Origin of the sequence: Actinoallomurus sp. CA-142502, assembly GCF_050936355.1 — a bacterium.
Classification (GTDB): Bacteria; Actinomycetota; Actinomycetes; order Streptosporangiales; family Streptosporangiaceae; genus Actinoallomurus; species Actinoallomurus iriomotensis.
In genome coordinates this window covers 5413234-5525914 of sequence record NZ_JBNJMY010000001.1, presented here as the reverse complement: position 1 = coordinate 5525914, position 112681 = coordinate 5413234, and the positions used below count along the sequence as shown (strand labels likewise).

The 112681-nt window shown below is 71.9% G+C and carries 109 protein-coding genes and 2 pseudogenes (2 of these 111 running past the window's edge); 40 read left to right on the top strand and 71 right to left on the bottom strand.

Annotation, left to right across the window (positions count from 1 at the left end; translation table 11 throughout):
* On the bottom strand, positions 1-45 hold the beginning of the coding sequence (locus ACQEV1_RS26320; RefSeq protein ID WP_433396739.1) for a BTAD domain-containing putative transcriptional regulator. It extends 3183 nt beyond the left edge of the window; only the first 45 of its 3228 coding nucleotides appear in the window; it begins with the start codon at positions 43-45; its stop codon lies beyond the left edge, outside the window.
* A gap of 389 nt (positions 46-434) precedes the next feature.
* Here ACQEV1_RS26320 and ACQEV1_RS26315 point away from each other — a divergent pair, with 389 nt between their 5' ends.
* The gene (locus ACQEV1_RS26315; RefSeq protein ID WP_433396737.1) at positions 435-1502 is read left to right on the top strand and encodes a tyrosine-type recombinase/integrase; all 1068 of its coding nucleotides are present in this window, start codon (positions 435-437) and stop codon (positions 1500-1502) included.
* Here the strand turns inward: ACQEV1_RS26315 and ACQEV1_RS26310 are convergent.
* The 6 genes and pseudogenes from ACQEV1_RS26310 to ACQEV1_RS26285 all read right to left on the bottom strand — a co-directional run bounded on the left by ACQEV1_RS26310 (position 1448) and on the right by ACQEV1_RS26285 (position 6297).
* A complete protein-coding gene (locus ACQEV1_RS26310) occupies positions 1448-1648 on the bottom strand; it encodes a hypothetical protein (protein WP_433396735.1) in 201 nt (66 codons plus the stop codon). The two genes, ACQEV1_RS26315 and ACQEV1_RS26310, sit on opposite strands and share 55 nt — an antisense overlap.
* A gap of 116 nt (positions 1649-1764) precedes the next feature.
* Positions 1765-2508, bottom strand: a pseudogene (locus ACQEV1_RS26305) (MFS transporter); the annotation flags it as partial.
* Positions 2509-2733: 225 nt separating this feature from the next.
* Positions 2734-3930 carry an FAD-dependent monooxygenase gene (locus ACQEV1_RS26300; protein WP_433396733.1) on the bottom strand — a complete coding sequence of 399 codons (1197 nt, stop codon included), beginning with the start codon at positions 3928-3930 and terminating at the stop codon, positions 2734-2736.
* On the bottom strand, positions 3927-4532 hold the full coding sequence (locus ACQEV1_RS26295) for a TetR/AcrR family transcriptional regulator (protein WP_433396731.1): 606 nt from the start codon (positions 4530-4532) through the stop codon (positions 3927-3929). Before ACQEV1_RS26295 ends, ACQEV1_RS26300 begins: the two co-directional genes overlap by 4 nt.
* 278 nt (positions 4533-4810) lie before the next feature.
* Positions 4811-5443, bottom strand: coding sequence for a LysE family translocator (locus ACQEV1_RS26290; protein ID WP_285624475.1), 633 nt, complete (start codon positions 5441-5443; stop codon positions 4811-4813).
* 71 nt (positions 5444-5514) lie between these two features.
* Positions 5515-6297 (bottom strand): hypothetical protein, encoded by a 783-nt coding sequence (locus tag ACQEV1_RS26285; protein ID WP_433396728.1) that lies wholly within the window; start codon positions 6295-6297, stop codon positions 5515-5517.
* A 132-nt stretch (positions 6298-6429) separates the two neighbouring features.
* Here ACQEV1_RS26285 and ACQEV1_RS26280 point away from each other — a divergent pair, with 132 nt between their 5' ends.
* From ACQEV1_RS26280 to ACQEV1_RS26270, 3 genes are read left to right on the top strand one after another with little or no spacing between them, the layout of a single operon-like run.
* Positions 6430-7434 carry an AAA family ATPase gene (locus tag ACQEV1_RS26280; protein WP_285575544.1) on the top strand — a complete coding sequence of 335 codons (1005 nt, stop codon included), beginning with the start codon at positions 6430-6432 and terminating at the stop codon, positions 7432-7434.
* Positions 7431-8399, top strand: a complete 969-nt coding sequence (locus tag ACQEV1_RS26275) for a DUF58 domain-containing protein (RefSeq protein ID WP_285624480.1) — start codon at positions 7431-7433, stop codon at positions 8397-8399. The genes ACQEV1_RS26280 and ACQEV1_RS26275 overlap by 4 nt, the downstream gene beginning before the upstream one ends.
* Positions 8396-9343 (top strand): VWA domain-containing protein, encoded by a 948-nt coding sequence (locus tag ACQEV1_RS26270; protein ID WP_285624483.1) that lies wholly within the window; start codon positions 8396-8398, stop codon positions 9341-9343. Before ACQEV1_RS26275 ends, ACQEV1_RS26270 begins: the two co-directional genes overlap by 4 nt.
* A gap of 8 nt (positions 9344-9351) precedes the next feature.
* On the opposite strand, the gene ACQEV1_RS26265 is transcribed toward ACQEV1_RS26270, so the two are convergent.
* Together ACQEV1_RS26265 and ACQEV1_RS26260 are read right to left on the bottom strand one after the other, a co-directional pair.
* Positions 9352-9801 carry a hypothetical protein gene (locus ACQEV1_RS26265; protein ID WP_285624485.1) on the bottom strand — a complete coding sequence of 150 codons (450 nt, stop codon included), beginning with the start codon at positions 9799-9801 and terminating at the stop codon, positions 9352-9354.
* A 247-nt stretch (positions 9802-10048) separates the two neighbouring features.
* Positions 10049-10189, bottom strand: a pseudogene (locus ACQEV1_RS26260) (histidine kinase dimerization/phospho-acceptor domain-containing protein); the annotation flags it as partial.
* 107 nt (positions 10190-10296) lie between these two features.
* Between ACQEV1_RS26260 and ACQEV1_RS26255 the strand changes: the two are divergent.
* Together ACQEV1_RS26255 and ACQEV1_RS26250 are read left to right on the top strand one after the other, a co-directional pair.
* The gene (locus ACQEV1_RS26255; protein ID WP_433396725.1) at positions 10297-10908 is read left to right on the top strand and encodes a class I SAM-dependent methyltransferase; all 612 of its coding nucleotides are present in this window, start codon (positions 10297-10299) and stop codon (positions 10906-10908) included.
* A complete protein-coding gene (locus tag ACQEV1_RS26250) occupies positions 10905-11447 on the top strand; it encodes a TrmH family RNA methyltransferase (protein WP_285624491.1) in 543 nt (180 codons plus the stop codon). Before ACQEV1_RS26255 ends, ACQEV1_RS26250 begins: the two co-directional genes overlap by 4 nt.
* Before the next feature lie 23 nt (positions 11448-11470).
* Here the strand turns inward: ACQEV1_RS26250 and ACQEV1_RS26245 are convergent, their stop codons facing one another.
* Entirely contained in the window at positions 11471-11683 is a 213-nt protein-coding gene (locus tag ACQEV1_RS26245) for an EF-hand domain-containing protein (RefSeq protein WP_285575525.1), read from the bottom strand.
* Between the two features lie 212 nt (positions 11684-11895).
* Here ACQEV1_RS26245 and ACQEV1_RS26240 point away from each other — a divergent pair, with 212 nt between their 5' ends.
* From ACQEV1_RS26240 to ACQEV1_RS26230, 3 genes are all read left to right on the top strand, one after another.
* Positions 11896-12696, top strand: a complete 801-nt coding sequence (locus ACQEV1_RS26240; RefSeq protein WP_433396723.1) for a glycerophosphodiester phosphodiesterase — start codon at positions 11896-11898, stop codon at positions 12694-12696.
* Positions 12697-12760: 64 nt separating this feature from the next.
* Positions 12761-14179: an MFS transporter gene (locus tag ACQEV1_RS26235; RefSeq protein ID WP_285624497.1), complete on the top strand. Its 1419-nt coding sequence runs from the start codon at positions 12761-12763 to the stop codon at positions 14177-14179.
* A 119-nt stretch (positions 14180-14298) separates the two neighbouring features.
* The gene (locus ACQEV1_RS26230; RefSeq protein WP_141963948.1) at positions 14299-14643 is read left to right on the top strand and encodes an RNA polymerase-binding protein RbpA; all 345 of its coding nucleotides are present in this window, start codon (positions 14299-14301) and stop codon (positions 14641-14643) included.
* A 93-nt stretch (positions 14644-14736) separates the two neighbouring features.
* Here ACQEV1_RS26230 and ACQEV1_RS26225 read toward each other — a convergent pair whose 3' ends face one another.
* Together ACQEV1_RS26225 and ACQEV1_RS26220 are read right to left on the bottom strand one after the other, a co-directional pair.
* The gene (locus ACQEV1_RS26225) at positions 14737-15261 is read right to left on the bottom strand and encodes an FxsA family protein (protein WP_285624499.1); all 525 of its coding nucleotides are present in this window, start codon (positions 15259-15261) and stop codon (positions 14737-14739) included.
* Between the two features lie 74 nt (positions 15262-15335).
* The gene (locus ACQEV1_RS26220; protein WP_433396720.1) at positions 15336-15710 is read right to left on the bottom strand and encodes a VOC family protein; all 375 of its coding nucleotides are present in this window, start codon (positions 15708-15710) and stop codon (positions 15336-15338) included.
* Between the two features lie 72 nt (positions 15711-15782).
* Between ACQEV1_RS26220 and ACQEV1_RS26215 the strand changes: the two genes are divergently transcribed.
* The gene (locus tag ACQEV1_RS26215; RefSeq protein WP_433396718.1) at positions 15783-16253 is read left to right on the top strand and encodes a MarR family winged helix-turn-helix transcriptional regulator; all 471 of its coding nucleotides are present in this window, start codon (positions 15783-15785) and stop codon (positions 16251-16253) included.
* A gap of 67 nt (positions 16254-16320) precedes the next feature.
* Here the strand turns inward: ACQEV1_RS26215 and ACQEV1_RS26210 are convergent, their stop codons facing one another.
* The 6 genes from ACQEV1_RS26210 to ACQEV1_RS26185 form a co-directional block, all read right to left on the bottom strand.
* Positions 16321-17073, bottom strand: coding sequence for a polyprenol monophosphomannose synthase (locus tag ACQEV1_RS26210; RefSeq protein ID WP_285624507.1), 753 nt, complete (start codon positions 17071-17073; stop codon positions 16321-16323).
* A 3-nt stretch (positions 17074-17076) separates the two neighbouring features.
* Positions 17077-18660: an apolipoprotein N-acyltransferase gene (gene lnt, locus ACQEV1_RS26205; RefSeq protein WP_433396716.1), complete on the bottom strand. Its 1584-nt coding sequence runs from the start codon at positions 18658-18660 to the stop codon at positions 17077-17079.
* A 509-nt stretch (positions 18661-19169) separates the two neighbouring features.
* The gene (locus ACQEV1_RS26200; protein ID WP_285624512.1) at positions 19170-19565 is read right to left on the bottom strand and encodes a MaoC family dehydratase; all 396 of its coding nucleotides are present in this window, start codon (positions 19563-19565) and stop codon (positions 19170-19172) included.
* Positions 19562-20377: an OAM dimerization domain-containing protein gene (locus tag ACQEV1_RS26195; protein WP_285575507.1), complete on the bottom strand. Its 816-nt coding sequence runs from the start codon at positions 20375-20377 to the stop codon at positions 19562-19564. The genes ACQEV1_RS26200 and ACQEV1_RS26195 overlap by 4 nt, the downstream gene beginning before the upstream one ends.
* On the bottom strand, positions 20374-21975 hold the full coding sequence (locus ACQEV1_RS26190; RefSeq protein ID WP_433396713.1) for a lysine 5,6-aminomutase subunit alpha: 1602 nt from the start codon (positions 21973-21975) through the stop codon (positions 20374-20376). Before ACQEV1_RS26190 ends, ACQEV1_RS26195 begins: the two co-directional genes overlap by 4 nt.
* A complete protein-coding gene (locus ACQEV1_RS26185) occupies positions 21975-22994 on the bottom strand; it encodes an L-erythro-3,5-diaminohexanoate dehydrogenase (RefSeq protein WP_433396711.1) in 1020 nt (339 codons plus the stop codon). Before ACQEV1_RS26185 ends, ACQEV1_RS26190 begins: the two co-directional genes overlap by 1 nt.
* A 121-nt stretch (positions 22995-23115) precedes the next feature.
* Here ACQEV1_RS26185 and ACQEV1_RS26180 point away from each other — a divergent pair, with 121 nt between their 5' ends.
* Entirely contained in the window at positions 23116-24561 is a 1446-nt protein-coding gene (locus ACQEV1_RS26180; protein ID WP_433396709.1) for a KamA family radical SAM protein, read from the top strand.
* A 27-nt stretch (positions 24562-24588) separates the two neighbouring features.
* Here the strand turns inward: ACQEV1_RS26180 and ACQEV1_RS26175 are convergent, their stop codons facing one another.
* The 9 genes from ACQEV1_RS26175 to ACQEV1_RS26135 all read right to left on the bottom strand — a co-directional run bounded on the left by ACQEV1_RS26175 (position 24589) and on the right by ACQEV1_RS26135 (position 36019).
* Positions 24589-26190: a protein kinase domain-containing protein gene (locus tag ACQEV1_RS26175; protein ID WP_433396707.1), complete on the bottom strand. Its 1602-nt coding sequence runs from the start codon at positions 26188-26190 to the stop codon at positions 24589-24591.
* Positions 26191-26335: 145 nt separating this feature from the next.
* On the bottom strand, positions 26336-28780 hold the full coding sequence (locus ACQEV1_RS26170; RefSeq protein ID WP_433396705.1) for an FtsX-like permease family protein: 2445 nt from the start codon (positions 28778-28780) through the stop codon (positions 26336-26338).
* A gap of 132 nt (positions 28781-28912) precedes the next feature.
* Positions 28913-29632: an ABC transporter ATP-binding protein gene (locus ACQEV1_RS26165; RefSeq protein ID WP_433396703.1), complete on the bottom strand. Its 720-nt coding sequence runs from the start codon at positions 29630-29632 to the stop codon at positions 28913-28915.
* Positions 29629-30195, bottom strand: coding sequence for a PadR family transcriptional regulator (locus ACQEV1_RS26160; RefSeq protein WP_433396701.1), 567 nt, complete (start codon positions 30193-30195; stop codon positions 29629-29631). Before ACQEV1_RS26160 ends, ACQEV1_RS26165 begins: the two co-directional genes overlap by 4 nt.
* Positions 30196-30330: 135 nt before the next feature.
* Complete coding sequence (locus ACQEV1_RS26155) at positions 30331-31845, bottom strand: aldehyde dehydrogenase (NADP(+)) (RefSeq protein ID WP_433396699.1); 1515 nt, start codon at positions 31843-31845, stop codon at positions 30331-30333.
* 51 nt (positions 31846-31896) lie between these two features.
* Entirely contained in the window at positions 31897-32721 is an 825-nt protein-coding gene (locus ACQEV1_RS26150) for an ATP-binding cassette domain-containing protein (RefSeq protein ID WP_433396697.1), read from the bottom strand.
* On the bottom strand, positions 32718-33737 hold the full coding sequence (locus ACQEV1_RS26145; protein ID WP_433396695.1) for an ABC transporter permease: 1020 nt from the start codon (positions 33735-33737) through the stop codon (positions 32718-32720). Before ACQEV1_RS26145 ends, ACQEV1_RS26150 begins: the two co-directional genes overlap by 4 nt.
* A gap of 11 nt (positions 33738-33748) precedes the next feature.
* Positions 33749-34888 carry a sugar ABC transporter substrate-binding protein gene (locus tag ACQEV1_RS26140; protein WP_285624532.1) on the bottom strand — a complete coding sequence of 380 codons (1140 nt, stop codon included), beginning with the start codon at positions 34886-34888 and terminating at the stop codon, positions 33749-33751.
* A 156-nt stretch (positions 34889-35044) separates the two neighbouring features.
* Positions 35045-36019, bottom strand: a complete 975-nt coding sequence (locus tag ACQEV1_RS26135; RefSeq protein WP_433396693.1) for a U32 family peptidase — start codon at positions 36017-36019, stop codon at positions 35045-35047.
* Between the two features lie 341 nt (positions 36020-36360).
* Between ACQEV1_RS26135 and ACQEV1_RS26130 the strand changes: the two genes are divergently transcribed.
* Genes ACQEV1_RS26130 through ACQEV1_RS26120 form a run of 3 tightly spaced genes read left to right on the top strand, consistent with a single transcriptional unit; the run spans position 36361 to position 39395 of the window.
* Positions 36361-37134 (top strand): IclR family transcriptional regulator, encoded by a 774-nt coding sequence (locus tag ACQEV1_RS26130; RefSeq protein ID WP_433396691.1) that lies wholly within the window; start codon positions 36361-36363, stop codon positions 37132-37134.
* A 43-nt stretch (positions 37135-37177) separates the two neighbouring features.
* Positions 37178-38356 (top strand): mandelate racemase/muconate lactonizing enzyme family protein, encoded by a 1179-nt coding sequence (locus ACQEV1_RS26125; protein WP_433396689.1) that lies wholly within the window; start codon positions 37178-37180, stop codon positions 38354-38356.
* A gap of 40 nt (positions 38357-38396) precedes the next feature.
* Entirely contained in the window at positions 38397-39395 is a 999-nt protein-coding gene (locus tag ACQEV1_RS26120; RefSeq protein WP_433396687.1) for a zinc-dependent alcohol dehydrogenase, read from the top strand.
* A 1-nt stretch (position 39396) separates the two neighbouring features.
* On the opposite strand, the gene ACQEV1_RS26115 is transcribed toward ACQEV1_RS26120, so the two are convergent.
* Entirely contained in the window at positions 39397-40026 is a 630-nt protein-coding gene (locus ACQEV1_RS26115) for a DJ-1/PfpI family protein (RefSeq protein WP_433396685.1), read from the bottom strand.
* Between the two features lie 23 nt (positions 40027-40049).
* Complete coding sequence (locus ACQEV1_RS26110) at positions 40050-41018, bottom strand: GlxA family transcriptional regulator (RefSeq protein ID WP_433396683.1); 969 nt, start codon at positions 41016-41018, stop codon at positions 40050-40052.
* A 151-nt stretch (positions 41019-41169) separates the two neighbouring features.
* Between ACQEV1_RS26110 and ACQEV1_RS26105 the strand changes: the two genes are divergently transcribed.
* The gene (locus tag ACQEV1_RS26105) at positions 41170-42324 is read left to right on the top strand and encodes a cytochrome P450 (RefSeq protein ID WP_433396681.1); all 1155 of its coding nucleotides are present in this window, start codon (positions 41170-41172) and stop codon (positions 42322-42324) included.
* Positions 42325-42363: 39 nt separating this feature from the next.
* Here ACQEV1_RS26105 and ACQEV1_RS26100 read toward each other — a convergent pair whose 3' ends face one another.
* The gene (locus ACQEV1_RS26100; protein ID WP_433396679.1) at positions 42364-45885 is read right to left on the bottom strand and encodes an NACHT domain-containing protein; all 3522 of its coding nucleotides are present in this window, start codon (positions 45883-45885) and stop codon (positions 42364-42366) included.
* 217 nt (positions 45886-46102) lie between these two features.
* Between ACQEV1_RS26100 and ACQEV1_RS26095 the strand changes: the two genes are divergently transcribed.
* A complete protein-coding gene (locus ACQEV1_RS26095; RefSeq protein WP_285575467.1) occupies positions 46103-46627 on the top strand; it encodes a DUF1707 and FHA domain-containing protein in 525 nt (174 codons plus the stop codon).
* Positions 46628-46652: 25 nt separating this feature from the next.
* Here ACQEV1_RS26095 and ACQEV1_RS26090 read toward each other — a convergent pair whose 3' ends face one another.
* Complete coding sequence (locus ACQEV1_RS26090; RefSeq protein ID WP_285624555.1) at positions 46653-47285, bottom strand: trimeric intracellular cation channel family protein; 633 nt, start codon at positions 47283-47285, stop codon at positions 46653-46655.
* A 246-nt stretch (positions 47286-47531) separates the two neighbouring features.
* Between ACQEV1_RS26090 and ACQEV1_RS26085 the strand changes: the two genes are divergently transcribed.
* Genes ACQEV1_RS26085 through ACQEV1_RS26060 form a run of 6 tightly spaced genes read left to right on the top strand, consistent with a single transcriptional unit; the run spans position 47532 to position 54189 of the window.
* The gene (locus tag ACQEV1_RS26085; RefSeq protein WP_285624556.1) at positions 47532-48728 is read left to right on the top strand and encodes an ROK family transcriptional regulator; all 1197 of its coding nucleotides are present in this window, start codon (positions 47532-47534) and stop codon (positions 48726-48728) included.
* Between the two features lie 39 nt (positions 48729-48767).
* A complete protein-coding gene (locus ACQEV1_RS26080; RefSeq protein ID WP_285624557.1) occupies positions 48768-50093 on the top strand; it encodes an extracellular solute-binding protein in 1326 nt (441 codons plus the stop codon).
* A complete protein-coding gene (locus ACQEV1_RS26075; RefSeq protein ID WP_285575459.1) occupies positions 50093-51043 on the top strand; it encodes a carbohydrate ABC transporter permease in 951 nt (316 codons plus the stop codon). Before ACQEV1_RS26080 ends, ACQEV1_RS26075 begins: the two co-directional genes overlap by 1 nt.
* Positions 51044-51053: 10 nt before the next feature.
* Positions 51054-51950, top strand: coding sequence for a carbohydrate ABC transporter permease (locus tag ACQEV1_RS26070; RefSeq protein WP_285624559.1), 897 nt, complete (start codon positions 51054-51056; stop codon positions 51948-51950).
* A complete protein-coding gene (locus ACQEV1_RS26065) occupies positions 51947-53209 on the top strand; it encodes a 6-phospho-beta-glucosidase (RefSeq protein ID WP_433396674.1) in 1263 nt (420 codons plus the stop codon). Before ACQEV1_RS26070 ends, ACQEV1_RS26065 begins: the two co-directional genes overlap by 4 nt.
* On the top strand, positions 53206-54189 hold the full coding sequence (locus ACQEV1_RS26060; RefSeq protein ID WP_285624565.1) for an N-acetylglucosamine kinase: 984 nt from the start codon (positions 53206-53208) through the stop codon (positions 54187-54189). Before ACQEV1_RS26065 ends, ACQEV1_RS26060 begins: the two co-directional genes overlap by 4 nt.
* A 949-nt stretch (positions 54190-55138) precedes the next feature.
* Here ACQEV1_RS26060 and ACQEV1_RS26055 read toward each other — a convergent pair.
* The gene (locus ACQEV1_RS26055; RefSeq protein ID WP_433396672.1) at positions 55139-55603 is read right to left on the bottom strand and encodes a MarR family winged helix-turn-helix transcriptional regulator; all 465 of its coding nucleotides are present in this window, start codon (positions 55601-55603) and stop codon (positions 55139-55141) included.
* Between the two features lie 31 nt (positions 55604-55634).
* On the opposite strand from ACQEV1_RS26055, the gene ACQEV1_RS26050 reads away from it, so the two are divergent.
* The 3 genes from ACQEV1_RS26050 to ACQEV1_RS26040 all read left to right on the top strand — a co-directional run bounded on the left by ACQEV1_RS26050 (position 55635) and on the right by ACQEV1_RS26040 (position 57700).
* A complete protein-coding gene (locus ACQEV1_RS26050; protein ID WP_433396670.1) occupies positions 55635-56702 on the top strand; it encodes a GNAT family N-acetyltransferase in 1068 nt (355 codons plus the stop codon).
* Between the two features lie 228 nt (positions 56703-56930).
* Positions 56931-57281 (top strand): DUF3054 domain-containing protein, encoded by a 351-nt coding sequence (locus tag ACQEV1_RS26045; protein WP_285575444.1) that lies wholly within the window; start codon positions 56931-56933, stop codon positions 57279-57281.
* A 218-nt stretch (positions 57282-57499) separates the two neighbouring features.
* On the top strand, positions 57500-57700 hold the full coding sequence (locus ACQEV1_RS26040; RefSeq protein ID WP_285624571.1) for a hypothetical protein: 201 nt from the start codon (positions 57500-57502) through the stop codon (positions 57698-57700).
* Positions 57701-57795: 95 nt separating this feature from the next.
* Here ACQEV1_RS26040 and lpdA read toward each other — a convergent pair whose 3' ends face one another.
* The gene (gene lpdA, locus ACQEV1_RS26035; protein WP_285575440.1) at positions 57796-59181 is read right to left on the bottom strand and encodes a dihydrolipoyl dehydrogenase; all 1386 of its coding nucleotides are present in this window, start codon (positions 59179-59181) and stop codon (positions 57796-57798) included.
* Positions 59182-59264: 83 nt separating this feature from the next.
* Entirely contained in the window at positions 59265-60254 is a 990-nt protein-coding gene (locus ACQEV1_RS26030; RefSeq protein WP_433396668.1) for an aldo/keto reductase, read from the bottom strand.
* A gap of 90 nt (positions 60255-60344) precedes the next feature.
* Here ACQEV1_RS26030 and ACQEV1_RS26025 point away from each other — a divergent pair, with 90 nt between their 5' ends.
* Complete coding sequence (locus tag ACQEV1_RS26025; protein WP_433396666.1) at positions 60345-61022, top strand: TetR/AcrR family transcriptional regulator; 678 nt, start codon at positions 60345-60347, stop codon at positions 61020-61022.
* Between the two features lie 3 nt (positions 61023-61025).
* Here the strand turns inward: ACQEV1_RS26025 and trhA are convergent, their stop codons facing one another.
* The 7 genes from trhA to ACQEV1_RS25990 form a co-directional block, all read right to left on the bottom strand.
* Positions 61026-61697, bottom strand: coding sequence for a PAQR family membrane homeostasis protein TrhA (trhA, locus tag ACQEV1_RS26020; RefSeq protein WP_285624579.1), 672 nt, complete (start codon positions 61695-61697; stop codon positions 61026-61028).
* A gap of 44 nt (positions 61698-61741) precedes the next feature.
* Positions 61742-62518 (bottom strand): hypothetical protein, encoded by a 777-nt coding sequence (locus ACQEV1_RS26015; RefSeq protein ID WP_285575427.1) that lies wholly within the window; start codon positions 62516-62518, stop codon positions 61742-61744.
* On the bottom strand, positions 62518-62724 hold the full coding sequence (locus ACQEV1_RS26010) for a hypothetical protein (RefSeq protein ID WP_285575426.1): 207 nt from the start codon (positions 62722-62724) through the stop codon (positions 62518-62520). Before ACQEV1_RS26010 ends, ACQEV1_RS26015 begins: the two co-directional genes overlap by 1 nt.
* 163 nt (positions 62725-62887) lie before the next feature.
* Positions 62888-63328 carry an Lrp/AsnC family transcriptional regulator gene (locus tag ACQEV1_RS26005; RefSeq protein WP_285575425.1) on the bottom strand — a complete coding sequence of 147 codons (441 nt, stop codon included), beginning with the start codon at positions 63326-63328 and terminating at the stop codon, positions 62888-62890.
* A 97-nt stretch (positions 63329-63425) separates the two neighbouring features.
* Positions 63426-64682: an ABC transporter ATP-binding protein gene (locus ACQEV1_RS26000; RefSeq protein WP_433396663.1), complete on the bottom strand. Its 1257-nt coding sequence runs from the start codon at positions 64680-64682 to the stop codon at positions 63426-63428.
* Between the two features lie 117 nt (positions 64683-64799).
* The gene (locus ACQEV1_RS25995; RefSeq protein WP_285624584.1) at positions 64800-65963 is read right to left on the bottom strand and encodes an acyl-CoA dehydrogenase family protein; all 1164 of its coding nucleotides are present in this window, start codon (positions 65961-65963) and stop codon (positions 64800-64802) included.
* Between the two features lie 149 nt (positions 65964-66112).
* Positions 66113-67231, bottom strand: coding sequence for a M24 family metallopeptidase (locus ACQEV1_RS25990; protein WP_285624587.1), 1119 nt, complete (start codon positions 67229-67231; stop codon positions 66113-66115).
* A gap of 327 nt (positions 67232-67558) precedes the next feature.
* Here ACQEV1_RS25990 and ACQEV1_RS25985 point away from each other — a divergent pair, with 327 nt between their 5' ends.
* Positions 67559-69082: a SpoIIE family protein phosphatase gene (locus tag ACQEV1_RS25985; RefSeq protein WP_285624590.1), complete on the top strand. Its 1524-nt coding sequence runs from the start codon at positions 67559-67561 to the stop codon at positions 69080-69082.
* 64 nt (positions 69083-69146) lie between these two features.
* Here the strand turns inward: ACQEV1_RS25985 and ACQEV1_RS25980 are convergent, their stop codons facing one another.
* Positions 69147-69752, bottom strand: a complete 606-nt coding sequence (locus tag ACQEV1_RS25980) for a PadR family transcriptional regulator (RefSeq protein ID WP_285624593.1) — start codon at positions 69750-69752, stop codon at positions 69147-69149.
* A gap of 127 nt (positions 69753-69879) precedes the next feature.
* Here ACQEV1_RS25980 and ACQEV1_RS25975 point away from each other — a divergent pair, with 127 nt between their 5' ends.
* From ACQEV1_RS25975 to ACQEV1_RS25950, 6 genes are all read left to right on the top strand, one after another.
* A complete protein-coding gene (locus ACQEV1_RS25975; RefSeq protein ID WP_433396659.1) occupies positions 69880-70731 on the top strand; it encodes an SDR family NAD(P)-dependent oxidoreductase in 852 nt (283 codons plus the stop codon).
* A 38-nt stretch (positions 70732-70769) separates the two neighbouring features.
* Positions 70770-71606: an SDR family NAD(P)-dependent oxidoreductase gene (locus ACQEV1_RS25970; protein ID WP_433396657.1), complete on the top strand. Its 837-nt coding sequence runs from the start codon at positions 70770-70772 to the stop codon at positions 71604-71606.
* A 34-nt stretch (positions 71607-71640) separates the two neighbouring features.
* On the top strand, positions 71641-72018 hold the full coding sequence (locus ACQEV1_RS25965; RefSeq protein WP_433396655.1) for a hypothetical protein: 378 nt from the start codon (positions 71641-71643) through the stop codon (positions 72016-72018).
* 52 nt (positions 72019-72070) lie between these two features.
* Positions 72071-72973 (top strand): 5'-3' exonuclease, encoded by a 903-nt coding sequence (locus ACQEV1_RS25960; RefSeq protein ID WP_285624603.1) that lies wholly within the window; start codon positions 72071-72073, stop codon positions 72971-72973.
* A gap of 105 nt (positions 72974-73078) precedes the next feature.
* Positions 73079-73579: a hypothetical protein gene (locus ACQEV1_RS25955; protein ID WP_285583175.1), complete on the top strand. Its 501-nt coding sequence runs from the start codon at positions 73079-73081 to the stop codon at positions 73577-73579.
* A 109-nt stretch (positions 73580-73688) separates the two neighbouring features.
* A complete protein-coding gene (locus ACQEV1_RS25950; protein ID WP_285583178.1) occupies positions 73689-74432 on the top strand; it encodes a Crp/Fnr family transcriptional regulator in 744 nt (247 codons plus the stop codon).
* Positions 74433-74457: 25 nt separating this feature from the next.
* Here the strand turns inward: ACQEV1_RS25950 and ACQEV1_RS25945 are convergent, their stop codons facing one another.
* The 8 genes from ACQEV1_RS25945 to ACQEV1_RS25910 all read right to left on the bottom strand — a co-directional run bounded on the left by ACQEV1_RS25945 (position 74458) and on the right by ACQEV1_RS25910 (position 82606).
* Complete coding sequence (locus ACQEV1_RS25945) at positions 74458-77178, bottom strand: DEAD/DEAH box helicase (protein WP_433396652.1); 2721 nt, start codon at positions 77176-77178, stop codon at positions 74458-74460.
* 238 nt (positions 77179-77416) lie between these two features.
* A complete protein-coding gene (locus tag ACQEV1_RS25940; protein WP_433396650.1) occupies positions 77417-77995 on the bottom strand; it encodes a TetR/AcrR family transcriptional regulator in 579 nt (192 codons plus the stop codon).
* A 53-nt stretch (positions 77996-78048) separates the two neighbouring features.
* Positions 78049-79008, bottom strand: coding sequence for an IS481 family transposase (locus ACQEV1_RS25935; RefSeq protein ID WP_433393274.1), 960 nt, complete (start codon positions 79006-79008; stop codon positions 78049-78051).
* 119 nt (positions 79009-79127) lie between these two features.
* A complete protein-coding gene (gene tatC / locus ACQEV1_RS25930; protein ID WP_285624609.1) occupies positions 79128-79952 on the bottom strand; it encodes a twin-arginine translocase subunit TatC in 825 nt (274 codons plus the stop codon).
* Positions 79953-80036: 84 nt separating this feature from the next.
* The gene (tatA, locus tag ACQEV1_RS25925; RefSeq protein ID WP_285624612.1) at positions 80037-80348 is read right to left on the bottom strand and encodes a Sec-independent protein translocase subunit TatA; all 312 of its coding nucleotides are present in this window, start codon (positions 80346-80348) and stop codon (positions 80037-80039) included.
* A 63-nt stretch (positions 80349-80411) separates the two neighbouring features.
* Positions 80412-80597 (bottom strand): hypothetical protein, encoded by a 186-nt coding sequence (locus ACQEV1_RS25920; RefSeq protein WP_285583187.1) that lies wholly within the window; start codon positions 80595-80597, stop codon positions 80412-80414.
* Positions 80598-80658: 61 nt separating this feature from the next.
* Entirely contained in the window at positions 80659-81597 is a 939-nt protein-coding gene (locus ACQEV1_RS25915) for a WYL domain-containing protein (protein ID WP_285624615.1), read from the bottom strand.
* Between the two features lie 64 nt (positions 81598-81661).
* Positions 81662-82606: a helix-turn-helix transcriptional regulator gene (locus ACQEV1_RS25910; protein ID WP_285583191.1), complete on the bottom strand. Its 945-nt coding sequence runs from the start codon at positions 82604-82606 to the stop codon at positions 81662-81664.
* 50 nt (positions 82607-82656) lie between these two features.
* Here ACQEV1_RS25910 and ACQEV1_RS25905 point away from each other — a divergent pair, with 50 nt between their 5' ends.
* The gene (locus tag ACQEV1_RS25905; RefSeq protein WP_433396647.1) at positions 82657-83727 is read left to right on the top strand and encodes a DUF3866 family protein; all 1071 of its coding nucleotides are present in this window, start codon (positions 82657-82659) and stop codon (positions 83725-83727) included.
* 172 nt (positions 83728-83899) lie between these two features.
* Here the strand turns inward: ACQEV1_RS25905 and ACQEV1_RS25900 are convergent, their stop codons facing one another.
* From ACQEV1_RS25900 to ACQEV1_RS25840, 13 genes are all read right to left on the bottom strand, one after another.
* Positions 83900-84376, bottom strand: coding sequence for a DUF3291 domain-containing protein (locus tag ACQEV1_RS25900; protein ID WP_433396645.1), 477 nt, complete (start codon positions 84374-84376; stop codon positions 83900-83902).
* Positions 84377-84409: 33 nt separating this feature from the next.
* Positions 84410-85060 carry a helix-turn-helix transcriptional regulator gene (locus ACQEV1_RS25895; protein ID WP_285624621.1) on the bottom strand — a complete coding sequence of 217 codons (651 nt, stop codon included), beginning with the start codon at positions 85058-85060 and terminating at the stop codon, positions 84410-84412.
* Between the two features lie 53 nt (positions 85061-85113).
* The gene (locus tag ACQEV1_RS25890; protein ID WP_285624623.1) at positions 85114-86028 is read right to left on the bottom strand and encodes an FKBP-type peptidyl-prolyl cis-trans isomerase; all 915 of its coding nucleotides are present in this window, start codon (positions 86026-86028) and stop codon (positions 85114-85116) included.
* A 25-nt stretch (positions 86029-86053) separates the two neighbouring features.
* A complete protein-coding gene (locus tag ACQEV1_RS25885) occupies positions 86054-87181 on the bottom strand; it encodes an FKBP-type peptidyl-prolyl cis-trans isomerase (RefSeq protein WP_433396643.1) in 1128 nt (375 codons plus the stop codon).
* An 84-nt stretch (positions 87182-87265) separates the two neighbouring features.
* Entirely contained in the window at positions 87266-88624 is a 1359-nt protein-coding gene (gene pafA, locus ACQEV1_RS25880; RefSeq protein WP_285583202.1) for a Pup--protein ligase, read from the bottom strand.
* Between the two features lie 207 nt (positions 88625-88831).
* On the bottom strand, positions 88832-89578 hold the full coding sequence (gene prcA / locus ACQEV1_RS25875; protein ID WP_285624956.1) for a proteasome subunit alpha: 747 nt from the start codon (positions 89576-89578) through the stop codon (positions 88832-88834).
* 47 nt (positions 89579-89625) lie between these two features.
* Complete coding sequence (gene prcB / locus ACQEV1_RS25870) at positions 89626-90375, bottom strand: proteasome subunit beta (RefSeq protein WP_432705588.1); 750 nt, start codon at positions 90373-90375, stop codon at positions 89626-89628.
* Between the two features lie 254 nt (positions 90376-90629).
* On the bottom strand, positions 90630-91658 hold the full coding sequence (locus tag ACQEV1_RS25865; protein WP_433396640.1) for an endonuclease VII domain-containing protein: 1029 nt from the start codon (positions 91656-91658) through the stop codon (positions 90630-90632).
* Positions 91659-91820: 162 nt separating this feature from the next.
* Positions 91821-92030, bottom strand: coding sequence for a ubiquitin-like protein Pup (locus ACQEV1_RS25860; RefSeq protein WP_285624632.1), 210 nt, complete (start codon positions 92028-92030; stop codon positions 91821-91823).
* Between the two features lie 211 nt (positions 92031-92241).
* Positions 92242-93756 (bottom strand): depupylase/deamidase Dop, encoded by a 1515-nt coding sequence (gene dop, locus ACQEV1_RS25855; protein ID WP_285624634.1) that lies wholly within the window; start codon positions 93754-93756, stop codon positions 92242-92244.
* Positions 93757-94089: 333 nt separating this feature from the next.
* Positions 94090-95862 carry a proteasome ATPase gene (gene arc / locus ACQEV1_RS25850; protein WP_285624637.1) on the bottom strand — a complete coding sequence of 591 codons (1773 nt, stop codon included), beginning with the start codon at positions 95860-95862 and terminating at the stop codon, positions 94090-94092.
* Positions 95863-96179: 317 nt separating this feature from the next.
* Positions 96180-97103 carry a tRNA (adenine-N1)-methyltransferase gene (locus ACQEV1_RS25845; RefSeq protein ID WP_285624640.1) on the bottom strand — a complete coding sequence of 308 codons (924 nt, stop codon included), beginning with the start codon at positions 97101-97103 and terminating at the stop codon, positions 96180-96182.
* A 47-nt stretch (positions 97104-97150) separates the two neighbouring features.
* Positions 97151-98287 carry a site-2 protease family protein gene (locus ACQEV1_RS25840; protein ID WP_285624643.1) on the bottom strand — a complete coding sequence of 379 codons (1137 nt, stop codon included), beginning with the start codon at positions 98285-98287 and terminating at the stop codon, positions 97151-97153.
* A gap of 209 nt (positions 98288-98496) precedes the next feature.
* Here ACQEV1_RS25840 and ACQEV1_RS25835 point away from each other — a divergent pair, with 209 nt between their 5' ends.
* The 3 genes from ACQEV1_RS25835 to ACQEV1_RS25825 all read left to right on the top strand — a co-directional run bounded on the left by ACQEV1_RS25835 (position 98497) and on the right by ACQEV1_RS25825 (position 101345).
* On the top strand, positions 98497-99330 hold the full coding sequence (locus ACQEV1_RS25835; RefSeq protein ID WP_433405971.1) for a RecB family exonuclease: 834 nt from the start codon (positions 98497-98499) through the stop codon (positions 99328-99330).
* A 141-nt stretch (positions 99331-99471) separates the two neighbouring features.
* Entirely contained in the window at positions 99472-100671 is a 1200-nt protein-coding gene (locus ACQEV1_RS25830; RefSeq protein WP_285624649.1) for a sensor histidine kinase, read from the top strand.
* Entirely contained in the window at positions 100668-101345 is a 678-nt protein-coding gene (locus ACQEV1_RS25825; RefSeq protein ID WP_285583222.1) for a response regulator, read from the top strand. Before ACQEV1_RS25830 ends, ACQEV1_RS25825 begins: the two co-directional genes overlap by 4 nt.
* A gap of 74 nt (positions 101346-101419) precedes the next feature.
* On the opposite strand, the gene ACQEV1_RS25820 is transcribed toward ACQEV1_RS25825, so the two are convergent.
* The 8 genes from ACQEV1_RS25820 to ACQEV1_RS25785 all read right to left on the bottom strand — a co-directional run bounded on the left by ACQEV1_RS25820 (position 101420) and on the right by ACQEV1_RS25785 (position 111174).
* Entirely contained in the window at positions 101420-103108 is a 1689-nt protein-coding gene (locus ACQEV1_RS25820; RefSeq protein WP_433396636.1) for an ABC transporter substrate-binding protein, read from the bottom strand.
* A gap of 98 nt (positions 103109-103206) precedes the next feature.
* Positions 103207-104289, bottom strand: a complete 1083-nt coding sequence (locus ACQEV1_RS25815) for an ABC transporter ATP-binding protein (RefSeq protein WP_285624655.1) — start codon at positions 104287-104289, stop codon at positions 103207-103209.
* Between the two features lie 20 nt (positions 104290-104309).
* Positions 104310-105362 (bottom strand): ABC transporter ATP-binding protein, encoded by a 1053-nt coding sequence (locus ACQEV1_RS25810; RefSeq protein WP_285624658.1) that lies wholly within the window; start codon positions 105360-105362, stop codon positions 104310-104312.
* The gene (locus ACQEV1_RS25805) at positions 105359-106372 is read right to left on the bottom strand and encodes an ABC transporter permease (protein ID WP_285583227.1); all 1014 of its coding nucleotides are present in this window, start codon (positions 106370-106372) and stop codon (positions 105359-105361) included. Before ACQEV1_RS25805 ends, ACQEV1_RS25810 begins: the two co-directional genes overlap by 4 nt.
* A gap of 90 nt (positions 106373-106462) precedes the next feature.
* The gene (locus ACQEV1_RS25800; RefSeq protein ID WP_285624661.1) at positions 106463-108211 is read right to left on the bottom strand and encodes an ABC transporter substrate-binding protein; all 1749 of its coding nucleotides are present in this window, start codon (positions 108209-108211) and stop codon (positions 106463-106465) included.
* Positions 108212-108271: 60 nt separating this feature from the next.
* Positions 108272-109273 (bottom strand): ABC transporter permease, encoded by a 1002-nt coding sequence (locus tag ACQEV1_RS25795; protein ID WP_285624663.1) that lies wholly within the window; start codon positions 109271-109273, stop codon positions 108272-108274.
* A gap of 344 nt (positions 109274-109617) precedes the next feature.
* The gene (locus tag ACQEV1_RS25790; protein ID WP_285583234.1) at positions 109618-110046 is read right to left on the bottom strand and encodes a hypothetical protein; all 429 of its coding nucleotides are present in this window, start codon (positions 110044-110046) and stop codon (positions 109618-109620) included.
* A gap of 156 nt (positions 110047-110202) precedes the next feature.
* Positions 110203-111174: a DUF5937 family protein gene (locus ACQEV1_RS25785; RefSeq protein WP_433396632.1), complete on the bottom strand. Its 972-nt coding sequence runs from the start codon at positions 111172-111174 to the stop codon at positions 110203-110205.
* 69 nt (positions 111175-111243) lie between these two features.
* Here ACQEV1_RS25785 and ACQEV1_RS25780 point away from each other — a divergent pair, with 69 nt between their 5' ends.
* The 3 genes in view from ACQEV1_RS25780 to ACQEV1_RS25770 are tightly spaced (at most 46 nt apart) and all read left to right on the top strand, a layout consistent with a single transcriptional unit that may run on beyond the window.
* Entirely contained in the window at positions 111244-112473 is a 1230-nt protein-coding gene (locus tag ACQEV1_RS25780; RefSeq protein WP_433396630.1) for an MFS transporter, read from the top strand.
* Positions 112470-112601 carry a hypothetical protein gene (locus ACQEV1_RS25775; RefSeq protein WP_433396628.1) on the top strand — a complete coding sequence of 44 codons (132 nt, stop codon included), beginning with the start codon at positions 112470-112472 and terminating at the stop codon, positions 112599-112601. The genes ACQEV1_RS25780 and ACQEV1_RS25775 overlap by 4 nt, the downstream gene beginning before the upstream one ends.
* Before the next feature lie 46 nt (positions 112602-112647).
* On the top strand, positions 112648-112681 hold the 5' portion of the coding sequence (locus ACQEV1_RS25770; RefSeq protein WP_285624672.1) for a cytochrome P450 family protein. 1160 nt of this gene lie beyond the right edge of the window; 34 of the gene's 1194 nt are visible here — the first part of the coding sequence; the start codon lies at positions 112648-112650; its stop codon lies off the right edge, out of view.

The window sequence follows — 112681 nt, the reverse complement described above, 5'->3', positions numbered from 1 at the left end:
CAAGTCGCCGAGCAGCGTGACGCGAAGCCGCGCATCCCCGTCCATCTCCCGATCTTCGCGTGCGCACCCTCGAGTCCCCAAATCACGGCGAGGACGGGGGTGTGAGCGTCGTGTGCCCTCCTGTCAGCGTCGCGTGTACGGCGTGTGAGCGGCTCCCTTCAGTGCTGTCCACGCTCGGCGTGGAGGTCCGGCGTGGAGGTCCGGCGCGGCGTCACGGTCTCGGCCGTCGCGCCGGACGGTGAGCGCGAGTACGCGGCGCGCTGGCTCGTCGGCTGCGATGGCGGCCGCAGCGTCGCGGGAGTGCTCCGGAAGGCCGACGCGGCCGGGTGGCGCGCCCCCGGCACCGGCCACCGCCGGCAGGTCACCGGTCCCCGGCCGGGGACCGCACCGCTCCGGTTCGGGAAATGTCGGAGGGGGCCGCTAACTTCTGGGCAATGCGCCCTGCCGACGTCCGCCGTCTCACCGTCGATGAGGCGGCCGATCGTTACATCGACATGGTCCGTGCCAAGACCGTCACCGGTGCGCTGGCGCCGAGTACGGCCGAGGTGTACGCGCGTGACGTGCGGACGTTCACGGTGCTGGCCGGTGGTGACCGGGTGCTGGACGATCTGACCGGTGAGGACGTCGATGAGGTGCTGTTGCGGTTCGCCTCCAAGCCCGACGGGCGGCGTGGGGCGTCTCGCGCGGCCGCTGGGGCGGGGCCGGCCGAGGCGGTGCAGAGCGGCGCGTCACAGAGCCGGTTCCGCCGGTCGGTGTCGGCGTTCTTCCGTCACGCGACGGTGGCGGGCTGGGTGCAGCTGGATCCGATGCGGGCGGCGACGGTGGTGCCGCGCCGGCGGGGCGGGCTGCGGGCGGAGCGGCGGGCGTTGACGCGTGAGCAGGCGGAGGGGCTGCTGGGTACGGCGCGGGAGCTGGCCGTGGCATCACCACCGGAGGGGGGTAAGCGCGCCGATCAGCGTACGGAGCTGCGGGACGCGCTGATCGTGTTGCTGCTGGCGACGGTCGGGCCGCGCGTGTCGGAGCTGGTCCGCGCCGACGTCGACCATTTCTACGTCAACGACGGGGTGCGTTACTGGCGGATCTTCGGCAAGGGCGGCACGACGCGGGACGTGCCGCTCCCCCGTGAGGTCGCGGAGGTCCTGGACGCGCATCTGGCCGTACGGCGGGCTCGGGAGGCGGGTGGGAACGCGCTGCTGTTGTCGTGGCGGGGGCGGCGGCTGGCGCGCGGTGACGTGCAGGCGGTGATCGACCGGGTGCTGGCGCGGGTCGACCCGGAGTACCGGCGTGGGGTGACTCCGCACGGTCTGCGGCACACCACCGCGACGCATCTGCTCGCCGCGGCGACCGACATGGACGCGGTACGCCGGGTGCTGGGTCATTCGGATCTGTCCACGCTGGGTCGTTACCGTGACGATCTGCCGGGTGAGCTGGAGGCGGCGATGCGCGCTCATCCGCTGCTGGGTGCCACGTCGCCCGAGCCGGGAGACGTGTCGGCGGACTGAGCGGCGGTGTCGAGGCCGCGGCCGGTGCTGCGGGGGCCCAGGATCGCCACGTCGAGGCAGAGGATGACCAGGATGACGGCCGAGCCGGTGAAGACGGTGCCGGCGCCGAGGTGGTCCAGGGCGTTGAGGGCGACGAACGGCAGCACGGCGGAGGTCCCGGACAGGGAGTAGGCGACGCTGATGGCGCTGCTGCGGATCCGATCGGGTAGCCGAGGAAGGTGAGGGCGGCGTAGCCGAGGGACTGTACGACGTCGAAGCCCTTGGCGCCGAGCACGACCGGGGCGAGGGAGCCGAAGCCGTAGTAGCCGACGGTCTGCAGGATCTGGAAGCCCCAGAGCATGACGGTGCGGCGGCGGTACGGTTCGCCGAACATCCGGGCGAGGGACAGCCGTGTGACGGGTTCGTCGGGGATGTCCTCCAGGGGCGGCAGCGGGCCTCCTCCGGCCGCGGCGGCACGTTCGGCGTCGGCGACGACGGCTTCGGCCTGGTCGGGGCGGCCCTGGGCGAGCAGCCAGCGCGGTGACTCGGGCAGGCGTGCGCGCAGGATCCACACGACGAGCGCGCCGGCCGCGCCGAACACCAGGAGCCACCGCCAGCCGTCGATCAACAGGTGTTCGTCGGCGACGAACCGGCCGCCGAGGAACGCCGCGACCGGCACGCCGCAAAAGCCGATGGTGTAGGCCCAGGCAATGCAGCGGCCGCGGACGCGGCGTGGCATGAACTCGCTGAGGTAGGTGTCGACGAGGGTGAGTTCGGCGCCGAGCGCCAGCCCGCCGAGGAACCGCAGCAGCAGGAAGAGGTCCAGGTTGGGGGCGAACGCGGTGAGGAGGGAGAACAGGGAGTACAGGCCGAGGTTGATCAGGAACATGCGGCGGCGGCCGAGCCGGTCGGCGGCGATGCCGAGCGCGATCGCGCCGACGAACATGCCGGCGAACGCGGAGGCGATGACGAGGGACTTCTCGTTCGTGCCGAGCTGCCACCGGTCGGTCAGGACGGCGCCGAGCACGCCGCCGAGGAAGACCTCGTACAGGTCGAAGAAGCCGCCCAGGCCGACGACGACGATCAGCGCCCAGTGCCAGCGCGTGAGCGGGAGGCGGTCCAGGCGGGCGCTGATCGATCGGCTGGTCGGCTCCTGGGGCACGGGCGGGCTCCATGTGCGTCGGGGTGCCGCGCATGAAATCACTTCGGCCGCCGATCGGGCCAGTGCGTGTCCGGCTCGTGAGATGCGGGGCTACGTCGTGGCCGGTGACGCGGGCCCGAGTGGGCGGTCGATGATGCCGGTGGACTTGCCGGCGAGGGCCGCGGCGACGTAACGGTCGATGACGGGGACGCGGGCCAGTTTGAGGGCGGCTCGCCGGATGTGGAGCTGTGTGGTGGTGGCGGGGATGAACCAGCGTGTCCCGTTGCGGGCCACCTGTTGCTTGTCGGTGACCACCGGCCGCAGGGTCCGTTCGTAGCCGTCCAGCGCGGTCTCGATGGTCTTGGCGTGGGACAGGTGTTCGGCCAGGACGTAGGCGCCGGTGATGCCGAGTGAGGCGCCCTGGCCGGCCAGGAGGGACACGGCGTGGGCGGCGTCGCCGATCAGTGTGACGCGGTCCCGGGTCCAGGCCGGCATGTCGATCTGGGCGACCTGGTCGTAGTACACGTGTTCGGGTGGCGGGCAGGCGGCCAGGGCGCGTGGCGCCACCCAGCCGAGGGTGCCGTACTCGCGGCGGATCGCGGCGCGCGGCTCGGCCGGCAGGGTGGGGTCGGCGGTGCGGTGCACGGTGAAGACGGCGACGCGCTCGCCGTGTAGGCCATAGAAGCCCATCTGCCGGTCGACGGTGTCGGTGAGGCAGAACTGGCCGGCCACCTGGGCGTGGACGCCGGCGTCGTCGAAGGAGTAGGCGGCGGTGTGGAAGCCCAGGTAACGCAGGAACCGGCGTTCGGGTCCGAAGGTCTGGTCGCGGACGGTCGAGTGGATGCCGTCGGCGCCGACCAGCAGGTCGGCGTCGATCGTGGTGCCGCCGGTGAGGGTGACGGTGACGCCGTCGGCGCGGTTGTCGATGCCGGTGACGGTGGTGGCGTGGCGTATCTCGACGCCGGCGGGGACGTGGTCGCGCAGCGCGCGTTCGAGGTCGGGGCGCATGATGCTGATCAGGCGCCCGTCGACGATCTTGGCGAACCGGGCGAAGCGCATGCCGGAGCGGCGGCGACCGTGCCGGTCCCGGTAGGTCATCTCTTCGACGTGGTGTCCCAGCTCGCGGATGCGGGGCAGGACGCCCATGGCCTCCGCGGCGTCGTAGCCGGGACCGAAGAAGTCGATCATGTAGCCCTGGGTGCGGGGGCCGGGCGCCTTCTCCACGACCACGACCGCGGCTCCGAGAGTGTGGAGGCGCTCGGCGAGGGCCAGGCCGGCGATGCCGGCTCCACAGATGATCACCTTCATGGGGTGTCTCCCTGTTCCGTGGCGGGGGGTCCGGGTTCGGTGGGGGCGACGAGGCGGCGCAGGACGGCCGTCAGGTCCGTCGCGTCCGGGCCGGGGCCGAGCGCGCGGTGCAGCATGATGCCGTCGATCGCGGCCGCCAGCACCGCGGCGGTCGCGTCGGGCGCCGGAACCTGGTGCTCGGCGAGCCGGCCGGCCAGCGCCCGGCGGAAATCGGTGACGACCTCGCCCAGGGACCGGCGCAGGTCCTCGTCGCGGCCGGCGGCCAGATAGGTCTCGGCGAACAGCAGCGAGACCGGGTCCCGGCCGTCGTAGGCGGTCAGGAAGTCGATCATCAGGCCCAGTGCCTCGCCGGGCGTGTGCGCGCGTTCCATGCCCGCGCCGGCCTGCTCGACCAGGTCGTGCATCACGGCCAGGGCGGCCTCGGTCAGCAGGGCCTGGACCGAGGAGAAGTGGTAGTGCACCACGCCGGGGGCCACGCCGGCCCGTTCGGCCAGCATCCGGGTGCTGACCGCGGCCCAGCCCCGCTCGGCGATCAGCTCGGCCGCCGCTTCCAGCAGCCGCCGGCGCGCTTCACGCCCGCGGTCCGCCGCCGTCGCGTTCATCGTGCCCGCCTTCTCGGTCGTTCGCCCTGGGCGATCGTATTGGACGATTGCCCAAACTAGCACGCGACCGACGGATGACAAGAGCAGTGCTGGTCAGGACCACGAGACCGGTTTCCACAGTGCCTGTGGAAAACCCGGTGGGTAAGTGCGCCGCGGTACCCCCATAGGCGGTGATTTCCCCGGCCGATCTGTGGAAAGCCCTGTGGATAACCCTTACTCGTCCGTACGGGGACGGCGGGCGTCGGACACCGCCTGGCGCGGAGCGCGTACGGAGGGCCCTAGCGGGACTCCGCCGCGAGCCGCAGGCCGAGGCCGACCAGCACCACGCCGGACACCTGCTCGAGCCGCCGCCGTACCGCCGGGCGGCCCAGCGCCCGCCCGGCGCGGCCCGCCAGCCAGATCAGGCTCAGGTACCAGACCATGTCGATCAGCGCCCAGACCAGGGACAGCACCACCAGCACCGGCAGGACCGGCGCGCCGTGCGGGACGAACTGCGGCAGGAACGACACCGCGAACACGCCCGCCTTGGGGTTGGCGGCGTTGGTCAGCAGGCCCATGCGGTAGGCCCGCCACCGCGACACCGGCACCGCCCGCTCCCCCGTCTCCCCCGGCTGCGTCGCGGGCCGGCGGCGCGCGGACCACAGCGCCCGTACGCCCATCCACACCAGGAACACCGCGCCCGCGATCCGGATCGCGTCATAGGCGATCCGGGAGGCCAGCAGCAGCGCGGTCAGCCCGAACGCGGCCGCCAGCCCCCACAGCACGACGCCGGTCTCGTTGCCGAGCATCGCCGCCACGCCCGCGCGGCGGCCCCCGGTGACCGACTGGCGCACGATCACCGCGGTGCTCGGCCCCGGGACGAGGGCGACGACGATCGCGGCGCCGGCGAAGGCGAACAGTGTCTGGATCATCACCTCATGCTGACCCGGTCCGTTCGCGCGGGCAAGCACGTTTTCCCCGGCCGCCGGGCGGTTACCAAGCCTTACGGGGCCACCGGGCCGCCGTGCGCGGCGGGATTGATCGTCCCCGGCCCGCCGGTCCGGGACGGCTGCGGCGTCTTGGACTTCTTGCCCGACGGCGACGGTGACGGGAGGGGGCTGGACGGTGACGGCTGCGGCGGCGGGGGTGGCTGCACCGGCACCGTCGTGGGCACCTCCGTCGGCTTCGGCGGCTTCGGGGACGGCTCACAGGAGTACAGCAGCAGGACCAGCAGCCCCAGCAGGACCAGCAGCGCCGCCAGCGACGCGACCGCCGCCGCCAGGCCCTTGCTGTCGCGCGCGGCCGCCGGGGCGGTGGCCGGCACCGGGGGCGGCTGCAGCGCCGGGCCCTTCGGGCCGGACAGCCAGTACTGCTGGAAGCTGGGGCCGCCGCGCAGGCGCCGGCCCATCCCCCAGCCGCGTTCGAGCAGCACCGGTTTCAAGAAGCGTTCGGCCCCCGCACGGCCCTCCTCGTGCGCCGTGGCCACCCAAGGCGCGCCGCCGTCGGACAGCGCCGCCACCACCGGGGACGGGCCGCCCGGATCGGCCGGGCGCGCGGCCGACGGAAAGGCGCCCACCCGCGGCGACTCGGCCTCCACCGCCGCGCGGAACCGGTCGCGGGCGGCCGCGTCGCCGGCGGCGGCGGTGGTCAGCAGCGCCACCTCCACCCGGCGCCCCTGCGGGTCCACGGCCAGATAGACGATGCCGGCGGCGGACTCGTGCAGGCGCGACTCCAGCCGGAACGGCCCGAGCTCGGCCGGGTCCCCGACCTGCAGCGGCTTGGGCATGTGCGGCCCGCCTCCCCTCGCCTGCGGCCTGGCGCGACACACTAACAGTCTCGGCGCTCGGCGGGTCTTCAGTCAGATCGCATAAGGTCGTGCACGTTGGCGCTGCACGAGACCCTGACCTTGAGGGACTACATGACCATCGCTGTAGGGGACATCGATCAGGCCGCGGCGCTGCTGCAGCAGAGCGTGGCCGAGGTCAAGAAGGTCATCGTCGGCCAGGAACACATGGTCGAACGCATGGTGATCGCTCTGCTCGCCCGCGGCCACTGCCTCCTCGAGGGGGTTCCCGGCGTCGCCAAGACCCTGGCCGTGGGCACGCTCGCGACCGTGGTCGGCGGGTCGTTCGCGCGGCTGCAGTTCACCCCGGACCTGGTGCCCTCCGACATCGTCGGCACGCGCATCTACCATCCCTCGACCGAGCAGTTCGATGTGGAGCGCGGCCCGGTCTTCGTCAACTTCGTCCTCGCCGACGAGATCAACCGGGCGCCCGCCAAGGTGCAGTCGGCGCTGCTGGAGGTCATGGCCGAACGCCAGGTGTCCCTCGGCGGCAAGACCCATCCCCTGCCGCGGCCGTTCGTCGTCATCGCCACCCAGAACCCCATCGAGTCCGAAGGCGTCTACCCGCTGCCCGAGGCGCAGCGTGACCGGTTCCTGATGAAGGTCAACGTGGCCTATCCGGGTGCGACCGAGGAGATGCAGATCCTGCAGCGGATGAGCGTCGATCCGCCCGACGCGACGCAGATCCTCGATCCGGGGAGTCTCATCGGCCTGCAGAAGGCCGCCGACGAGATCGCCGTGCACGAACTGGTCGCCGACTACATCGTGCGGCTCGTCATGGCCACCCGCGAACCCGAGCAGTACCACCTGTCCGATCTGCAGGGCGTCATCGACATCGGCGCGAGTCCCCGCGCGACGCTGGGCCTGGTCGCCTCCGCGCGGGCCCTGGCGCTGCTGCGGGGCCGTGACTACGTGCTGCCCGACGACGTACGCGACGTGGCCGTCGACGTGATGTCGCACCGCATCCTGTTGTCCTTCGACGCCATCGCCGACGGCATCGACCCGGTCGGCATCGTCCAGCGGATCCTGACGGCCGTGCCGCCGCCGCGTGTCGTGTGGAACAGCGAATACGCTTCATGACCGGTGCGAGGAGGTCCGACAGGCTCGGTGAGCTGGCTCCCGAGCGGTCCCTGCGGCGGCTCGAACTGGCCGTCACCCGCCGGCTGGACGGTCTGCTGCACGGCGAGCACCTGGGCATGCTGCCCGGGCCCGGCAGCGACCTGGCCGAGGCCCGCCTGTACCAGCCCGGTGAGGACGACGTACGGCACATGGACTGGGCCGTGACCGCCCGCACCACCGTCCCGCACGTCCGTGACCTGATCGCCGACCACGAACTGGAGGTCTGGGCGCTGGCCGACCTGTCCCCCAGCATGGACTTCGGCACCGCGGCCATGGAGAAACGCGACCTGGTCGTGGCCGCGCTGGCCGCGATCGGATTCCTCACCACGCGCCTCGGTGACCGTGTCGGCGCCTACGTCACCCACGGAGGGGGGCTGCGGCGCTGGCCCGCCCGTACGGGCCGCACGGCGATGTACGCGCTGTTGCAGGCGCTGCTGGACGCGCCCCGCGCCGATCCCGGCGGCGGGCCGGGCCTGTCGCTGGCCGAGGGGCTCACGAGCCTGGCACGCGGGCAGTTCAAACGCGGCCTGCGGGTGGTGATCTCCGATTTCCTGGACCAGGAGCGCACCGGCGACGGTGAGCCGGCATGGGCGCGTCCGATGCGGCGGCTCACCGCCCGCCACCAGGTCGTCGCCGTGGAGATCATCGATCCGCGTGAGCTGGACCTGCCCGACGTCGGCCCGGTGATGATGACCGACCCGGAGACCGGCGAGGTACGGGAGATCATCCTCTCGAAGAGGGTCCGTGCACGGTACGCCGCGGCGGCCGCCGAGCAGCGGGCCCGCACCCGTGAGGCCATCCGCGGCTGCGGAGCCGCGCACCTCGTGCTGCGCACCGACCGAGACTGGATCAGCGACGTCGCCCGCTTCGCGCTGCAACAGCGCCGCGTCGCCGGGCGCGCTCACCCGCAGCGGAGCCGCGCATGACCTTCCTGTCCCCCGGCCGGCTCTGGCTGTTGGCCCTCGTCCCGGTGCTCATCGGTCTCTACCTGGTCGTGCAGGCGCGGCGCCGGCAGGCCGCGGTCCGCTTCACGAACCTGGCGCTGCTGTCACGGGTCGCGCCGCGCCGCCCCGGCTGGCGCCGCCACGTGGCCGCGCTGTTGTTCCTGCTGTCGGTCATCTTGATGACCGTCGGGTTCGCCCGCCCGGCCAAGCCGGTGAAGGTCCCCCGCGAACGCGCCACCATCATCGTGGCGATCGACGTGTCGCTGTCGATGAAGGCCACCGACGTCGCACCCAGCCGGCTCGACGCGGCCAAGGCCGCCGCCAAGAAGTTCGTGCAGGACCTGCCGATCCGCTTCAACGTCGGCCTGGTCAGCTTCTCCGGCAGCGCCTCGGCGGTGGTCGCGCCGACGTTCGACCGCGAGGCGGTCGGCCATGCCATCGACGGGCTGCAACTGGGCAAGGGCACCGCCATCGGCGAGGCGGTGTTCACCTCGCTGCAGTCGATCCGCTCGTTCGACGCCCGCGCCAACGAGGACCCGCCGCCCTCGCACATCGTGCTGCTGTCCGACGGTGACAACCAGAGCGGCCGGTCGGTCATGGAGGCCGCCACCGCCGCCCGCGCCGCGAAGGTCCCCGTCTCCACGATCGCCTTCGGCACCCCGTACGGGATCGTGGACATCGACGGGGAGACCGTGCCGGTGCAGGTGAACAAGGCGACGCTGCGCAACCTCGCGAACGACACCGCCGGCAAGGCCTACGAGGCGCAGGCCGGGTCGGAGCTGTCGGAGGTCTACCGGCACATCGGCAGCTCGCTCGGATACCGCATCGAACGCCAGGAGGCGGCCTCGCAGTACATCCTCGTGGCGCTGCTGTTCGCCCTCGCCGCCGGCGGCCTGTCGCTGGTGTGGTTCCAGCGGCTGCCCTGAGGCGGGTCTCAGCGGCGTGAGGCGGGGCGTACGCCGCGCGCGACGTACCCGATGATCCCGAGCAGGAGCAGCACGCCGAGGCCGTCGCTCAGCCCCTCCCAGAGACTGCCGAACAGGCCGTCGCCGCTGAGGAACAAGAAGGTCGCGAACACCGTCGCCGCCGTCCCGGCCGCCGGCACCAGCGCGTAGGACCACGGGTGCTGCTGCGCCCACGCCCGCGTACGGTCATACCCGCGGCGCAGCAGCGCGCCGCCGGCGCCGATGAGGAAGAACACCGCGAGCCCGAACGACAGCGGCCCGGCGAGGCTCAGGTGACCGCCGAGCAGGTGCAGCGCGAGATCGGCGCCGCCCGCCACCGCTCCCCCGGCCAGCGCGACCGCCCAGGGCCCCTGGGAGGCGGCCGACATCGCGATCCAGGTCGAGTCCGAACGGCTCGGTACATCCGGTTGATACGTCATATCGCGATGATGCGTCCTCCGGGCCCGGAACGCCATCAGGGATTCCCCCGACTCGCCCCTGATGCCACCCCCACGAGATCCACAGGAGATGCCTGCGCGAACCGTACGGTGATGGACAGGCCGCCCTCGGGGCGCGCGCCGGCGATGAGGGCGGCGTGGTGGCCTGGGCGACAGCGTCGACGATGGCGAGACCGAGGCCGACGCCGTCGCGGCGGGAGACGAGCGCTCCTCCGGCGACCGCGAGGTCGAGGGCCTCCCGGCAGGCCGAACGCAGAGTGCCGGCGTCGGGATCGGCGAGGGTGACCTCGAGGAGGGTCCGCAGCCCGGCGAGGGGCGTGCGCAGCTCGTGGGAGGCGTTGGCGACGAAGTGACGCTGGGCGTCGAAGGAATCGACGAGAAGACCAAGGGGGAAACCACCCGGCCGGCGCGCGCCGGCCGCCCGGCCGTCGTCCGTGAGGTCACGTCCGCGCCGTAGCGCTGGTACGGTCGGCCGACGTGGGGGAGCACTACTTCGCCGGGCGTCCGCAGGCGCGCAGCCGGCCGGGCACCGTGGACCTCGTCCTGCCCGATCTGCACTTCCGGCTGGCGACCGACCGGGGCATGTTCTCCCCTGACCGCGTCGACCTGGGCACACGCGTCCTGCTCGACAGCGTGCCGGCCCCTCCCCCCGAAGGCGACCTGCTCGACCTCGGCTGCGGGTACGGGCCGATCGCCCTGACCATGGCGGCGCGATCGCCGCAGGCGATCGTCTGGGGCGTGGACGTCAACGAACGAGCACTGGAATGTGGGCGGGACAACGCCCAGGCCGCCGGCCTTGACAATGTAAGGTTCGGCTTGGAGCAGGACGTACCGGCCGACACCCGCTTCGCCGCGATCTGGTCAAACCCGCCGATCCGCGTCGGCAAGCCGGCCCTGCACGCGCTGCTGGACACCTGGCTGCCCCGCCTGGTCCCCGGCGGCCTGGCCCACCTGGTCGTGCAGAAGAACCTCGGCTCGGACTCCCTGCAACGCTGGCTGCAGGACCGGGGATGGCCCACCGAGCGCCTCACCTCACGTGCCGGCTACCGGGTCCTGGCCGTCACCAACCCCGAGAAGGACACACCGTGACCACCGCCGACGCCCGCAGGCAGCTGCGCGCCACCGACGTCAAACGCCTCAACCGCGGCTGGCGGCGCCGTACCGAGAGCCGTCTCGGCCTGCTCGTGGAGTCGGTGACCCAGCCGTTCAACGTCGGATCGATCATGCGGTCGGCGGCGGCGTTCGGCGTCGAACACCTGTGGCTGGCCGGCAACGCCACTCCCCCGACCCACCCGGGCGCCCAGAAGACCGGACTGGGCACCGAGCGGCTCGTCCCCTGGGAGCCCGCCGTGCCCGTCCCCGACGCCGTACGGGCCGCGCGCGAGGCCGGGTTCCGCATCGTCGCGATCGAGCTGACCTCCGACGCGCTCCCCCTCCACGAGGCGCCGCTGGACGGCGACGTGTGCCTGGCGGTCGGCGGCGAGGACCACGGCTGCTCCCCCGCCCTGCTCGGCGCCGCCGACGCGGTCGCCTACATCCCCCAGATCGGGCGCGTCGGCTCCCTCAACGTCGCGGTCGCCACCGCCATCGCGCTGGCCGAGACCCGGCGCCGTGAGTGGGCCCGCTGACCTCGCCACGGCGCCGGCGCGGGTCAGCCCTGTGACATGTAGGTGGAGAACTCCTCCAGCGAGATCTCACCGTCCCCGTTGGAGTCCATCCGCTGGACGACCTCCGCGGCCGTCTCGTCGGTGATGTCCTCACCGAGGGCCTTCATCAGCTGCTTCAGCTCGGGAGCCGAGATGTGCCCGTCCTTGTTCACATCGACGATCTCGAAGGTCGCCGCGTAGGCGCTGGTGTCCGCCATGATCAAGCCTTCCTGCTCGGAGACGCGGCCACCGCCGGCCGCAGCGCACGACAACCTAGTCCAAAAGCCGTAACCCAGAAGACATGGACACGAGGTCCCGGCGATCGGCTTTGCCGATGTCATCAGGGTGTGCGGACACAGGCCCGCGCCTTTACGAAGTAAGGTGAGTGGTGAATCGCCTTTCACGCCGCCGAGCCGCCATACTCGAACAGGTGTCACCGGAGTTTGCGTTCCTCGATCACCCCGGGCCCATCCCGTTCGCCCACCGGGGCGGCTCCCTGAACGGCCTGGAGAACTCCATGGCGGCGTTCGGTCGCGCCATCGACCTGGGCTACCGCTACCTGGAGACCGACGTACGGGCCACGGCCGACGGCGTGCTGCTCACCTTCCACGACGCCGACCTGCAGCGGGTCGCCGGACGTCCCGGCGAGATCGCCCGCCTCCCCTACGCCAGGGTCGCCGCCGCCCGCATCGGCGGACGCGAGCCGATCCCGCGGCTGGAGGACGTCCTGGGCGCCTGGCCGGCCGCCCGCCTCAACATCGACGTCAAGGCCGAGAGCGCGATCGGCCCGCTCACCGAGGTGCTGCGCCGCACCGGCGCGTGGGACCGCGTGTGCGTCACCTCCTTCTCCTCCCGGCGGCTGAGACACGTACGCGCCCGCATGCGGCTGCTCGCCGGCCGCGACGTGTGCACCGCGCTCGGCCCCCGCGGCGTCGCCGCGCTGCGCGCCCACTCCGTCGCCGGGCCGCTGTCGGCGCTGCTGCGCACCGCCGCGACCGGCGCGCCGTGCGCGCAGGTGCCCTACCGGTTCGGCGGCACCCGCTTCATCACCCCCTCCTTCCTCGCCGGCGCGCACTCCCTCGGCCTGAAGGTCCACGCCTGGACCGTCAACGACCCCGCCGAGATGGCGCGGCTGCTCGACCTGGGCGTCGACGGCATCATCACCGACGACATCGAGACCCTCCGGGACCTGATGAGGTCCCGCGGCCTGTGGGCGACGGCCACCACATGACCGAGCGAAGCGAGGGAACCGAAAACACGCCCCGGTGGTCACACCCTCCGACGAAGGAGGCCCCGTGACCGACACCGGTGCCGCGGGCGAATCCGTCCGCACCGGCCCGCACGCCACACCCGCCGGCACACCCGCCGCCGTGACCGGCACCGTGGCGGCTCCGGACACCCTGCGCCGCGAACGGCGCGGCTGGTACTTCTACGACTGGGCCAACTCCGCCTTCTCCTCCACGGTCGTGACCGTCTTCCTCGGCCCGTACCTCAGCACCGTCGCCGGCGCGGCCGCGGACGCGCACGGCTGGGTCCACCCGCTGGGCCTGGACGTCCGCGCCAAGGCCGTCTTCCCCTTCGCCGTCACCGTCTCGGTGATCGCCCAGGTCCTGCTGCTGCCCGTCACCGGCGCCCTCATCGACCACACCGGCCGCAAACGCGGCACCCTGGCCCTGTTCGCCTACCTCGGCGCGTTCGCCACGATGGGCCTGTTCTTCGCCTCCGGCGGCCGCTACCTGCTCGCCGCCGGCCTGTTCATCCTCGCCAACATCGCGTTGGGCTGCGCCGACGTCGCCTACAACGCCTTCCTGCCCGACATCGCCGGCCCCGACGAACGCGACGCGGTCTCCTCCCGCGGCTGGGGCTTCGGCTACCTCGGCGGCGGGCTGCTGCTCGCCCTCAACCTCGTGGTGTACCTGCTGCACGACTCCTTCGGGCTGTCGCAGGCCATGGCGGTGCGGATCAGCCTCGCCTCGGCCGGCGTGTGGTGGGCCGCCTTCACCCTCATCCCGCTGCGCCGCCTGCGCGACCACCGCCGGGCCCGTACGGGCGAGAGCGCGTTCGGCGCCGTACGGGCCGGGTTCGCCCAGCTCGGCGTCACCCTCAAGGACCTGCGCAACCGGCCGGTCACGCTGCTGTTCCTGCTGGCGTTCCTGATCTACAACGACGGCGTGCAGACCGTGATCACGCTGTCGGCGACGTACGCGACGCAGGAGCTCGACCTCGGCCAGTCCGTCGTGATCGGCGCGGTGCTGCTGGTGCAGTTCGTGGCGTTCGGCGGGGCGCTGCTGCTCGGCCGGCTCGCCGACCGGTACGGCACCCGCCGCGTCGTGCTGGCCTCGCTCGTCGCCTGGACGGTGGTCGTGGTGGTCAGCTACACGCTGCAACGCGGCTCGATCACGCAGTTCATCGTCCTGGCCGCCGTCATCGGCATGGTCATGGGCGGCACGCAGGCCCTGTCGCGGTCGCTGTTCTCCCACCTGGTGCCGCGCGGGCGCACCGCGGAGTACTTCGGGTTCTACGAGATCAGCGACAAGGGCACCAGCTGGATCGGCCCGCTGGTGTTCGCGTTCGCCCTGCAGCTGACCGACAGCTACCGCAGCGCGATCGTCTCCCTCGTGATCTTCTTCGTGGTCGGTTTCGTCCTGCTGGTCGCCGTGGACGTCCCCCGCGGCGTCCGCGAAGCCGGCAACCCCCTCCCCCGCCGCGTCTGAGCCGCCGCGCGGACGAGCGAAAACCACAGGGTTGGACCGGCTCTGAGGCGGGAATCTTGTGACGGTATCCAGCGTTGCTCCACTAACGAGAACGCAAGCCGTCTGGGAGGCACGTCACGATGGCCGAGCGCGCACTTCGCGGCACCCGACTCGGAGCCACAAGCTACGAGAACGACCGAAACACCGACCTGGCACCCCGTCAGGAGGTCATGTACGACTGCCCGAAGGGCCACCGGTTCACCGTCATCCTGGCCGCCGAGGCCGAGGTGCCGATGACCTGGGAGTGCCGGAGCTGCGGCGCCACGGCCCTGATGGTCGACGGGGAAATGCCGCAGTCAAAGAAGGGCAAGCCCCCGCGCACCCACTGGGACATGCTCATGGAGCGTCGTTCGATCGAGGACCTGGAGGAGGTCCTCGCCGAACGCCTGGCAGTGCTGCGGGCACAGCGCAGGAAGACCGCATAAGCCGAAACGATCGTTGACGGGCCGTGCCGCCAGACCCCTCGGTGGCGCGGCCCGTTGCCGTCGTCCCTCCTCCGCCGGAGCCCGGCCGGCCGCTCAGCGCGGATCACGGTCCTCCTCGATCACCTCGCCCTGGACGACCCGGTGACCAGTGTCCGTACCGCCCGCAGAGCCGCTCTGCGGGCCCGGCTCGTGCCGGGGGCGGGCCATGCCGCCGAAGCCCTCGAATGAGGCCGCTGCGCGGCTCTGCGCGACGCGGACGCGGCGGCCGACGTAGACCGCCAGCAGCCGGCGTATCAGCGGGCGGGTGAACGGCAGCACGAACAGCAGCCCCGCGACGTCGGTGAGGAAGCCGGGCGTGAGCAGCAGAACGCCGCCGACCAGCACCAGCGCGGCATCGGCCAGCTCGCGGTCGGGCAGCCCGCCCTGGCGGAACGCCTCCGTCAGCGCGCGCCAGGCCCGCCGCCCTTCCCTGCGTATGATCCACGCGCCGAGCACGCTCTCCAGGATCAGCAGAGCCACCGTGGGCCATCCGCCGATGGCGTGACCGACCTGAAGGATCACATAGATCTCCAGGACCGGAACCACCAGGAAGGCGATGACCAGCGTCGCGCGAAGCATGGCTCCATTGTGACCCGCCCGGCGCGTGGTTCGCGCGCGGCGCCCCGCATCGGAGGCCCGCGGCGGGGCCACTGTCACGGAACCGCGGTGAACAGTTCGTAGCTGTGGCCGTCAGGGTCGCGGACGTAGACGCCGCGCCCGCCGCCGAGATGGTTCACCTCCCGGTCCCAGCCGTTCGCCGTCCCCGAGCCGAACGCGATCTCCCGCGCCCGCCGCAGCCGCGCCAGGACGCCGTCGAACGTGGCGTCGTCGACGAGGAAGGCGTAGTGGCCCGGCGTGGCCCCGCGCCGATCGTCGAAGTCGAAGGTGAGGTCGTGGTTGATCCGCACCGGCGTGAACGGGCCGGTGTCGGCGCCGGGCCCGGGCAGGCCCAGCAGGTCCGCCAAGAACGCGGCCGAGGCGCGCCGGTCGGTCGCGGGCACGATCAGGTGGTTCAGCACGACGGGCATGACGCCACTCCTCCAGGTGTATGCGATTCGCATGCAAATATACATGCGAATCGCACGCATTAGGATGGCGTCATGCGTTCCGATGAGACCGATGACAGCGGGCTTGAGAACGGCGGGTTCGAGAACGGCGGACCGGCCCTGTTCCGGCTCGTGCGGTTCTGGTCCCGCCGCTGGAGCGGTCTGGCCGCCGAGGAGCTGACCGGGCAGGCACGCCACGTCCAGCACATCCTCACCGTGGAGGCGGCGGAGGGCGCGGCGGACGCCGACGTGGGCACGATCGCGCGCCGGCTGGGCCTGGACCACTCCGGCGCCAGCCGCATGGTCCGCGACGCGGTCGCCGCGGGCTACCTCGTGCGCTCCGCCGCCGAGCGCGACCGCCGGCGCGCGTCGCTGCGCCTGACCGCCGAAGGCCGCGCACTGCTGGAGGGCTCCCGGCGGTGGCAGCGCCGGACCTTCGCCGAGCTCACCGCCGGCTGGGACGACGCCGACCGGGAACGCTTCGCCGGCTATCTGCGGCGGCTCGCCGACGAGCAGGGCGCGTGAGGCGACGCGTCCACGCCGGCCGCCTTTACGTAGTAAGGTTCCGCGTCGTCACGGCGGCGCGGGCGCCTCAGGAGGGGTCGCGTCCCGCCAGGCGGCCCAGGCGGCCCTCCACGCCCCACCGGGTGAGCTTCACGAACGCCTCGACCATGATGTCGCGGCTCATCTTGCTCGCCCCGTGGGTGCGCTCGACGAACGTGATCGGCACCTCGGCGACCTTCAGCCCCGCCCGTACGGTGCGCAGCGTCAGGTCGACCTGGAAGCAGTAGCCCTGCGACGTCACGTCGTCGATGCCGATCTTGCGCAGCGTCGTGGCGCGGTAGGCGCGGAAGCCGCCGGTCGAGTCGTGGACGTGGAAGCCCAGCAGCAGCCGCGAGTAGGTGTTCGCGCCGCGCGAGAGCGCCTCACGCTTCTTCGGCCAGTTCTCCACCCGGCCGCCGCGGACCCACCGCGAGCCGATCACCAGGTCGTTGTCCTCCAGCGCGCTGAGCAGCCGGGGCAGCTCCTCCGGCTGGTGCGAGCCGTCCGCGTCCATCTCGACCAGCACGTCGAAGCCGCGCTCGAGGCCCCACCGGAACCCCGCGACGTACGCCGCGCCCAGGCCTTCCTTGCCCGCGCGGTGCAGCACGTGCACATGGTCGTCCTCGGCCGCGAGGCGATCGGCGATCTCCCCGGTGCCGTCGGGACTCGCGTCGTCGGCCACCAGCACCTCGGCCTGCGGCACGGACGCGCGGACCCGCCCGACGATGCTCTCGACGTTGTCGCGTTCCTGATACGTCGGGATGATCACGAGAACCCGTCCGACGCCCTCCGTGGTCTCCACCCGCTAGGTCCCCCTGCTCGTCCGTGTCCTCCAGGCGGCGACGGCCGCCGCCGCGAACCCAAGCAGCGCCAGCGCCCATTCGGGGGTAGCGCCGAGATGATCGGAAAGCGTACGCGACGAGCGCAGGGGTACGCGCTCGACCTGCACAGCCGGTGTGAATTCCGTCGAACGATCCAGCACGCGGCCGTCGGGGGTGATGATGCCGCTGATGCCGCTCGTCGAGGCCACGAGCATGGTGCGGCCGTGCTCGACCGCCCGCAGCCGCGACATCGCGAACTGCTGCGGCGGCAGGCTGGTCCGCCCGAATGTCGCGTTGTTCGTCTGCACGACCAGCAGCGGGTTGGCCGCCACGTCGCGCACGAGGCCGTCGTAGGCGACCTCGAAGCAGATCACATCACCGATCTTCACCGGCCCGAGGCGCAGGTTGCCGGCCGAGCGGCCCTTGACGAACTCCCCCACCATGTCGAAGCGGGTGATCACCTTGCGCAGGAAGCCGCGGAAGATCGGGATGTACTCCCCGAACGGCAGCGGGTGCCGCTTGACGTAGTAGGCGCCGGGGCCGGTCTTGGGGTCCCACACGATGCCGCGGTTCTCCACATGCTCGCCGTCACCGTGGTCGATCACGGCGCCGACCAGCACCGGCACGCCGATGTCGCGGACGGCCGCGTCGATCACCTGGCGTGCCTGGGGGTCCTGGTACGGGTCCAGGTCGCTGGAGTTCTCCGGCCAGATCACGATGTCGGGCCGGGAGAGCCTGCCCTGGCGTACCTCCTCGGCCAGCTTGTGGGTCTCCCGTGCGTGGTTGTCCAGGACGGCCTCGCGCTGGCCGAGGAAGTCCAGGCCGGCGCGCGGGACGTTGCCCTGGACCACCGCGACCGTCACCGGCCTGCCGCCCGAGGGCCGCGGCACGAAGACGCCGGCCACGCCGAGGACCAGCACCCCGGCCAGCATGAGGGCCACGCCGCGCGGCCCGGCCGGCTCAGCGCCGGGAGACGCCGCGCGCCGCCGCCACAGCGCCAGCGCGGACGCGGCCAGCAGCCCGCCGGTGAGCGCGACCACGAAGCTGATCAGCGGCGCGCCGCCGAGCGGGGCGTAGCCGGTGTAGGGCGAGGCGGTCTGGCTGAAGGCCAGCCGCCCCCAGGGGAAGCCGCCGAACGGCACCCGGCCGCGGACGAACTCCTCGGTGATCCACAGCGCGGCCGTCCACAGCGGCCAGCCGGGCAGCCGGGTGGCCAGGGCGATGCCGGTGCCCAGCAGCGCGAAGTAGAGCGCCTCGAAGACGCTCAGGGCCAGCCAGGCGTCGATCCCGACCGGGCGCAGACCCTCGAACAGCGGGAAGCAGAACGCCAGCCCGTACAGCATGCCGAGCCCGGTCGCGGCGCGCGGGCGGCGGCCGCGCAGAAGGAGGGCGAGCACCGCGGCCGACACCGGCGCGAGCGGCCACCAGCCGATCGGGGGGAAGGCCGCGGCGAGCAGCAGCCCGGCGAGAACCGCCAGGGCCGGTCGTCGCAGTCGTGGGAGAAAACCTCGCCGACGGGACTCATCGGCGACGCCGGGGGTCTCCTCGGCGAGCATGTCCTGCGCCACCAACGCTCCTCGTCCGCATCGTTCGTTCTTGCGGAACCGTATCGTCCGCGGGCCGCGCCGACGAATGGAAGGTGCCGGGGGTGCGCCGCGGCCGCCCGTGCCGCCGCGTGCCGATTCGCCCGGCGGTGCACTCCGCACCGCTCACATCCTGACCCCACCGCGCCGCGCAGCGGGCGCCGTACGCGTGCCGGAACGGAAGAGAGCCCGGGCGGTCCCTTCGAACCGGACCCGTCTCGTCGGCGGCGAGCGCGTCGGTCCGTTGTCTGATGGGTGCCCAGGCTCTAACCGAGTCTCACCGGCGCCGGCCCGGGGTGCTCCCGGCCGGGCGCGCGGATGGCCTGCGTCTGGCTTTCGACGGTTGGCGCCGCACTGCGGCGCTGCCCTTCCCCCGTCACGGCGCAGGTGCCGCGGCGCCCCGGCCGGCCGGCCGGTACGCCCTCTGGTGGACGCCTAGGCAACTTATCGGTATCCGAAGCGATGTCAACCCATGCCGCGCGCGTCACGCACCGTCAGGAGGCGCCGGGGACCACGACCGTTCCGGTCGCCGTGAGGACCACCAGCGGTTCGGCCAGCACCTCCGCGGCCGACTCGCCCTTGTCCGGCAGCGAGCGGCACACCACTCGCGCCTCCAGCGCCAGGGTGCGGCTGCGGCGGCCCACGCGTGTGACGGTCGCGGTCGCCTCCAGCACGTCACCGGCCCGTACGGGGGCGCGGAACCGCACGTCCTCATAGCCGGCGAACAGTCCCTCGTCGCCGTCGGTGCGGATGCAGACCTCGGTCGCGACGTCGCCGAACAGGCCGAGGACGTAGGCGCCGTCCACCAGGCTGCCGCCGTAGTGCGCGTGGCCGTGCGGGACGTAACGCCGGTGCGTGACGGTCAGGCCGACCCGTGCGTCGTCGCTCACGATTCCTCCTGGGGGGTCCAGCTGGGCAGCAGGGCGTGCACCAGGTACGAGGCGACCTCGCCGGGGGTGGTGCCCTTGCCGAAGATGCGGTCGACGCCGAGCTCGGCCTCGGTGACGGTGTCGAAGCGCGGCCCGCCGGCGATGAGCAGCGGGCGTCCCATGCCCGGCCCGACGGCGGTCGGGTAGGCGGCGTGGAAGGCGGCGGCCATCTGCTTGGTGTTGTGGATGTGGGCGTTCTTCTGGGTGACGACCTGGGAGACGAGCACGGCGTCGGCGTTCTCGGCCTTGGCGCGTTCGAGGAGTTCCTCCACGGTCACCTGGGCGCCCATGTTCACGACCTGGATCTCGCGGTGGTACTCCAGGCCCTTCTCCCCGGCGAACCCCTTGACGTTGAGGATCGCGTCGATGCCGACGGTGTGCGCGTCGGTGCCGATGCAGGCGCCGACCACGACGAGGCGGCGGTTCAGCACCGTGCGGATGGCCAGCTCGATCTCCTTGGCCGGCAGCAGCGGGTACTCCCGCCCCTCGGGCACCTCGATGCCGGCGTAGTCGATCAGGTGGTTGACCTTGCCGTAGACGATGAAGAACGTGAAGTGAGGTCCCATCGCCTTGGCGTGCACGACGCTGGCCGGGTCCAGGCCCATCTGCCGGGCCAGGCCCAGGGCGGCCAGCTCGGCGCGCTTGCCGGCCGGCACCGGCAGGGTGAAGGACAGCTGCACCATCGCGTCGCCGGTGGTGTCGCCGTACGGGCGGATGATCGAGGGGAGGTCGGTCGCCTCCGGTACCCCGGTCGTGGTCTCGCGCTGGATCACCGCTGCACGCTCCCTGCGGGTGTCTGGGGCCGGTGGCCCGCGTGGGGGTCTTCGGTCTCGAGGATCTCCAAAGCCGGGCCCACGTAGCCGTCGGCGCGCTCAACCACGCCGTCCAGGCCCTTGCCGCCGTCGGCGGGCCGGCGCGTCACTCCGAAGGTGCCGTCGGCGATCGCCTGCAGGAGGGTGTCGTCGCAGATCCGCTCCAGCAGGTCGACCGACTCCGAGAGCACCTGCTCGGCGCGCTGGACGACGAAGCCGTCGGGCCGGGGCACGAAGTCCTCGGCCAGGGCGCCGCAGGCGTCCCGGACGTACCGGACGTTCTCCAGGGCCAGGTCGCGGTCGGACAGCCAGGGCGTGTGGATGCCCTCGGTCATCATGCCGATCAAGATGATCGACTGGCCGGTCATCACCCCGGCCAGGTTGAAGAACGCGTCCAGCAGGTAGCCGGCGAACACGTTCCCGGTCATGTGCTTGGTCGGCGGCATGTACTTCAGCGGCGCGTCCGGGAACAGCTCGCGGACCAGCTGCGCGTGGGCCAGCTCCAGCCGGAAGGAGTCCGGCAGGGCCGGGTTGATCTCGAAGGCGTGGCCGAGGCCGAGCTGGGAGTCGGCCAGGCCCGCCTCGCGGCCGAAGCGTTCGTTCAGCAGCTGGCTGACCACGACGGTGTGCGCGGCGTCGACCGCGTCGGCGGTGGTGAGGTAGTTGTCCTCGCCGGTGTTGATCACGATGCCGGCGCGGGCGTGGACCTGGCGGGAGAACCGCTGGTCGATGAAGGTGCGCCGGGGGTTGATGTCGCGGAAGATGATGCCGTACATGCAGTCGTTGAGCATCATGTCGAGGCGTTCGAGGCCGGCGAGCGTGGCGATCTCGGGCATGCACAGGCCGGAGGCGTAGTTCGTCAGCCGCACGTAGCGGCCCAGCTCCTTGGACACGTCGTCCAGGGCGGCGCGCATGAGCCGGAAGTTCTCCTGGGTGGCGTACGTGCCGGCGTAGCCCTCGCGGGTGGCGCCCTCGGGCACGAAGTCCAGCAGCGACTGGCCGGTGGAGCGGATCACCGCGACGACGTCGGCGCCCTCGCGCGCGGCGGCCTGCGCCTGCGGGATGTCCTCGTAGATGTCGCCGGTGGCGACGATGAGGTACACCCACGGCTTGGGCGGGTCGCCGACCTCGGTGAGCAGCTGGTCGCGTTCGGCGCGGCGGCGGTCGATGCGGGTGATGCCCTCCCGGGCGGCGGCGCGGGCGTGCGCGGTGGCCGCGGCGGCGTCGTCGCCGGAGGGCAGGCGGAAGGTCACCGCGCCCAGCGCGGCGGCCTGCGCCAGTGCGGACAGGTCGGCGTAGGACTCGCGGCGCAGGGCGTCCCAGACGGGCAGCGCGACGCCGTGTTCGAGGCCGACCTGGTCGCGTACGGCGTCGACGAGGTGGTTCACCCACGGGCGGCCGTCGGCGTCGGCGCCGGACAGGCCGGCCAGGCGCAGCTGCGCGCGTTCGACCGAGACGGTCGTGTGCGTGCGGGCCATCTCGATGACCGGCTCGGCGGCGCGTTCGGCGAGGCGGCGTGCCTTGGCCACCACCTGCGGATCCAGGTTCAGTTTGCCCATCACTCCTCCACCCGCTCCTTGAAGATCTTCGCTACGCCGGGCTCGGTGCGCAGCAGGTCCAGCGCCATCTGCGCGTGCCCTGGGGCGTACCCGTTTCCGATCAGCATGGTCACATCGGCGGCCAGTCCCTCGGCGCCGAGCGCCGCGGCCGAGAACGAGGTGGCCATCGAGAAGAACACGATCGTGCCGCCCGCGGCGGTGGCCAGGATCGCGCCGTGCTCGCAGCCGGGCACGTCGACGCAGACCACGGTGACGTCGGCCGGCGCGCCGACGGCGCCGGCGAGCGCGATCGGGTCGCGGGCGTCGGCGATCACGACGTCGTCGGCCAGTCCGGCCGCGCGCAGCCGCGCCGCCTCGGCCTCGAACGGGACCACTCCGATGGTACGTGCGGCGCCGGCGCGGCGAGCCGCGGCCAGGGCCAGGGACCCGCTCTTGCCCGCGGCGCCGATCACCGCGACGACCGGCGCGGTACGGGCGGCGACGACGCGGTGGGTGAGGGCGGGCGCGCCGCAGACGTCCATGACGGCCAGGCTCAGCCCGGCGGGCAGGTCGGCCGGGAGTTCGGCGGCGATCGAGCGGGCGAACAGGATCGCGTGGCCCTCGGCCGGGACCTGTTCGCCGTGGCCGTCCCAGCGGCGCAGGTCGTCCTCGACGTGCAGCGGCGTGAGGGTCAGGGAGACCAGGGTGGCGATCCGCATGCCGGGCGTCAGGCCCAGCGGGGACCGCGGGCCCACCTCGTCGACCACGCCGATGAGCATGCCGCCCGAGCCGGTGACCGGGTTGTGCATCTTGCCGCGGGTCCTGATGATCTGCAGGACCTCGGCGCGGATGGCGTCCGGATCGCCGTCGTGGGCGGTGTGGAGCTGCCGGTAGGAGGCGGCGTCCAGGTTCAGGCGTTCGAGGCGTACGCGGACCTCGTCCTCGCGGATCCGCGGATCGGGATCCAGACGGCGGGCCGCCTGCGGCAGAACGCCGGGCGGCTCCAGGACCCGGTGCAGACCGACCGGAGAGCTGTTCATCCCTCACCTCAAGGTAGCGTGTAGTGGAATATCTGCTGGGGGAACCTAGTTTAGAGAAAGAATTTCCCGTATGGTCCCGCAGACAGTGAACATCATCCGCGATCTCCGCGACAGACTAGGGGTGAAGCTCGTGACCGCTCTCGCCGAAGACTCGGTGGTGTCCCTCGATGGCCGCCTCCAGCCGTACACGTACCAGCGTCATGAGCTGATCGAGCCCGACTGGCGTCGCTTCCCCGGCTGGCGGGAGGTCACCACGGCCGAGTGGGAGTCCGCGCAGTGGCAGCGCGCGCACTGCGTCAAGAACGTCCGCCAGCTGCGGAACCTCATGGGCGACCTGCTGAGCGAGGAGTTCTACGCCGACCTGGAGCGGGACCAGCGCGAGCGGGCCACCATGTCGATGCTGCTGCCCCCGCAGATGCTCAACACCATGAACGTCGACAGCACCGAGGCCTTCTACGCCGACCCCGTACGGCGCTACATGCTCCCGGTGTTCAGCGACCGGCGCACCGACTGGCCCTCGCACCCGTTCGCCAGCCGCGACTCCCTGCACGAGGCCGAGATGTGGGCGGTGGAGGGGCTGACCCACCGCTACCCCACCAAGGTCCTGGCCGAGCTGCTGCCCACCTGCCCCCAGTACTGCGGCCACTGCACCCGCATGGACCTGGTCGGCAACTCCACCCCGCAGATCGACAAGCACAAGTTCGCCCTCAAGCAGCCCGACCGGCTCGAGGAGATGCTGGCCTACCTGCGCGACACCCCGCAGGTCCGTGACGTGGTCGTGTCCGGCGGCGACGTGGCGAACATGCCGTGGGCGCGCCTGGAGGGCTTCGTCGACCGGCTGCTGGACATCGACAACATCCGCGACATCCGCCTGGCCACCAAGGCCCTCATGGGCGTGCCCCAGCACTGGCTGCAGGACGACGTACGCGCCGGCGTGGAACGCCTGGCCACCAAGGCGCGCAAGCGCGGCGCCCAGCTCGCCATCCACACGCACGTCAACGCCGCCCAGTCGATGACGCCGCTGGTCGCCAAGGCGGCCCAGGCCATGCTCGAGGCCGGCGTCCGCGACGTGCGCAACCAGGGCGTGCTGCTGCGCGGCGTCAACACCAGCGTCGAACAGCTGCTGGACCTGTGCTTCGCGCTGCAGGACAACGGCGTGCTGCCCTACTACTTCTACCTGTGCGACATGATCCCCTTCAGCGAGCACTGGCGGCTCTCGCTCGCCGAGGCCCAGCGCCTGCAGCACGGGATCATGGGGTACCTGCCCGGCTTCGCCACCCCGCGCATCGTGTGCGACGTGCCCTACGTCGGCAAGCGCTGGGTGCACCAGGTCGCCGACTACGACACCGAGCGCGGCATCTCCTACTGGACGAAGAACTACCGCACCGCCCTGGAGGCCGACGACCCCGAGGCCCTGGAGCGCCGGTACGAGTACTACGACCCGATCCACACGCTCCCCGAGAGCGGGCAGTCCTGGTGGGAGGACCACGCCCGCGAGGCCGACGGCCGGGACGTCGGCCTGGCCGCGGCCAGCCGCGCCGCCTCCGAGGCCATCCGGGACGCCTAGTACGTCACCGGTCCGTGGCCGGTCGGGTCAGGAGACCGTGAACCCGTCGCAGCCGATGTAGTAGGCGTCTCCGTTCGGGTGCACGTGGTACCACACCACCGTCCACGTGCCCGTGCCGAGGTCGTAGGCCCAGTCCTTCGGCTGGGAGAAGTCCCGCGGGTAGTGCAGGGTCGCCCAGCCGTCGGCCCTCAGCGCGACCGGGCGCGTCGTGACGATCCCGGTGATCCGGTTGCCGCGCAGCGCCACCGGGGGACGCATCTCGGCCGCGACGTAATAGCCGCTGGGCGCGCCGTCGGCCGCGCGGAACCCGACGTCGACGCTGCCACGCGGCGCGGCCGGTTCGCGCGGCGCCGTCCACTGCGCCCCCAGCGCCTGCGAGGCGCTCTCGGTCCGCACGGCGGGCGCGCATCGGCCGTCACGGGGCGACCAGGCCAGCGCCGCGAAGTCCGCGTCGGTCTCCTTGGAGAAGACGTCCGTGGGCGTCCCGGCGCCCGTGGGGCGGGTGGGTCCGCCGGTGGCGCCCGGCGAACGGCCGGCCCGCGCCGTGCCCGATGAGGTTCCCGATGACGAAGGGGAGTCGGTCGCGCCGCCGGCGCCCGGCAGGAACTGGAACAGCAGCACCCCCGCGGCGACGGCCGCCGCCGCGCCACCGCCGATCACCGCGAGCAGGGTCCGGTGGGAACGCGCGGCCGGGGCGGGCCCGGTGAGCACGCCGGTCGCCCGGTCGTGGCCGGACGGCACGAGACCGTGGGCGACCGCCGTCGGAAGGTCGGACGGCGGGACCTCGGTCAGGTCCAGCAGCCGCCGGTACGCCGGGTCCTCGGTGATCGCGCCCGGGACGCCGCACAGCGCCGGCACCTGCCCCGCGGCGGGCCGCGCCGCGGGGTCCTTGTCGGCACACCGCGCGATGAGCCCGGCCAGGGCCGGATCGACCCCGGCCACGTCGATGGGCTCGTGAACGCTGCGGTAGATCACCCCGTGGGAGTCGCCCGCGCCGAACGGCGGACGCCCGGTGGCCGCGTACGCGAGCGTTCCGGCCAGCGCGAACACGTCGGCGGCCGGGCTCATCCGCTGCCAGCGGATCACCTCCGGCGCGAGATACCCGGGCGTGCCCGCCGCCGCGCCGGTGTGCGTGATCGCCGTCTGGTCGTCGCCGCGGGCGATCCCGAAGTCGATCAGGCGCGGACCGTCCGGGGCCAGGATCACGTTGTGCGGCTTGAGGTCGCGGTGCTGCACCCCGCGCGCGTGCACGTCGGCGAGCGCCTCACCGAGCGCGGCCATCAGCCGCAGGCAGGTCCCCACGGGCAGCGGCCCGTGCCGCGTCACGGCCTGGGTCAGGGTCGGTCCCTGGACGTACTCGGTGGCCAGCCAGTACGGGGGCGCGTCGAGGCCCGCGCCGACCAGCGCGGCGGTGAACGGGCTGCGCAGGTCACCGACGGTCGCCACCTCACGGCGGAACCGCGCCAGCGCCTCGGCGCTGTCGAAGTCGGCGCGGATCACCTTGAGCGCGACGTGTCGGCCGCCCGGGGACAGCCCGAGGTAGACCTGCCCCATCCCGCCCGCGCCCAGCCGCGCCAGGACCCGATACCCGCCGATCTCCGCCGGGTCGCCGGCGCGAAGTGCCTCCATCGTCGGCCGCTCCGTGGTGATCCGCTCGTGCACGCCCCTCGTGCATCCGGGCGATCTTAGCGATCTGGGACGGTTCTTGACCGGATGCGGGAAGGACGGCGGCACGGCCGCCGAATTCCGGCGGCGGGCTTCGGCGGCCGCGTGATCACTCCCCCATACGCCGGGCGATCGACGGAGGTTCCCGGCCGGCGAGGAGCCAGCCCGCGATGGCGGCGGCGAGCGGTGTGCCGGCCACGATGCCCACCGGGTAGCCGATCGGCACCCGGCCGAAGACCGCCAGGTCGTGCCGGTAGACCGCGAGCAGCCCCAGGCACGCGCCGGCGACTCCCAGCACCACGCCGAGCAGGGCCAGCGCGCCGGCGGTGGTCGCGGTGAGCGCACGCCGGATCCCGCGGGTGGCGCCGGCGGCGGTCAGGGTGCGCAGGTCGGCGGCGGCCTCGCTGCGGATCAGCCCGACCGTCATGGCCAGGATGCCGAGTGCGAGCAGCATGCCGACGCCGGTGGCGCCGATTCGGATGTTCTGGACGGCGGCGTGACCGGTCCGGGTCTCGATGGTCAGCCCGGCGGCGGCCGCGATCTTTCGGGCGCCCGCGATCTGCTCCCCGGTGAGCGGGCCACCGGACTGGATGAGCCAGCCGGCGCGGGCACGGGTCCAGTGCCGGCGGGCCAGACCGCTCGCGGTGATGACGGAGGTGGGCAACGACGTGTAGGCCGGAGTGTGGATGCGGGTGATGACCGGTACGTCTGTGGCCCGGCCCGTCTTGCTCCGGACCGGGAACACGGGCCGGCCGGACCGGCCGGTGAGGACGTCCGCGGCCGGTGCGACCGCGGCCGGATCGACGCCGAGGAAGCGGAGCAGCGCCGGCGACGCCACGTACAGCGGGATGTCGCCGCACTCGGTGCCGCGTGGGAGGCAGAAGATCGCGGGCATCCGCGCCGGCCTGCCGTCGTCCGTCTGCGGCGGGAGGTCCGGGTCGATCGGCACGTCCAGCGGAACGGTGACCGGATGGTCGAGGGCACTCGCGACGCGGTCGACCTGCGCGGTGAGCGCGTTCACCTCGGCGGCGGTCCGGACCGGAACAAGGTTCGCCGCCGGGCCGGAACCGGTCGCCTTGATGACCATCTGCCGGTCGCCGAGGTTCCCGGTCTCCGCGGTGCCCTGGGCGTCGGTGGCGAGGACGACCAGGGCCGCCGCGATGCCGAGTGCGAGGCTGATCGCGGCCACCGCCGCCCCGGACCTGGCCTGATGCCGGGCCAGGTCGCGCAGGGCCAGCCGTACGGCGACGGGTGCGCGCCGACCGGCCGCCGCGAGCACCCGGATGGCCGGCGGACCGGCGAAGAGGATCGCCAGCGCGGTCGCGGTCGCACCCGCGGCCACCGGCCACGGATGCGTCTTCTGGCCCCAGGCCAGCAGCCCGACCCCGGCCGCGAACAGGCCCGCGCCGAGCAGCGCGGAACGGTGGCCGCGCCGGGGCACGGGCGGGCGGCCGGACAGCGCGGCCGTGACCGGGACTCGCGACGCCACCCGGGCCGGCCGCCACGCCGCGCCGGTCGACATCGCGACCGCCAGCGCCCCCAGGGCCACGACCAACGGCCATGGGATGCCGGACAGCGCGATCCGGTGGTTCACCGTGTTCTCCAGCCGGGGCGCGACGAACGGCCACAGCGCCAGCCCCTCGATCGTGCCGAGGAACGCGGCGACCGCGCCGACCAGGAAGCCGGTGGCCGTCATCACCAGCCGTACCTGCCTACCGGTCGCGCCGATCGCCGCCAGCATCCCCAGCTGCCGCAACCGGCGATGCGCCAGCACCGCGAACGCCGCGGCGGCCACGAACGCGATGAGCAGCAGCAGGATCATGGCGCCGGCCAGCACCAGCGTGGTGGCCATCAGCTTGCCGTTGTCGCTCCCGACGCCCTCCGCCATCGGACTGGCGGTACGTAGGTGGAGACTGCCGGCTCCGACGTCCCGCTTCTGCCCGACCAAGACCGACAGGGTCCGCGGCCGGACCGACGACGGGTCCACCAGGACGAACTCGTCGCTCAGATCACTCGGGTTCTCCGCGATGCCGACGATGGTCCGGGCATGCCCGTCGAGCGAGATCGTGCCGCCGAGCCGGAGGCCGAGCAGCCGTGCCGTCCCATCGGTGATCGCGGCCTCCGCGGTGCCGGACGGGTACCGGCCCCGGCGGATGGCCAGCAGCGGTCCGGCGAAGGCGCCGTGCATCCGCTGCGAGCGGTATTCGACCGGAGTGGCCGAGCCCGGGGCCTTGACGTAGTCGTGTCCGACCACGTCGATGGCGCCGACCGCATGGCGAAGGATCGCCAGGTCGTCCGCCACCGCCTGCGGGTCCTCGCCGTCCAGGCTCAGCATCGTGCCGGCCGAGCCCAGTTGCGAGTCCGTGGTCTGCGGCACGTTGTAGACGGCGGTACCGCCGCAGACGGCCGCCATCACGGCCACCATCAGCAGGACGGTCACCAGGGCCTGCGAGCGCCACTCCCGGCGCAGCAGCCGCCAGGACCAGCGCACCAGGGCCCGGCGCGCCGGCACTCCACCGCCGGTCGCGGACCGGGCCGGCGCCATGACGCTCATGAGCCCTCCTGCGTCGGGGGAGAGACCAGGCGCGCGTGTCTCCTGATTCGCTCGCTCCGCTCACTCATGAGTCCGCCTGCGTCGGGGGAGAGACCAGGCGCGCGTGTCTTCTGATTCGCTCGCTCCGCTCACTCATGAGTCCGCCTGGAGCAGCGACTCGGGTCCGGCCGGCGGTGCCGTCTGGTCGATGGTGACGCCGTCCCGGACGAACACCACCCGGTCGGCCCAGGCGGCGAGCTGCGCGTCGTGGGTGGCCAGTACGGTCACGGCCCCTTCGTCGCAGGCCGCGCGCAGCAGCCGGACGACGGCCTCGCCCGTGTGGGTGTCCAGCGCGCCGGTCGGCTCGTCGGCCAGGAGCAACCGGCGTTCGCCGACCAGCGCCCGGGCGATCGCGACCCGCTGGCGCTGCCCGCCGGACAGCTCGTCGGGGTAGCGGCCCGCCTCGCCGGCCAGACCCACCTGCTCCAGAGCGCGTCGCGCCGAGGCCGCCGCGGCCTTGGACCTGGTCCCGTCCAGCTCCAGCGGCAGCGCGATGTTCTCTGCGGCCGTGAGCCCGGGAAGCAGGTTGAAGTCCTGGAAGACGTAGCCGACGTGGCGGCGGCGCATCCGGGCCTGGTCGCTCCGCGACATCGCCGAGAGCGGGTCGCCTTCGACCAGCACCGTGCCGGACGTCGGCTGTTCGAGGCTGCCCGCGATGGTGAGCAGGGTGGACTTGCCCGAGCCGCTGGGGCCCATGATCGCGACCATCTCACCGGCCCGCACCGACAGGTTCACTCCGGTCAGGGCGCGCACCTGCGCCGGGCCCGCGCCGTACACCTTGGACACCTCGCGCAGTTCGAGCACCGGGGTCATCGGGCCGCCCTCGCTCGCCGCCGCTCGCCCGGGACCGGCTCCGGGACCGGGGTGGGCAGGTGGCGGAGCCGGGCTTCGGCGGCGTCCAGCCAGCGGACGATCGCCTCCAGCCGGAAGAGTTCCGCGTCGGCCACCAGGAGCAGGCCGAGATCGTCCTCGGCGTCCCGCTTCAGCCGGGTGTAGCGGTGCATCGTCTCGACCAGGCGCCTGCGGTGCGTCTGCAGGATGGTGGCGACCTCGACGCCGGGCACCCGCAGGGCGACCAGCACCTTGATCACCAGCTCGTCGCGCGGCGGGGCCTCGTCGGCGGGCGGTGTGGTCAGCCACGCGGTCAGCTCGGCCCGGCCCTTCTCGCTGATCCGAAAGGACTTCTGCGGGCCGGGCTCATCGGTGTCGTCGGATTCCACCAGCCCGTCGCGTTCGAGCCGCTGGACCGTCGTGTAGACCTGACCGACGTTGAGCGGCCAGACCTCCCCGGTCCGCGCCTCGAACTCCTGACGCAGCTGCAGTCCGTACTTGGGGCCCTCGCTGAGCAGGGCCAACAGCGCATGTCGCACACTCATCGGCAATCACCTCGGCTTGTATACCGAGTATAATACTCAGTATAGAGAGGCCCTTGGCAAGCCCTCGCGGGGTGCGAACACGAGCGCCGCGGCCGACGGCCCGGGAAGGGCCACGGTGAGCCGCGGCGCGGGGTATCAGGTGCCCGCCGGACCGCCGCCGGGCACCAGGACGCCGTCGACGCGGCGGGGGATGCCCGGGCCGGCGTCGCGCAGCTCGGGCGGGAGCAGCGCCTCCGGGGCGTCCTGCCACGTGACCGGGCGCAGGAACCGCCGGATCGCGGTCGTGCCCACCGAGGTGTGCAGCGGGTTGGACGTGGCCGGGAACGGGCCGCCGTGGTGCATGGCGTGGCTGACCGCGACGCCCGTGGGAAAGCCGTTCCACACGAGCCGGCCCGCCCGCTCCCGCAGCACCGCGGCGAGCCGCGCGGGCAGGTCGGTCTCCCCCTCCCCGGTGTGGACGGTCGCGGTCAGGTTGCCCGGCAGGCCCGACAGGATCTCCAGCAGCGCTTCGGGCCCGTCGTACTCCACCAGCACACCGGCCGGCCCGAAGCACTCCTCCAGCAGCGGCCCGGCGAAGTCCTGCGCGCGCACCGTGAACAGCACCGGTGCCAGCGGCCCGTCGCCGGCGGCCAGGACCGCCACGCCCCGCTGCCCCGTCAGCCGGCCGACGCCGTCGCGGAACCCCTCGGCGATCCCGGCGTTCAACAGCACCGTCCCGCCCAGGTCACGTACGCGGCGGGCCGTCTCGGCGCGGAACCGCTCCCCCGCCTCCCCGGCCGGGACGAACGCCAGCCCCGGCTTGGTGCAGAACTGCCCGGCGCCGAGCGTGAACGAGGCGACGTACCCCTCGGCGATCTCGGCGGCGCGCCCGGCGGCGGCCTCGGGGGTGACCACCAGCGGGTTGAGGCTGCCCATCTCGGCGTAGAACGGGATCGGGTCGGGCCGGGCGTTCGCCACGTCGAACAGGGCGCGCCCGCCACGGTAGGAGCCGGTGAAGCCGACCGCGCGGATCGCCGGATGGCCCGTCAGGTCCGTGCCGGCCCGGGCGCCGTGGACCAGTCCGATGGTGCCCTCCGGCGCCCGCGCCTCCCGTACGGCGGCGTCGAGCAGCTCAAGGCACAGCTGGGAGGTGGCCGGGTGGGAGGGGTGCGCCTTGGCCACGACCGGGCAGCCCGCGGCGAGGGCCGAGGCCGTGTCGCCGCCCGGCACCGAGAAGGCCAGCGGGAAGTTGCTCGCGCCGAACACCCCGACCGGCCCGAGCGGGACCAGCATGCGGCGCAGGTCCGGCCGCGGGCCCATCGGGGTCGGGCCGGCGTGGTCGATGGTCGCCTCGACGTAGGAGCCCTCGTCCAGGACCTCGGCGAACAGGCCCAGCTGGAAGCAGGTGCGGGTGAGCTCGCCGTTCAGGCGCTGCTCCCCCAGCGCGGTCTCGCGGTCGGCGACCGCCACGACCCGTTCCCGTGCCTCCTCCAGGGCGCCGGCCATCGCCCGCAGCAGCCCGGCGCGGCCGTGGCGGCCCATCGCCTCCAGCCCGGGGAAGGCCGCCGCCGCCCGTTCGCACGCGGCGGCGGTCTCCTCGGCGGTGCTCTCCTGCGCGGCGGTGGTCACGACCTCACCGGTCCGCGCGTCGACGCTCGTTACCGCGGTCACCCGCGATCACTCTCCCTTCGGGACGGCCGGCACTCGCCTACGAGCGTGCCACTACGGCGTGCCGCGGGTGCGCGCGGCCCGGTACTCGGCCACCACCAGGTCGGTCAGCTCCCGCAGCGAGGTCTCCGCGGCGGCCTTGTCGAAGGTGATCTGGCCGTGCTGGAGCAGGTTGACGCGGTCGCAGACCTCCAGGACCTGCGCGTAGTTGTGCGCGATGATGATCACCGAGACCTCGCCGCGCTCCTTCAGCCCACGGACCAGGTCCAGGATCAGCGCGCCCTCCTTGGCGCCCATGGCCGCGAGGGGCTCGTCGAGCAGCAGGATCTTCGCCTCGGAGTACACCGAGCGCGCCACCGCGATCGCCTGCCGCTGCCCGCCGGACAGTTTGGCGACCTCCACGTCGACCGAGGGGATGTTCACCCCCATGTCCTCCAGGTGGCGGCGGGCGAGCCGGCGCATGGCCCGGTTGTTCAGCAGCGGCCAGCGCACGCGCTCACGGCCGAGGAACATGTTGTGGTAGACGCTCAGCTCGTTGATCAGCGCCAGATCCTGGTAGACGGTGTCGACGCCGAGGGAGCGCGCGTGCTCGACCGACTTGAGCGTCACCTCCTGCCCGTCGATGAGGATCCGCCCGGAGTCGGGCTGGTGGAACCCGCACAGGATCTTCATCAGCGTCGACTTGCCCGCGCCGTTGTCGCCGATCAGCCCGAGCACCTCGCCGCGCTCCAGGCGCAGGTCGATGTCGGTGAGCGCGGTCACCGCGCCGAAGCTCTTGGCCAGGTGCTCGGCCCGCAGCACCTCGGTCGGGAGTCCTCGTTCGTCGGAGGAAGAACCAGGCGCACTGTGCTTGTCGATTCCCTCGCTCCGCTCACTCATGACCGGCCCGCCCTTCGCAGCCTCGTCAGATGGACGTTGAGGATCATCGAGACGAGGATCGCCACACCCAGGATGATGTTGAACGGGTTCGCGCTGATGCCGATGAGGTTGAAGCCGTTCTGCAGTTCGGCCAGCACGAGCGCGCCGAGCAGCGCGCCGATCACCGTGCCGGAGCCACCGGCCAGGGCGGTGCCGCCGATGACCGCGGCCGACACGGCGGTGAACATCGCGCCGGTGCCGCCGGAGCTGGGGTCGATCGTGGACGTGCGGAACGCCTCCAGGATCCCGGCGAACGCCGCCAGCGCGCCCGTCACCATGAAGTTGCCGATCTTGATCCGGGCCACCTTGATGCCCGCCTCGCTCGCGCCCAGCAGGTTGCCGCCGACCGCGACCGTGTGCAGCCCCCACCGGGTGCGGATCAGCACGAGGTGGAAGAACGCCACGATCAGCACGCACCAGATCAGCTCGGACCAGTCCGCGTGCCCGAACCAGCCCGCCAGGCCCTGCGCCGCCGGCGGGATCTCCGCCGGGTAGGCGTGGGAGGTGGTGAGGGTGATGCCCTGTACCAGGAACATCGTGCCCAATGTCGTCACGAACGAGGGCACCCGCAACAGCACCGTCACCGCCCCGTTGACCAGGCCGATCACGGCGCCCGCCAGCAACGCCACCACGATCGCGATGATCGGGTACATGCCGTAGTAGTCGACCAGGTAGTGCATCAGGAACGGCGCCAGCGTGAACACCATCCCGGCCGACAGGTCGATCTCGCCGCTGACCAGCAACAACACCTCACCGACCGCGACGATCGCGTACGGGGCGGTGCCCTGGGAGATGTTCACCAGGTTGTCGTGGCTCAGGAACTCCGAACGGGCCGACTGGAAGTAGATCAGCAGCGCGACCGCCACGACGAGGATCGTCGCCTCGCGCCGCCGCAGGAACGCGTCGGCGGCACGGCCCAGCGGCCACGGCGTGCGCGGTGCCGGCGTCTTCGCCTCGGGCGCCTCCGTCTCACTCACGGGGCCGCCCATCACTTGTGCGCGATGGGGCCGGAGTGGTTCAACAGCTGCTGCTGGGTACTGGAGCCCTCGAACCGGGTCTTGGTCGCCAGGTACGGCTGGACGTTGTCCTTGGTGACGAACAGCAGCCCGGTGTTGGTCTCCGACGGCGCGGCCAGCCCACCCGACAGCTTGTACAGCCACAGGTACAGCACCGGAAGGAACCCCTGCAGGTACGGCTGCTGGTCGATGGTGAAGTCCAGGTTCCCCGCGCTGACCGCCTGCAGCGTCGCGGGGTTGAGGTCGAAGCCGCCCGCGGCCACGCCCTTGCTCTTGAGCCCGTACTTGGCCACGACCTTGCCGACGCCCTCGGTGGAGCCGGCGTCGACGGCGAACATGCCCTTGAGGTTCTTGTGCCCCTGGGCGTACGCGTCGATGGTGGACAGCTCCTTGGGCAGTTCGGCGCCGCTGGCCACCGATGTGAAGTTGATCGGCTTGCCGGAGGCCTTGATGGCGTCCTTCGCGCCGTCGATGCGCGGCTGGATGTTCAGGGACCCCGGTGTCGCGATGAACCCGACCGCGTCACCGCCCTGCATGAGCGAGGCGATGCGCTGACCGAGCTGGTAGCCGGAGGTGTACAGGTCCTGGCCGATGTAGGCGAGCCGGTTCGAGCCGGGGTCGCCCTTGGCGCCGTCGGCGTTGTAGGAGACCACCGGGATGCCCGCGTTCAGCGCCTTGTCGATCGGCGCGCGGAACGCCGTCTTGTCCACGACCGCCACCGCGATGCCGTCGGCCTTCGCGGAGATCGCCGAGTTCAGCGCGTTGACCATCTGCGGCACGACCGAGTCCTGCGAGCCGGTCCACTGGAACTCACAGTTCAGCAGCGCGCAGGCGTCCTGGGCGCCGTACTGGGTCGGGGTGAAGAACGGGTTGGTCGTCACGTGGTTGACGAAGACGAACTTCCACTTCGGCGTCGAGGGGAAGGGCCCCACGCCGCCCTTGGCGGTCGAGCCGGCGTCCTTCTTGTTGCTGGAGGAGCACGCGGCGAGCAGCGCCGACGCGGCCGCGGCGGCACTGACCATGCCCGCTCCGCTGAGAAGCCGCCGTCGCGTCGCGCCCTCCAGGCCGAGGGTGTCGACGGCCTCTTCGACCTTGGGGTGGACCTGGGTCATCACGAACCTCCGGGATCAGTGGCGGTGGGCCGAGCACGCGCGGCGCCGACCTCAGGGACGCGCATCCCCCGCCCGCCCCCGATCCGGGCGGTTGTTCGGTATTTCGAACGTCGTTCGAACACCTTGCCGCGACCGTAGAATCCGGTGCCAGGCCTGTCAAGGACCGGCCGGCAGCAGCCGTGAGGACCCGCTCTCCACCGCGTCGGGCCGGTAGCGGCGGAGCATCGCCAGCCCGATCGCCGCGCGGCGGACCCGCTCCCGCGCGGTCGCCACGGCCACCGGCTCCAGGTGGCGGCCGGAGGGGTAGATTCCCGGGGCGTTGCGGACGGTGAACTTCAGGTGGACCGGCGCTGCCACCCGTACGATCTCGGGCACCTCGTAGTAGCGGACCGTCCCGCCGAAGTCGTCGGCGCCCTCGACGTACAGGTCCAGCGGCACGTCGACGGCCGCGCGGATCGCGGCGACCTGCGCGAGGCTCAGGTCGACCGGCAGGTTGACGGTGGTGACGCCGAGATCCTCCAGCAGCCGCGCGGTCGCGGGGTTGGCGGCCGGCAGCGACACCGACGACTTCAGGATCAGGTCGGGGGGCAGATCGCCGGTGCTCTTCATCCGGCCCAGCACCCACAGCTGGCCCACGTCACCGACCAGGACGCTGCGCAGCCCGAGCCCGACCGCGCGCACGACGTCCTCGATGCCGTACACGAGCTGGTCGGCGCCGCGCAGGGAGCCGGAGCCGACCGCGCCCGACGAGGCCGTCACCTGCACGCCGACGTCCCAGGAGGCCCGCGGGCCGACGAACAGGCAGATCTCGATATCGTGCTCGGCGCCGAGGGCGAGCATCTCCCGGATCTCCGCGTCGGTCTGCAGCATGATGCCGCTGCCCTGGCTGATCCGGTGCACCCGCACACCGTGCTCGCGGGCGGCCTCGACCACGGCGCGAAGAGCCGACGGCCCCTCCACCGAGGGGATCTCCACCCGGTACTGCCCGCCGTCGGGAAAGCGCCGGGCCGACTCCGGCGGCACACCGAGGTCACGCTCCGGCAGCCCCAGCGAGGACAGGTAGCGCCGGGTGGCCCCCATCGGATCGACCGGACGGGCTGCGTCTCCGGTTCCCTCGCTGCGCTCGGTCACGGCGCCCTCCTGCGTCGGAGAAGTGACCGGACGGGCTGCGTCTCTGGTTCCCTCGCTTCGCTCGGTCACGGCGCCCTCCTGCGTCGGAGAAGTGACCGGGCGGGCTGCGTTTCCAGTTCCCTCGCTGCGCTCGGTCACGGCGCCTCCCTGTTCGACATTTCGGACGCGATACGGACTGCTGCCGGCATCTGGACGGTAAGTGCGTGTTCTGCCAGCGTCAACGGCCGTTTCGCCGGGAACGCGACATGCACCGGGCGGCCGCGTGCCGTTGACACGGCCGCCCGGCCATGCCTAGCCTGCGCCCGAGATTTCGCACAGCGTTCGGCGGGCGGTGATCGGCGATGGGACGTACGGTGCCGGCGGTCACCCGCGCGCTCGACGTCCTCGAGCTGTTCCTCGACCGCCCCAGCCTGTCCGCCCCGGAGATCACCGAGCGTCTCGGGCTGCCCCGGACGACCGTTCACGAGCTGGTGACCACGCTCACCGACCGCGCCTACCTCATCCCGACCCCCGGCCAGCCGACCCGCTACCGGCTCGGCATGCGCCTGTTCCAGCTCGGCAGCGTCTTCGCCGAGCAGCTCGACCTCGCCCACGAGGCGCGGGAGGTCGCCCGGCGGGTCGCGGCCCACTGCGACGAGACGGTGCACGTCGCCGTCCTCGACGGCGCGGACGTCGTCTACATCGCGAAGGTCGACAGCACCCACCCGGTACGGATGGTCTCCGCGGTCGGGCGGCGCCTGCCCGCGCACTGCACCGGCGTGGGCAAGATGCTGCTGTCCGGCCTGTCGCCCGACGCCCTGGACGCACGCGTGCCGCGCGACCGCGACCTGCCCGGCATGACACCGCGCAGCATCACCTCCCCCACACGGCTGCGCGCCCGCCTGGAGCGGATCCGCGAGGCCGGGCTGTCCTACGACGAGTGCGAGTCCAACGAGGCGGTCTACTGCATCGCCGCCCCCATCTACGACAACACCGGCGACATGGTCGCCGCGATGAGCATCTCGACGCCGAGCCTGCGCTGGAACGACGAACTCCGCGACGAGTGGAGCGAGCTGATCCGCCGCGGCGCCGCGGAGCTGTCCCAGCGGCTCGGGCACCGGCCGCCCTCTCCCTGACCCCGCGCCCCGATTCCGCCCCCGACCAGTGAGGAGGCCCCGCGTGCGCATCACCCGCCTGTCCACCCACGTCGTCGGCACACCCTGGCGCAACCTCACCCACGTCCTCGTCCACACCGACGAGGGCCTGACCGGAGTCGGGGAGGCCCGCATGCTCGGACACACCGACGCGCTGCTGGGCTACCTGGCCGAGGCCGAACGCAACCACGTCGTGGGCTCGGACCCCTTCGACACCGAGGACCTGGTCCGGCGGATGAAGTACGGCGACTACGGCCGCGCCGGCGAGATCGTCATGTCCGGGATCGCCTGCGTCGAGATGGCCTGCTGGGACATCGTCGGCAAGGCCCTCGGCCAGCCCGTCTGGCGGCTGCTCGGCGGGAAGGTCCGGGAGCGGATCAAGGCCTACGCCAACGGCTGGTACACCGTCGAGCGCACCCCCGAGGCCTTCCACGCCGCCGCCACGAAGGTGGTCGAACGCGGCTACCGCGCGCTGAAGCTGGACCCCTTCGGCGACGGGCACTACGAGCTGGACCGCGCCGAGACGCTGCGCTCGGTCTCACTCGTCGAGGCGGTGCGCGACGCGATCGGCCCGGAGGCGGACCTGCTCGTGGAGATGCACGGGCGTTTCAACCCCGCGACCGCCATCCGGCTCGCCGGCCTGCTGCGCCCCTACGACCCCGGTTGGATCGAGGAACCCTGCCCGCCGGAGAACCCGCGGGCCCTGGCGAAGGTCGCCGCCCACACCGACCTGCCGATCGCCACCGGCGAGCGCATCCACGACCGGATCGAGTTCCGCGAACTGTTCGAACTCCAGGCCGTCGACGTCATCCAGCCCGACATCTCCCACATCGGCGGCATCGCCGAGACCCGCAAGCTCGCCGCCACCGCCGAGACGCACTACGTCATGGTCGCCCCGCACAACGTCGGCGGCCCCGTGCTCACCGCCGCCAACCTCCACCTGGCCGCCTGCACCCCGAACTTCTCCATCCAGGAGCACTTCAACGACTTCGCCGACGCCGCGATCAAACAGGTCGCGCCGGGCCTGCCCGAGGTCGTCGACGGATACTTCACCCTGCCGCGGGAACCGGGCCTGGGGGTGAGGCTCGACGTGGAGGCGTGCGCGCGGTTCCCACGGCAGCGCGCGAAGTTCGACCTGTTCGCCGAGAACTGGCACCTGCGCGACCCCGAACGCACGGCATCGCGCGACGCGGCGGGCGCATGAGCGGGCGACGCGAAGGCGCCTCTCCGGCGAAGCGGTGTCCATGAGCCGCGCGCTGGTGGTCCACGAGCCGGGAACGTACGAGCTGGTCACCGGGGATCCACCCGAGCCGGGTCCGGGCGAGGTCGCCGTACAGGTGGCCGCGGCGGGCATCTGCGGCAGCGACCGCGAGCTGGTCGAGGGCACCCGGCCCGCGGCGTTCGTTCGCTACCCGATCGTCCCGGGCCACGAGTGGTCCGGCGTCGTGGCCGCCACCGGCCCCGGTGTGGAGCCGCGGCTGACCGGACGGCCGGTGGTGGGCGAGGGCTTCCGCAACTGCCAGGTCTGCGACCGCTGCCGCGAGGGCGCGGCGAACCTGTGTTCGGCCGGGTACGACGAGACCGGCTTCACCCGTCCCGGCGCGTTCGCGGACACGCTGGTGCTGCCGGTGCGGCTGCTGCACGTCCTGCCGGACGGCGCCGACCTGCGCGCCGCCGCGCTCCTCGAACCCGCCGCCGTCGCCGCGGCCGCCGTCCTGTCCGCCCGGGTCGAGCCCGGCGAACGGATCGCCGTGGTCGGCGCCGGCACGCTGGGCGCCCTGTGCCTGCGGATGCTGTCGCTGTCCTCCCCCGCCGGGCTGGCCGCCACCGACCCGCGCGCCGGACGCGCCGACACCGCCCTGGCCTGCGGCGCGACCCGCTTCGAGAGCGGGCCGCTCCCGGCCGGCGGCTACGACGTGGTGGTGGAGACGGCCGGCGCGCCCGGCACCGCCGCGACGGCGATCGCCCTGGCGCGCCGGGGCGGCCGGGTCGTGCTCACCGGCATCCCGGGGCAGGCCTCCACCGTCGACCCGGTCGCGATCGTCGGCGGGCGGCTCACCGTCACCGGTGTCTTCGGCGCACCCCCGGCGGCCTGGACACACGCGGTGCGCCTGTTCGCCGCCGGCCTGCTCGACCCCGGCCCGCTGGTCACCCACGAACTGGACCTCGCCGAGTTCGGCCGTGCGATGGACCTGCTGCGCGGCGCGGACGGCGACGTCGGCAAGGTCCTGTTGCGCCCCTGAGTCAGCGCCGGGCCGCCAGGTACTCCTTCACCTCCGGTGACGCCTTGGCGTACGCGCCGGAGTCGAAGGGCGGCTGCGGGTCGTACTCGATCGCGAGCTGGCACGCCTCGGCGACGGTCCGCCCCGCGACGAGCTCGGCCAGCCGCAGGGCCATGTCGATGCCCGAGGAGACCCCCGCGGCGGTGATGACGCCGCCGGGCTGCTCGACGACCCGCCGTGCCGTGTACGTCGCGCCGTAGGACTCCAGCTGCCCGACCGCGCTCCAGTGCGTGGTGGCCTCCAGCCCGTCCAGCAGACCGGCCGCGCCGAGCAGCAGCGAGCCGGTGCACACCGACGTCGTCCACCGCGTCGTGGCGTGGATCCGGCGGATCCACGCCAGCAGCGGCTCGTCGGTGACGCGACGCCGCGCGCCGGGACCGCCGGGCACCAGCAGCACGTCGGCGCGGGCGATGTCCGTCAGGGCGGCCGTCGCGACGAGGGAGAGCGAGCCGTCCCCGTCCGCGCACGGACCGGCGGCCTCGGCGGCGAAGACGACCTCGGCCTCCGGAAGCATCCGCAGGACCTCGTACGGGCCGACGGCGTCGAGCGCGGTGACGCCGTCGAAGATCGGGATGACGATGCGCACGGGCATGCCTTTCATCGAGGCCGGGGCCCTCAGCGGGCCGCGGCGCGGGCGGAGAAGTGCCGTCGGTACTCGCCCGGGGTGACCTGGACGGTCCGTCTGAAGCTGCGATGCATGGTCTCGACGGTGCCGAACCCGCAGGCGCGGGCCACCGACTCCAGAGGGGCCGCGGTGGTCTCCAGCAGCCGCCGGGCGGCCTCGACCCGTGAGCTTTCGACGTAGGCGGCCGGGGTCCGGCCGGTCTCGGCGCGGAAGACGCGGGCGAAGTGCCGCTCGCTCATCGCGGCGCGGGCGGCGAGGGCCGGCACGGTCAGGTCACCGTCGGGGTGGCCCGCGATCCAGCCGAGGACCTCGCGCAGCGGCACGCGCACCGGTCGTCGCGCGGCGAGCTGGGTGCTGAACTGCGCCTGTCCTCCGGGCCGCTGCACGAACATCACCAGCTGACGGGCGATGGCGCGCGCGACCTCCGGCCCGTGGTCGTCCTCGACCATCGCGAGCGCCAGGTCCATGCCCGCGGTGACGCCGGCCGAGGTCCACAGGTCACCGTCCCGAACGAATATCGGGTCGGGGCAGACGACGGCCTCCGGATGCCGCTCGGCCAGCTCTCCGCAGCGTCTCCAGTGGGTCACCACGCGACGTCCGGCCAGGAGCCCGGCCGCGCCCAGGAGGAACGCGCCGCTGCACACCGACGCCGTACGCCGGGCTCCGCGGGCGGTCCGGGCGAACCAGTCGACCAGGCGCCGGTCCGCGCACGCCCGGTCGATCCCCTCCCCGCCGACGACGACCAGCGTGTCCACCGGGCCGGTCATCTCGTCGACGGTCATGGTCGGGGTGACCGGCAGACCGCCGCTGGAGGGGACCGGGCCGTGCGCGGCGGCGACGGTCTCCACGACGACGCCCCCGGTGATCCGCCCCGCCTTGGTGAACACCTCGTGCGGCCCGGTCAGATCGAGGATCTGAAACCCCGGGAACACGGCGAAGACGACGCGGCGGCTGGTCATGCCCCCACTGTGGCGGCGTCCGTCCGACGGCCGCAAGGACACGGAAATGACGATTTCCGCCATCTCCGAACGACGATGGCCGCCGGGCCGGCCGTGGACAGGAGGGACCCGCTGTCCGTTTCGTCCGCTCCTAGGCCGTAACGTCACCTGGGTGAGCCATCCCATCGGCGCGAGCGCCACCGTCGACGAGCTGACCATCGACCCGCATCCGCTGCTCGCCCGGCTGCGGGCCGCCGAGCCCGTTTCCTGGCTGCCCGCGCTCGGCGGGTGGCTGGTCACCCGGCACGACCTGGCCCGCGAGGTCATGCGCGACGCCCGCACCTACACCGTGGACGATCCGCGTTTCTCCACCGCGCGGCTCATCGGGCCCAGCATGCTCTCCCTCGACGGGCCGGCGCACACCCGGCACCGTGAGCCGTTCGCCCGTACCTTCCGGCCCGCCGAGACGCGGGCGCGGTTCACCGCTTTCGTGGCCGCCGAGGTGGACCGGCTGGTCGGCGCGTTGCGGCCGGCCGGGCGGGCGGAGCTGCGCGCCGAGCTGGCCGGGCCGCTCGCGGTCGCGGTCGTCGCCGAGGCGCTCGGGCTCGGCGACACCGACGCCGCGACCATCCGGTCGTGGTACGAGGCGCTCGTCGCGGGCGTGTCGGCCATCACCGCCGGCGAGGAGGCCGTGGTGCCCGAGGCGTACGGGCTGCTGCGTGCGCGGGTCGAGGAGGCGATCAAGGAGGGGCGGCCGTCCTCGCTGCTCGCCGAGGTGGCCGCACGGCCCGAGGGCCTGACCTCCGCCGAGGTCGTCGCCGACGCCGCCGTGCTGATGTTCGGCGGCATCGACACCACCGAAGGGATGATCACGAACGCGGCGGCGCACCTGCTCGGCCATCCGGACCAGCTCGCGCTGGTGCGCGAGGACCCCGCGCTGCTCGCCGGCGCCATCGAGGAGTCGGTGCGCCTGGAGCCGGCCGCCTCGGTCGTGGACCGGTACGCCGTGCGGGACGTGCGGCTCGGCGACGCGGACATCCGTGCCGGCGACCTCGTTCGGGTCTCGATCGCGGGCGCGAACCGCGACCCGGCCGTCTTCGCCGACCCGGACCGCTTCGACATACGCCGCGAGGACGCCGACCGGCACCTGTCGTTCGCGCGCGGCCCGCACTTCTGTTTCGGCGCGCACCTGGCCCGCCTGGAGACCGCGACCGCGCTGGGCGCCCTGCTCCGGCTCCCCGGCCTGCGCCTGGAACACACCGACGGGCCGCGTGGCCTGGTGTTCCGCAAGCCCGCCGAGGTCCGTGTCCGCTGGACCTCGGCGTGACACGGCCCACCGCCTTTACATTGTAGATCAACTCGCGGTTCAGGCCCGCACGAGGAGCATGATCTGGTTGGCGGAGGCGGCCGTCCGCCGGTCCGCGAGCACGATCAGCGTGCCCAGGGACCGGGCCAGCCGCCCCGCGAGGTCCCTCTCCTGCTGCCGTTGCAGCAGGGCGATCGCGGCCAGGAGCCCGGTCCCCCCGACGGCCAGGGCGGACTCGTCGAACGGAGCCCGGCGATCGAGGATCGGGGCGGCCACGGCGTGGGCGCGCACCAGGATCTCCCGTACCTCCGCACGGGCCGGGTCGTCCGACAGCTGCCGCAGGACCTCCCGGATCTCACCGCCCGGGTCCTCGGCGCCTCGCGCGGTCTCCGCGGTGGATCCGCCGAGGAGCTTGGCGACGAACCGCTCGAACGAGGTGCGCGCCTGGCCGTCGCCGGCCTTGGCGCCGCGCGGCGGGCTCGGCCACTGGCGCAGGAGCGCACCGGCCGCGGGGACGATGGCGGGCAGCAGGTCCGGGTCGGCGAGACCGCGGGCGATGTCGCAGGCGAGGGCACGGTTCAGGTCGCGGCTCAGCGCACGGCCCAGGTCACGGGCACGGGCCGCGGAGTCGGTGATCCGGCGCCGGCGCTCCAGGTCGTGTTCGGCGTCGTCGCCGCCGAGGAGATCGAGGAGATGACGGGTGAGGTCGCGGGCGCGGACGACGGCGGAGTCGTGGGCGGTGTCCCGGTACGGCGGCAGGTCGAGGTCGAGGCGCCGGGCCCGGTCGCGGTCGAGCCGGTGCGCGCCGCGGAACGCCTGGAGCGGCAGGTCGGCCGCCCGCTCCCGCGCGTCGGCGCGGTCGAGGGCCCGCGTGTACGCCCGCGCCTGGTCGCGGCACCGCTCGAGGTCGTGCGCCAGGTCCGTGCCGTGATGTACGGCGAGGGCGCGCCTCAGGTCGCGGATGCGGTGGCGCATGAGAGGCGTGACGCCCGGATCCGGCCGGCTCAGGGCGTAGGTGAGATCCCCGGCCAGCGCGTGGGCGTGCGCGACGGCGGGCTCCAGCCCCTTGCCCTGGCGACCGTCGGCGGTGGCCCGGTCGAGGACCAGCGCGAGGTCATGTCCTGCGGACAGCTCCCGCCAGAGGGCGGTGCCGAGGTTCATCGCGACGGCGAACACGATGTTGACCACCTCGGGGCCGGAACGGACGGAACGGACGTGCTGCAGGTCCGCGGCCAGGTCGAACACGAGGTCGATGACGCCGGCGAGGTCACGGGCGCGATCCACCGTCATCATCCACTCGATCGCCGACGGCTCGAGCCGATCGGCGCGGAGGTGAGGGGCGAAGGCACGCGTGTAGGCCAGGAGATGGTGCAGGTCACGGTCGGGGACGGGCCACGGGATCCGCGCCAGGCGCAACGCCGGCCGGATCGCCTCCAGGACCGTACCGGGGTAGCCGCCGAGCCGCTCCCAGGCCGGCGTGTAGGGCCACGGAACCCGGTCCGGCCGGTGGAGCACGACGCGGCCTTCACCGGCCCAGACGGTGTGCCGGCCGAGGACGGGCGTCAGGGTGGCGTCGGGATGGGCGAGTTCGGCCGGAGCGGGCAGCCGGTACGTGGGGCCCTCGTCGAGCAGGGTGTTGAGCCAGCCCACGAAACGTGCCGCGTCGTCGGCCCACATGCCGACGGCCGGGGAGCGTCCGGTGGCGCCTTCGCCGCGCGGTGGCGGCGGAGTGTGGCGTCCGGCCCCGCGCTCGTACAGGACGAACAGGTGGTACAGGTCGTGGGAGACCGGCTGGGCGCACATCGCGGTGGTGCCGTGCCAGACGATCTCCCGCAGGCCGCGCGAGGCGGTCACGGCGGCGATGAGCCGCAGCCGCCGGCGAGCCGCCGGGTCGTCGCGGGCGGGCACGTCCGCCGCCGTGAGGAGCCGGTTGAGCCGGGCCCGGGTGCCGGGGTCGATCTCCAGCGCCTCATCGGCGCAGTCGAACGCGAGCGCCAGCGCGTCGATGGTGCCGGACGCGAGGCAGGCGTCGATGACCGGTGTCGCGTTGCTGCCCGCGGCCCACAGCAGCGTGGTCTCCCGCCACCACGGATCGTTGACGCCCTCGGTGAGCAGGTGCAGGTGCTCGGCGGGCTCGGCGCGGATGTGGGCGGCGGCCAGGTACTCCTGCAGGCTGAGATGGACGAAGCCGCAGGCGCCGTGCTCGCCGCCGACGAGCACGCCGTTCTTGCGGACCTCCTCAAGGAAGATCGCCGGGGTGAGCCCCTCCTGGCCGGTGACGTGCCGCAGCGGCCCGCGGATCAGGTCCTCGGCGTCGGCGGCGGGCATGTCGCGGGTCCGCTCGCGCATCATCCGCAGCGCCAGGTGACGCATGACGCGCACCTTCTTGGGACCCTCCAGGCCGGTCGCGTCGGCGAGGTTCTTGGCCTCCTGACGCCGGTGGAGCAACGCGTCGCACATCTCCGAGTACAGGTCCGCGCGGCTGCGCGGCAGCGCGCCCCGGTAGCGGTGCACGTTGGCGATCATGGTGAGGAGCAGCGGGTTCGCGGCGAGCTCGTACATCGCCGGGCCACTCCTCAGCTTGCGCAACAGGTCGTCGGCCTGCCGGCGGGCGGCGGCCCGCACCGGCCCGCCCGACCGGTTCCGCGCGCGGCACTCGACGGCGTAGGACCAGTGGTGCAGGAACTCGGAGATCTGCTCCGCGGTGAAGCGCTGGACCTGCAGCACGTCGGCGTTGGGCAGCGGATTGGAGGAGTAGCCGTGCGGCCGGGAGGTGATGACGAAGGTGTTCGCGGGATACCGTTCGATCTGCCGGCGTATCCATCGGACGACGGTCGCGCGATCCCGGTCGTCGGCGATCTCGTCCAGGCCGTCCAGCAGGATCACGCACCGGCCCTTGTCCAGCCGCGTGCCCAGCCAGTTCGCCGGGATCCGGCCGTCCAGCCACCCGGCCGAACTCGCCACGTCCGGCAGGAACGGCGGCTGTTCGGCCAGGATCGACCGGACGTGGTCGCGCAGGTAGAGCAGTACCGGTAACTGCCGCCGGCGCCAGAACCTCCAGTGCCGGCCGCACATCGCCAGGGCGGTGTGCCGGGCGAGCGTGGTCTTGCCCGACCCCGAGGCGCCGATCACCGCGAAGACCCGGCGCTCCCCCAGGAACGACTGCAACGGCCGTCGCGCTCCGGCCTGCTGCGGCGCCACCGGACCGAGCCCCGAGTCGCGCTCGGTCTCCTGCGGCGGGCGGGGCCGGAGGGCCACGTCCACGTACACCTGGCGCATCCGCAGCACGAACTCGCCGTGCGTCACCACCCCGATGGTCTCCATGTCGGCCACCGAGGCCCGGAGCTGCCGCAGATACGTACGCCGGCGGCCGAGCATCCAGCGTTCCACCGCGGCGGCCGGGGCCTCGGACCGGGAGATGTGCAGGGAGAGCACCGAGCCGAGCACCGTGAAGCCCAGCGCCAGGTACGCCCAGGTCCACCTGACGCCGGCGCCGGCGACGACCTGGTTGGTCGCCACTCCCCCGGCCACCAGGGCCGCCGCTCCGGCCATCACCAACATGCCGGCCTGCGTACGCTTCATCCGCTCCCCTGTCGATCGGCCCGCCGTCCTGGTGCCGCCGGTCACCACTTAATCGGTCACAGGCCCGGCGAATGCGCCATTCGCCGAACTTTCCGCAGCAGTCACGACCGAAAGAGCGAATGGCCTTTACGTTGTAGATCATCAGCGTTGAGGGCGCACTACCTGGACACTCCGTCGCGTACTGGACACAGCACTTTCCGGTCCGGATACTCATCTCATGGCAGGGCTTCCGGCACGCGCCTCGGATGCGGATCGCGATCGCGTACTCCGCGAGCTACGCGAGAGGGTCGCGGAGGGCAGACTGTCGCATGAGACGTTCGAACGGCGCGTCGAGTCGGCGCTGCGGGCCCGCAGCAACGCGGAGCTGACCGCGCTCGTCAGCGACCTGCCCCCGGCCAGCCGCCTGGTCCGCGGTCTCACCGGAGCCGTCACCTCACTGTCGTCGATGACCGCACGCCTGGAGGCCGCCTGGCGCGCGCCGCGCCTGCCGCGCTTCGCCCTCCCGCCGCACGACTGGTCGCGCCTGCTGATCGGCCGCGCGCCGGGCTGCCAGTTCGTCGTGACCGACCTGAGCGTCTCCCGGGTGCACGCCGAACTCCGCCGTGCCGGGGACAACTGGCTGCTGTCCGACCTCGGCTCGATGAACGGCACGCTCGTCAACGGCTACCGCATCGTCGCCCCCACGCGCGTACGCCCGGGCGATGAGGTCACCTTCGGCAAGACCCGCTTCATCCTCGCCTGACGAGCGCGACGTGGCCACACGGCCGTCATTGCCGGTCCTTCGTCTCGGGGGCGACAGGGGCGTTGAGGTTGTACCGGATGCCCGCGACGCGGATCAGGAAACAGGCGAGGGCGGCCCCGAGCGCCGCGGGAAGACCGTAGACACCTGCGCGTACCGCCGCCACCGCGACGGCCGCGCCGACCAGGGCGGGGATGGCGTACAGGCCACTGGTGAGGACCGTGGGGACGCGACGGACGAGAACATCGCGGATCGTCCCGCCGCCGACGCCCGTGACGGCTCCCAGGATGACGGCCGGGGCGACGGCGAGACCGTACTGCAGGGACTTGGTCGCCCCGGTGACGCAGAACAGGCTCAGCCCCGCGGCGTCGAACAGCTCGATGTGCGGGGCGAGCCTCCGCAGCGGCCGGCTGAGGAAGAACGCGACCAGCGAGCCGCCCGCCGCCACCACGAGATAGGGCCAGTATCGGAACGTCGCGGGCGGCAGCGCGTCGATGAGGGTGTCGCGCAGGACCCCGCCGCCGAGGGCGGTCATCATGCCGAGCGTCAGCACCCCGACGATGTCGAGCCGGGTGGCGCGCAGGCCCGTGATGGCACCGTTGAGCGCGAACGCGAAGGTACCGGCGAGATCGAGCGCGAGCAGAAGCGGTGATTCGGACATGACCGTCAGCGTGCCTCCTCATCCGGCCGGCCACGAACCCGGCCGTGGACCTCAGGCGGCGTCATGACCCCCGAGGCACGCGTCGGCGTCGTCTGTGCCCGCTCATACCCGCCGGAAGCGCCGCCGGACACGGTCTCGGCTTGATAACACTGCGTGCCGGCCGTCTTGACGGCGTCCTCCGGCGGTCCTACTTTCACCGGCACGTTAGGAAAGTTTCCTAACGCCATTGCTCCCGCCGGAGTCGCCGTGTCCACGTCCAGCCCGGGCACGCCGGGCACCCCGAGGCTGCTGCGCGCCATCAACGACCGCGCCGCACTGAAGGTGCTGCTCGAACGGGGTCCCCTCACCCGCCCGGAGATCGGGACGCTCACCGGCCTGTCCAAGCCGACCGCCTCCCAGCTGCTCACCCGGCTCCGTGACGCCGGCCTGGTCGTGGCCGACGGCATCCGCGAGGGCGGCCCCGGCCGTACCGCCGAGCTGTACCGCATCAACGCCTCCGCCGCGCACGTCGCGGCGCTGGAGGTGCGCCGCGCGCAGATCCGCGCCTGCACGGCCGACCTGACCGGCACGGTGACCGGCCGCTTCGAGCTGCCGACGCCGGGACCGTCCGGCGGTGACGCGATCGCGCGGGCGCGCACGGCCGTGGAGGGGGCCATGGCGGACGCCGGGCTCGACCGGGTCGACCGCGTGGTCATCGGGGTGCCCGGCGCGGTCGACCCGCGGACCGAGCGGCTCGGTTACGCCTCCCACCTGCCCGGCTGGCACATCCCGGACCTGCTCACCCGGCTGCGCGAGGGGCTCGGCGTGCCGGTCGCCGTGGAGAACGATGTCAACCTGGTGGCGATGGCCGAACTCGCGCACGGCCAGGCCACCGCCACGGCCGACTTCGTGCTGCTGTGGGTCAGCGCCGGCATCGGCATGGCGATCGTGCTCGGCGGCACGCTCGTGCGCGGTGCCACCGGAGGCGCCGGAGAGGTCGGCTACATGCCGGTCGCCTCGGCGCCGATCATCCGCGAGCCCGGTCGCGCCAACACCGGCGGTCTGCAGGCCGTCGCCGGCGCGCCCGCCGTGATCAGGCTGCTGCGCGAGCACGGCTTCCGCGGCGGACGCGCCGACCAGATCGTACGACGGGCGCGCGAGGCGTACGAGGACGGCGACGAACGGGCCCGGGCGGGCCTGGAGGAACTCGCCACCCGCCTGGCGACCGGCCTGGCCGCCATCGTCAGCGTGCTCGACCCCGAACTCATCGTGCTCGCCGGCGAGGTGCCCCTCGCCGGCGGCGAACCGCTTCGCTCCCTCGTGGAGCGTGAACTGCACACCATGACCATCCCGCATCCGCCGCTGCGGCTCAGCTCGGTCGACGGCAACCCCGTCCTGGCCGGCGCGCTGCACCTCGCACTCGGGGAAACACGCGAGGAGCTCTTCTCCAGCACCGTCCGTTAACCCCCGGCCGCGTACGGCCGGCGCCCGAAGGAGACCGGAGTGTCCCCACGACCATGGCGGCTCATCACCGCATCGATCATCACCGCCGCCGCTGCCACCGCGTGCACCGCGGGCGGCCAGTCACCCGCGAGCGGCGGCCCCAAGGCCGACGCGCCGCAGACGATCGAGGTCTGGCACGGCTGGAGCGCACCCCATGAGGTGAAGGCCTTCGAGGACGCCATCGCCGGCTTCCACCGGCTGCACCCCAACATCACCGTCAAGCTCGTCAAGGGTCAGGACGACACCAAGATCCTCAACGCGATCCGCGGCGGCAACCCGCCCGACGTGGTGTCGTCCTTCTCCACCAACAACGTCGGGCAGTTCTGCTCCAGCGGCGCGCTGCAGGACCTGACGCCGTACCTGAAGAAGGACAAGGTCGACCTGAACCTGTTCCCCAAGGCGGTGCAGGACTACACGCAGTACCGCGGCGACCGGTGCACGCTGCCGCTGCTCGCCGACGACTACGCCCTCTACAGCAACAAGGCGCTGATGAAGGGCAACCCGCCGCCCAAGACGATCAGCCAGCTGACCGCCCTGGCCAAGAAGCTGACCGTACGGAACGCCGACGGCACGATCAAGGTGGCCGGCTTCATCCCGTCGGAGACCTACTACGAGCACGTGCCCGAGCACATCGCCGGGCCCAGCTTCGGCGCGACCTGGCTGACCGCCCAGGGGCGGGCCGACTTCGCCGCCGACCCGGCCTTCACGAAGTACCTGCAGTGGGAGAAGGGCCTGCTCGACTGGTACGGCTACGACAACGTCAAGAAGTTCATCCACTCGATGGGCCAGGAGTTCGAGGCCTCCAACCCCTTCGAGAAGGGCAAGGTGGCAATGGCCATCGACGGCGAGTGGCGCACCAAGTTCCTCCAGCAGGAGGCGCCGAAGGTCCAGTACGCGACCACGCCCACGCCCGTCGACGACGCCCGCGCCAACACCTACGGCGGCGGGTTCGTCACCGGCACCATCATCGGCATCCCGCGCGGCGCCCGGCACGCCCAGGCCTCCTGGGAGTTCGTGAAGTACCTGACCACCGACACCGACGCGCTGGTGACCTTCGCCAACGGCCTGGGCAACGTGCCCAGCACCATCCCCGCGCTGGCCTCGCCGAACCTCGACCTCCCGCCGCAGTTCAAGACGTTCCTCGACGTGTTCAAGAACCCGAACAGCTCGACCATCCCCTCCACCATCAACGGCGGCGACTTCATCGTGAAGTTCCAGAGCTTCGTGCAGGAGCAGTGGGAGCCCGGCAAGGTGACGAACCTTCGGCAAGGCCTCCAGGGCCTGGACAAGAAGGTGAACGACGCGCTTCAGCTGGCCGGCGGCTGATGGCCGCCGCACTGACGGCCAGGAGGGCGCCGGCGTCGCGGGCGCGGCGCCGGCACCGCCTCCGGGTGCTGGCGTTCCTGTCGCCGTGGCTGCTCGGCTTCACGCTGTTCTTCGCCTACCCGCTCGCCGCCACGGTCTACTTCTCCTTCTTCCGCTACAACCTGTTCCAGCTCACGCCGGTCGGGCTGACCAACTACAGGTTCCTGTTCAAGGACCCGTACGCCTGGCGGGCCATCAAGAACACACTCTGGCTCGTCGTGGTGATGGTCCCGCTGCGGGTGCTGTTCGGCCTCGCCCTCGCCCAGCTCCTCACCAGGATCAAGCGGGGCGGGAACATCCTCCGGTCGATCTTCTACCTGCCGTTCCTGATCCCGCCCGTCGCGGCCACCGTCGCGTTCGTGTTCGTGGTCAATCCCGGCACCGGGCCGGTCAACGGCATCGCCGCCAAGATCGGCATCCACCTGCCCGACTGGTTCAACGACCCCGACTGGACCAAGCCGGGCCTGACCCTGCTCGCCCTGTGGGGCATCGGCGACGTCATGATCATCCTGCTGGCGGCGCTGCTGGACGTGCCCACGTCCCTGTACGAGGCCGCGGCCATCGACGGCGCGAACGCCTGGCAGCGGTTCCGCCGGATCACCCTGCCGACGATCTCGCCGGTGCTGATGTTCTCGGTCGTCACCGGGGTCATCCAGACCCTGCAGTACTTCACCCAGGCGATGGTCGCCGCGAACGCCTCCCAGGGCAACGCCGACCAGGCCGGCACCACCACCGCTCCCGGCTATCCCGACGGCGCCTCGCTGACCTTCCCCCAGACGCTCTACAACGAGGGCTTCCAGCAGTTCAACATGGGCTACGCGTGCGTGCTCGCGCTCGTGCTGTTCGTCGTCGCCATGTTCTTCACACTGATCCTGCTCCGCCGGTTCCACGCGTTCGGCGACGATGACTGAAGGGACGACGATGACCGGCACGACGCTCGCGACGCGGCGCGCTCCCGCCCTCGGCTCGCCGGCCCGGCGCCGGACGCGGAGGCGGGGCCGCCGGATCCTGTACTGGGTGGCGACCCACGCGATCGCGATCGCCCTGGCGATCATGTTCCTGGCGCCGCTGGTGTTCATGTTCCTCACCGCCGTGATGAGCAGCAACGAGACCCTCACGGGCGAGCTGTGGCCGCGAAGCTGGCACTGGTCCAACTTCGGCACGGCGCTGACCACCGACCACGGCGTGATGCTGCACTGGCTGCTCAACACGCTGCTGTACGCGGTGCTGGCCACGGCGTTCATGCTCGTCTCCAGCATCCCGGTCGCCTACGCCCTGGCGCGGTTCCGCTTCCGCGGGCGCAAGCTGGCGTTCGTGCTGGTCATCACCACGATGATGCTGCCGCCGCAGGTGACGATCGTGCCGATGTACATCGTGTGGGCGCGATTTCATCTGACCGGCACGCTGTGGCCGCTGATCCTGCCGATGCTGTTCGGCGACGCGTTCTCCATCTTCCTGCTCCGGCAGTTCCTGGTGACGATCCCGGCGGAGTACGCCGACGCGGCGCGGGTCGACGGCTGCGGGGAGTTCGCCGCGATGCTGCGGGTGGTGCTGCCGATGGCGCGGCCCGCGATCGCCGCGGTCGCGCTGTTCCAGTTCTTCTACGCCTGGAACGACTACTTCGGCCCGCTCATCTACACCAAACCGGACTCGTGGACGCTGGCGGTCGGCCTGTCGACGTTCCGTGCGGCGCACCACGTCGAGTGGAACCTGACGATGGCCGCGACCCTGCTGACGGTGCTCCCGGTGATGGTGGTGTTCTTCCTCGCGCAGCGGGTGTTCATCCAGGGAGTGACGCTGACGGGGGTGAAGGGATGAAGCTGTGCGTGGTCGGCGGAGGCTCGACGTACACGCCGGAGTTCGTGGACGGCCTCGCCCGGCTTCGCGACACGCTGCCGGTGTCCGAGCTCGTCCTCGTCGACCCGGACGAGCGCCGGCTGGAGCCGGTCGGGGCGCTCTCCCGCCGGATCCTGGCGCGGTACGGCCACCCGGGCGTGATCCGTACGACGACCGTCCTCGACGAGGGCGTGGAGGGCGCCGACGCGGTCCTGTTGCAGCTGCGGGTCGGCGGGCAGGCCGCCCGGCGCGTGGACGAGACGCTTCCACTCGAGTGCGGCTGCGTCGGCCAGGAGACGACCGGCGCCGGTGGGCTCGCCAAGGCGCTGCGCACGGTCCCGGTGGTCCTCCGCATCGCCGAACGGGTCGCCCGCCTGGCGCCGGACGCCTGGATCGTCGACTTCACCAACCCGGTCGGCATCGTCACCCGCGCGCTGCTGGACGCCGGACACCGCGCCGTCGGCCTGTGCAACGTGGCGATCGGGTTCCAACGGCACTTCGCCCGCGCGCTCGGGGTGCCGCCCGGCGACATCCGGCTCGGCCACGTCGGCCTCAACCACCTGACCTGGGAACGCAGCGTCCACCTCGGCGATGAGGACGTGCTGCCGAGGCTGCTCGCCGAGCACGCCGAGGAGTTCGCGGCCGACATCGGCCTGCCTTCGGCTCTCCTTCGGCGCCTCGGTGTCGTACCGTCCTACTACCTTAGGTATTTCTACGAACACGACGCGGTGGTGGCGCAGCAACTCGATGCGCCGTCGCGCGCCGAGGAGGTGGCCGCCATCGAAGAACGCCTCCTGCGGATGTACGCCGACCCGGCACTGGACACCAAGCCGGAGCTCCTGGAGCGGCGCGGCGGCGCGTACTACTCCGAGGCCGCGATCGACCTCGTCGCGTCCCTGTACGCCGACCGCGGCGACGTGCAGGTCGTCAACGTGCGCAACGGCGACCGGCTGCCGTTCCTGCCGCCCGAGGCGGTGATCGAGGTCCCGGCCCGCGTCACCGCGACCGGCGCCGACCCGCTGCCGGTGGACCCCGTCGAGCCGCTGTTCGCCGGCCTGATCGCCCACGTGACCGCGTACGAGGAGCTGGCCCTGGAGGCGGCGCTCAAAGGAGGTGTCGACCGGGTGACGGACGCCCTGCTCGCTCATCCGCTCATCGGGCAGGTGAGCACGGCCACCGACCTGGCCGACCGGCTCGTCGCGGCGAACGCGGCGCACCTGCCCTGGGCGGTGGGCGCGTGATCGTCGCGATCGACGGCGGGAACAGCAAGACCGACGTCGTGGTCCTCACCACCGGCGGCGAGATCCGCTCGACCGTACGCGGCGGCGGCTTCCGGCCCGTCGCGGACGGCGTCGAGACCGCCGTGGCGGCCCTGACCGACGCGGTCACCCGCGCGCTGGAGGCGGCCGGCCTGACCGCGCCGTGGCCGGTCGCCGACCACGTCTCGGCGTACCTGGCCAACGTGGACCTGCCGGAGGAGGAAGAGGAGTTCCACCGGATCATCACGGCCTGCAACTGGGGCCGCAGCGTCCGGGTCGGCAACGACACCTTCGCCCTGCTGCGCGCGGGCGTCACCGACCGGTGGGGCGTGGCCGTGGTGTGCGGCGCGGGCATCAACTGCGCGGGCGTCGGCCCCGACGGTCAGATCGCCCGGTTCCCCTCGATCGGCCGGGTGACCGGCGACTGGGGCGGCGGCCACCACCTCGGCGAGGAGGCCCTCTGGCACGGCGTACGGGCCGAGGACGGCCGCGGCCCGAAGACCGCGCTCGCCGAGGCCGTCGCCGCGCACTTCGGCGCCTCCAGCGCGCTGGAGGTCGGCCTGGGCATCCACTTCGGCGAGATCTCCGAAGAGCGCCTCGGCGAGCTGGCCCCCGTCCTGCTCAAAGTCGCGGCGTCCGGCGACGAGGTCGCGGCCCGCCTGGTCGAACGCCAGGCCGACGAGGTGAGCGCCCTGGCTACGGTCGTCCTGCGGCGGCTGGACCTGCTGAACTCCCCGGTGGAGGTCGTCCTCGGCGGCGGAGTGCTGGCCGCCCGCGACACACTGCTCATGGCCGCGATCCAGGAGCGCTTCTCCCGTATCGCGCCCCAGGCCAAACTCATCGTCGTCGACGCCCCGCCGGTCCTCGGCGCGGCCCTGCTCGGCCTGGACGACGCCGGCGCGCCCCCGGAGGCCCATGAGCGCCTTCTCGCCTTCTACGCCCGAAGCCCCGCCGGCCTGTGACCTCGGCGGGCGGCGGTCCCGGCGTCGTTCACACTGTGTTGTCGCGTCTTCCCCGGGCGCGGAACGACGCAGGACAATGAGATCGGGCCGGTTGGAGGACATTTCCGCATGTCCCCAGTCGCCGGCCAGAGCGTTGCCGCCGCCTGAGTCATCGCGCCGGACACCATGTCGGCGCCGCTCCGCCGGCCAAGACGTCTGCCGGGCAGGAAACCGGCGTCGGCCACGGCGCGTCTTGCGCTAGGAGGTCGCGCCGCCGGCCGGCGGCGCCCGAACCACGGCGGTGCCCGAACCACGGCGTCGCCCTTCCCAGCGTGCGGCCGCGCGGCGACGACGCGGGTCCGGTCTCGGCCGCCGCCCAGCCCGGTCGGTAGGTGACTCGCGCAGGGATCGGGACCCTGGGAAGGCCGCCCTGCGCCGACCGCACCCATGCCGTCCGGACGTGGCCTGCTCCGGGTGGGAGCGGCCGGCGCCCGGCGGGCGCGAGCGGCCGGGCTCGCGGCGGCCGCCCAGGCAGGCGCAAGCGGTGGGCGCCCAGGCGGCGCGGCCGCCACGATGGCCTCGCGGCGGAGCCATCGCTGAACCCAACTACGACACCGCGAGGTCGGCTGGTCGGTGGAGGCCTGCGCGGCGAGCTGGTCGCCGCCGCCGACGCCCCGGCCGCCGCGCGGACATTCCGGCCGCCGTGGGCATCCCGGTCGCCGCCGACGTCCCGGCCGGTGCCTGCGCCCGGCCGGCGTCCGACCCGTGCCGCCCAGCCGGCACGGCGGGCGGGCCCCACACCCGTCCGAACCCACGCGCAGGTGGAGCTCAACTCCTGGGAACGGGCGATCTTGGCGTCTGGGGGCGGCCGGTGGAAGCGCGGTGAAGTCCGTCGCCGGTCCCCGGTGGGTACGGCGGTGGCGCGGCTGTCGTGCCCGGGTGGCCGGGTGGCCGGGTGCTGGGGCGTGTCTCAACCGGGTGTCTCCAGCTTCCGGGCGAGTTCTTCCAGTGCGGCGAGATCCTCGGATGTGAGCCGGTCGACGAAATGGTGGCGGACCGACGCGACATGGGCGGGAGCGGCGCTCTTCAACGTGTCCAGCCCCTGCTCGGTGAGCACCAGGAGGCAGCCTCGGCCGTCGGCCGGGTCGGGTGCGCGTTCGAGGAGACCGCGGGCCTCCATCCGGGTGGCGTGCCGGGACAGGCGGCTGCGGGACCAGCCCATCTTGGCGGCCTGCTCGTGCAGGGTGCTGGTGTGGTCGGGGCGTTCCGACAGCGTGCTCAGCACCTCGTAGTCCGGCTCAGAGAGTCCGGCGGACGCCAGATCGCGCGCCGTGCCCGTCTGGACGGCGATCACCATGCGGCGGAAGGCCCGCCACGCTCGCTCCTCGTCCGGGTTCAGCCATCGTACGGGTTCCGCCGGCAATCTCTTTGACATGTATACAACATACCGCCTAACCTTCGTTTCCATGTCAACGAAAATGGTGCGTGTCCTCGTCGTGGTGTGCAGCACTCGCCCCGGCGCCTTGGGCCGGACGGTCGGAGAGTGGATGATCGAGACGATCACAGCTCGCGCCCTGGAGCTCGGCGTCGAACTCGTGCCGGTGGCCCTCGGCGACCTTGATCTGCCGTTCCTCGACGAAGAGCAGCATCCGTCGTCGGGTGTCTACCGGCACGAGCACACGCGGCGGTGGAGCGCGATCGTGGACGCGGCGGACGGCTTCATCGTCGTGACGCCGGAGTACAACTACGGGATGCCCGCGACCCTGAAGAACGCGCTGGACTACCTCAGTCGCGAGTGGGCCTGGAAGCCGGTCGGTTTCGTCAGCTACGGCAACACCTCGGCGGGCACCCGGTCCGTGCAGCACGCCAAGCAGGTGGTGACCACCCTGCGTCTGGTGCCACTGGGCGCGACGGTGGCGATCCGCATCGGTGACGCGACCCGGAATGGGACGCTGAGTCCGAACACCGCTCTCGCGGGAGCGGCCGTCGGCGTCCTGGACGAACTCGTCCGCGTGGCGAATGCCCTACGGCCGATGCGCGAGCGGTCGGCGGCCGGAGCGCCGCCCGGACCGTTGCCGGGGTCCTACGTGCGGCGACTGACCCCCGACGACGCTCCCGAGGTCACCGTCCTGCAGCGGTGCTGCTGGGTGGAGGAGGCCATCGCCAACGACGCCTTGGCCGTCCCCGCCCTGCACGAGTCGCCGGAGCAGGTACGCGACTGGCTGGCGGCCTGGCACACCACGGGCCTGTGGCTGGACGGCCGGCTTCTGGGCATGGTGCGGGCCCGGCGCACCGAAACCGATTGGCATGTGGGCCGGCTCGGCGTCGTTCCCGACCTACGGGGCCGAGGCATCGGGCGCCGGCTGCTCCGCGGCGCCGAGGCGGCCGCCGAGCCGAAGTGCCGTCGCATCGTGCTGTTCACCGGCACCGGCAGCCGCTACAACATCGGCCTGTACGAGAGCGAGGGATACCGGCGCGCATCACTCCCCGGCACCGACGGGACCACCCGTCTCGTCAAAGAGCTCGTCCCCTGAGATCCCCGCGAGGCCGCGCCGGGTGCTCGTACGGGCCCGCGGCCCGGCGCGAGGTGACGGCGGCGCCCACCGGCCCGTACAACGCCATGGCGGGACCTCCCCGCGGCCCCGGCGAGCGGGCCGGCGGCGACCATGGCCCGCGCGGATGCCGAAGGCGACCTCAGAGCCTGCCGGATGTCCGCCCGGTGGGTCGGGCGGGACGCGGCCGCGCACACTACCCTGGGACCCATGCGCATGGTGACCGCGGCGGTCCTCGACCTCTGTTGTGTGCTGGCGTTCGTCCTGATCGGACGGGCCAGTCACAGCGAAGGCGAGACGCTCGCCGGGGCGGCGAAAACGGCGTGGCCGTTCCTCGCCGGCCTCCTGATCGGCTGGTTGGTGACGCGGGGCTGGCGGCGTCCCGCGGCGCTCCTGGCGACCGGTGCCGGGGTCTGGCTGGCGACCGTCGCCGCCGGGATGGCGCTGCGCGCCGTCTCCGGTCAGGGAATCGCCGCCACTTTCGTCCTCGTCGCGCTCGTTTTTCTCGGGCTGGCGATGTTCGGCTGGCGTGCCGTGGCCGGCCGGCGCATGGCGGCATGACCGCGCGGCCACGGACACCCCTCGCGGCGTCGGTCGCGGGATCCGGGGCGGCGCGGCGCCTTCGGTCGAATCCGGACCCTTGGCGATCATCGCCGCCACACATCCTCTACAGTGAAGTAAAAGTTCAGGTCCGTCGGCCCCGCGACGTCCCGTGTCGCCGACCCCGCACCGCGGACACCGACTCGCCGGCGCCCGGCACCGATGGATGAGGGCAGATCATGCACCAAACTCCGGCTCGTAGCCCGCACCAACCCCCGGCTCGCGCCCCGCACCGGCCTCGTCGCCCCGAGCCCGAGCCGCCCGAGCGCGACCTGCTGGCCAAGATCGTGCGTGGCACGCTCGCCGTCATCTTCGGCGGTTTCGGCGCTGGAATACTCCTGTTCCTGCTCGCCTTCCTGCTCAGCCTCTTCCTCGGCTGACCGGCCCCGCCCGAGGCCGCGCCGTCCAGGGCGGCGGGGCGAACCCGTGCCGGGGTGGACCCCCGGCACGGCGACGTCGGCGTACGGCGCGGCGGCTAGAAGTTGATCATGTGGCCGGCCAGGCCGTGCAGGGCCTCCTTGACGGCCTCGCCCAGGGTCGGGTGGGCGTGGACGTTGCGGGCCGCCTCATGGACGGTCAGGTCCCACTGCTGGGCGAGAGTCAGTTCGGGCAGCAGCTCGGTGACGTCCGGACCGATGAGGTGGGCGCCGAGCAGCTCGCCGTACTTGCCGTCGCTGAGGATCTTCACGAAGCCGCCGGGGTCGCCCAGGCCGTGGGACTTGCCGTTCGCGGTGAAGGGGAACTTGGCGACCTTGACGTCGAAGCCCTTCTCGCGCGCCTGCGCCTCGGTCCAGCCGAAGCTGGCGATCTGCGGCTGGCAGTACGTCGCACGCGGGATCATGACGTAGTCCAGCTCCATCGTCTCCGCGTCGGCGATGGTCTCGGCCGCGACGATGCCCATCGCCTCGGCGGCGTGCGCGAGCATCAGCTTCGCGGTGACGTCGCCGATGGCGTAGATGTGCTCCACGCTGGTACGGCAGCGGGCGTCGACGTCGATCGCGCCGCGCTCGGTCAGCTTCACGCCGGTGTTCTCCAGGCCGTAGCCCTCGACGTTGGGGGCGAAGCCGATCGCCTGCAGGACCTTGTCCGCCTCCAGCACCTGCTGTTCGCCGTTCTTGGAGACGGTGACGCGCAGCTTCGGCCCGGTCTCGTCGATGCCCTCGACGCGGGTGGAGGTGAGCACGTCGATGCCGAGCTTGCGGTAGCGCTTGGCCAGCTCCTTGGAGACCTCCTCGTCCTCCAGCGGGACGAGCCGGTCCAGGAACTCCACGATCGTCACCTTGACGCCGTAGTTGGCCAGGACGTACGCGAACTCCACGCCGATGGCGCCCGCGCCGGCGATGACGATGCTCTCCGGCAGGCTGTCGCTGAGGATCTGCTCCTCGAAGGTGACGACGCGCTCGGACAGCGTCGTGCCGGGCAGCAGCCGCGCGCTCGCGCCGGCGGCGATGATGCAGTTGCCGAACGTAATCTCCTCACCGTTGACCACGATGGTGTTCGCGTCGGTGAAGGACCCGCGGCCCTCGTACTCGGTGATGCCGTTCTTCTTCATGAGGTAGTGCACGCCCTTGACGCGCCCGTCGGCGACCGTACGGCTGCGCTTGAACGCCTCGCCGTAGTCGAACCGCACCTCACCGTCGACCTGAATGCCGAACGTCTTCGCCTCGCGCGTGAAGATGTGCGCCAGTTCGGCGTTGCGCAGCAGGGCCTTGGAGGGGATGCAGCCGACGTTGAGGCAGACCCCTCCCCAGTAGCGCTCCTCGATGATCGCGGTCTTCAAACCGAGCTGGGCGGACCGGATCGCGGCCACGTACCCGCCCGGCCCCGCGCCGAGGACGACGACGTCAAAATGTGTGCTCATGCCGAAAACGATATTGCGCCCGGCCACCCGACCGTACGTTCACCCCGGTACGAGCCCGGTGGCCGGGTGGCGATGAGCCCGGGTCAGCGCTCGCTGTCCAGGTGCGCCATCTGGGCGGTGGGGTAGCGGTCGCCGGCGGCCGCATCGGCCGGGACGGCCTGCTCGACGGCGGCCAGGTCCTCCTCGGTGAACGCGACGTCCAGGGCGCCCAGCGCCTCGTTCAGGCGTTCGCGGGTGCGGGCGCCCACCAGGGGCACGATGTCCTCCCCACGCGCGAGCACCCAGGCGATGGCGGCCTGGGCCACCGACACGCCGCGGCTCTCGGCCACGCCGCGCAGCGCCTCGACCAGGGCGAGGTTGTGGTCGAGGTTCTCGCCCTGGAACCGGGGGCCGCGGGCGCGGAAGTCGTCCGCCCCCACCTTCCGGTCCCGGGTCCAGTGGCCTGACAGCAGGCCGCGTGACAGCACGCCGTACGCGGTGATCCCGATGCCCAGCTCGCGGCAGACGGGGAGGATCTCCTTCTCGATGCCGCGCGACAGCAGGGAGTACTCGATCTGCAGGTCGACGATCGGGTGGACGGCGGCGGCGCGCCGGATCGCCTCCGGGCCGGCCTCGGACAGCCCGATGTGACGGACGTGACCGGCCTGGACCATCTCGGCGATCGCCCCGATGGTGTCCTCGATCGGCACGGCCGGGTCCACCCGGGCCATCCGGTACACGTCGATGTGGTCGGTGCCGAGGCGGCGCAGGGAGTAGGCGAGGAAGTTGCGGACCGCCGCGGGCCGGCCGTCATAGCCGGCCCAGTTCTGCCCGGGGTCGCGCAGGGCGCCGAACTTCACACTGATCGTCACCTGGTCGCGATCGCGGTCGCGCAGGGCGTCGCGGATCAGCATCTCGTTGTGGCCCATGCCGTAGAAGTCGCCGGTGTCGAGGAGCGTGATCCCCGCGTCCAGCGCGGCGTGGATGGTGGCGATGCTCTCGGTCTCGTCGGCCGGACCGTACATGCCGGACATGCTCATGCAGCCCAGGCCGAGCGCCGAAGTGGTCAGCGATCCCAGGGTGCGCTCTCGCATGACTTCTCCTTGAAAACGGCGATATAGAGATTGATAGAGCAACGATACAGGCGAGTCGGACGCCACCGGCACGCGGGCATCATTGTCTTCGTGAGCGACATCGGTACCCGAGAGCGGATCCTGCACGCCGCCGCACAGCTGCTGGCCGAGTCCGGCGGCGCGCCGATCTCCACCCGCGCCGTCTGCGCGGCCGCGGGCGTCGGCGCCCCGACTCTCTACCACCACTTCGGCGACAAGGACGGCCTGCTCGACGCGGTCGTCGCCTACGGCTACGACCGCTACCTGGAGGGGAAGCGATCCCGGCCCTCCAGCGGCGACCCGGTGGAGGACCTGCGCCGCGGCTGGGACGCCCACGTGGAGTTCGGCCTCACCCGTCCCGCCTTCTACGCCCTCATGCACGGCGCGAGCCGGCGCGCCGCCGCCTCGCGGGAGGGATACCAGATCCTGCTGGGTGAGACCGAGGCGGTCGCCCGCGCCGGCCGGCTGCGAGTGCCGGTCCGGGCCGCCGCGGACATGCTCCACGCCGCCAGTGTCGGCGTGACCCTCAAGCTGATCTCCGGGGACGAGCCCGATCCCGAGCTGTCACCGCGAACGCGCGAGGCGATCCTCACCGCGGTCACCACCGACCAGCCCGAAGAGCGGCCGTCGTCGGTGTCGGGCATGGCGATCGCGCTGACGGCGGCCCTGGAGGGCCGCACGCCGCGCACGCTCAGCGAGGCCGAGTCGGCGTTGCTGCGCGAGTGGCTCACCCGCCTCGCCGTCGAGTGAGCGTCACACCGCCCGGTAGACGACGAACGACACGGCGATGTACTGCGCGACATAGGCCGCGACGGTGAAGGCGTGGAACACCTCGTGGAAGCCGAACCAGCGCGGTGAGGGGTCCGGCCGGCGCAGCCCGTACACCAGGCCGCCGGCGCTGTAGAGCAGGCCGCCCGCGCACACGAGCACGAGCGCGGGCACCCCGGCCCCGTCCAGCAGCTGCGGCATGAATCCCGCCGCCACCCAGCCGAGCCCGACGTAGAGGGCGGTGTAGAGCCAGCGCGGCGCGCCCACCCACACGATGCGGAACAGCACGCCCGCCCCGGCGCCGATCCAGATCACCGCGAGCACGAGCGTGCGGCTGGTGCCGTGCAGGGCCAGCAGCGCGAACGGCGTGTAGGTGCCCGCGATGATCAGATAGATGTTGGCGTGGTCGAACCGGCGGAGCACCGCCTCGGCCCGCTCCGACCAGTGTCCCCGGTGGTAGATCGCGGAGACGCCGAACAGCAGAGCCGAGGTCAGCGCGTACACGGCGGCGGCGAGGCGAGCGGACAGCGTCGGGCCGAGTGCCACCAGGAGCAGGCCGGCGACCAGTACGACCGGGAACGTGCCGGCGTGAAGCCAGCCGCGCAGCCGGGGCTTGACCGACTGGGCGATCTCCCCCACCTTGCCCGGTCGTACCATGAGACGCCTCCCTCCGCGCCGCCGCGGCGGTCGCGACGTGGCACTCAGTATTCCGAACGCCGCGCCAGCCGTCTGCTCCCACCCAGCCGTGAGGCGAACTCGCTCTCCTCCTCGCCGCTCGTGGAGGCGGCCGTCACCACCTCTTCGACGACGGCGGCGGGTGCGGGCGCGGGCGCCTCCGCCAGCTCCGGCCGGTCGCGCAGGCGTTCGGCCGCCTTGCGCAGCGCCCGCTCCCCCACCAGCCGGCTCAGCTCCAGGCCGAAGCAGTCGAGCTTGTCGGCGTCGGTGAGGTCGTCGCGCGCTCGCAGGTCGGCGGCGAGCTCACCGAGGCGCTGCGCCTCCGCCAGCTCGTAGCGCCGGATGGCGTGGCTGCAGAGCTCGGCCAGCGCGGCGTGGTCGCCCGCGAACGACAGCCCGGCCAGGTCGTTGGTGGACAGCCGGCTGAGCGCGCGCTTGCGGTCCATCGCCGCGTCGACGATCTTGAGCAGCCCCGACAGCAGGAGGATCGGGCCGATGCTGACGCCCTTGTCCTGGGCGATCATGAACGAGGAGCGGAAGATCGCCGCGGAGCCCACCGCGGCGGCCATGACCTGGGCGACCGAGCCGCCGATCGCCGGCGCGCCGGCCGGCAGCGCGAAGCCCCAGCCCATCGCCTCGGCGGTGATCAGCGCCGCGGTGGAGGCCGAGGCGTTGACCGCGATGTAGAGCAGGCCGGACGGCGAGAACACCGCCGCGGCCGGCTTGTCCTGGTATCTGCCGACCAGTTCGGCGCCCCCGATGAGTGCGCCGAGCAGCGCGGCGAACAGCATTCTGGCGACCATCACGCTCCCTTGGCCCGTACCGGTTCCAGCCCCGTGGCGACGAACCGGCCCGCCGGGCGGGCGGCCTCGAGGAAGACCAGAAGCCACTCCCCCGGCCCCGTCGCCATCCCGTACCGCCGGCCGGGCGGGGAGTCCCTCGCCCGCAGGAACATCAGCAGCCAATCCCCTGAACCCGAGGCCGTGCCCCGGCGCATCCGCGAAGACATGCGGTACACCTTCGCGACCGCGGGGCCCGAAGGCGACGACTACGAACGGCCGGAGTCCGTATGCCCTGCGCATCGCACCGGCGCGGAAGGCTTGTGGCGAGTCCGTGTCATCACGTGGGATTCTTCGCATAGAAGGACCGCCGCAGAGACACGATCTACCTGTTCAGAGGCGGGGCGGGCGGCCTTCGTACGGGGTGCTCAGCACGACCGTCGTGCGGGTCGAGACGTTGGCGGCGGCCCGGATCTGCTGCAGGAGCTCCTCCAGCGCGCCCGGCGAGGTGACCCGGACCTTCAGGATGTAGCTCTCCTCACCGGCCACCGAGTGGCAGGCCTCGATCTCGTCGAGGTGGGCGAGCTTCTCCGGCGCGTCGTCGGGCGCCGCCGGGTCGATCGGCTTGATCGAGACGAAGGCGGTGAGCGGCAGGCCGACGGCCTCGTGGTCGAGGACCGCGGAGTATCCCTTGATCACACCGCGTTTCTGCAGGCGGCGCACCCGCTGATGGACTGCGGACACGGACAGGCCCGTCTCGCGCGCCAGGTCGGTGAAACTCATGCGACCGTCGCCCGCGAGCAGTACGACGATCTGCCGGTCGATGTCCTCCACGCCTAGAACCTACCGTGACGCCCGGCCGGGAGCCCGAACACCGGCATTCCTGCGTTGCCCGGATATGGACGCACGCTCGCGTCCACCGGCGACGGCTTCAGTCGCCGGCCTCGTCACCGGCCTCCTCGCCGGCCGGGACGGGGGCTTCCGCGGCGGACGCGTCGCCCCAGATCGACGCGCCCGTCTCCGGATCGAAGAAGTGCAGCCGGGTCGTGTCGACGCGCACCTCGACGGAGTCGCCGACCTGGACCTGCGTACGGGGGCTGAAGCGCGCCACCACGACGGTGTGCGGCGTCTCGAGCGTGCCGAGCACGTCGGTGCCGGCGTCGCGGGCGAGCTCCTTGGTGTCCTCGGTCACGACCGTGGAGGCCTCCAGCCCGAAGTGCACGAGCACGTCGGAGCCCATCGCCTCGACCAGCTCCGCGGTCGAGGTGAGCCGGTTGCCGTCGGTCGCCTCGCTGAGCCGGGCGTCCTCCATGTCCTCGGGCCGGATGCCGACGACGAGGGAGCGGCCGATGTGCTCGCGCAGCGCGGGCCTCAGCTCCAGGACCTCGGGGCCGACGCGGAGCTCCTGCCCGCCGATCCTGAGCCGCGGGTCGGTCTCGGTGCCGGTCAGCTCGCCCCGCAGGAGGTTCATCGCCGGGGAGCCGATGAACCCGGCGACGAACAGGTTCGCCGGCCGGTCGTACAGCTCCTGGGGCGGCGCGACCTGCTGCAGCTCGCCCTTCTTCATCACCGCGACCCGGTCGCCGAGGGTCATCGCCTCGGTCTGGTCGTGGGTGACGTAGATGGTGGTGACGCCCAGGTCGCGCTGGATGCGGGCGATCTCGGCCCGCATCTGCACGCGCAGCTTGGCGTCGAGGTTGGACAGCGGCTCGTCCATCAGGAACGCCCGCGGCTCGCGGACGATCGCCCGGCCCATGGCGACACGCTGCCGCTGGCCGCCGGACAGGTTGCGCGGCCGGCGGTCGAGGTAGTCCTCCAGGCCGAGCGTGCGGGCGGCCTCCTCGACCCGCTTGCGGATCTCCGCCTTGGGCACCTTGCGCAGCGTGAGCCCGAACCCGATGTTCTGCCGGACCGAAAGGTGCGGGTACAGGGCGTAGCTCTGGAAGACCATCGCGACGTCGCGGTCGCGTGAGGGCACCCGGTTGACCACCCGGCCGCCGACGCTCACCGTGCCCTCGGAGATCGCCTCCAGCCCGGCGACCATCCGCAACGCCGTCGTCTTGCCGCAGCCGGACGGCCCCACGAGAACGAGGAACTCCCCGTCCGCGATGTTCAGACTGAGATCGTCGACGGCACGAGTGCCGTCCGGATACACCTTGCCGACCCCGGCCAGCACGACCTCTGCCATCGCGCCTCCTCAGACCGATATCCCGGCACGCGGAATAGAACGCGTGCCAGAGTCCTACCCCGCCCTCACGAAGGCCGCAAGACATCCCGTCGGAGTACGCGCTTCGTGAAGGGATCGTTATGTCGAGCGCGTCAGGGCGCGGCCGATGACGACGCGCTGAACCTGGTTGGTGCCCTCGACGATCTGCAGGACCTTCGCCTCGCGCATATAGCGTTCGACCGGGAAGTCCCTGACGTAGCCATAGCCGCCGAGCACCTGGACCGCGTCGGTGGTCACGCGCATCGCCGTGTCGGTCGCGAACAGTTTGGCCATCGCGGCCTGCGTGCCGTACTCCAGGCCGGCGTCGCGGCGTCGCGCGGCGCTCAGGTACAGCGCCCGGGCCGCCTCGACGCCCGTCGCCATGTCGGCGAGCAGGAACCGCAGTCCCTGAAACTCCCCGATGGGCCGGCCGAACTGCCGGCGTTCACGCGCGTACGCGACGGCCGTGTCGAGCGCCGCGCGGGCGACCCCGACGGCGCACGCCGCGATGCCCAGGCGGCCGCCGTCGAGGGCGGCCAGCGCAATGGGGAACCCCTGGCCCTCCTCGCCGACCAGGTCGCCGGCGGGCACCCGCACGTCGTCGAAGCTCACCTGTGCGGTGGGAGAGGAGCGCAGGCCCATCTTCCGCTCCGGCGGCGCCGCGTGGATCCCCTCGCCGGTCGCGGCGACCTGAAGGCAGGACACCCCGCGGCTCTTGTCCGGCGCGGTGCGGGCGAAGACCGTGTAGAAGTCGGCCCGGCCGCCGTGGGTGATCCACGCCTTGGTGCCGGTCAGCCGGTAGACGTCGCCGTCGCGCTCGGCCCGGGTGGTCAGCGCGGCGGCGTCCGAGCCGGAGTGGGGTTCGGACAGGCAGTACGCGCCGAGCGTCTCCCCGCCGAGCATGTCCGGCAGCCACCGCTCGCGCTGCTCGGCCGTGCCGTGGCGCGCGACCGGGAAGCAGGCGAGCGTGTGCACGCCGACGCCCAGGCCGACGGCGAGCCAGCCGGCCGCCAGCTCCTCGATGACCTGCAGGTACACCGAGTACGGCTGCCCGCCACCGCCGTACTCCTCCGGATAGGGCAGGCCGAGCAGCCCGGCGCGGCCCAGCGTGCGGAAGACCTCGCGGGGGAACCGCCCGGCCTCCTCCTCGGCGGCGGCCCGCGGCGCGAGTTCGGCCGCGACGAGGTCGCGGGTCAGGTCCAGAAGATCACGGGCCTCCGGCGTCGGCAGGTCGCGTTCGACGATCGTTTCCGCAGGGCTCATCGGCCATCCGCCTCCCCGTCCCTCCTCGACGCTGAAGAGGGATCTCAGGGAAATAGTAGGACGTCCGAGTAACCAGGCTCGCCGCCGCCCGTACGAGCCACCGCGAGGCGGGCCGCACGGGCGGCGCCGGGGCGCCCTACGGCGTCCGGTCAGGCGTCGACGATGACCAGGTCGCGCGTCACGCCGTTGACGCTCTCGTGACCGTCGGCGGTGCACACGACGATGTCCTCGATGCGGGCGCCGTGCGGGCCGGGGTAGATGCCCGGCTCGATGGAGAAGGCCATCCCCACGTCGAGCGGCTCGGTGTTGCCCGCGACGATGTAGGGCTCCTCGTGGGTCTCCAGGCCGATGCCGTGGCCCGTACGGTGGATGAAGTGCTCGCCGTGGCCGGCCGCGGCGATGACGTCGCGGGCGGCGGCGTCGACGGCCTCGGGAGTGACGCCGGGACGCACGGCGGCGCGGGCGGCGGCCTGCGCCTCCTGCAGCACGGAGTAGTAGGCGCGGAAGTCCGCGGGCGCCTCGCCGACCGCGTACGTGCGGGTCGAGTCCGAGCAGTAGCCGCTCGGCATGGTGCCACCGATGTCGATCACCACCGGGTCGCCCGGCTGGATCACGCGATCGGACAGCTCGTGGTGCGGGCTGGCGCCGTTGGGCCCGGAGGCGACGATGACGAAGTCGGTCACCGCGTGCCCCTCGGCGACGATCGCCTCGGCGATGTCGCGGCCGACCTCGCGTTCGGTGCGGCCCGCCTTGAGCAGGCCCGGCACGAGCCGGTGCACGCGGTCGATCGCCGCGCCGGCCTCCCGCAGGGCCTCGACCTCGGCCTGGCTCTTGCGCATCCGCAGCTCGCGCAGGACCGTGCCGGCGGGGACCTGCTCGGCGCCCGGCAGCGCGGCGCGGAACCGCAGCGCCATGACCGCCCACATGCGGTCGGCGACGCCGACGCGTGTCACGTCGCCGGGCAGGCGCGAGGCGACGAGTGCGAACGGGTCGTCGGTCTCGTCCCAGGGCACCATCTCCAGGCCGAGCTCACCGGCCTCCGACGCCTGCGCCGCCGGCAGCTCCAGCCGCGGCACGACCAGGAACGGGTCGCCGCCGGCCGGCACGACCAGGCAGGTCAGGCGTTCGAGCTGGATGGCGTCGTAGCCGGTGACGTAGCGCAGGTCGGGCCCCGGCGTGAGGAACACCGCGCCCAGACCCGACGCGGCGACCGCCTGCCGCGCCCGCGTCAGACGCTCGGGCTCGAAAGCTGATTTCGCACTGGTCAACGTGCCACCTCTCCTTGTTGCGGGCCTGCCGGAAATCTACCCGTCCCGGCGGGCCCCGACCGCCGGGACGCGACGGCGGGTGATCGCGGATGCCGGTGACCTCGGGCGTAGGAGATGATCGTGTGGTATCGCTGTGCGCGATCGCTTCATCGCGGAGCGTGTGAATCGCTAGGATATGGTGCACGGCTCACGCGATGAGCGCGTCGCCGGATCCCGCTTCGTATCCGCCACGACCCCGGAAACCAGGTTCGGTCCCCCTTCCGCCGCCCCGGAGCCACTACTGTGAGTGTCCGTCCGGGCGCAGACGATCACCTCGAAAGCGGTCACATGGGCATCCCTCACGACCACGACGGCTCCGGGGTCGAGCGTGCCGCCACTCTGGCGGACACCGTCGACCGGCTTCGGGCCGAGCTCGAGCAGACGCACGCCGTCGCCCGCCGCACGGCCATCCTCGAACAGGCGAAGGGTCTGCTCGCCGAGCGTCTCCGCTGCGGCGTCGCCGCGGCCCACGCCCATCTCCTGGAGATCGCGCACGACAGCGGTGTCTCCCCCGACGTCGCCGCCCGGTTACTCCTCACTCCCGAGCCCGGCGGCGAGGACGCGCCCTCTCCCGGCCTGCCGGCCTCCGGCCCGGCGGACGCCGATCTCGCCGCCCGGCTGCGCGCCGGCTCACGGCCACGCGTGACGCCGTCGCCCGGCCCCGCGCCGCCGGCCGCCGGCGACCTCGCGGCGCAGCTCGAGCAGACCCAGCGCATCGGCAACCTCGGCTGGGGGCTGTGGGACCTGACCGGCGGCCGGATCCTGTGGTCCGACCAGCTCTACCGCATCTTCGGCCGCGATCCGGCCGAGGGCCCGCTGCCCCTCGAACGCCTGGCCGAGCGGGTCGTTCCCGGTGACGTGCCGCTGGTCGTCCACCTGGTCCGCACGCTGCTCGACGGCACCGAGAAGGTCGACAACGAGATCCGCGTGCTGCGCGGTGAGGAGACCCGCGACGTACGGCTCATGGGCGAGCCGGTCCTCGACTCCTACGGCGTGCCCGCCGCCGTCCGGTGCGTGTGCCAGGACGTCACCCGCTGGCGGTCCGGCGAGCGGGCGCTGAAGGCCTCCCGCGTGCAGCTGGAGCGCCGCCTCATCGCCGCCGAGCGTCACCAGGCGATCGAGATGCAGCGGTCGATCCTGCCGCTGCCCGAGGGCATCGTCGAAAAGCCGGGTCTGCGCGCGGCCGTGCGCTACCTGCCGGCGGGCCACTCGGCGCGGGTCGGCGGCGACTGGTACGAGACGACGGCCATCGACGGCGAGGGCGTCTTCCTCGCCATCGGCGACGTGTCCGGGCACGGCCTGAACGCCGCCGCGGCGATGGCCCGGCTGCGCAACGGCCTGAGCGGCCTGGCGTTCTCCGGCGCGTCACCGGACCGGCTGCTGGGCTGGCTCAACCGGCTGGCGCTGCACTGGCCGACGTCCCTGACCGCCACCGTGATGGCGGGCCGGTACGACCCGGACGAGCGCACCCTCACCTGGGCCCAGGCGGGCCATCTGCCGCCCGTGCTCATCCGCGAGGGCAAGGCCGTCACCCTCGACCCGCCGGAGGGCATCCTGCTCGGCGCGATGCACGAACCGGAGTTCGCGGTGGAGACGACCTCGCTCGAGCCCGGGGACCTGCTGCTGCTCTACACCGACGGCCTCATCGAACGCCGCGAGCGCTGCCTGCAGGAGGGCCTGGACCTGCTGGTCCACGCGGCGTCCACCACCGGCTCCCGCGACCCGGAGGGCGTGCTGGACCACGTCCTGGACGCCTTCGGCGCCCCGAACCCCAACGACGACACCTGCGTGGTCGCCATCCAGATCGACTGACTCCGGGCGGGCCGCCCGTACGGTCGCGGCCACGGCCCGTCTCCTGTGACAGGACGGCGGGACGTCAACCGGCCGCGGCCGAGTCCTCCGGGCCGGGGGGCGCCGAAGCGGCGTCGGTCGCCTCGCCGGGCCGGTCGCCGTTCGCGATCGCCGGGGGCACGGTCTGGGCCCAATCGGCCCAGTCGGCCAGCGCCTGGTACATCTGGATCGCCGCCTCCAGGGCGACGCGCATGGACTTGGTCTGCATGCTGTCGCCGAAGTCACCGCGGTCCTTGGCCGCGGCGTACGTCCGCGCCAGGGCGGCGGTCTCGGCGAAGAACCGCTGCTCGCGCCGCAGATGCTCGCGCAGTTCGCCCGGCTCCATCAGCCAGAAGAAGAACGACCGCAGCACCGACTCGCTGCGCAGGGTGTGGTCGACGTCGCCCTCGGCCAGCCAGCGGCGCACCTCGGCCAGGCCGGCATCGGTGATCCGGTACGCCTTCCGGCCCCGCGGGCCACGGCTGTCCACCTCGATCATGCCGGCGTCGGCGAGCCGCGAGAGCTCGGCGTAGATCTTCGGGTGCTGGGCCGGCCACACCGGGCCGAGGGCCTCCTCGAAGCGCCGGGCCAGGTCGTACCCACTGGCCGGTCCTTCGGCGAGCAGCCCGAGCAATCCATGGCGCAGGGACAAGACGGCACCCTCTCCGGACTCGATCGTGGGCTCCATCTTGACATGTCCCCTGGACCACCTCGATGATTCACATGTCCCTAAGTACATGTCCGTATGAACATGTACCCAAGAACACGTGAGGTGGTTCATGGGCACGAACACGCGCGCCGTCTTCGTCACGGGAGCGGCCGGCGGCATCGGCACCGCCACGGCCGAAGCCCTCTCCGAGCGCGGGTACCGGATCTACGCCGGCGTCCGCGCCGAGGCTCCGCACCTGCGCGACCTGGCCGGCGTCGAGCAGGTGCGGATCGACGTCACCGATCCCGGCAGCGTCGCGGCCGCGGCCGGCGAGGTCGCGCGGTTGCAGGACGGTGAGGGCCTGGCCGGTGTGGTCAACAACGCCGGCGTCATCGTCCAGGGCCCGCTGGAGCTGGTGCCGGCCGAGGAGCTGCACCGGCAGTTCGCCGTCAACGTCTTCGGGCCCGCCGAGGTCACCCGCGCGTTCGCGCCGCTGCTCCGTACGGGAGGCGGCCGTCTGATCAACATCAGCGCGCCGACGGCGAGGCTCGCGATGCCGTTCGCCGGTCCCATCTCGGCGAGCAAGGCCGCGCTGGACGCCCTGTCCGACGCCGCGCGGATCGAGCTCGCCGCGCAGGGCGTCGCGGTGATCACCGTTGTGCCGGGTTCGGTGGAGACCGGCATCTTCGCCAAGGCGAACGCGGCCGCCGAGACCGCCCTCGCCGCGGCCGACCCGGCGCGCCTGGCGCTGTACCGGCGGCGGATCGAGGCCGTGGACGCCGCCGTCGCCCGGATGCGGGGCGCCAAGCCGGACCGGGTCGCCCACACGATCGTCCGGGCGCTGGAGGCGAGCCGCCCCCGACCCCGGTACGCGGCCGGCTCCGACGTACGGCCCGCGCTGATCCTGGCCCGGCTGCCGTTCCGGCTCCGTGACCGGGTGGTGGTCCGGATGCTCGGGCTCGGCAAGGCCACGGCGGCCTGACCGGGCCGCCGCGGACCGAGGAAGCCAAGGGAGCACAGATGACGAACATCGCCCTGGTCACGGGCGCGACCTCCGGCCTGGGCAAGGCCGTGGCCACCGCGCTGGCCGAGGAGGGCCGGCACGTGCTGGTGCACGGCCGCGACGCCGAGCGGGCGACCGCCGTGGTGGACCGGATCACCGGTTCCGGCGGCAGCGCCGAGGTCTGTCTCGCCGACCTGAGCTCGCTCGAGCGGGTCCGTGAGCTGGCCGACCGGGTGACCGCCGGGCACGGCGCGATCGGGCTGTTGGTCAACAACGCCGGCGTGGGCGCCGGCCGGCCGCCGTACCGCCGCAGGAGGCTCAGCGAGGACGGCCACGAACTGCGGTTCGCGGTCAACTACCTCGCGCCGGTACTGCTCACCCGGCGGCTGTTGCCCGCGCTCGAGGCGGGCGCGCCCGCACGGGTCGTCAACGTCGGCTCGGTCGGGCAGGCACCGGTCGACCTGACCGACCTGGGGCTGGAGAGGCACTACTCGGGTGCGCAGGCGTACTTCCGCAGCAAGTTCGCGCTCGCCGCGTTCACCTTCTCCGTCGCCGAGGAGCTCGCCGGGCGTCCGGTCGCCGTCACCTGCCTGCACCCGGCGTCGATGATGAACACCCGCATGGTCCGGGAGTCGATGATGCCGCCGATGTCGACGATCGCCAGCGGCGTGCGGGCGGTGATGAACCTGGCGACGGGGCCGGCCGGCGCGACCGGCGGACGCTACTTCGACGGCGTGGACGAGGCCCGTGCCCACGAGGGGACCTACGACCCCGCGCTGCGCGACCGGCTGCGCACGGTCACCGCCGAGCTACTGGCGCCGTTCCTCGACGACGCGAGGGCGTCCGGGCGCTGACGGTCCGCCGGAGGCCGCGGGCATCATGGATCGCGTGGAACGGATGCTGACGGGCGTGCTGGTCGCGGAGAGCCCGCGGGAGGGCGGCGTGCTGAGCGGCGTCCCCCTCCAGGTGAGGAGGATCGAGCGGGGCCCGGCCCCGGAGCCGGAGTCCGGGCAGTCGCTCCGGTGGACCATTCTGGAGTTCGCGGCGCCCGAGGACGACGCCGGGCGCCTCGCCGAGGCGCTCGCCGCGTGCCTGGAGCCGGCGGGCGGCTGGTACGCCGACTTCAACACCGCGGCGGAGGCGTTCGTCGTCTTCCCCGGGCGCGTCTTCCGCTATCCACGCGGGGACGGGGCCCGGCGCGCCGAGGTGGCGGCGTACGCCCGTTCGGTCGGCGTGCCCGAGCCGCAGCTCGACCGGGTCGACTGACCCGGCCGCTCCTGTCGGTGGAGGCTGCCAAGATGGAGGCGTGGGTGGACTCATGCTGCTTGACACGCCGTCGCTGTACTTCCGCGCCTTCTACGGCGTACCGGAGTCGGTGACCAATTCCGACGGCACGCCCGTCAACGCGATCCGCGGGCTGCTCGACATGATCGCCCGGCTCGTCCGGGATCGGTCGCCGCACTCGGTGGTGGCCTGCATGGACGCCGACTGGCGCCCGCGGTTCCGGGTCGATGCCCTGCCGTCGTACAAGCTGCACCGGGTCGGGCCCGACGGCGGCGACCAGACGCCGCCCGCGCTCGGCGCGCAGGTCCCGGTCATCGAGGAGGTGCTCGAGGCGTTCGGCATCGCCAAGGTGGGCGCCGCGGGGTACGAGGCCGACGACGTCATCGGCACGCTCGCCACCGCCGAGCCGGGCGAGGTGGACGTCGTGACCGGCGACCGCGACCTGTTCCAGCTGGTCCGCGACGACAAGCCGGTGCGCGTGCTCTACACCGCGCGCGGCATCAAGGCGCTGCAGGTCGTCGGCGAGGCCGAGGTCACCGCCAAGTACGGCGTGCCGGGGCGGGCCTACGCCGACTTCGCGACGCTGCGCGGCGACCCCAGCGACGGGCTGCCGGGCGTGCCCGGCGTCGGCGACAAGACGGCCGCCGCGTTGATCACGAGATTCGGTTCGCTGGAGGGCATCGAAAAGGCGCTCGATATGGGCGAAACGTCCGGTTTTCCGGCGGGTAGCCGCCTGAAGCTGGAGAAGGCGCGCGACTACCTCCGTTCCGCGGAAATGGTCGTACGGGTGGTCACCGATATCCCCATTCCGGACATCGACGCGCGGGTGCCGCGCACGCCGCGCTCACCGGAACGCCTGGTGGAGCTCACGGACCGGTGGAGCCTCGAAGGTCCGGTCAACCGATTGCTGGCCGCCGTGAAAACGTCGGACGACTAATGCGCTGATTGCGTCATATGGCGCAGTGTTTCCGACCGCGCGGAGTTTTCATTTCACTGAGAGGCGCAGTGAAAGTTGCGCGACGGGGATCACTGAGAGGCGGCCATGACGACGATCCTCAGCAGGCGAACTCCGCCGTCCCCCGGGGATGACGGAGCGGCGTTCGGCGGCGTGAGCGCGATGTTCGGGATGGTGCGACGCTCCAACCACGCCACCGCCCTCGCGGGATGGATCGTCGCGACGGGCGCCATGGGCCTGGTCGTGCAGGCCGACACGATCCGGGCGGCGAGCGGGGCCCCGTACGGCGGCGTCCTCCTCCTGGCGCTGGCGCCGGTGCTCGCCGCCGGGACGGTGACCGTCGCCCTCCTCCTCCGCGCGAACCTCCTCATGTCGTTCGCGCAGGAGCGGTTCTATCGCTTCATCGCCGAGATCCCGGGCGACGCGCCGGAGCTGTGCGCTCCGGCCGTGCTGCAGCTGCAACGGCTGACCGCCGCCGTACGCCATCGCGAGACGCTCACGCAGCAGGCGCTGACGTGGGCGTACGCCGCGGGCATCGGCGTGCTCGGCTGGAGCGTCGCGGCGGAGGCGATGGCCCTTGGCCATTAGGCCATCACAGACCGGCCGGCATCCGGGTCATGGAAAAACCGCCCCACTCCCCATGCATCGGGTGCCGGCCTCTAGACAGCGTTCCCCTTCATTAGGTCCACTGTAAGAAATGAGGTTCAATAGCGAACCTCTGCCGGGACGGGCAGACGGGAACCTGGTGCAGGAGACCCTCGCGAACAGACAAGGTTTTTGGCAGGCACTGAACGAGTCCGAACGGACCGCGTTGCGCGCGGCCGGTCGGACTCGTGAGTATGCCGCCGGCACGCTCTTGTGCAGTCAGGGCGCCGACCCCGACCACGTCCTGGTCATCTTGGACGGGTGGGTCAAGGTGACGGCCGGGCGGGCCGACGGGCACGAGGTCATGCTGGCGATCCGCGGACCGGCCGACACGATCGGCGAGAGCGGCTGGCTGAACGGACGGCCGCGCTCGGCGAACGTCAAGGCCCTCAACCGGGTCCGTGCGCTCGCGGTCCCGGCCGAGCAGTTCGCCAACTTCCTCAACGGCCACGCGCACGCCGCGCAGGTGCTGGCGCGTGTGATGGTCGGCCGGATGGACGACGCCGACCGCCGCATGACCTCCCAGGTCGGCACGAGCGGCCCGAAGCTGCTCGCGCTGCTGCTGCTCGACCTGGCCGAGCGCTACGGCGTTCCGGGCCCGGACGGCGCCGTGGCGCTGCCGCTGCCGCTGACCCAGCACGAGCTGGCCACGATGATCGGCCGGGCCCGCGAGACGGTCGCCCGCGCCCTGACGGTGTGGCGCAAGGACGGCGTGGTCGTCACCCAGCGCATGCGGATCCTCATCCTGAACCCCGGCGCCCTGCGCGAGGTCGCCGAGGCCGAGGACGAGTTCTGAGCGGCGGACGGCGCCCGCGGGGCGGTCAGGCGACGGAGGAGTAGGCGACGACGCCGCGGCGCATCGCGTCCATCGCCTTGCCCGCCGTCCCTCGGATGCCGCTGTCGCGCGGGGCCGCCTCGGCGATCTGGCCCAGCAGGTCGAGCAGTTGCTTCACCCAGCGGACGAAGTCACCCGCGGTCAGGTCCGTCTCGCTGAGCACCGCGTCGAGCTGATGGCCGCGGGCCCACCGGTAGGCGGCCCACACGAAGCCCATGTCCGGGTCGCGCAGGAACGCCACGCGGTGGTCGCGTTCGACCTCGCGGAGGTCGTCTGCCAGGCTCACCATGTTCGCCAGCGCCTCGCCGACCGGGCCGGCCGGGATCCGCGGGGCCTTGGGGTCGTCGGTGCGGGACTCGTAGACGAGCGCGGACACGGTCGCGGCGAGCTCGGCGGCGTCCAGGCCCTCCCAGACGTTCTCGCGCAGGCATTCGGCGGTGAGCAGGTCCGACTCGCTGTAGAGACGGCCCAGCCGCCGTCCGGCGTCGGTGACCCGTTCGTCCTCCAGGTAGCCGAGCTGCTGAAGGACCGCGCACACCCGGTCGAACGTCCGGGCGATCACCTGGGAGCGGCCCTCGACGCGGCGGCGCAGGTCGGCGGTCTCGCGTTCGAGCCGGAAGTAGCGTTCGGCCCACCGGGCGTGGTCCTCGCGCTCGGCGCAGCCGTGACAGGGGTGTTCGCGCAGCCGCCGGCGCAACTCCTTGATCTCCGGGTCCTCACCGGCCGGCTCGGGCCGCCTGGCCGGGCGCGGCGCGTCGAGCCCGGCGGTCTTGGTGCGCAGCGTGGAGGCCAGGTCACGGCGGTGCTGGGGCGACTTGCGGCTGAACGACGCGGGGATGCGGACCCGCTCGACCGGCTCGACCGGGCCGCGGAAGTCCATCAGCGCCAGCTGCTTGACCTGCCGGTTGACGGTCAGCACGAGCGGTGACGGGTCGTCGACGCGCTTGGCGGCACCGGGTTCGAGCACGAGCGCGAACCCGGCCCACCGGCCGTTCGGCACGACGATGACGTCGCCGGGCCGCAGCCGCTCCAGGGACCGCGCCGCATCGGCACGCTGCGCGCCCGACCGCGCCCGCGCGATCTCCTTCTCCCGGTCCGACAGCCGCCGCCGCAGCCGGGCGTACTCCATGAAGTCGCCGAGGTGGCACGTGGCGGCCTCCAGGTAGCCCTCCAGTGCCTCCTCGTTGCGCCGTAGCTGCCGTGCGAGGCCCACGACGGCCCGGTCGGCCTGGAACTGTGCGAAGGACTCCTCCAGGAGCGTACGGGCCCGCTCACGGCCGAACTGGCCGACGAGGTTGACGGCCATGTTGTACGACGGGCGGAAGCTGGAGTTGAGCGGGTAGGTGCGGGTGCCGGCCAGGCCGGCCACCGAGCCGGGGTCCACGCCGGGGGTCCACAGCACGACGGCGTGCCCTTCGACGTCGATGCCGCGCCGCCCCGCCCGGCCGGTGAGCTGGGTGTACTCTCCCGGCGTCAGGTCGGCGTGCGTCTCGCCGTTCCACTTGACGAGGCGTTCGATGACGACCGTGCGGGCCGGCATGTTGATGCCGAGCGCGAGCGTCTCGGTGGCGAAGACCGCCTTGATGAGCCCCTCGGTGAACAGCTCCTCGACGATCTCCTTGAACGTCGGCAGCATCCCGGCGTGGTGGGCGGCCAGGCCGCGTTCGAGGGCGGCCAGCCAGGTGCGGTAGCCGAGGACGTCCAGGTCCTCCCGCGGGATGTCGGCGACGCGTTCCTCGACGTGGGCACGGATCTCCTCGGCCTCTTCCATGGAGGTCAGCCGCAACCCGGCGTACATGCACTGCTCGACGGCGGCGTCGCAGCCCGCGCGGCTGAAGATGAAGGTGATCGCGGGCAGCAGCCCGGCCCGGTCGAGGCGGTCGATCACGTCCGAGCGGGCCGGCGGCCGGAACCGCTGCGGGCGTGCCTCCCGGCGACGGCCGCTGCGGCGTCCCTGGTTGACCTTCGTGCGCCGCAGGTCGTCCAGCGCGAAGCGGCGCAGCGCCGGGTTGACCTTGGTGTGTTCGTCATCGACGAACAGGTCGTACAGCCGGTTGCCGGCCAGCATGTGCTGCCACAGCGGCACCGGCCGGTGCTCGTCGACGATCACGGTGGTGTCGCCGCGCACCTCCTGGAGCCACTCGCCGAACTCCTCGGCGTTGCTCACCGTCGCCGACAGGGCCGCGAGGCGCACGGAGTCGGGCAGGTGGATGATCACTTCTTCCCAGACCGCGCCGCGGAACCGGTCGGCCAGGTAGTGCACCTCGTCCATGACAACGTAGGCGAGCCCCGACAGCGTCGGGGAGGAGGCGTAGAGCATGTTGCGGAGCACCTCGGTCGTCATGACGACGATCGGGGCCTCCCCGTTGATGGTGTTGTCGCCGGTGAGCAGGCCGACCTTGTCGGTGCCGTAGCGGCGCACCAGGTCGGCGTACTTCTGGTTCGACAGCGCCTTGATCGGCGTGGTGTAGAAGCACTTCTGCCCGTTGGCCAGGGCCAGGTGGACGGCGAACTCTCCGACGACGGTCTTACCGGACCCGGTCGGGGCGGCGACGAGGACGCCATGGCCGTTCTCCAGCGCACGGCACGCGTCGACCTGGAAGAAGTCGAGGTCGAAGTCGTAGAGGCTCTGGAAGTCCGTCAGCGCCGGCGTGTAGCCCGCCATACGCCGACGGCTCGCGGCATAGCGCTCCGCGGGGGTGGTCATGGTCCAAGCCTACGGAAAGCCGGGGGTGGGACGCGGCACGCCCCGACGATCATCAGCCTCCGGGCTGGGGCGCGTGTCGGGCCGTGATCGATGAGCATGCGGCTTCCGGGCGGGTGTCCGTCTGGGGAGGGCCCGGCGATCTGCGGCTGCGCCGTGTGGGCGCGAGTGACCGGAAGCGATGCCGCGGACGGGCAGCGGGGCCCGCGGACCCCGGCCGTGTGCGCGTCGGGACGGTGCGTCAGAGTACGGCGAGCCGGTCCACCAGCAACTCCACCCTCGGCTCGGTGTCCTGCGGCGGCAGCCGTCCCGCCCGGGTCAGGGTGGCCAGCCCGTGCAGGCCCGCCCAGAACAACTCGGTGAACAGCCCCGGGTGGACGCCGTCCCCGGCGACCTCGCCGAGGCTTTCCAGCAGGGCGGCGAAGGCGTCCTTCAGCGGTGGCGGGGTGTCCTCGTGCGCGAAGGCCAGGCCGCCGTCGAGCTGAAAGATGGCGTCGTAGACCGCCGGGTTGCGTGCGGCGAAGTCGAGGTAGGCGCGGGCGAGGGCGGTGACCCGGGCGCGAGGTCCGTCCGCGGCGGCGGCCGCGGCCCGCAGCGTCGCGGCCATCTCGGTGGCGCCTTCGAGGGCGACGGCGCCGATGATCTCCCGCTTGCCGCGGAAATGGCTGTAGAGGACGGGCTGGCTGTATTCGATGCGCTCGGCCAGCCGGCGGGTGGTGACCGCGTCCCAGCCCTGTTGCTCGGCGATCTCGCGGGCCGTCGCCAGGATGAGGCGTTCGCGGGCCGCCCGTTCGCGCTCCTTACGTTCCTGTACCGACACGACTCGATCCTAGCATCGCTAGACAATCAAGCGGCGGCAACCCGATGCGCGCCCTAGGTGTGCTGTCCGGACAGGTTGGTGACGCGGCTGGCTGGGGTTTGGCCGCCGATGCCGGTGTGGGGTCGGTGGTAGTTGTACCAGTCCAGCCAGTCGATGAGGACGGTTTGGCGTTCGGTTTCTGAGGTGTAGGGCTGGTGGTAGGCCCATTCCTCGGTCAGGGTGCGGTGGAATCGTTCGACCTTGCCGTTGGTCTGGGGCCGGTAGGGCCGGGTCCAGCGAGGGCTGATGCCCAGTTCGTCGCAGATGGTGCGCCAGGTGGTCTTGGTGTAGGCCCAGGCGTTGTCGGTCAGGACCCGTTGGATGGTGATGCCGCGGGCGGCGAACCACGCGGTGGCGCGGACGAGGAAGGCGGCGCAGGTGGCGGCGGTCTCGTCGGTGAGGGTTTCGGTGTAGGCCAGGCGGGAGTGGTCGTCCAGGGCGGTGTGCAGGTACAGGTAGCCGATGCCGGCACGTCGCTGGTTTTTGCGGCCGGCGGCGCGGCCCAGGGTCTTGTGTCCGCCGCCGTCGGGGATGCGGCCGAGTTTCTTGACGTCGATGTGGACCAGGTCGCCGGGGCGTTGGCGTTCGTAGCGGCGGATGGGTTCGCCGGTGGCGCGGTCACAGACCGCCAGGGGTGGCAGGCCGTGGCGGGTCAGGATGCGGTGAGCGGTGGAGGGCGCGATGCCGGTGCGGGCGGCCAGCCGGAGCGGGCCGATGCGGTGCGCCCGGCGCAGCGCGACCACGTGTGCCTCGATTTGTGGTGGGGTTCGGCGCGGGCTGTGGTGCGGGCGGCTGGAGCGGTCATGCATGCCGGCGGCGCCCAGTTGCCGGTAGCGGGTGGCCCAGCGTGCGGCGGTGGTGTGGCTGACGCCGAAGCGTTCGGCGGCCCGGCGTAGTGGCCAGCCGTCCTCAACGATGCACTGGGCCAGGCGCAGGCGGCCGGTCGGGGTCAGCGGGGCATTACGGTGGGGCATGAGGGCCTCCTGGACGTCGGTGCAGATGTCGCAATCCACACCGAAACCAGAAGGCCCTCCCCTTGTTCAAGAACCACCCAGGGCGTGTCGCCTGTCACCAACGTCCCCGGACAGCACACCTAGGAGCGCGGGGTGTCCTCCAGGTCCTCCACCTCGTCCAGGTCGCTCATGTCCAGCGGGGAGGCCTCGTCGTCGGACAGGTGGGCGTACGGGTCGGGCCGGGCGGCCTTGCGCCGGTCGTGGACGTAGGCGATCACCTCGGCGACCTCGAACAGCACGACGGTCGGCAGGGCCAGCGCCAGCATCGTGAACGGGTCCTGGCTCGGCGTGGCGACCGCGGCGAACACGAAGATGCCGAAGACGAGGGTGCGCCGCCACTTCTTGATCCGCGCGTGCGTCAGCACACCGGCGAAGTTCAGGATGACGACGAACAGGGGCAGTTCGAACGTCGCCCCGAAGATCAGCAGCATCGCGACGGCGTAGCCGAGATAGCTGGTGATCGTCACGATCGGGACGACGTGGTCCGGCGTGAAGCCGAGCAGGATGCCCAGGCCCTTGTCGAGCGTCTCGTAGGCCAGGAACGCGCCCGCCGCGAACAGCGGGATCGCTCCGCCCATGAAGACGTACGTCCAGCGCCGCTCCCGCTGGTAGAGCCCGGGTGCCACGAACGCCCAGAGCTGGTAAAGCCAGATCGGCGAGGCGAGCACCAATCCGATGATCAGACAGATCTTGATCCGCAGCACGAACGGGTCGAGGATCCCGGTCGTGGTCAGCGCGCACTGCCCGTTGAGGCGGTGGGCCTGCGGGATCTTGCAGTACGGATGCTGGAGGACCCGCCAGATCGGATCGTAGAAGATCCAGCCGACGATGCCCCCCGCGACGATCCCGAGTAGCGCCTTGAGGATCCGGTTGCGCAGCTCACGGATGTGCTCCATGAGCGGCATGCGCCCATCCGGGTTCGGCGTTCGGGAGGCACGCCGCAGGGACTTCATCGCCGACATGTGATTGTGTGCTCCGGCTCGTCAGGATTACTTGCCGTGCTCCGTCTGGCGTACCGGAACGCCTTCTCTCACGGCGTCGTCCGCCGGGGCCTTCAGCTCCTGCGGACCGGCCTGCGCCTCGAGACGCGCGGCCTCGGCACGCAACCGCGCGGCCTCCGAGCGAGCGTCCTGCGACGTGTTCTGCTTCTCGTCATCGTCGCCGATCAGACCCTTGGTCTCGGACTTGAAGATGCGCATCGAACGCCCGAGCGAACGCGCCGCCTGAGGCAACTTCGCCGAGCCGAACAGCACCAGAATGACGACCGCGATGATCGCGATCTCCCACGGGCCAAGATCCATGACAGTCCTCTTCAGCAGTGGCCGGTTCTCCCCTGATCGTACGCCGTCCGGCCGGGTGGCTCACTACCCCGTTTCTTCCAAACGGCGCGCCGCGGTGCGCAGCGCCGAATGTTTTGGCGCCAGACGCCCCCTGGTGTGCTGGATTTCACGGCCGAGATCGCGAACGGCGAGGAAAACCTTGATCGCGCAGACGGCGATCACGACCAGCCCGGCGAAGGTCAGTCCGATGAACAACATCACCCACGGCACGGGCCCGAGACTACACGCCCCGTAGCGGGCCCCGCCCGCGGCGAGTCCCGGGCAGGCCCGGTCAGGCGTACTGATCGAGGGCGCGTTCGGCGTCGTCACGGACGCTCTCGGCCAGGTCGGCGGGGGCGACGATGGCGCCGTCGCCGGCCAGCCGCAGCGCCAGGCGGCGGACCCACCGCGTGTCTCGAGTGCGCAGCTCGACGCGCAGCCGGCCCTCCCCCAGCTCGGTGACGCTCTCGCAGGGGTAGTGGTCGGCGACCCAGCGCCCGGACGGCGTCAGCTCGATGATCACCTTGGTGTCGTCGGGTGACGGCCGGAACAGGCCGCGGTCGACGTCGACCGGCTCGGCCTCCTCCGGGATCCGCGCGGCGACGTCGAGGACCTCCAGCTCGACGATGCGGTCGAGCCGGAACAGGCGCACCGCCTCGGCCCGGCGGCACCAGCCCTCCAGGTAGGACCAGCCGTCCACCAGGAGCAGGCGCATCGGGTCGACGTCGCGTTCGGTGTTCTCGTCGCGCCCCGGCACGTAGTAGGTCATCCGCAGCCGGCGGCCCTCGTCTAGCCCGGCGCGCACCTGGAGGAGGATGTCCGGGCGCACCTCCACCTGCACCGACACCTGGCTGCTCGGCTGCGCGGCGTTGCCGGCGGCGACCTCCAGCTTGGCGATGACGCGGCTGAGCGCGTCGCCGTGCTCGGGGATCTCGGCGAGCGTGCGCAGCGCGATGAGCAACGCCGCGGCCTCGTCCACGTCGAGCCGCAGCGGGCGGCTGATCGACTCGGCCTCGCTGACGACGATCTCACCGCCCTCGTAGGACAGGTCGATCGGGCAGTACGGGTCGGGCGCGCGCAGCTCGACGCACCACAAGAGGTTCAGGTCGTCGATGAGCTGCTTCTCGCTGACCTCGAACGCCGCGGCGGCCTCGGCGACGCTGACCGAGCTGCGCGAGACGACGTACGGGACGAGCGCGAGCAGACGCGTAAGACGATCCGCGGAGCTCATGAGCCCTCCTTCGTCGGAGGAGTGGTCCAGAACGCCGTGTTCTCGATTCGCTCACCGCGTTCGCTCATGCCAAAACCGCCTTAAGGTGCTGAATCATCGCGTCGCGTACGTCGGGCGGGCCGATGACGACCACGTCGTCGGCGAACCCGGCCAGGTAGTCCACGAGCCGGTCGACGTCGGCGAAGCCCAGTTCGGCGCGGTCCCACTCGCCCTCGTCGGGCCGTACGTCCGCGGCCCACCGGCGGATGCCGTGGGCGGCACCCTGACGCAGCCGCACCGTGGCGCTGCGGCGGTCCGGCGCCGGAGTGCTGCTGGCGGCCACGATCTCGCGGACGTCGACGCCGTCCGGCACCACGACCTCGCCGGCCGACCCGTCGCCGGAGACGACGCCGAGGATGCGGCTGAGGCGGAACACCCGCACCTGCCCGCGGTCACGGTCGTGACCCGCGACGTACCAGCGGCCGCGGCGGCTCACCACTCCCCACGGCTCCAGGTGACGCCGCTGTGGCGCGCTGCGCCCGATCCCCTGGTAGTCGAAGGCGACCGGCCGGCGGTCCCGTACGGCGCGCCACAGAGCGGGGAACGCCGGCTCGTGCGTGTCGACTCGCGGCTCGATGCCCAGAGAGGCGGCCTCGGCGGTGTCCACGCCGGCGGCGCGCAGCTTCAGCAGCGCCCCGGAGGCCGCCTCGGCGAGGCTGGCGCGCTGCCACACCCGCGCGGCCAGGCCCAGCACCGCGGCCTCGTCGGGCTCCAGCTGGATCTCCGGCAGCTCGTACGCCTGGCGCTGGATGCGGTAGCCGGTGTCCTCCTCGCCCTCGCTGCCGGTCTCCAGCGGGACGCCGAGCTCTCGCAGCTCCTCCTTGTCGCGTTCGAACATGCGCTTGAACGCCTCGGAGCCGTCGGGATAGCCCGGCACGGCCTGGCGGATCTGCTCCGCGGTGAGATATCTGCGGGTGGCCAGCAGGCACACCACGAGATTGAGCAACCGCTCGGTCTTGCGGCGCGACATCGGCACTCCTTTGGACCCGTCCCCGTGGCCTCCGACGCTACCGTTGGCGGGTGATCCGATGGCGCAAAGGCACGGTTGTCAACATACGCCGGGAGTGGCCCGGCGCGGTGGAACTCGACGTGGAGATCGACCACGACGGCGCGGCCCGCGCGCTGGCATACCCGGCACTGGTGGGATCGCCCCAGGTGGGCGACGCGGTGCTGCTCAACACTACGGCGCTCGCCATGGGCCTTGGCACCGGAGGGTACGCCATGGTGGTGGCCCTACCGGACCGTTTTCCGCCAGATCCCTCGGGCCCGGGCCATCTCGTCAAGGCCCGCTACACGCCGCTGCAGGCGACCGTGCTCGGCGCCGACGAGCAGGACTCCCCGCACCACGAGCTGCTCCGCGAAGCCGACTCGGTCGACGGGATGCCGGTGATCGTCGCCGACCTGCACTCGGCGCTGCCGGCGATCGTCGCGGGTCTGCACCGCGACCGGCCGGGCACGCGTGTCGTCTACGTGATGCCGGACGGCGGCGCGCTGCCGTCGTGGTTCTCCCGCGCGGCCGCGGCCCTGCGCGAGGCCGGAGCCCTGGCCGCGGTCGTCACCACCGGGCAGGCCTTCGGCGGCGACCTGGAGGCGGTGACCCTGCACACCGGGCTGCTGGCCGCACGCCTCGTGCTGGAGGCGGAGGTCGCGGTCGTCGCGCAGGGACCGGGCAACCTCGGCACCGGCACGCGCTGGGGATTCTCGGGCGTGTCGGCCGGCGAGGCGGTGAACGCCGCGGGCGTGCTCGGCGGCCGGCCGATCGCCTCGTTGCGGGTCAGCGAGGCCGACGCCCGCGAACGCCACCAGGGGGTCTCCCACCACAGCCTGACCGCCTACGGCCGGGTGGCGCTCACACGGGCCCAGGTGGTGGTGCCGGAGCTGCCGGGCGAGTTCGGCGCGCGCGTGGCCGCCGACGCCGCACCGCTCGGCGAACGCCATGAGCTGGTCAGCGTGCCGGTCGACGGGCTGGAGGAGGCGCTGCGCGCGTCGCCGGTACGCCTGTCGACGATGGGCCGGGGGCTGGATGAGGACCTCGCCGGCTTCCTGACCGCCGCCGCCGCCGGACGCCACGCCGCCGCCCTGCTCGGCTGAGCCGACCGGCCTCGAACGTCCGGCCGGGACCTTGCCGGATCGGGCGAATGGCCCCGGCCCGGCGCCTTTACGTTGTAGATCACGTGGCGGCGAAGGGTGCACGTCCCTGAGGCCGGGCCACGTCGCACAGGCGAGTCAGGGGCTCCCCGCCGGCGGTCGAGCGCCGGTGGGTTCACGTCGCAGATCCCGTAACGGCGAGGCCGCCGTCCGGCTCGTACCGGTGGCGGAAGGTGAAGGCCTCCGGGGCCGGGCCCGCTTCGCGCAGGCGGGTCAGGCGGGACAGGGCCTCCTCCACCGACGGCAGGTGGCCCGCCGGTACCCACCACAGCACCGTGAACGGCTCCGCCATCCGCGTGAACCACTCGCGGCGGCGCCGGATGTACTCCAGGTGGTCCGAGCGGTACGTGAAGTCCCACAGGGCCTGGAACGACTCCCACACCGACAGGTTGACGATCATGTCGTCGCCGTACGGGCGGATCGCCGTCGCGTCTCGGCCCTCCTCGTCGACCAGGCGCCACACGAAGCCCGGTGAGTTGTCGGCCAGGGCGTTGATCGGCTCGAGGCCGGTCACGAAGCCGGCCGCCTCAGCGGTGTCGAGGGGATGACACAGGCGTCCGACGTTGAGCTGTGCGAGGTGATGATCCGTCATGGGCGACAGCAGATCATCCGCGGCGCTCTATTGTCAATCATCATTATTTTTAGAAGTGATCTCCACACAGCACTCCCCCGGCCGTGCCCGCATCCGTGCCCGCAGCTCCGTCTCCCCCATGCCTTCGAGCAGGCCCTCCACCAGGGCGAGGTTCATGCCGCAGACCAGCGGCGGGAACTCCCGGGCCACCGCGTGGAACGGGCAGTTGCGCATCCGGACCACCCCGGCCGCGCCATCCGCCCGGTACGGCTCGTAGCCCTGCCGGGCCAGCACCTCCTCGACGCCGCCCTCCGCCGACTCCCCCGCCGTACGGCCGTGACGCCGCGCCACCCGCTCCAGGTCGCCCTCGGCCCCCAGCGACTCCACGACCTCCGCGAGCAGCGCCGCCGGCGTGCCGTAGTCACGCGGCGGCAGGCTCACGACGTGATCGACCGCGGAGCGCCGGTAGAGCTTGGCGGGCCGGCCCGCCCCCGGGCCGGACCGGCCGGGCGGACGGCGGAACACCACGTCGAGCAGGCCCGCGTCGGCCAGCCGGTCGAGATGGAACGCCGCCAGCGTCCGCTGGATCCCGGCCGCGTCGGCGGCCTCGGCCCGCCCCACCTCGTGATCCTGGGCGACCACGTAGTCGTACACCCGCCGCCGTACCGGATCACCCAGGGCCGTGATGGCCTCCACATCGCTCACGCGCCCGATTGTAGGAAGCGCAGCAGGAAGCGCGGCAGGGAGCGCGCCGCGGGTCAGTACGCGGCGATGATGTCGATCACGAACGCCAGCGTGTCGCTGCGCGTGATACCCGACGCCGAATGACCCTTCGCGCCGTACCCCGCGCTCGGCGGAACCACCACCAGCACCCGGCTGCCCACCGGTTTGCCGACGACCGCGCGGTCCCACCCGTCGATCATCTGCCGGGCGCCGACCACCACCGAGTCCGGATGGCCCCGGCCGCGCGAGGACTCGAACGTCTTGCGGCCACGCCAGATCTGGCCCAGATCGTGATAGACCACGACCTGCTTGGCCTCCACCGGCCGGCCCGTGCCCCGCACGATCGTGCGCACGGTCAGCTTCGCCGGCGGGCGCGCCGACGGAATCGTCATCGACGGCACCGCGCCCGTCGTCACCCGCGGCAGGCCCGCCTCGGTCTGCTGCTCCGGCGTGCCGTGCGCGGACGCGCCGTTGGGGTAGACGGCCAGCACGTCCAGCACGAACACCAGCGAGTCGTTGCCGCCGATCTGCAGCGCCGCGTAGCCCTGCGAGCCGTACCCCTGTCCCGGCGGGATCACCGCCACCACCCGGCCGCCCGGGCGCTGCCCGGCCAGCGCCCGGTTCAGCCCCGGCACCAGGTGCCCGTACGGGAACATCGCCGGGCGGCCCGAGTCGTAACTGCTGGCGATCAGCTTGTGGTCACCGCCGTTCCAGCGGTACCCGACGTAGTTCGCCGCGACCAGGTCGCCGGCCGCCACCTTGGCGCCCTTGCCCGAATGCAGGGTCTTGACGCCCAGCTTGCCGCCGGGCGCCGACCCCGGGATCGTCACCGCCGGCTGCCGGCCGACCGCTCCGGCCACCTTCACCCCGTCGGGCGGCCCTCCACCGCTGCACGCGACAACGCACGAGGCGAGGAGGGCCAGCACGACCCACGGGGCGGCACGCCGCATACGCCGACCTCCAGCGACCGGGTGATCAGATCGCGTCGAGAATATCGACAACGAACACGAGGGTGTCGGTGCCCTTGATGCCCGCCTGCGGCGACCCGGTCGAGCCGTAGCCCTCCTTCGGCGGGACGATCACCAGCACCCGGCTGCCGATCTTCTTGCCCACCAGCGCCTTGTCCCAGCCCGGGATCACCTGCCCGACGCCGATCGGGAATCCGGCCGGAGCGCCGTGCTTGTAGCTGGAGTCGAACTCCTTGCCGGTGCGCCACAGCACACCGTCGTACTGACCGACCAGCGTCTGACCCTTGGCGACCGCCTTGCCGGTGCCCTCGATCAGCGTCTGGACCTCCAGCTTCTTCGGCGCCGAACCCGACGGGATCTTCACCGTCGGCGCCTGGCCCGGCGCGCCCGGCGTGACCTGCGGGAACTGCGCGTCGATCTTCTGCTGCGTGCCCTGCACCGACGCCGTCTTGCCGTAGGCCTTCAGCACGTCGACCGACAGCACCAGGTCATCGCCGGCACCCAGCTTCAGCGCCTGCGCGACCTGGTCGCCGACCACCTTGTACGGCAGGGTCAGCTCCAGCCGCGTGCCCGGCGTACGGCCCACGATCTCCTTGTCCAGCGCCGGCAGCCCGGTCAGCTGGCTCGCGGTGTTCGCGGCCGGCTTGTTCTGCTTGAAGGTGTCCAGCAGCGGCTCGTGGGTCTTCTGGGGCTTGGCCGCCCACTGGTAGGCCACCAGGTGCGCGACGACGAAGTCGTTGGTGCTGATCTTCGGCCCGGAGCCGTGGATCAGCTCCTTGACGCTCTGCTTGACCGCCGGCTTGGCCTTGGGCACCGACACCGACGGCGCCTTGCCGAACGCGCCCTTGAACTTCACCGACGGCGCCGGCCGCGTCTCCCACCAGATGCCCGCGCCGATGAGCGCCAGCACCACGACCGCGCCCGCCACCGAGTAGATGATCTGACGCCGCTTGGCGGCCTTGCGCGTCCCCTTGCGCGGCGCCGAGCGGTTCTTGGAACCGAGCGCGTGCGGAGTGAACTCGCTACGGCTGATGTCCCGGGCCTGCGGCATCGTCACCTTCGGCCGGGCGTCCTGCTGGGGCTCCTCCTCGGTCCCCTCGGTCTCCGTTTCCTCGCGGCCTTCGACTTCAGACATCTTCTCCACCGTTTCGCGGGCATGACGACAGCACGAACGCACCCAACCTTGTAGCAGGCACCTAAAGGTAGCGTGAGAACGCGGTCACATTCCCGCGATCAACTTGTCGACACGGTCGTCCACCGAGCGGAACGGGTCCTTGCACAGCACCGTGCGCTGGGCCTGATCGTTCAGTTTCAGGTGCACCCAGTCCACCGTGAAGTCCCGGCGTTTCTCCTGCGCCCGCCGGATGAACTCCCCGCGCAGCCGCGCACGGGTCGTCTGCGGCGGCACCGACTTCGCCTCGAAGATCGCCAGATCCCGCGCCACCCGGTCCACCGACCCGCGCCGCTCCAGCAGGTAGTACAGGCCGCGCCCGCGGTGCACGTCGTGGTACGCCAGGTCCAGCTGCGCCACCCGGGGCGAGCTCAGCGGCAGGTCGTACTTCCGCCGGTACCGCTCGATCAGCTGGTACTTCGTCACCCAGTCGATCTCCCGCGCCACCAGGTCCAGATCGCCCGTCTCCACGGCGCGCAGGGTCCGCTCCCACAGGTCCAGCACGCGCAGCACCACCGGGTCCGCGCCGCGCCGGTCCACGAAGTCACGCGCCTTGTCGAGGTACTCCGACTGGATCTCCAGCGAACTGGCCTCCCGTCCGTTCGCCAGCCGGACCTTGCGCCGCCCGGTCATGTCGTGGCTGACCTCGCGGATCGCCCGGATGGGGTTCTCCAGCGTCAGGTCGCGCATCACCACACCGGCCTCGACCATGCGCAGCACCAGGTCGGTCGCCCCGACCTTGAGCAGCATCGTCGTCTCGCTCATGTTCGAGTCGCCGACGATCACGTGCAGCCGCCGGAACCGCTCCGCGTCCGCGTGCGGCTCGTCCCGCGTGTTGATGATCGGCCGCGACCGCGTCGTCGCCGACGACACGCCCTCCCAGATGTGCTCCGCGCGCTGGCTCACGCAGTACACCGCGCCGCGCGGCGTCTGCAGCACCTTGCCGGCGCCGCAGATGATCTGCCGTGTCACCAGGAACGGGATCAGCACATCGGCCAGCCGGCCGAACTCGCCGTGCCGTCCCACCAGGTAGTTCTCGTGGCAGCCATAGGAGTTGCCGGCCGAGTCGGTGTTGTTCTTGAAGAGATAGATGTCCCCCGCGATCCCCTCCTCGCGCAGCCGCCGCTCGGCGTCCACGAGGAGACCCTCGAGGATCCGCTCACCCGCCTTGTCGTGCACGACGAGCTCATCGACGCTGTCACACTCGGGCGTCGCGTACTCAGGATGACTTCCGACATCGAGGTACAGCCGTGCCCCGTTGCGCAGGAACACGTTGCTGCTACGGCCCCACGACACCACCCGGCGGAACAGGTAGCGGGCCACCTCGTCGGGTGACAACCGCCGCTGCCCGCGGAAGGTGCACGTAACGCCGTACTCGTTCTCCAACCCGAAGATGCGCCTGTCCACACCGCAAGGCTATGTGTCAGAGGACCGCAGTTGGTAGAGATCACGCCCGGCTGTACCGGTCACGAAAGCGCCACAACCGGCCGCGGATCGGACGAATGACCCCATCGTTGAGCCCACCGTGACCCCGGCCGGCGCCTTTACATTGTAGATCAAAAACGACGACACCCGCCGTGACCTGGGATGATCACGACGGGTGCCGCCAGGGCCTTACTCGCCGGCGTCGCCTTCGTCGCCTTGGGAGGCGCCGCCCTCCGACGCCCCGCCGGCCTGCTCCGCCTCTTCCAGCAACTGCTTGATCCGCGCCGCCGGCAGCCTGCGGAACAACCGGTGGTCCCGGTTGCGGTCCAGCACCGCCACCTCCAGCTGACCCGCCTCCAGATGCCGGTCCGCGTCCTGCTGCTCCAGCGCGTGCACCCCGACCCCCAGCGCACGCGCGAGCGGCAGACCCTCCTCGAACCGGTCCTTCAGCGCCGACGCCACCTGGTCGACCTGACCGCCCATCGCGACATAACCCTGCTCGTCGGCGACCGAACCGTCGAACGTCAGCCGGTAGATCTGGTCCGACGCCACGTCCGCGCCCACCTCGGCCACCACGATCTCCACCTCGAACGGCTTGTTCGACTCGGTGAAGACCGTGCCCAGCGCCGTCGCGTACGCGTTGGCCAGACCCCGCGCCGTGACGTCACGGCGGTCGTACATGTAGCCGTTCACGTCGGCGTACCGCACGCCCTGCTGCCGGAGATTCTCGAACTCGTTGTACTTGCCGACCGCCGCGAACGCGATCCGGTCGTAGATCTCACTGATCTTGTGCAGGGCCCGCGACGGGTTGTCCGCCACGAACAGAATGCCGTCGGCGTACTGCAGCACGACCACGCTGCGGCCCCGTGAGATGCCCTTGCGGGCGTAGTCGGCCTTGTCCTTCATCGCCTGTTCGGGCGACACGTAGAACGGCATGGACACCGGTGGCGTTCCTCACTACTCGATCGTCATTGGTCGGCTGGTCATCGCAACGGCGCGGGCGGGCCGCCGGGAGCGCTCATCCGCCCCTGCACGACCGACTCCACCAGCTCACCGACCCGGCCGTCCGGCATCCGCCGGTAACCGTCCGCCGTGACCACCGAGATCACCGGGAAGATCCGGCGCGTCAGGTCCGGGCCACCCGTCGCGGAGTCGTCGTCGGCGGCGTCGTACAACGCGTGGATCGAGGCGAGAACCGCCTCCTCCTCCGACAGATCGGACCGGAAGAGCTTCTTCAGCGCGCCGCGCGCGAACACCGAGCCCGAGCCGATGCTGTGGAACTCGTGCTCCTCGTAACGGCCGCCGGCCGCGTCATAGCTGAAGATGCGGCCCGCCTCGCGCTCCTCGTCATAGCCCGCGAACAGCGGCACCACCACGAGCCCCTGCAGCGCCATGCCGAGGTTGCCGCGCACCATCGTCGCGAGCCGGTTGGCCTTGCCCTCCAGCGAGAGCGTGCGGCCCTCCATCTTCTCGTAGTGCTCCAGCTCGACCTGGAACAGCCGCACGACCTCCAGGCCGATGCCGGCCGTGCCCGCGATCGCGATCGCGGAGTACTCGTCGGCGCGGAAGACCTTCTCGATGTCACGCTGCGCGATGACGTTGCCCGCGGTCGCCCGCCGGTCCCCGCCCATCACCACACCGCCCGGGAACGTCACCGACACGATCGTCGTGCCGTGGGGGAAGTGCTCACCCGCGGACACGCCCGCCGGCAGCTCCCGGTTCCCCGGCAGCATGTTCGGCGAGTGCACCGCCAGGAACTCGGTGAACGACGAGGGGCTCTGGCTCGCGAACGCACCCGGCAGACGCCCCGGCGCGGAACCTTGCGACGTCACACGACTCCTTCCACTGACAGCGGACGCGATCGCCCCCGCTAATCAGACCCTACTGTCAGCGCGCCGTCGCGTGCATGCGTCATGATCCCTCCCCCGTCCGCTCACGGCGAACCCGGCCGAACGCGGATGGATGTGATCGCATGCGAACCGGCCGATCAGAGAAAGGCATACTCCGCGGGACGCGGCGGCTCGACGGGCCTGGGAGCGTCGTCATGAGGGTCGGAGAGGTCGAGGACGGCGAAGCGCGGCTCGATCGGCCCGGGGCCGGCCACGTCGACGTCGAACTCCCAGGGGTCCCCGGAGTCGTCACGCGCGAACGCGTGGAGAACGGCGAGGTCATGCCCGCCGACCTGCCCGATCTCCCAGCCGGGATCAATCACCGGCCCGTCGCGGCGAGGCCGCACCACGGTCACCTCGAACCGCCCGTCCGGCCCCCGTCGCAGCCCCGACAGCCCACCGGTGAGGTACTCGATCGCCCGCCGTAGCAGCCACGGGTTGTCATCGAGCTGCCCCATCCCACTATTGCAATTCCCGCAGAGGATCCCACGCACCGCGCCGCCGTTCACGTGGTCGTGGTCGACCACCGTCGGCGACGCCACGCGGCAGACGGGACACCGACCCCGCTGCTGCTCGACCAGCCGCTCGATCTCGTCCTCGCCGATCCCGTAGCGCCGGAAAAGGTGGGCCTCGCGATGGCTCGTCCCTCTGCCGCGGGCCGTACGGCGCGCCGCCGGGCCCGCGGAAGTGGATGTTCGCTCCAGGTAGTCCACCGCCTCGCGGATGACCGCTGGACCGTCCCTGAACTGCCCCAGGGCTCCGTTACACGAGAAACAGATCAACCCCCGCACCTCGCCTGTCGCATGATCATGATCAACATGCAACGAGCGGGCGCGGAGGCAAATGAGACAAACGCTCGCCTGACCGTCGATGATCTCCGCTACCTCATCTTCGGTGAGACCGTAACGGTACTTGAGGAGGTAGCTCCTCTCGCTGCCGTGATTCTTCACCTTGTTGGCGACCGTCAGACGGTTGTGACAGGGCCGACAGTAAGTGGCGAGGCCATCTTTCTTCGACCGGTTACTCCCAAAGGCCGACAAGGGACGGATCTCGTCGCATTGGGGGCAGTAACGCAATCCTTCCGGCACCTCCGGCCGCTCGCGCACCTGCTTTCCGCGTTCGGCCATCCGCTTGCGATAGCTCGCCTTGGAACGACGCCGGAAACATTCCTTGCAGTACTGCGCGAGACCGTCGGCCCGACGCTTGTTACGCCCGTACTCCGCTGCGTTCTTTTCTAAGCCACAGTCCGGACACACTTGCCGCGATGGGAGTAAACCGGACAATTGCTGTCACTCTCCCCCTTTTTGGACGTAGCTCCTGACGAACTCCTCTGCGTTCTCTTCGAGGACCTCGTCTATTTCGTCCAGAATGGCGTCGACGTCGTCCGTGAGCTTCTCGTTGCGTTCCTGGACGTCTTCGCTGGGGGCGGTCTGGGTCTCGTCGACCTCTTCCTCGCGCCGGGTCGTCTGCCGCTGCCCGCCGGTGTCCCTCGTCGCCATGCTGCGCCTCCACTCCTGCCGAGAGACCTCGACTCTATCGTCGCCCGCCGACAACCAGTGGATCACTCACCGTGTCCCACCGTGGTCGGCGATCGGTCTCATGACGGCGTTATCACCACCGGCGATCCCTGTGAAACGGTCATACCGGTCACGACTGTGCATTGATCGACAGCGGGCCGCCGGACCGGCGCGTTCTGGGGCCCTCTGGGCGCTACTCCCCCGTCAGGGCGGTCACCAGGTCCGAGGCCGTACGGCAGCGGTCCAGGAGGGCGCCCACGTGCGCCTTGGTGCCCCTCAGCGGCTCCAGGGTCGGCACCCGCTGCAGCGACTCGCGGCCCGGGACGTCGAAGATGACGGAGTCCCACGACGCCGCGGCCACCGAGTCGGCGTACTGCCGCAGGCACCGGCCGCGGAAGTACGCGCGCGTGTCCTCGGGCGGGTCCTCGATGGCGGCGTCGACCTCGGCGTCGGTGGTGATGCGCTTCATGCGGCCGCGCGCGACGAGGCGGTTGTACAGGCCCCGGTCCGGGCGTACGTCGGAGTACTGCAGGTCGACCAGTTGGAGACGCGGGTGGGACCAGTCGAGGCCGTCGCGGCTGCGGTAGCCCTCCAGCAGTTCGAGCTTGGCGACCCAGTCGAGCTCGCTCGACAGCTGCATGGGGTCCTCGCCGAGGCGGTGCAGGACCGACTCCCAGCGGTCCAGGATCTCGGTGGTCGGCTCGTCGACGTCGGCGCCGAAGCGGTCCTCGACGTACTTGCGGGACTGCTCCAGGTACTCCATCTGCAGCTGCACGGCGGTCATCTTGCGGCCGTCGCGAAGGGTGAGCAGGTGTTTGCAGGACGGGTCGTGGGAGACGGCGCGCAGGGTCGCCACCGGCATGTCGACGGACAGGTCGACGGTGAGGAAGCCGTCTTCGATCATGGCGAGCACGAGGCCGGTCGTGCCGAGCTTGAGGAAGGTGGAGACCTCGCTCATGTTGGCGTCGCCGATGATGACGTGGAGCCTGCGGTACTTCTCCGGGTCGGCGTGAGGTTCGTCACGCGTGTTGATGATGGGGCGCTTGAGAGTCGTCTCGAGGCCCACCTCGACCTCGAAGAAGTCGGCGCGCTGGCTGATCTGGAAACCGTCGGTGCGGCCGTCGACGCCGATGCCGACGCGGCCGGCGCCGCAGACGACCTGGCGGGTCACGAAGAACGGGGTGAGGTGGCGGACGATCTCCGAGAAGGCGGTCTCCCGCTTCATCAGGTAGTTCTCGTGGCAGCCGTACGAGGCGCCCTTGTTGTCGGTGTTGTTCTTGTACAGCTGGATGGGCTGGGTGCCGGGCACCTGGGCGGCGCGGCGGGCGGCGTCGGCCATGACGCGCTCTCCGGCCTTGTCCCAGATCACGGCGTCGCGCGGGTTGGTGCACTCGGGGGTGGAGTACTCCGGGTGCGCGTGGTCGACGTAGAGGCGCGCGCCGTTCGTGAGGATGACGTTGGCCAGCCCGAGATCCTCGTCGGTGAGCTGGGTGGGGTCGGCGACCTCGCGTGCGAGGTCGAACCCGCGGGCGTCCCGCAGGGGGTTCTCCTCCTCGAAGTCCCACCGTGCCCGCCTGGCCTTGGCCGCCGATGCCGCGAGGTAGGCGTTGACGACCTGTGAGGAGGTCACCATCGCGTTGGCCCCCGGCTGACCGGGCACGGAAATGCCGTATTCGGTCTCGATTCCCATTACCCGCCGCACGCTCATAGACCTGAGCCTAATGCGCGATCGCCGTGCTCTTGCGAGGCGCGGCGGGATCGTGACCCGATTCGCCTTGTGGGGACGGGCTCAGGAGGGGTTCGAACGAGATGGCGGGGTGTGCTTCGGGGCGACGGCGTCCTCATGGCCGTTCCAGGTCAGGGTAAAGACCCGGCAACCGGAGCGGGGGACGTCGGTGGTGCTCGGGTATATCTCCCCCGAGGTGGAGTTCACCGGAGATCTGTGGTCGACGCGGCACGCGAAGTGGTTCGGGCGCCCGTACGGCGGAACCGGCGCCGTCGCGGGCGGCCGGCGTGGTGCCGGCCGCCCGCGACGAGCGGTTTACAGGTACTGACCGGTGTTGGCGACCGTGTCGATGGAACGGCCGGCCTCGGTGCCCTGCTTGCCGGAGACGAGCGTGCGGATGTAGACGATCCGTTCGCCCTTCTTGCCGGAGATGCGGGCCCAGTCGTCGGGGTTGGTGGTGTTGGGCAGGTCCTCGTTCTCGCTGAACTCGTCGACGCAGGCGGCGAGCAGGTGGTTGACCCGCAGGCCCTTCTGCCCGCTGTCGAGGAAGTCCTTGATGGCCATCTTCTTGGCCCGGTCGACGATGTTCTGGATCATCGCGCCGGAGTTGAAGTCCTTGAAGTAGAGGACTTCCTTGTCACCGTTGGCGTAGGTCACCTCGAGGAAGCGGTTCTCCTCGCTCTCGGTGTACATCCGCTCGACGACCCGCTGGATCATGCCGTCGACCGTGGCCTCGGCCGAGCCGTCGTGTTCCTTGACGTCGTCGGGGTGGAGGGGAAGTCCGGTGAGGATGTACTTGGAGAAGATGTCCTTGGCCGCCTCGGCGTCGGGACGTTCGATCTTTATCTTCACGTCGAGGCGCCCGGGCCGGAGGATCGCCGGGTCGATCATGTCCTCGCGGTTGGAGGCGCCGATGACGATGACGTTCTCCAGGCCTTCGACGCCGTCGATCTCCGAGAGCAGCTGCGGCACGATCGTGTTCTCGACGTCGGAGGAGACTCCGGATCCGCGGGTGCGGAAGATGGAGTCCATCTCGTCGAAGAAGACGATGACCGGGGTGCCCGCGGAGGCCTTCTCGCGTGCGCGCTGGAAGACCAGCCGGATGTGGCGTTCGGTCTCGCCGACGTACTTGTTGAGGAGTTCGGGTCCCTTGATGTTGAGGAAGAAGCTCTTGCCCTCGGCGCCGGTCTTCTCCGCGACCTGTTTGGCCAGGGAGTTGGCGACGGCCTTGGCGATGAGGGTCTTGCCGCAGCCGGGCGGACCGTAGAGCAGGACGCCCTTGGGCGGGCGGAGCTGGTGTTCGCGGAAGAGGTCGGCGTGGAGGTAGGGCAGCTCGACGGCGTCGCGGATCTGTTCGATCTGCGGCCCCAGGCCGCCGATCTCCTGGTAGGAGATGTCGGGGACTTCTTCGAGGACGAGTTCTTCGACCTCGGCCTTGTGGATCTTTTCGTAGGCGTACCCGGAGCGCGTGTCGAGCATCAGCGAGTCACCGGCGCGCAGGGAGACTCCGCGCAGGGGCTCGGCGAGCTTGACGACGCGTTCCTCGTCGGCGTGCGCGATGACGAGGGCGCGTTCGCCGTCGGCGAAAACCTCCTTGAGCATCACGACTTCGCCCTGGGTCTCGAAGTCGAGGGCGGCGACGACGTTGAGCGCCTCGTTGAGCATGACCTCCTGGCCACGCTGCAACTCCTCGATCTCGATACCCGGGCTGACGTTCACCCGCAGCTTGCGTCCGCCGGTGAAGATGTCGACCGTGCCGTCCTCGCGCGCGGCGAGGAACGTTCCGAAGGCGGATGGCGGCTGCGCGAGGCGGTCGACTTCCTCCTTCAGTGCGATGATCTGCTCTCGGGCTTCCTTGAGAGTCGCCACGAGGCGTTCGTTCTGGCCCGTAACCGCGGCCAGGCTTGCCTGCGCCTCATGTAGGCGTTCTTCGAGTACACGTACTTGTCGGGGGGATTCCGCGAGCTTTCGGCGCAGCACGGAGATCTCCTCCTCGAGGAAGGAGACCTGCGTCTGGAGGTCGCGGACCTCCTTTTCGTGCTGCGCCTTACGCGCCCCGGCATCGTCACGAGCGGCCACGCTCGTCACCTCCTCAGGCAGAGACGACGACCTAACTGAAACCCTACCTATCCGGAGCGCCTCCGTAACATGGCCAACGGGTACTCGTGTCGTGGCGGGGTGGCGACGAGGTGCGGAAATCGGATGCTTTCGCAGGTCGGAGGCCACATGGGGTGGTGACGGCTCCGCTTGCGAAAATCCGCCGCCGGCCCTTTCCGGCGGCCACGCCGGACACGTGACCGATACGGGGCGGACACGCGCCTGACACATCGGGCACATAAGGGGGACGCCGGAGCGGCACGGACGGGATCCGCGTGGTCACGGTGGGTCAGAGGCCGCGGCCGGGGTCAGTCGAGCGGCGCGGGCGGTTCGGGAGTCTCCGGGGTCTCGGTGGCTTCACCGGCCTGGGCTCCCTTGGCGGGCCGTCGCCGGCGCACCGGGGGGCGTACGCCGTCGGCGAGGCGGCGTGCGGTGGCGAGGAAGCCGGTGTGGCCGACCATGCGGTGGTCGGGGCGTACGGCGAGTCCCTCGACGTGCCAGGAGCGCAGGAGGGTCTCGAAGGCGTACGGCTCGGCGAAGGCGCCGTGCTCGCGCAGGGTCTCCACGACCCGCGACAGCTGGGTGGTGGTGGCGACGTAGGCGCAGACGAGGCCGCCGGGGACGAGGGCCTTGGCGACGGCGTCGACGCATTCCCAGGGGGCCAGCATGTCGAGGACGACGCGGTCGACGTCGGTGTCGGTGAGGGCGTCCTCGAGGGAGCCGACGGTGAGCCGCCAGGCGGGGTGCGGGCCGCCGAAGTAGGTCTCGACGTTGGTACGGGCGATCCCGGCGAAGTCCTCGCGGCGTTCGTAGGAGGAGACCATGCCGTGTTCGCCGACGGCGCGCAGGAGCCAGCAGGTGAGGGCGCCGGAGCCGGCGCCGGCCTCGACGACGCGGGCGCCGGGGAAGATGTCGGCCATCGTGACGATCTGGGCGGCGTCCTTGGGGTAGACGACGGCGGCGCCGCGGGGCATGCGGAGCGCGTAGTCGGCGAGGAGCGGCCGGAAGGCGAGGTATTCGGTGCCGCCGGTGGAGCGGAAGACGCTGCCCTCGGGGCTGCCGATGATCTCGTCGTGCGGGATGGCGCCCTTGTGGCTGTGGTAGAGCTTGCCGGGCTGGAGGGTGACGGTGTTGACCCGGCCCTTGGGATCGGTGAGCTGAACCCTGTCGCCGGGACGGAACGGCCCGTGCGGGGCTGCGGGCATGGCGGAGCCGGCGGTCGGTTCGGTCATGGCTCCAGGCTATCGAGGTCCTGGGGGCGGCCGGACCGCCGGGCGGGTCAGGCGCGGGCGAAGGTCTTGGCGAGGTCCTGGGCGACGAGCACGCCGTACATCTCGCCGGTGGGCTCGACCAGGAGGTACTCCGAGGCGGGGACGCGGTTGACCGCGGCGACGAGGTCCTCGCCGGTGATGTCGGCGGACAGGATCATCCCGGGGTCGAGCGTGCGGGTGAGGGAGGCGGTGTCGACCCAGGGCCGCCGGTGTTCGGGGGTGGCGATGACGGCGGTCTCGCTGACGATGCCGACGGGGTCGTCGTCGCGGCCGACGACGACGATGGCGCCGGCGCCGGCCTCCTGGGCGCGGCGTACGGCCTCGGCGAGGGGGGTGTCCTGGGCGACGCTGACGGCGCGGCGGGCGAGGGCGCGGGCGTTGAGGAGGGGGATGCGGTCGCGGATGCGGGCGACGCGGATGGCCTCGCCGGCGCCGACCCAGATGAAGGAGGCGACGAGCGCGGCCCAGATGACGGTGAGCCAGCGGTCGCCGCCGCCGGTGGCCGAGAGCGCGGCGCCGAGGATGAGCACCGTGACGGCGACGACGCGGCCGGCCCAGCCGGCGGCGACGGTGGCGGTGCGCCGGCGCCCGGTGATCTTCCAGATGGCGGCGCGGACGAGCCGGCCGCCGTCGAGGGGCAGGCCGGGCAGGAGGTTGAACACGCCGACGATGAGGTTGGCGAGGGTGAGGGCCTCGATGAGCAGGACGGTGACGTCGGGCATGGGCACGAGCAGGAGCGCGGCGTAGCCGCCGACGGCGAGGCCGAGGGACAGCACGGGGCCGGCGGCGGCGACGAGGAACTCGCGGCCGGGCGTGCGGGGCTCCTCCTCGATCTCGGAGACGCCGCCGAGGATGTGCAGGGTGATGGCGCGCACGGGCAGGCCGAAGCAGCGGGCGACGACGGAGTGGCCGATCTCGTGGACGAGGACCGAGGCGTACAGCAGCACGGCGTAGGTGAGGGCCACGAGGTAGCTGACGGGCCGCTGGACGTGCTGGGCGACCTGGGGTTCGAACATGACCGTGATGACGATGGCCACGATGAACCAGGTCGGTGAGACGTAGATGGGGATGCCGAACGGGCGTCCCATGAGGATCCCCGGCCGAGCCGGGCCGGACCGATCGCCCTGGGGCGCGCTGTCTGCCACGCCCCCGATGCTACGTGGACCGGTGGCGGGCGCGGCACGCGGCGCGGTGGTGGTTCACCGGTGTTCTGTCGTCGGCCTGCCCTAGGGTTACGCGCATGACGGCGACCGAGATCAACACCGGGACGGACGGCGAAGCGGGCGAGGACGGCGGGTCGGCCGGTGGTGTGACGGTGGTCGGGTCGCTGTCGCCGTCACGGGCGGGCGACTTCATGACGTGTCCGCTGCTGTACCGCTTCCGGGTGATCGACCGCATCCCGGAGCGGCCGAGCGCGGCGCAGGTGCGGGGCACGCTCGTGCACGCGGTGCTGGAGCGGTTGTTCGACATGCCGGCCGCGGCGCGGACGCCGGCGGCGGCGCTGGAGTTGCTGGGGCCGGAGTGGGAGCGGCTGCTGGCCGAGGAGCCGGAGCTGGCGACGCTGTTCGACGACGAGGACGACGAGGACGGGGAGGACGGCGCCGGGGGCGCGCGGGAGGAGTGGCTGGCCGAGGCGCGCGCGATGGTGGAGCGTTACTTCTCGCTGGAGGATCCGCGGCGCCTGGAGCCGGCGAGCCGTGAGATGTACGTCGAGACGGTTCTGGAGTCGGGGTTGCAGCTGCGGGGCTACATCGACCGGCTCGACGTGGCGCCGACCGGTGAGGTGCGGGTCGTCGACTACAAGACGGGGCGTGCGCCGCGGGCCGACTTCGAGGCGCGTGCGCTGTTCCAGATGAAGTTCTACGCGCTGGTGCTGTGGCGGTTGCGCGGCACGGTGCCGCGGTTGCTGCAGCTGATGTATCTCGGCAATGGTGAGATCCTGCGGTACGCGCCGGACGAGGCCGACCTGCGGGCGACGGAGCGCAAGGTCGAGGCGCTGTGGAAGGCGATCCGGCGGGCGATGGACTCCGGTGAGTGGCGGGAGCGCACGAGCCGGTTGTGCGACTGGTGCGACCACAAGCAGCGCTGCCCGTCGTTCGGGGGTGTGCTGCCGCCGCTGCCGCAGGCGGGCGGTACGCCGGGTGCGGTGGCCGGTGCGCCGCTGGAGCCGGAGCGCGACGACCTCTGAGTGGCCGCCCGGCGGTGACGGGCGGCGGGGCGGCGTTCCGCGTCTCCTCCCGCCGGTGGCGGCGGTCTCCTCCCTGCGGAGGAGGGGATATCCGCGCTCAGGATGGGGACCGTGACAGACCGCAGCCCCTAACGTGAAGGGGTGTCCGAGCTCATCCGCAGCCGTCGTGCGTGGCTTGGTGCGCATCCCGTCGTCGCGGATGCGCTCGTTTCGGCGTTCCTGACGGTCTCCTGCCTGATCGAGGCTGCGTTCCAGAAATCCTACGGCGACCTTCCCGGCAAGCACCCGGACGTGGTGAGCGGGGTGCTGATGTCGGTCGTGGTGATGTCGCTGACGCTGCGGCGGCGCATGCCGGTGCCGGTGATGGCGTTCACGCTGGCCGGCAACGTCCTGTTGACCGCGCTGGGCTACGTGCCGACGCTGGGTGCCGCCCTGGCGTGTCTGGTGGCGCTGTACTCCGTGGCCTCGCACCGCGGGCTGGGCACGAGCCTGCCGGTGGGCGTGCTGGCCCTGGTGGTGTACGTCGTCTCGCTGGCCGTGCAGGGGCGCACGTTCTGGCAGTCGGTGAGCAACGCGGTGCTGTTCGCCGGGGCGTGGTTGATCGGGCGGAGCCTGCGGCTGCGCCGGGCGTACCTGGACGAGCTGGAGGCGCGGGCGCGGCGGCTGGAGCGGGCGCGGGAGGCCGACTCGCGCGCCGCGCGGGCGGAGGAGCGTTCGCGGATCGCCCGTGAGCTGCATGACGTGGTGGCCCATCATGTGAGTGTGATGACGGTCCAGGCGGGCGCGGCGCGGCGGATCCTGCACCGCGACCCGGAGTCGGTGCAGGACGCGCTGTCGACGATCGAGCAGATGGGCCGTACGGCGCTGGGTGAGATGCGGCGGCTGGTGGGGGTGCTGCGCACCGAGGCGGAGCCGGCGCGCAGCGAGCTGTCGCCGCAGCCGGGGGTGGGCGACGTGAGCGGGCTGGTGGAGCAGTTGCGTGAGACCGGCCTGCAGGTGCAGCTGTGGATCGAGGGTGAGAGCCGGTCGCTGTCGCCGGGGGTGGACCTGGCGGCGTTCCGGCTGGTGCAGGAGGCGCTGACGAACACGCTGAAGCACGCCGGGCCGCAGGCGCGGGCGTGGGTGCGCATCCAGTACGCCGACCGTCAGCTGGAGATCGAGGTGGAGGACGACGGCCGGGGGCTGGTGGCGGGCCTGGGCCGGCCGGGCGGGGGCGGCAACGGGCATGGGCTGATGGGCATGCGTGAGCGGGTCGCCCTCTATGGTGGCGATCTGCGGATCGGACCGCGTTCGGGCGGTGGGTTCGAGGTCCGCGCCCGATTCCCGTTGGAGGTTCCGTGACGATCAGGGTGCTGCTGGTGGACGACCAGCCGCTGCTGCGCACCGGGTTCCGTCTCATCCTGGAGGGTGAGGCGGACCTCGCCGTGGTCGGTGAGGCAGGTGACGGCGCGCGGGCGGTGGAGCTGACCCGCACGCTGCTGCCGGATGTGGTCCTGATGGACATCCGGATGCCGGGTGTCGACGGGATCGAGGCGACGCGGCGGATCGTCCGTGAGGAGGCGGCCAAGCACGATCCGCGGGTGTTGATCCTGACCACGTTCGACCTGGATGAGTACGTCGTGGAGGCGGTGCGGGCGGGGGCGAGCGGGTTCCTGCTGAAGGACGCGCCGCCGGAGGACCTGGTCACGGCGATCCGCATCGTCGCGGGAGGTGACGCGATCGTGGCGCCGAGCGTGACGCGGCGGCTGCTGGACCGGTTCGCGACGCGGCTGCCGTCGGTGCGTGAGGCGGCGCCGCCGCGTGGTCTGGCGATGCTGACCGAGCGGGAGCTGGAGGTGCTGCGGCACGTGGCGCGGGGGCTGTCCAACGCCGAGATCGCCGCGCAGCTCGTGGTGAGCGAGACGACGATCAAGACGCATGTGGGCAACCTGCTGGCCAAGCTGGGCCTGCGCGACCGCGTGCAGGCCGTGGTGTTCGCCTACGAGACGGGTCTGATCCAGCCCGGCCAGGCGTAGCCGGCGGCGGACACTCGCAAGACCATGGAGGCGTGTCCGGAGGGCGTCCGCCTGGCCGGCGGCCGACCTTCCGCTCAGCGGCCGAGGGCGGACAGGTCGTACATGCCGTAGGCGGGGTGGACGTAGACGTTCCGCAGCGAGTCCGGGCGGTACGTCACGGTCCGTTCGTCGATGAGCGGCACCAGCGCGGCGTCCGCCATCACCTGCCGGTCCGCCTCCGCCCAGGCGCTCGCCCGGCGGGCCGGGTCGCTGGTCTTCAGGCCACGGGTGAGGATCCGTTTCACCTGTGGGTCGCGCAGCTCCATGATGTCGCGGTTGGCGGTCTTGGTGACCGCACCGGTGATCGGCGCGAGGAAGCCGTACCCGGTCGGGTACGTCGCGGCCTGCGCGTCCAGGACGATGCCCAGCCGGTGGGCGTGCACGTACGCGGGTGAGCCGGCCGTGCTCCCCCACTGGAACGGTGACAGCCGGGTGACCTGGACGGTGATGCCCACCGCGGCCAGCGAGCGGCTCAGCGCGCCGGCGGCGGCGACGTCGCCCGCGCGGTCGGTCCGTACCGCCAGGCCGGTGTGGAAGCCGTCCGGCCGGCCGCAGGCCCGCAGTTCCTGCCGCGCGCGGGCGAGGTCGAGCGGGTAGGGGTTCGCGGGGCGGTACCCGACGACGGTGGTCGGCAGTGCGGTCGTGGCGACGTCGCCGGCGGCCGGACCGCCGTACGCGGCCCGCACCGCGACGCGGTCGGTGGCGTACTGCACGGCGCGGCGGCAGTGCACGTCGTCCATGGGCGGCACGCCGTGGGGCAGCATGGCGTACCGGACGAGGCCGGTGAGCGGGTCGTCGGCCCGCGCGCGTTCGGCGGGAGAGGCCAGGATGTTCGCGCGGGTGCGGGGCAGCACGCCGGCGCCGGTCGGGTCGGCGTCCGCGCCGCCGCCGAGCAGGCGGGCGTCGACGTCGGCGGCGGCGACCTTCTCGGTCACCTCGATCCGGTCGGGCAGCGCCGCGCGGGCGGGGCCGTCCTTCCACTCGGGGTTGCGGACCAGGGTGAGGCCCTCGCCGACGTCGTTGCGGGCGAAGCGGTACGGCCCGGTGGACAGGGGGTGCTTCTCGTACTTGCGCTTCGTGTCGGCGTCGCGCGGCACGGGCGCGGTCTGGGGGCTCGCCGCCAGGTGGTCGAAGTCGGCGAACGGGTGCTTGAGGTGGAAGACCACGGTGCGGTCGTCGGGTGTGGTGACGCCGGTGAAGTGGCCGAGGTCGGCGTCCAGGTACGGGCCCCAGTAGGTGCCGGACAGGACGTCGCGCAGGTCGTGCGGGCCGTCGTTCAGCTCGGCGGTGTAGTTGCTGCGCGCGACCGCGTACTTGACGTCCTGCGCGCGTACGGCGCGGCCGTTCTCGTACTTCAGGCCGGGCCGGAGCCGGTAGGTCCAGGTGCGGCCCCCGTCACCGGCCTTGCCGAGGCCCTCGGCGAGGTCGGGCACGACCCGCAGCCCGGCGGCGCCGGGGGCCGGGGCGTAGGTGACGAGCGAGCGCGCGTAGAGGCGGGCCAGGTCCGCGCCGTAGGCGAACCCGAGGTCACCGGGGTCCAGTGAGACCGGCGCGTCCGTCATGAGGAGCCGTAGGGTGCCGCCCCTGCCGGAGGAGGGGTGCACGGTTCGCGTCGACGCCTCGTCGAACGTGGTGTCCGCCCGGACCTGGTGGCGCTGCCCGCCGCCGCACCCGGCCAGGCCGAGCACGAGCACCGTCGCGCATGCCGCGAATCTGCCCGTCACCCGTAAATCATTGCAACCAGTGCATCATTGCACCAAGCGCACGAAGTGAGACGTTCACCACCCCCCGGCACCGCGCGGCACCGCGCGCGGTGGTCCGATCAGGCGATGCCGGCGGCCTTGGCGACGCGGCTCTCGGCGTCCGGCGGGGCGTTCTCCGGGAAGTGGCAGGCGACCTGGTGGCCCGGCTTGAGCTCCACCATCGGCGGCTCCACCTGGCCGCACACCTCCTGGGCCTTCCAGCAGCGTGTGTGGAATCGGCACGCAGGCGGCGGGTTGAGGGGGCTGGGCACGTCGCCCTGCAGCCGGATGCGCTCGCGTCCGCCGCGCACGCTCGGGTCCGGCACCGGGACCGCCGACAGCAGCGCCACCGTGTACGGGTGCATCGGGCCGTCGTACAGGCTCTCGTTGTCGCCCAGTTCCACCATCTTGCCCAGGTACATCACGCCGACCTGGTCGGAGATGTGCCGGACCACCGACAGGTCGTGGGCGATCACCACGTACGTCAGGTGGAACTCGTCCTGCAGGTCCTCCAGCAGGTTGACGACCTGCGCCTGGATGGAGACGTCCAGCGCCGACACCGGCTCGTCCGCCACGATGAGCTTCGGCCGCAGCGCGAGCGTGCGGGCGATGCCGATGCGCTGCCGCTGCCCGCCGGAGAACTCATGCGGGTACCGGTTGTAGTGCTCGGGGTTGAGACCCACCACGTCGAGCAGGTCCTGCACCGCCTTCTTCACGCCCGCCTCGGTCGCGACGTTCTGCAGGCGGAACGGCGCGCCGACGATCGAGCCGACCGTCTTGCGCGGGTTCAGCGACGAGTACGGATCCTGGAAGATCATCTGGATGTCGCGGCGCAGCGGGCGCATCGTGCCCTGCGACACGTGGGTGATGTCGCGGCCCTCGAAGACGATACGGCCGTCCGTGGGCTCCAGCAGGCGGGTGATCATGCGGCCGGTGGTCGTCTTGCCGCAGCCGGACTCCCCCACCAGGCCGAGGGTGCGGCCCGCACGTACGGTGAAGTCGACGCCGTCGACGGCCTTGACGGCGCCCACCTGACGTTTGACGACCGCGCCGCGGGTCACCGGGAAGTGCTTGCGCAGCCCGCTGACCTCCAGCAGGACCTCACCTTCCGGGCCGGCCGGCCGCGGCTCCTCCACCACCGTCGTGTCGGGTGTCGTCACCATGTCTCCCGCGGTCTCCTCGTTCAAAGCTTCGGCCGTACCTCTTCGTCCCAGAGACGCCGCCGATCCTCCCGGTCGAGGTGGCAGGCGACCCGGTGCCCGGGGGAGATCTCGCGCAGCTCCGGGCGTTCGGTCTCGCTGCGGCCCTGGTTCAGCTCCGCGTACGCGCAGCGGGGGCTGAACGCGCAGCCCTGCGGCACGTTGATCAGGCTGGGCGGACTGCCCTTGATCGGCAGCAGCCGCTCGGAACGGTCCCGGTCCAGGCGGGGCATCGAGCCGAGCAGGCCCCAGGTGTAGGGGTGCTCGGGCGAGTGGAAGATCTCCTCCACGTCGCCGTACTCCACGCATCGGCCGCCGTACATCACCAGGATGTCGTCGGACAGTTCGGCGACCACGCCGAGGTCGTGGGTGATGATGATGACCGCGGAGTTGAACTCCTGCTGCAGGTCGCGGATCAGGTCGAGGATCTGCGCCTGCACCGTCACGTCGAGGGCCGTCGTGGGCTCGTCGGCGATGAGCAGCTCCGGGTCGCACGACAGTGCCATCGCGATCATCGCGCGCTGGCGCATGCCGCCGGAGAACTGGTGCGGGTAGTCGTCGACCCGCCGGTCCGGCTGCGGGATGCCGACGCGGTCGAGCATGTCGATGGCGTGCTTGCGGGCGACCTGTTTGGAGACGTCGTTGTGCAGGCGGTACGCCTCGATGATCTGCGCGCCGATGGTGTAGAAGGGGTGCATCGACGACAGCGGGTCCTGGAAGATCATGGACATCTTCCGGCCGCGCATGCGCCGCACCTGGTCCGCCGACGAGCCGACGATCTCCTGGCCGTCCAGCCAGATCTCGCCGGAGACCCGGGCGTTCTTGCGGTTGTGCAGGCCCAGCAGGCCGAGGCTGGTCACGCTCTTGCCCGAGCCGGACTCCCCCACGATGCCGAGCGTGCGGCCGCGCTCCAGGGAGAAGGACAGCCCGTCGACCGACCGGACCAGGCCGTCGTCGGTCGGGAAGTGGATGCGCAGGTCGCGCACCTCCAGGAACGGCTTCGGCGCCTGCACCGCGGTCGCGTCCTCGTCCGTCATGAGAGCCTCACCCTCGGGTCGATCACCGCGTACAGGATGTCCACGACGAGGTTGGCGAGCACGATGAAGAACGCGCCGATCATCACGACGCCGAGGACTCGTGGCAGGTCGTTGTTGTTGATCGAGTCGATCGCGAACTTGCCGAGCCCCGGCAGGGAGAACGTGCCCTCGGTGAGCACCGCGCCGCCGAGCAGCGTGCCCAGGTCGATGCCGAAGATGGTGAGCACCGGAGTGAGGGTGGCCCGCAGCGCGTGCCGGGTGATCACGACGCGTTCGGGCAGGCCCTTCGCGCGTGCCGTGCGGATGTAGTCCTCCCCCATCGTCTCCAGCATTCCGGCGCGGGTCAGCCGCGCGTACAGCGCGCCCTGCATGAACGCCAGGGTGACCCACGGAAGGACGAGGTTGGCGGCCCACGTGGCCGGGTTCTGGGTGAACCCGACGTAGGTGCCGGCGCCGGGGAACCACTGCAGGTTGTCCCGGAAGATCGCCAGGGACAGCAGTCCGGTGAAGAAGATGGGCAGCGACACGCCGGCGAGGGCCACGCCCATCGAGGCCCGGTCGACCGCGCTGCCCCGCTTGAGCGCGGAGATCACGCCGGTGGTCACGCCGAACACCAGCCAGATCACCGCGGCGCCGGCCGCCAGGGACAGCGTGACGGGCAGCCGGTCGAGCAGGTCCGGCCAGACCGGGGTCTGATTGATGAAGGAGTAGCCGAAGCACGGCGGCGCGCAGTACACCTTCGAGGGGCCGAAGTCGTAGTGCGCCCCGACGATGATGCCCTTGACGAAGTTCCAGTACTGGACCACCACCGGCCGGTTCAGGCCGAGCCGGATCTCCACCTCGTGGATCGCCTGCGGACCTGCGCTCTTGCCCACGTAGCGCGACGCCAGGTCCGCGCTGCTCGCGCCGGTCAGCCTCGGGACGAGGAAGAAGATCGCGAAGGTCACCATGCTGACGATGATGAGCAGGGCGATCGCGGCGAGCAGTCGCCGGATGAGGAAGTTGACCACAGTGCCTGGCTGCGGTGGACGGCGGGCCGGTTAGCTCCCGCCGTCCACCGATGCCTTCACCTGCCTTCTATGGACGGTTCGATCCGACGGCTACTTCACGCCCAGCTGGGCGTAGTCGTAGTAGCCGTTGAGGCCCTGGTTGACGTACACGTTCTTCGCCGAGGGCGGCCGGTAGAGCAGGTGCTTCTCGTCCAGGAACGGCACGATGTAGGCGTCGTCCATGACCTTCGCGTCGATCTGGGCCCACAGGGCTCCGCGGGCGGTGGTGTCCGCGGTGACCGTGGCCTTGTCGATCAGCTGGTCGACGGCCGGGTCCTTCACACCGAGGTTGGTGTTGCCCGCGGACCGGATGACGCGGCTGTCGACGATCTGCTGGAGGTACCCGAAGCCCTCCGGCCAGTCGGCGCCCCACGACATCATGATCAGGCCGAGACCGTTCTTCTTCACGTACTCCGGGTTCCCGGCGTACAGCTTGAAGTAGTCGCCCGTGGGGTACTTCTTGATCTCGGCGTTGATGCCGACCTTCTTCAGGCCCTGCTGGAGCGCGAGAGCGGCGTTGATCTCCTTCGGCCGCTCGGTGCGCGCGGAGATGATCGTGTTGAAGCCGTTCGGCTTGTTGCACGCCTGCAGCTCCTGCTTGGCCTTGGCCACGTCGCCGTGGTTGTCCGCGCCGGAGGGGTAGGGGTTGATGTCCTGGTTGCCGGGGATCAGCGGCATCATCAGGTGGGTCGCGACGTCACCGCCGGACAGCGGGCCTCCGTAGGCCGTCTGCATCGCCTGCTTGTCGGTCGCGTACTCCACCGCCTTGCGGCAGTGGACGTTGTCGAACGGCGGCACCGAGGAGGAGATCGCCACATAGTCCAGCCGGGCGGTCGCCGCCGAGTCGGCGTTCTTCTTCAGGTTGGCGTTCGACTGGACCTTGGCCGCGGCGGCGGCGCCGAGGCCCAGGCCCTGGATGTCCATGTCCGCCGAACCGGCGATCAGGCGATTGTCCAAGTCGTCCGCGTTGACACCGATCTGCACCTGGATGCGGTCCGGCAGCTGCTTGCGGTTCGGGTCGGTGCTGGGGTCCCAGTTGGTGTTGCGGACCATGTTCAGCTGCTTGCCCGGCGTGTAGCTCTCGAACTTGTACGGCCCGGTGGACACCGGGTGCAGCTTGTAGTTCGTGCCCGTGTCCTTCGCCTGCGGCACCGGGATGGTGGCCGGCAGCATCGCGAAGTAGTCGAAGCCGGCGAACGGCTTCTTCAGGTGGAAGACGATCGTGTTGTCGTCCGGCGTCTCGATCGCCTTCAGACCGAGCTTGCCCGGGGTCTTGTCCTTGTACGGGGACGAGTAGCCCTTGGTGTCGAGGAAGTCACCGAAGTACGTCGGCCCGTCCGGGAACGTGTTCTTGTCCAGCGTGCGCTCGACGTCGTACTTGACGTCCTGGGCGCGCACCGGCGTGCCGTCCTCGTACTTGACGCCCTGCTTGAGCTTGTAGGTCCAGGTCTTGAAGTCGGCGCTGTGCTCGCCGAGGTTCTGGGCCAGGTCGGGGACCAGCTGCAGGCCGGCCTGGCCGGGCACGGTCTTGAACATCGTCAGCGCCCGGCCGTACAGGCGGATGAAGTCCCAGGACCAGCCGTAGTAGGTGTCGGCCGGGTCGGTGCTGTCCCATTCGACGGCGTTGCCGATACGGAGCGTGCCACCGGTCTTGGTCGAGGCGTTCACCACCGAGGTGATGCCCTCGTTGAACTTGCCGTTCCCTCCGGAACTGCTCGTGGAACCGCCCGTGCCGCCACAGGCGGCCAGGGCGAGGGCGAGCGCTGCGCCCACCGCCGCCAAGGGCGTTCTTCTCCTCATTTGGTTGTCTTCCTCCTTCGGGAACGACACAGAGAGTCGGTCCGATCGGCACATTCGTGATCAGCGGGCACGGGGGTCCAGTGCGTCGCGCAGCCCGTCGCCGAACAGGTTGAAGGCGAGGACCGTAATGAAGATCGCCACACCGGGGACGATCATGAACCACGGGTCGACCGAGTAGATCGGGACCGCCTGGGCGAGCATGCCGCCCCATGTGGGCGTCGGCTCGTTCACACCGACGCCGAGATAGGAGAGCGCCGCCTCGAACAGGATGTTCGTCGGGATGAGCAGCGTGGAGTACACCAGGATCGGAGCGACGAGGTTCGGGAGCAGCTCGCGGAACAGGATGTAGGGCGCCCGCGCGCCCATCGAACGCGCGGCGTCGACGAACTCCCGTTCGCGCAGCGACAGGGTCTGCCCACGGATGATCCGGCCGATGTAGGCCCAGTTGAAGAACCCGATGATGAAGATCAGCAGCCCGATGCGCAGCCCGTTGCCGGACAGCCCGAACACCTTCCCCTGCACCACTCCGGCGAGCGCGATGGCGAACAGCAGGAGCGGGAAGGCCAGGAAGACGTCCATGGCCCGGGCGATCACGGTGTCGACCCAGCCGCCGAAGTAGCCGGCGACGATCCCGAGCGTCGACCCGATGACCACCGACAGCAGCGTCGCGAGGAACGCGATGAGCAGCGAGATCCGGGCGCCGTAGACGATCCGGCTGAAGATGTCACGGCCGTTCGTCGGCTCGACGCCGAGCAGGAACTTCCCGCTGATGCCCGAGTGCCAGGGCCCGTGGAGCGGACGCTGGAGGTTCGGGTCGATCATGTCCTGGTGGAACTCGCCCGTCGGGTGGCCGAACCAGGAGGTCAGCAACGGCGCGAAGATCGCCATGAGGATCAGGAGGATCACCAGGGCGCCACCGGACATGGCCACCTTGTCGCGCCGCAGCCGCATCCAGGCGATCTGACCGAGCGAACGGCCCTCGACCTTGCCGCCCATGCCCGCGAGCACTGCCTCGGGCTGCGCCTCGGCCTCGGAACCGGACACCTCGATCGGTGCGGTCACGGCACCTCCTTCGTCGGCACCGTGACCAAGGTGCTGTGTTGAACGCTTCCCTCGCTGCGCTCAGTCACTGGGGGTACCTCCCACGCTCGGCGGCGTTGCCGTCAACAGAACGACCGGTCACCCCACATGCGAAACAGGACATATGAGGCCCATATGCGTCCATTGGAGAGGGAACCTACCTCTCCCGGGACGACTCTCATGCCCTGGAGCAGGTCGGCGCTAGTACCCGTGTCTCGATTGTGATCTCGTCGTCATCAAGGCCACATTCGGTGTTACACACTCGTGAACATGTGCGTTCACACCGTCACACGCGTGTCACATCAGTCACGCGTCTCCGCAGGTCATCAGCTGATTCCGCGGTTCTTCAGGATCTCCTCGATCTCGGCGAGGTCGGGGTCGACGGCCGTCTTCCGCCCCTCGACGGCGGCCTTGCCGCCGCTCTTCGGCGCCGCCTTGGGGGCGCCGCCGCGGCCGGCCTCGGCCCGGTCGGATCCCGCCTTCGCGCCGCCGCCCCTGCGCAGCATCACCCCGGAGGTCATGTACAGCACCGCGCCGAGCCCCAGGACGATCACGCCCGCCCACTTGAGCGGGCTGAACGCCAGGTCGACCAGGAACTTCGTCAGGCCGGTCAGGTAGGCGCCCAGCGGGAGCAGCGACCACGCGGCGCCGCGCAGGCCGGAGGCCGCCCCGCGCCGGCGCGCGGCCGCCCAGCTTCCCACCAGCCCCAGCACCGTGACGGCCAGGCTGATCGAAAAGAGGAAGAAATCGCTCATGAGGCCTCCTCCGTCGGAAGAGTGACCAGGGGCACTGTGTTGTCGATTCGCTCACTGCGTTCACTCATGGCGGCACCTCGTTGGGACGCGTACGGCTGGTCCTCCATGGTTACACGTAATGACGCGAATACCCCTCCTTCCGGGGGACGGTTCGGGCTACTCCCCCGGCATGAGGCCCTCGGCCAGCGCCCGGCCCAGCGGCGTATGCCGGTACCGCACCTGGTGACCGGTGCGGCGCCGGGTCAGCAGGCCCGCGCCCTCCAGCGCGGACAGGTGCGCCGACACCGTGGAGGGCGCCAGGCCGTGCCGGGCCGCGAGCGCCGCGGTCGTGGCCGGCTCGACGAGGTCGGCGAGGATCAGCCCGCGGGTACGGCCGAGGAGCCGGGCCAGCGGTGCCGGGGCCGTCACCCGTCCGCCGAGGAGCGCGCCGATGCCCCGGGCCGGGTAGATCAGCGTCGGCTGCCAGGGCCGGTCCACGACCGCCGTGACGCTGGGCCACACGAACGCGCTCGGCATGAGGATCAGCCCGTCGCCGTCCAGCTTTCGCTCGACGTCGTCGCCGGCCGGCTCGATCATGATGGCCTGCCCGGACCACCGGACGCGCTCGTCCAGGCCGGCGACGACGTGACCGAGGCCGTACGCCGCCATGAGCCGCGAGCGGTACTCGATGTCGCCGTCGATCAGCTCGCGCACCCGGGGCCACCAGGGCAGCACCAGCCGGCGCCAGGCGTCCTCCAGCCCGGCGGCGAGGACATCGCGCGCCGTCTCCGGGTCGGCGATCATCGCGCGCACGGCGGCCGGTGACGGGCACGTCGCCAGGTCGACGCGGCGCAGTTCGGCCCGTAGCTGCCCGGGCGGGGTCGCGCGCACGGCGGCGAGCTGGTCCTCCACCGAGGGCGCGGCCTCGCGCGGCGGGGGGCTGAGGAAGTCGGGCGTGTAGCCGCGCGTGGACTGCACGGCGAGCAGCTCGTCCGCCGGAGGGTCGTCGCGTACCTGTTCCCACCAGGGCCGCAGGTACGGGTGAGAGCGCGGGTCGACGAACGCGCGCACGGCGTTCACCGTCTCCCACAGCGGGGAGGTGGCGAAGCGGCAGCGCAGCAGGTCGCCGCCGCTCACGACGAGTCGCATCACGGCCACGACATTCGCCCCCTAACGAATCTTTCGCGCCCTCAGCGTAGGTTCTGCCAGTTTCGGCGGGTGAGCACCATCCCCCGGGCGGGGCGCTACCGGGACGCGTTCGCCTCCGCCGAGTTCCGGGCGCTGTTCGGCGCCTTCGTCGTGTCGATGCTCGGCTATGTCGTCGCCGGGCTGGCGCTGACCGTGCTGGTCTACCGGCAGACGCGTTCGCCGCTGCTGTCGGCGCTGACCTTCACCGCGACGTTCCTGCCGTACCTGTTCGGCGGGACGCTGCTGTCCGGCCTGGTGGACCGGGTGCCGTCGCGGCGGCTGCTGGCCGGCTGCGACCTCGGCTGCGCCGCGATCGTCGCGGTGATGACCGTGCCGGGCGTGCCGGTGCCGGTGCTGTTCGCGCTGCTGTGCGTGATGAGCCTGCTGACCCCGGTCGCGACCGGGGCACGGGGCGCGCTGGTCGCCGACGTCCTTTCGCCGGAGGCGGTGGTGCCGGCGCGCTCGCTGCTGCGGCTGGTGGCTCAGGGCGCCCAGGTCGCCGGGTACGCGGCCGGCGGCGGGCTGCTGGCCGCCCTGTCGCCGCGGGCGGTGCTGGGCGTGGAGGCCGTGACGTTCACCGCCTCGGCGCTGGTGCTGCGCGGTCTGCTCGTGCGCCGGCCGGCGCGCGGGCGGGCCGGCGGCTCGCTCGCCGGCGACTCGCTGCGCGGGGTGACGCGGGTGCTGGCGAACGGGCCGCTGCGGCGGGTCCTGCTCCTGGGCTGGCTGGTGCCGTTCCTGATGACGTGGCCGGAGGCGCTGGCGGCGCCCGCGGTCGCCGGGCGGGGGCTGCCGGCCTCGGCGACCGGATGGTGGCTGGCCGCCGCCCCGGTGGGCACCGTCGCCGGCGAGCTGGCCGGGGTCTGGCTGATCCCGGCCGCCCGCCGCGCTCGGCTGAGCGCCCCGCTGGCCGCCTGCGGCTTCGTGCCGCTGCTGTTCTTCTCCGCGCGTCCGCCGCTGGTTCCCGCGCTGGTCCTGCTGACCGCCGCCGGGCTCTGCGGCGCGTACGTGCTCGGCCTGGACCAGCTGCTGCTCGACGTGACCTCCCCGGAACTGCTCGGGCGCGCGTACGCGGTGAACTCCGCGGGGCTGATGGCGATACAGGGCGTGGGCTTCGCCACGGCGGGCGCGCTCGGCGAGATGGTGCCGCCCGACCTGGCGATCACGTTCGCGGGCGGCGCGGGGCTGGTGGTCGTCGCGCTGCTCGGCCGGGCGCGCCGCGTCCCGTCCGGCCGCCCGCGAGCGGCCGGTGCGGACCGGTGAGCCGCGGGTATGGCACTGTCGACGGCTACATCCGCCGCCACCTCGCGCAGCGCCCGGACGGCGACGTCCGCGAGACCCGCTGGCGCTACTCCCCGATGAACCGGGGCCACGACCCGCTCAAGGACTGAGGCGACGCCCGACCGTACGGCGCCGGGGATCGGTAGATTGGGCGCGGTGCGACCCGTAGAGATCGACGGTGAGTTCGTCA

Excerpts from the sequence above, each read along its gene's own strand:
- ACQEV1_RS26315 (WP_433396737.1), top strand. The coding sequence starts at position 435 with ATGCGCCCTGCCGACGTCCGCCGTCTCACCGTCGATGAGGCGGCCGAT.
- ACQEV1_RS26300 (WP_433396733.1), bottom strand. The coding sequence starts at position 3,930 with ATGAAGGTGATCATCTGTGGAGCCGGCATCGCCGGCCTGGCCCTCGCC.
- ACQEV1_RS26295 (WP_433396731.1), bottom strand. The coding sequence starts at position 4,532 with ATGAACGCGACGGCGGCGGACCGCGGGCGTGAAGCGCGCCGGCGGCTG.
- ACQEV1_RS26290 (WP_285624475.1), bottom strand. The coding sequence starts at position 5,443 with ATGATCCAGACACTGTTCGCCTTCGCCGGCGCCGCGATCGTCGTCGCC.
- ACQEV1_RS26285 (WP_433396728.1), bottom strand. The coding sequence starts at position 6,297 with ATGCCCAAGCCGCTGCAGGTCGGGGACCCGGCCGAGCTCGGGCCGTTC.
- ACQEV1_RS26280 (WP_285575544.1), top strand. The coding sequence starts at position 6,430 with ATGACCATCGCTGTAGGGGACATCGATCAGGCCGCGGCGCTGCTGCAG.
- ACQEV1_RS26275 (WP_285624480.1), top strand. The coding sequence starts at position 7,431 with ATGACCGGTGCGAGGAGGTCCGACAGGCTCGGTGAGCTGGCTCCCGAG.
- ACQEV1_RS26270 (WP_285624483.1), top strand. The coding sequence starts at position 8,396 with ATGACCTTCCTGTCCCCCGGCCGGCTCTGGCTGTTGGCCCTCGTCCCG.
- ACQEV1_RS26265 (WP_285624485.1), bottom strand. The coding sequence starts at position 9,801 with ATGACGTATCAACCGGATGTACCGAGCCGTTCGGACTCGACCTGGATC.
- ACQEV1_RS26245 (WP_285575525.1), bottom strand. The coding sequence starts at position 11,683 with ATGGCGGACACCAGCGCCTACGCGGCGACCTTCGAGATCGTCGATGTG.
- ACQEV1_RS26230 (WP_141963948.1), top strand. The coding sequence starts at position 14,299 with ATGGCCGAGCGCGCACTTCGCGGCACCCGACTCGGAGCCACAAGCTAC.
- ACQEV1_RS26225 (WP_285624499.1), bottom strand. The coding sequence starts at position 15,261 with ATGCTTCGCGCGACGCTGGTCATCGCCTTCCTGGTGGTTCCGGTCCTG.
- ACQEV1_RS26220 (WP_433396720.1), bottom strand. The coding sequence starts at position 15,710 with ATGCCCGTCGTGCTGAACCACCTGATCGTGCCCGCGACCGACCGGCGC.
- ACQEV1_RS26215 (WP_433396718.1), top strand. The coding sequence starts at position 15,783 with ATGCGTTCCGATGAGACCGATGACAGCGGGCTTGAGAACGGCGGGTTC.
- ACQEV1_RS26190 (WP_433396713.1), bottom strand. The coding sequence starts at position 21,975 with ATGGGCAAACTGAACCTGGATCCGCAGGTGGTGGCCAAGGCACGCCGC.
- ACQEV1_RS26185 (WP_433396711.1), bottom strand. The coding sequence starts at position 22,994 with ATGAACAGCTCTCCGGTCGGTCTGCACCGGGTCCTGGAGCCGCCCGGC.
- ACQEV1_RS26175 (WP_433396707.1), bottom strand. The coding sequence starts at position 26,190 with ATGGAGGCACTTCGCGCCGGCGACCCGGCGGAGATCGGCGGGTATCGG.
- ACQEV1_RS26170 (WP_433396705.1), bottom strand. The coding sequence starts at position 28,780 with ATGAGCGTCATGGCGCCGGCCCGGTCCGCGACCGGCGGTGGAGTGCCG.
- ACQEV1_RS26165 (WP_433396703.1), bottom strand. The coding sequence starts at position 29,632 with ATGACCCCGGTGCTCGAACTGCGCGAGGTGTCCAAGGTGTACGGCGCG.
- ACQEV1_RS26160 (WP_433396701.1), bottom strand. The coding sequence starts at position 30,195 with ATGAGTGTGCGACATGCGCTGTTGGCCCTGCTCAGCGAGGGCCCCAAG.
- ACQEV1_RS26150 (WP_433396697.1), bottom strand. The coding sequence starts at position 32,721 with ATGAGTGAGCGGAGCGAGGGAATCGACAAGCACAGTGCGCCTGGTTCT.
- ACQEV1_RS26140 (WP_285624532.1), bottom strand. The coding sequence starts at position 34,888 with ATGACCCAGGTCCACCCCAAGGTCGAAGAGGCCGTCGACACCCTCGGC.
- ACQEV1_RS26130 (WP_433396691.1), top strand. The coding sequence starts at position 36,361 with ATGGGACGTACGGTGCCGGCGGTCACCCGCGCGCTCGACGTCCTCGAG.
- ACQEV1_RS26120 (WP_433396687.1), top strand. The coding sequence starts at position 38,397 with ATGAGCCGCGCGCTGGTGGTCCACGAGCCGGGAACGTACGAGCTGGTC.
- ACQEV1_RS26115 (WP_433396685.1), bottom strand. The coding sequence starts at position 40,026 with ATGCCCGTGCGCATCGTCATCCCGATCTTCGACGGCGTCACCGCGCTC.
- ACQEV1_RS26110 (WP_433396683.1), bottom strand. The coding sequence starts at position 41,018 with ATGACCAGCCGCCGCGTCGTCTTCGCCGTGTTCCCGGGGTTTCAGATC.
- ACQEV1_RS26100 (WP_433396679.1), bottom strand. The coding sequence starts at position 45,885 with ATGAAGCGTACGCAGGCCGGCATGTTGGTGATGGCCGGAGCGGCGGCC.
- ACQEV1_RS26095 (WP_285575467.1), top strand. The coding sequence starts at position 46,103 with ATGGCAGGGCTTCCGGCACGCGCCTCGGATGCGGATCGCGATCGCGTA.
- ACQEV1_RS26090 (WP_285624555.1), bottom strand. The coding sequence starts at position 47,285 with ATGTCCGAATCACCGCTTCTGCTCGCGCTCGATCTCGCCGGTACCTTC.
- ACQEV1_RS26075 (WP_285575459.1), top strand. The coding sequence starts at position 50,093 with ATGGCCGCCGCACTGACGGCCAGGAGGGCGCCGGCGTCGCGGGCGCGG.
- ACQEV1_RS26070 (WP_285624559.1), top strand. The coding sequence starts at position 51,054 with ATGACCGGCACGACGCTCGCGACGCGGCGCGCTCCCGCCCTCGGCTCG.
- ACQEV1_RS26065 (WP_433396674.1), top strand. The coding sequence starts at position 51,947 with ATGAAGCTGTGCGTGGTCGGCGGAGGCTCGACGTACACGCCGGAGTTC.
- ACQEV1_RS26055 (WP_433396672.1), bottom strand. The coding sequence starts at position 55,603 with ATGTCAAAGAGATTGCCGGCGGAACCCGTACGATGGCTGAACCCGGAC.
- ACQEV1_RS26050 (WP_433396670.1), top strand. The coding sequence starts at position 55,635 with ATGTCAACGAAAATGGTGCGTGTCCTCGTCGTGGTGTGCAGCACTCGC.
- ACQEV1_RS26045 (WP_285575444.1), top strand. The coding sequence starts at position 56,931 with ATGCGCATGGTGACCGCGGCGGTCCTCGACCTCTGTTGTGTGCTGGCG.
- ACQEV1_RS26040 (WP_285624571.1), top strand. The coding sequence starts at position 57,500 with ATGCACCAAACTCCGGCTCGTAGCCCGCACCAACCCCCGGCTCGCGCC.
- lpdA (WP_285575440.1), bottom strand. The coding sequence starts at position 59,181 with ATGAGCACACATTTTGACGTCGTCGTCCTCGGCGCGGGGCCGGGCGGG.
- ACQEV1_RS26030 (WP_433396668.1), bottom strand. The coding sequence starts at position 60,254 with ATGCGAGAGCGCACCCTGGGATCGCTGACCACTTCGGCGCTCGGCCTG.
- trhA (WP_285624579.1), bottom strand. The coding sequence starts at position 61,697 with ATGGTACGACCGGGCAAGGTGGGGGAGATCGCCCAGTCGGTCAAGCCC.
- ACQEV1_RS26015 (WP_285575427.1), bottom strand. The coding sequence starts at position 62,518 with ATGGTCGCCAGAATGCTGTTCGCCGCGCTGCTCGGCGCACTCATCGGG.
- ACQEV1_RS26010 (WP_285575426.1), bottom strand. The coding sequence starts at position 62,724 with ATGTCTTCGCGGATGCGCCGGGGCACGGCCTCGGGTTCAGGGGATTGG.
- ACQEV1_RS26000 (WP_433396663.1), bottom strand. The coding sequence starts at position 64,682 with ATGGCAGAGGTCGTGCTGGCCGGGGTCGGCAAGGTGTATCCGGACGGC.
- ACQEV1_RS25995 (WP_285624584.1), bottom strand. The coding sequence starts at position 65,963 with ATGAGCCCTGCGGAAACGATCGTCGAACGCGACCTGCCGACGCCGGAG.
- ACQEV1_RS25985 (WP_285624590.1), top strand. The coding sequence starts at position 67,559 with ATGGGCATCCCTCACGACCACGACGGCTCCGGGGTCGAGCGTGCCGCC.
- ACQEV1_RS25975 (WP_433396659.1), top strand. The coding sequence starts at position 69,880 with ATGGGCACGAACACGCGCGCCGTCTTCGTCACGGGAGCGGCCGGCGGC.
- ACQEV1_RS25970 (WP_433396657.1), top strand. The coding sequence starts at position 70,770 with ATGACGAACATCGCCCTGGTCACGGGCGCGACCTCCGGCCTGGGCAAG.
- ACQEV1_RS25960 (WP_285624603.1), top strand. The coding sequence starts at position 72,071 with ATGCTGCTTGACACGCCGTCGCTGTACTTCCGCGCCTTCTACGGCGTA.
- ACQEV1_RS25955 (WP_285583175.1), top strand. The coding sequence starts at position 73,079 with ATGACGACGATCCTCAGCAGGCGAACTCCGCCGTCCCCCGGGGATGAC.
- ACQEV1_RS25950 (WP_285583178.1), top strand. The coding sequence starts at position 73,689 with ATGAGGTTCAATAGCGAACCTCTGCCGGGACGGGCAGACGGGAACCTG.
- ACQEV1_RS25945 (WP_433396652.1), bottom strand. The coding sequence starts at position 77,178 with ATGACCACCCCCGCGGAGCGCTATGCCGCGAGCCGTCGGCGTATGGCG.
- ACQEV1_RS25935 (WP_433393274.1), bottom strand. The coding sequence starts at position 79,008 with ATGCCCCACCGTAATGCCCCGCTGACCCCGACCGGCCGCCTGCGCCTG.
- tatC (WP_285624609.1), bottom strand. The coding sequence starts at position 79,952 with ATGCCGCTCATGGAGCACATCCGTGAGCTGCGCAACCGGATCCTCAAG.
- tatA (WP_285624612.1), bottom strand. The coding sequence starts at position 80,348 with ATGGATCTTGGCCCGTGGGAGATCGCGATCATCGCGGTCGTCATTCTG.
- ACQEV1_RS25915 (WP_285624615.1), bottom strand. The coding sequence starts at position 81,597 with ATGAGCTCCGCGGATCGTCTTACGCGTCTGCTCGCGCTCGTCCCGTAC.
- ACQEV1_RS25910 (WP_285583191.1), bottom strand. The coding sequence starts at position 82,606 with ATGTCGCGCCGCAAGACCGAGCGGTTGCTCAATCTCGTGGTGTGCCTG.
- ACQEV1_RS25900 (WP_433396645.1), bottom strand. The coding sequence starts at position 84,376 with ATGACGGATCATCACCTCGCACAGCTCAACGTCGGACGCCTGTGTCAT.
- ACQEV1_RS25890 (WP_285624623.1), bottom strand. The coding sequence starts at position 86,028 with ATGCGGCGTGCCGCCCCGTGGGTCGTGCTGGCCCTCCTCGCCTCGTGC.
- ACQEV1_RS25885 (WP_433396643.1), bottom strand. The coding sequence starts at position 87,181 with ATGTCTGAAGTCGAAGGCCGCGAGGAAACGGAGACCGAGGGGACCGAG.
- prcA (WP_285624956.1), bottom strand. The coding sequence starts at position 89,578 with ATGCCGTTCTACGTGTCGCCCGAACAGGCGATGAAGGACAAGGCCGAC.
- prcB (WP_432705588.1), bottom strand. The coding sequence starts at position 90,375 with ATGCTGCCGGGGAACCGGGAGCTGCCGGCGGGCGTGTCCGCGGGTGAG.
- ACQEV1_RS25865 (WP_433396640.1), bottom strand. The coding sequence starts at position 91,658 with ATGGCCGAACGCGGAAAGCAGGTGCGCGAGCGGCCGGAGGTGCCGGAA.
- ACQEV1_RS25860 (WP_285624632.1), bottom strand. The coding sequence starts at position 92,030 with ATGGCGACGAGGGACACCGGCGGGCAGCGGCAGACGACCCGGCGCGAG.
- dop (WP_285624634.1), bottom strand. The coding sequence starts at position 93,756 with ATGAGCGTGCGGCGGGTAATGGGAATCGAGACCGAATACGGCATTTCC.
- ACQEV1_RS25845 (WP_285624640.1), bottom strand. The coding sequence starts at position 97,103 with ATGACCGAACCGACCGCCGGCTCCGCCATGCCCGCAGCCCCGCACGGG.
- ACQEV1_RS25835 (WP_433405971.1), top strand. The coding sequence starts at position 98,497 with ATGACGTGTCCGCTGCTGTACCGCTTCCGGGTGATCGACCGCATCCCG.
- ACQEV1_RS25815 (WP_285624655.1), bottom strand. The coding sequence starts at position 104,289 with ATGGTGACGACACCCGACACGACGGTGGTGGAGGAGCCGCGGCCGGCC.
- ACQEV1_RS25810 (WP_285624658.1), bottom strand. The coding sequence starts at position 105,362 with ATGACGGACGAGGACGCGACCGCGGTGCAGGCGCCGAAGCCGTTCCTG.
- ACQEV1_RS25800 (WP_285624661.1), bottom strand. The coding sequence starts at position 108,211 with ATGAGGAGAAGAACGCCCTTGGCGGCGGTGGGCGCAGCGCTCGCCCTC.
- ACQEV1_RS25790 (WP_285583234.1), bottom strand. The coding sequence starts at position 110,046 with ATGAGCGATTTCTTCCTCTTTTCGATCAGCCTGGCCGTCACGGTGCTG.
- ACQEV1_RS25785 (WP_433396632.1), bottom strand. The coding sequence starts at position 111,174 with ATGCGACTCGTCGTGAGCGGCGGCGACCTGCTGCGCTGCCGCTTCGCC.